We start from the raw sequence: 109,344 nt of genomic DNA on the forward strand, positions 1-109,344 counted from the left end.
GAGTTACTGGCTGTATCTTTGGTGGTAAACGCATGGGGTGGGTTGTTTATTTCTCCCAGGTATCGAATACAGTTCAGTTTAGAGCGGTTAACCATACTATTCGAAAGTTGATTAAACGGTTCGGTTTAGAGAAAGATATTAAATCTAAATCTTTAATTAAAACATTCTATGAGTGGCATCGCGGAGATAAAGAATCTCATAAGTATATCCCTAACTTTGATGCGTTAGCTATTGAGCAGCAAAGAGAGATTGTCGCTTTATGGATTGGAAGAGAAGAGGTTGGCAGGTTGAATAATGCAGCAGTGACAAGAATATTTAATTATAAAATCTCCACGTCTGTCAAAGAGCTTGAACAGGATATTTCTGGCTTTTCTTGATTATATATTCCCATTGTGAGGTTTTTAAAAGTGGCTATTATTGATTTCTAATGGTCGCTGATGAAGCCACTTTTATATAGAGGGTTATTGATTGAAAAAATATAGAGGGTGATAATAAATTAATAGACAATATCATTCAACTCAACATGGCTGGAGGATTTTTATTTATATGCGATATTTTTATATTGCTATAATATTAACAGTGTATATGGTTGTGGATGTATGAAGTTAATAAATAATTTAACTTATCATAGATCACCATGAACTGACTCATACATTTCTTTTTTTATTTTATCTAAAACATCCTCAGTCATTCCATATTTAAGTGCGGCAGAACTAGCGATAGGACTCAGCATGTTTTCTACTGAGTTGAATAATTCAATTGCATCCTCGAGCTCCTTAATCATCATGTTACGACCGGTTTCATTTATGAAGTCTAAGGCATTGTCAACAAAGTATGCGTGAGCTAACCAATTTCGCTTTTTTAACGCTAATGAAAGGGTATTCTCAATTTTATCATCTAATATACCCAGGTCTTTAATAGAGCCTAAAAGATGACCCATAGTTTTTTTCGATAATACTTTATCAAACCTATCGAAGTCTGCCTCCCACTTTTCGCTTGTTGAGAAAATAGGTGCGTTTTTTTTAAAGAAATCAAAAAAAATCAGTAACTGGACTATTGATTGCTCTACACATTGAGCTCTATACATCGCAAGCCCAAAGTATGCGTATACTTCTTTACAATGTTCTGATGTATTCATAGTTCTCTATATCGTTAGATCTACCCAGAGGATGACAGTGAGCATTCGAAAATGCTAATTCATAATAATTATAGAGGCAAATTGGTAGCATGTCTTCAAATAAATATAATTAAAGAATTTAGGAACAAGAGACTTGTTTTTCTGACAATTCAGTAAATAAAAATTGACAGCCATGTTGTCTTCAGATGTTGAACTGACAGACGGTACGAATTGAGAATAGAACACGAATATGTACATTCTAAATATTAAATAACACTGAAATTCAAAGTGTTGATATAAAATTAACTATCAAACTAGCAACCAACTGTAGTCCACTCCTTCCCTCTGTCATCATGATAACGGTCAGTCTGAGACTGCGTTTTGTGTCCCAGAAGTATCTGCGTGTTTATACCCTGGGACTTATACAGCCTTTCGGCAAGCGAGCGTTGTTCATGAAACGTTGCTGGTGTGCCATCCCCCCAATAAATATCAGTTTTATCTCTGGCTTTGCTAAAGTTAGTTGTAAGTGTATTTCCTGGCACTTTTGCACCACGTTGGGCCATTGATGTCGAACGGAAGTAATGAACAAGATACTGACTGACAGCATAATCTCGGCAACGCGAGATAACTTCACGCAAGCTTGTGCTCAAAGCATCGCAACGAAGGGAAAGAGGTAATGCCAATTTTGCACCAGTCTTCTCTTGCACAACATGTAAGTGGTCATCCCAGATATCGCTGAATTTCATTGCTGAGATATCACCCAAGCGCTGTCCTGTAACTATGGCCAATAGCATCGCATTGCCCATGTAGCGATGCTGTTTATCAGCAATGTCGAAGATCTTCTGCCATTCCTCTAAATTCAAACGCTGCCTGGTAACCTTCCTGCGCGGTTGCTTTGTTGCGAGTGCGGGATTGTAGCCAGGCGGAACCTCACCAACATGTTGAGCCTCTTTGAATACATCGATCAGCACTGAGCGAACAACCTGGCCCATACGTGGTTGATCTCCTCCCGGAAATCTCAAAAAGTGCGTGGAACTAAAACGGGTGTACTTACAATAGCGCGTCGGTGGAAAATCTCTGAGGGTAGTGTCAGGCAGAAGCTGATGATGGCTGAAAGCTTTATCGACGGGTGCCTAGCAATGACTGGCGCGACATTGGAAATGGACGCTTGGGCACACAAATCAGAGAAATTTTCGACTGCGTAAAAATCTGCTTTTCGTTACGGTTTTTACTGTTTATTGTGATAAGAGTGGTAACGCAGTCAAGCAGCCTATCAACAAAAAAACCACGCAAGGCGTGGTTTATTATGGTTAGCAGAACAGGCATTAGCGCTCGATGATGCGCTCGAAAAGAAGCTGTTGAACATTTGCACGTTGTGAAATGATCATGTGGACATCTACTTCAGTTTCTGCCTGATTTACCGTGTACAGAATACGGTAACCATTAGAAGAATTGTATTCGAGGTACTTCATACATCCAATCTTGGATAGTTCAATTGATACGCCGCAACCTTTAGGAAAGGCAGTTACCACTTTTTCAAAATTCTCAGTGGCTGCATCAATCACAGACTTTGGATCTTGTACACCTTGACTGCGAAGAAACTTCGCGATTTTCTGGGCACCAAAAAGAGCAGTTTCAGTGTAAGTAACATTTACGGTATTGTTCTGTGTAGTATGTTGTGGCATTTGTGCCTCCAGTTATCAACAAGTTTATATACTTGCCAATAACTGGTCACGAGAAAACACTCGGCCCTCGGTTTTATCCTTTTCAGAGATAGTTAGTAACTTAAGCAATGCAATTGCATTGTCCCGTTGCTGCCTTTCTTCAAAGGACTCGATTACATAGGCCGGCATGCCATTCTGAGTGACCAGTATTGGCTCTGACAGTTCCAGCACAGCGGCGTGCTTTTTGATGTAGCTAATAGTTTCTACTCTCATAGTAACTCCTGCCTCTAAGAGGCGTTTCTCTATATAAAACAAAAAATTACGAAGGTTTCTCAAAAAATGAGTACTTATCACTCCGTGCCGACGCAAACAGGCCGGTAACACATACGGCACTTAAGCCGCTCATTATTTCAGTCAAATTGTAACCTCAGCAGCCGCTTTTGAGGTACTCCAAGTAGGAGTGGTCTTATAATAGACCATTTATAGACTCATTGTCAACCTGTTTTCACATCGTGAGGTTCATAGTCAACTTCTTTCTGCAAAATATTTTCTGGACTGCCCCCACGACAGTAGGCAAATTCTGTCCTCACGACGAGGCCTCTTCAAAGGCCTCCGGACTGACGTCGCCGAGGTGACTGTGACGCCGGGCCCGGTTATAGAACATCTCAATGTAATCGAAGATATCCGCCCGGGCCAGATCCCGGGTTTTGTATATTCTCTTCCTGATGCGTTCTTTTTTCAGTGAACTGAAGAACGATTCGGCCACCGCATTATCCCAGCAGTTGCCACGCCGGCTCGTACTCGGAGCCAGGTTATTGACCCGGCAGAAGCGCTGCCAGTCGTCGCTGCCATACTGGCTACCTTGATCGCTATGTATGATGACCTCACCGTCCGGTTTTCGACGCCAGACGGCCATCATCAGCGCATCCAGCGCCAGTTCGCGTGAGAGAGAGGGCTTCATCGACCAGCCGACCACGTTACGGGCGAAGAGATCGATAACCACTGCCAGATACAACCAGCCCTGCCAGGTGCGGATATAAGTGATATCGGTGACCCAGACCTGATTGGCCCGGACAACGGTAAACTGCCGCTGCACGCGATTAGGGGCAACCACCGAAGGTCGGCCAGCGATACGACACGGCGCTTTATAGCCGCGTACGGCTTTGATCCGGTTCAGTTGCATAATACGCCCCACCCGGTTTTTGCCGCAGGTTTCACCGATTTCGTTCAGATCGCCATGAACCCGACGGTAACCGTATACGCCTCCGCTCAGTGAATATGAGTCGCGGATAAGCGTCAGCAGACGCTGATTATCTTTATCACGCGCCGAGACCGGGTTGTGCAGCCACGCATAGAACCCGGCCCGGGCGACATTCAGTACCCGACACATCGTCATCACACCCCATACAGTGCGGTGCTCATTGATAAAGCGGTACTTCAGTCGGGCTCCCTTGCAAAGTACCGCGCGGCCTTTTTCAGGATATCCCGTTCTTCTTCGGTACGTTTTAGCTGCGCCCTAAGTTTCAGGATCTCGCTTTTGGCTTCCAGTAAATCCCGGGCATGCTGTTCGCTGTTATCAGGCTTGATAGCCCGTAGCCACTTGTAGAGGCTGTGCCAGAAACGCCCAAACGCTCGGATACTTCGGCAACGGAATAACCGCATTCCGTTATCTGACGGACGGCTTCTTCCTTAAATTCAGGTGTAAATCGTGGTGTGCCCATATGCTCCCCCTATGCTCAAACTAGAGGGCAGGATCGTCTACCGGGGTGGGGTCAGTCCAACTAGAGGGCAGGATCGTCTACCGGGGTGGGGTCAGTCCAGTGACCTATGACTTCGAACGCCTGATGGAAGGCGCTAAACTGCTGAAATGTTCAGAGTTTGGCGACGCTATCGTTAAGCACATGTAAGTGTGTTTAGCGCTTGAATGAGAGCGGGAGCCTTAGGGCTCCCGTTTTTTTATTGTTCAAATGCGAGTGAGATATCGGACAGGCTCAGCGAGCGGCGTTAGCCGATTCACGTACGACCAGCACCGGACAATTGGCGTGGCGGACGACGGCGGTGGCATTGGAACCGAGGAGGTAAGTGATCGCAGAAGGGCGGTTGGAACCCATCACAATAATCTCCGCGTTAAGCGCATCGGCGAGTTCCAGGATCTGATCTTTAGGATCGCCGACGGCAACGTGCGTGGTCACTCTATCTTCAGGCACGCTGAATTGTTTTGCCGCTTTTGCCAGCCCCTCGGTCGCTAACGCAATGGTTTCGTCTTTGGTTTCTATCGCCGCCGTGGCGGCAAAGCCGAAAGCGGCGTATGTGGCACGCGACGGTATCACCGCCAGGAAATGGACGTGGGAGTCTTCGAGCCTGGCGAGCGCGTTGACATGCGGGATGACCTGCTGTGTTAATTCCGGCTCGGTAATATCCACGGGAACCAAGATAGTTTTATACATACTCCCTCCTTATCATTATCAAAAAACTCCACTTTTTGGATTATAGCTGCTTGATGCAGGGAAAGGAGAGATCCGTATGGCAAACCTGAGAACGTTGCCGCTAAATGTCAGGTGTTTATCGACGTTATCGTTAAATGCAGGCAAGTACGCCGGTTTTTTGAGTAGAAAGGGAGCCATTGGCCCCCTTGATTTTAGCTGGCTAAGGTTATCGGAACCTTAATGCGGGATCTCTGAAACCTCTTTGACTTCCGTCTTGTTGATTTGCTGTTTAACGCCATTGGCGTCGGTATAACCGATCAACCCGGCAGCGGTTTCTTTCGGCTTACCGTCACTGATGAGCGTTCGACCGTCGTGGGTATGGATGGCGTAGCTGGTGCGTGTGCAGCCTGACAGTGCGGCGATGGCAACCAGGGCGATCGCGGGAAGAACAAGCGTTTTTTTCATTTGTAGCTCCTTTTAGTTATCCAACTCACTCATGTTTGCAATCTGGTCTCGATTGATCTGTTCCGTTTTGCCCGTTTCTGCATTTCGATAGGAGACTAACCCGGTATCTTTATCGACCTGAGGCTTGCCGTCGGTGACAATGGTCTTGCCATCCGTTGTTTTGATCGCCTGATTGGAAGCGCAGCCCGCTATGAACATCACCGTAGTCGCAGTAAGAAGCGCGGCAAAGAGTCGTTTACTTTTCATACTTACCATCCTGGTTACTTAAATGAATTTAATAGCAGGAAAGTAAGTATAGGCAGAATCTCCAGATTGTTAGCGTTGAAACGCTTTTAATGCGATAAAAAATTAAGAATTTCTTAATTTATTGATGGGGTGATTGATCGTTCGGATAACAACGTTATCGATAGGTCAGGATACGCAGACGTACTGCCCGGTGAGGGCGCTATGGCTTCATGTCATCATCGGCTCACGATACTCCGCATGCCGATGCTTGATGCTAACAATGTCTCTGGTGGTTGGGCGTTAATTCTGTATAAGTATGCACTGGGAATACCACGTTGATTTCGGCTGACTATTATCCATAAGGACAGGGATATGAAAATCACGCATTCAGGCTACAAAACCGGCGCCGCCACATTATTGGCGGCGATGCTCGCACTGGCATTAACCGGGTGTGCGAAGCACACAGCCCCCAGCCAAAACGATACGGCGAATAAAGAGGTCGATGATCTTTTCGCCAACCTTGGCGACCCAAAGACGCCGGCGCCGGGAAAAGAGAAATTACATTACATGACTCAGGTGCAAGCTGAGATTCAACGCCATTTAAAAGACGCCGCCACTTACTCAGGCCAACGCTGTACATTGCGTATCACGCTGGCGCCGGACGGCATGCCAGTCGGTGTTCGAACTGAAGGTGGCGATCCGGATCTTTGCCGTGCCGCCATGAAGGCGGTTGCCGATGCGCGTCTGCCTAAGCCGCCAACGCCAGAGGTCCATAATGCGTTCCAAATTATCACGTTGGAATTTCGCCCGTAGTGACAGTAGAAGTTAAAGGGCGGCAACTGGGTTAAACAGAAGTCAGAGGCCGCACTTTCATGCAGCCTCTGACTTTGCGGCTTTACCATGTTCCATATCGCGTTTTCCTGCGCTGAACCTGGATTTTTCGGCATTCTTTCACGGTATATGTTGCCAATACCTACCGATACATCATCGCGCTCACGCGTTCGGCCCGATCTTTAAAGCCGTTGCTGCGCATCGTTACCACATAGTAGCGATAGTGATGTTTCTGTGCGTATTCGCGCACCAGGTCTTCGGCGAACAGGCCGCTGAAGGTGACGGTGGTGACGAACGTCAGCCCTTTCACTTCGTAGGTGCTGATCTCTTGCGGGGTGCCGATATACGGCGGCGGGAACACGGTTTTGTGGAACTGGCAGCCCGTCAGCAGCAGGGTAAACAGCAGGGTGGCGGAGATTTGCGGGATTCTCATCGGGAAATGCTTTCCTTCCTTGGCGTGGGTTCTAGTAACTCTATAATAGGATTACAAAATTCGGCGGGGATGTAAAAGTTATCCCGCTTCGGTTGCCGTTTCGTTGAAGCGGTGTCGCCGTCACTCATAAGCATGAGGGGGTAAACATGTTTGTTCGTCTTGCCACTGAAACCGATGCCGCAGCCCTGATCGCCCTCGACAGCGTCGCCGAATACGAGCCGCAGCGCGCGGCGCAGATCCGCGCCTGGTGCGGGCAGAGCATCTGTTATCTTGCCGAGGAACAGGGCATGGTGATGGGCTACGGCGTGCTGCACTATCACTTCTTCGGCTGCGGCTTTATCGAGATGCTGGTGGTTGGCGAGCGCTATCGTCGCCGGGGCGTCGGGCTGGTGCTGATTACGGCGTTGAAGTCCCACTGTCGGCACCCGAAGCTGTTCACCTCCACCAATCGCTCCAACCTGCCGATGCAGCGGCTGCTGTTGAACGCCGGGTTTGTCGCCAGCGGCCAGATTGACAATCTCGATGACGGCGATCCGGAGCAGGTCTTTTTTATCCCGGCGCGCTAATACAGCCGGACATCGACCGCCTGCTGTTGCAGCCAGGTGCTGACGTAGCCATAAGCGGCATAGAAGGCCAGCAGCGCGAAGAGCAGCACGGAAAGCGAGGCCAAAAACTTGACGTCGCCGTGCTTCGACAGCTGATAAGCGCAATAGAGAAAGGCCATCAGGCACAGCAGAGTGAAGGCGATAGCCAGCGTGGCGTAAAAAATAAGCATAACGAAACCCGTTCTTCCTTGTAAGCACGGCAAGGATACCACAGACAAAAAAGGGGCCCAATTGGGCCCCGGTGTGATTCGCTGCGAGAGTGTTACTCCGCCGCGTCGGGATGATTTTTGCCTTCCTCGATGAATTCTTCGTCGATCTCTTCGATGTTCTCCTCGCTGTCGCGGCCGGACAGGATGTTCCAGCAAGCGATGAACAGCGCGGCGATCAAAGGGCCGATGACGAAGCCGTTGATGCCGTAGATCTCCATGCCGCCCAGGGTGGAAATCAGGATCAGGTAGTCCGGCATTTTGGTGTCTTTGCCCACCAGCAGCGGGCGCAGGATGTTGTCCACCAGGCCGATCACCACCACGAAGAACACCACCAGGAAAATGGCTTTCCACAGCATGCCGGTGGCGAAGAAGTAGATCACCGCCGGCACCCAGATGATGGCGGAGCCCACGGCCGGGATGATCGACAGGAACGCCATCAGCGCGCCCCACAGCAGGCTGCCGTCGATGCCGGTAAAGTAAAACGCCAGCCCGCCGAGCGCACCTTGCACCACGGCGACCACCACCGTGCCCTTGACGGTGGCGCGGGAGACGGCGGCGAACTTCACGAACAGGTGGTGCTTGACGTGCTGGGAGAGCGGCAGCGCTTCGAGCGCCAGGTTCACCAGATAGGGGCCGTCTTTCAGCAGGAAGAACAGCAGGTAGAGCATCACGCCGAAGCCGACGACGAAGTTGAAGGTGCCCTTGCCGATCAGGAAGACGCTGCCCGCCAGGTATTGCCCGCCCTTGAGCGCCACCTCGGAAAGCTGCTTTTGGATCTCGGCGGCGCTGTTGAGGTTATGTTCCGCCAGGAAGCGCTGCGCCCAGCCGGGCAGGTGGCGCATAAAGTCCGCCAGCATGGTCGGCAATTGGCTGTTGTTGGTCTGCAGCTTGGTGTAGATCACGTTGAATTCCATCGCCAGCGACGAGGCGATGATCGCCAACGGCGTGAACACGATCAGGCAGATCAGCGCCACCGTCAGCAGCGACACCACGCCGTTGCGTTCGCCGACGTACTGCTTCAGCTTCTTTTTCACCGGATGGAAAATCACCGCCAGAATAATTGCCCACAGCACCGAGGAGTAGTAAGGCCCCAGCACGTCAAGAAAGGCGGCGGTGACGATAAACAGGATCAGAATAAAGAATCCTTTGGAAATGCCTTTAGACATCATAGTCGTCCCTCAAAAGATGAATTTTCAGCATAGATGAACTGAATGAAAACAACACTATCATCACCTTTGCTTAACCGGTAGGGGATTTTTAGTGGCGTATTCCATAGGGTTATTAAGGGCAAGGCGGGCACCGCACGGTGGACAGGCGGCGGCGCGAGAAAAGAAAGAGGGCTAAATAATTAACAAAATTTATCGATTGTGTTTCATTTTGTGAGCCGCGCTTGCCGCCTGCGCCAGGCTTTCCTAGTGTTGATGAGGGCGGCCGTTCGCCCGATATCACGTAGGAGTATGCAAATGACTGAACACAAACGACTTGCCGTTATAGAAAAAGCACTGCTGATCGTTTTCGCCGGCGTACTGGTTTATCTTGCCGCGGCCGGCGCCTTGTCATTATCGGGCCTTGATCATCACTGGCCTTATTCTTCGCGATAGCGCGGTTGCTCTAGCTATGCAGACCCGATAACGATAATTAGCCGCTGTACCCTACGACAATACATTCACATAATGAATCATCCGTTATCCGCGCCGTTCTTTGGCGCGCAGGGTGGTTACGCTCTCTCCGCCGACGCCCCAGTTGTCGGTAGGCACCTCGTCAATCACCACGAAGGTGGTGTGGCGCGGTTTATTCAGCACCTGTTCCAGCAGCGCGGTGGCCCCCTCGATCAGCCATCGTTTTTGCTCGGCGCTGATGCCTTCATCGGTCACTTTAATGTTGATGTATGGCATATCATTGCTCCATGGGGTCACCAGACCCCGGCGGTTGCGCCGCCGTCCACCGCGATCGCGGTGCCGGTGACAAAATGGGAATCGGTCAGGTACAGCACCGCGTCGACGATATCCTGAGGTTGACCTATGCGGCCGGTTGGCGCCAGTTGCCGCATCTGCGCCAGGTTCTGCTCATCGTTCTGGTGCATCGGCGTGGCGATGATGCCTGGCGCCACGGCGTTGACCATCACGTTATGCGGCGCCAACTCCAACGCCAGTTCGCGTACGGCCTGATTCAGGCCGCCTTTGATCAGCACCGGCAGCAAGGCGGGCACTTTACTGTTGGGCTGCATGGCGATCGACGCGGTGATGGCGACGATATGGCCACCGCCGAATTGTTGCATATGCCGCGCGGCGGCCTGCGCTGGGTAGAAGAAGCCTTTCAGGTTGGTTGCCACCATGGCCTCGACATCCTCCGGCGAATAGTCGGCGATCGGCTTGGCGATAAATATGCCGGCGTTATTGATGAGAATATCCACCCGGCCAAACCTTTGTGTCGCCATGCTGAACAACCGTTCGGCGGTTTCCGGCAGCGCAATGTCTCCCGGCACCAGCAGCAGATTGGCCTGATGGCCGAGTTGGTCCGCCGCCGTTTGCAGCCGTTCAAGCGAACGGGCGTTTGCGACAACCTGATAACCGCGTGTCAGATAGGCTTGCGCAATGGCAAAGCCCAATCCGCTCGATGCCCCCGTTACAATGACCGTTTTTACCTTGTTCATGTCCCCTCCTCGACAGGGCTGTGATTTAGCCTGGGTGAACGGTAATCCATACCTTTGAATTGAAAAATGAGGGGGAAAGAACTTTAATTTATACTTTATGTAATGAATTGGCAGGGATAGATATGCAACGTCATTTTGACGATGTCCAAGTGGGCAGCATCGAGCTGTTTTGCCTGACCGTCGAGACCGGCAGTTTCACCGCCGCGGCCAATGCCGCCGGGATAACGCCTGCGGCGGTCAGCCGTTCCGTCGCGCGCCTGGAGGCGCGGTTGCAGGCGAAGCTGTTTATCCGCACGACGCGCCAGATGCGCGTCACGGATGCCGGCCAAAGTTATTACCTGGAGTGTCGCAGGGCGCTGAGCCAACTGATCGAGGCCGAAGCGAAAATTTCCGGCGAGCGGCAGAAACCGGTCGGCACGCTCAGCATCAGCGTACCGACGCTATACGCACATTTTAGGTTGTTGCCGCGCCTGCCCGAGTTTGCGCAGCGCTATCCCGAACTCACGCTGAATCTGCACGTCAGTAATCAAAATATCGACTTTTCCGAAGATAAATTCGACGTTGCCATTCGTGGCAGCGAACTGAACGATTCTGGCCTGGTATCGCGGCGATTGGAGGAGGCCGAACTCATCGTCGTGGCGTCACCGGGCTATTTGCAGCGCCATCCTGCGCCGCTTACGCCGGCGGATTTGGCCCAGCACGACTGCATTCAGTATGCGTTTCCCAGCACCGGCAGGAAAACCACCTGGGCCTTTAACGTGCAGGGCGAAAATAGCAAAGTGGAAACCCGCGGGCGTTGGCTCTGCCAGGAAGATTATCTCGCCACGCTGACGCTGGTGAAAAATGGTGCCGGGTTGATGCAGGTTTATCGTTTTAGCGTCGAACAAGAGCTGAGAAGCGGGGCGCTGGTGGAGGTGCTGAAAGATTACGCCGGCGCCTCACGCCCCTTCATTCTGCTTTATCCCTATGCGCGTTATGTTCCGCTTAAAGTGCGGAAATTCATCGATTTTCTGACGGAAGATTAGCCGCCAGCGCCAACAGCGCCCCTGACACCGCCGCCGCCAGCACCAGCCATGCCGGGGCCGCCCAACCGGCCGCGGCCACGATGGCGCTCAGCGCGACCGGGCCGATCACCTGGCCGAGATAGTTCCCCTGCATCACCAGCCCCAGGCTCAGCGGCAGCAGCGTCGGTTCCGGCGTCGCCGCCGGCGTGGCGGCCAGAATGGTGGCGGGCAGCATGCCGGCGATGGCGCAGAACAGGAAACACAGCGGGATCAGCAGGCCGTTGGGCGTCATCGGCAGGAAAATGCCGATGCCGAAGATGCCTATGATCAGGCTGGTGGCCGCGAGCAGGCTACCGGCCCGCAGACCGCGCGACAGCAAGAGCCCGGCGGCGAGGTTGCCGATGATGTTCGCCGCCACCGCCGCCGCGCTGATGCCGCCGGCGGCCGCCAACGACAGGCCGATGCGTTGCATCAGGAAGATCGGCAGGAAGGTCATCACCGAGAAAAACTGCAGGTTGTAAGTGGTGAACATCAGCGCCAGCAACAGCGGCCGGCGCGCCCGTAGCATCGCGCCCAGCGCTTGCCGCAGCTGTAACGGCGGAACGTGCGCCTCGGCGGTGCGTCGGGGGGTGGTCAGCGGCAGCAGCAGGGCAGCTAGCAGCGTCAGCGCCGCACCGGCCTGCCAACTTTGTTGCCAGTCGGCGAGATGAGGGCCGAAAAACAGCGAAATGGCGATGCCCGCCGGCATGAAGGTGCTCCAGATGCCGAACACCAGGCTGCGCTGCGCCGGGGCGACGAGGCGATTCAGCACCGCCGGCGAGGCGACCACCACGATCACGAAGCCGAGGCCTTCGACAAAGCGGCTGACGATCAACCCGCCGAAGTCGTGCAGCGTGGCACCGGTAAAGCTGGCGGTGCTGATGATCAGCAGCCCAAGCGCCAGCAGGCGCCGATCGCCCCAGCGACGCACCAGCAGCCCGGCGGCGATGCCGCCGAACACCCCGACGAAAGGAAAGGCCGAAATCACCCAGCTCAGCGCCTCCAGTGAACGGCCGAACTCGGCCTGCAGCGCCGGCAGCGCGATGGTGGCCTTGCCCACGTGCAGCGCCGCGGCGATGCCGGCGAACAGCACGTTGACGACGGCTAACCAGGGTGTGGTGGCGGGAAGAACGCGGTCGATGGCGTCCGGTTTAATCGCGGTCATAACACTCTCCAGTGGCGGTAACGCCATCACTATGTGCTCTTGCAACGGCTGTGGTCGTTCAAATGCTGCGCTATCACGCGGAGAAATTATTCATTTCGAGCTTTATGGATTGCGCGCCTTCGTTGTTTGGTTCGCCAGCGTGCCGCCCGGCGTGGACGCTCGCCTCCCTTCAGCGGTTTACTGTTCCGGCACGCAGCAGGCGTGTGGTATTCATTTTATAAGGAGCAGTGTATGTCAGAGATGATGAACGAGAGTGGAGCGCCGGCCATTGAATGGAGCTATGGCGGCCGGGGTGATGATATCAGCAGCAGCCTGAGCCTCGACACGGTTGAGGAGCAGCCGCAGGGTTTCCTGATGACGGTCGATCGCCCGGTACAGATCTTTAAAGAGGCACTGTCGCCGATGATGGCCTTTGTCACGCTGCTGCGCCCGCTGTACGCCAGGACGGGCGAGGGCTTCCAGTACGTGCCGGTTTCCAACCCCTGGACCGACGTGCAGCGCCTGCCGGCCAGCGCAGGCTATCTGGGCGTGCAGGTCAACGCCGGGCTGTTCTTCCACGGCGCCAAGCCGACGCACTATAAAGATCGCGACGGCCAGATGAAGCCGATCGACGGCGGCACGCTTTTGCAGAACATCACCGTGCTGCATCAGGTGGCGCAGCCGCTCGGCCCGGGTGAAGGCGCCGTCTGAGTCGGCAGCGTTATCACGGGGGCCGGACGCGGCCCCTTATCGCGCCTTGAAACCGTGCGCCGGTTGGGTAAAACTGGCTGCCTATTCAAGGAGAAGAGCATGTACAGCGACAACGAGAAAAAATTTTATATCATCCTCAACCGCAATCACGAACCGGCCACGCTGTTTAACGCTTCCTGCCATCTGACGGCGGGTATCACCGATCTGATCGAGCAGCGCGAGTTTCACCACTATCCGAGCAGCCTCGACGGCGTCAGCGCCAATATGAGCCACTATCCGATCGTGATCCTGCAGGCCAAGAACAGCAGCCAGCTCAGCAACCTGATTCTGAAGTGCAAGGAAGAGGGCGTGTTGTCCAACTTCTTCACCACCACCATGCTGTCACACTCCGCCGAACAGCAGATCGCCGACACCGCCAACACCCCTTACGAACAGCTGGATTTCGTGGCGGTGGCGCTCTACGGCGACGCCGAACAGCTTAAGCCGCTGACCAAGAAATTCTCCGTCTACCGCTGAAAACGCGGGATCTCAGACGCTGGCGCCGTCGTAACTGTGGATCTGCAATGCATCGAGCGCAACGTCAGGCACGCAGCGCAGGTTGACGGCGCACATCGCGGCGCCGTCCGGCGCAGTGCCGTAGGCGAAGGGTTGGGCACCGCAGACTCGGCAGAACTGATGGCGGATCTTGTGGTGATTGAAGGTGTAGGTGCTGAGCTGGTCCTGGCCGCTGTTGAGCGTGAAGGCGCTGATAGGGAAGAAAGACAGCAGCAGCCCTTTGCGGCGGCAGATGGAACAGTTGCAGCTGAGGGCTTCGGTGGGCAGTTCGGCGTCCACGGAGAAGGTGACGGCGCCGCAGTGGCAGCTTCCCTGGAATGACATGGCGATGATCCTGTAGCAGGAGGGGTGTTTGCCCAGTATAGTGCAATTTATCGCCACTCGGCCGCGCAGGGCCCGGTTTCCTTAGTAAATGCGCGGTTTTCTGGTAGGTTAGAGCTTAACGTCATCAAAAGGAGATCGCGATGTTAGAACACTATTATCCGGCCAATATGGGCGCCGAACCGGTCACGGACGAACAGCACAAACGGCTGGTGGCGGTGCAGGCGGCGCTGGAATTGATCAAGGCCACGCTGTCGGATACCAACGACGGCAACGGCGTAGACTTCCAGCTGAAGGCGGCGGAAAAGCACATCGGCCCGATGGCCGACGCCATTCAGGAAGCCCTGAAGTAACGGTTCGCCGTCACCTCAACCGCCCGCACCGGGCGGTTTTTTTTTGCGCTGATTACTGCGATTTTTTTAGTGGCGCATTGCCTTTTTCCCGGCTGGTGCCGTGAGCGACGCGACCCTACTCTAGCGATCCGAATCCTTATCAGGGTCATGCTCATGTTCCGCTTCAGCCTCTTTTCTTTCTTATTACAGCGCCACCTGCGCGTCACCCGGTTGGCCGGCGTCGCGCTGCTTCTCAGCGGCGTCATGCAGGCGCAGGCCGTGCAACGTATCGAATTCTCGCCGGATGCCGCCGGCGCTTATCCAGAGGGTATCGCCTGGAACCCGCGCGCCGGTGCGTTCCTGGTCTCCTCCCTGCGCGGTGGGCAGCTTGGCCTGGTCTACCCGGATGGCCGCTATCGGCGGTTTTCCATCGGTAAGGGGCTCATCACTACCTCCGGCATGCTGGTGGACGCCGAGCGTAATCGGGTGCTGGTGTGCAACGAAGACGTGGGGGTCTCCCTCAGCTCTGTGCCCGGTACGCGCAATCGCGTGGCGCAGGTGCTGGAGTTCAATCTCGATACCGGCGCGCTGCAGCAGACGTACGATCTCTCATCGTTAAGCCGTGGGCCGACGCTGGCCAACGATCTGGCGCTCGACGCGCAGGGCAATATCTACGTGACCGACAGCTTCCAGCCGCAGATTTACAAGATCGACCGGGCAACGCGCCAGGTGTCGATTCTGGTGCGCTCAGCGCGTTTGATGCCGGCCGAGGTTCCCGCCGCTGCGCAGGGCACGCAGCCTTATCTCAACGGCATCGTGTATCACCCGGATGGCTATCTGATTGCGGCGGACTACACCCGCGGGCTGTTGTGGAAGGTGACGCTGGATAGCGCGCCTGCGATAAGTGAAATCAGGCTACCGCAGCGGCTGAAAGGGCCGGACGGGCTGCGGCTCAAAAACGCCCATGAATTGGTGATCGTACAGTCTTTTCCGGGGGCAAAGGGGAGCATGTCCGGCGATGTAACGCTGCTCTCCTCGAACGACGGCTGGGCCAGCGCGTATATCACGGCGGTCGCCACGCCGCCGGAATTGGATGGGCCGACTGGAGCCGCGCTGTGCGATGGCGAGGTGTGGGTCGTCAACTCCCGTTACCCCCGTTTGTTTGCCGACGTCTCTCAGGCGGAGAGAACCAGGACGTTCAGCATCGTCAGGGTGGCGTTAGAGCGGAGGCCCGCCGATCGGCGACGGTTGCCAACCCGGCCGGAATAGGATTAAATGCCGCACTGACTGTATAAATAAACAGGTGCGCTGCGATGAGTCTGATGTTGAAGGGTGAAAAGATCGACCGTAACCGCTTTACCGGCGAGAAGATTGAAAACGGCAGCTTTATGCTGTGCGATTTTTCGGGCGCCGATCTGACCGGCACCGAGTTTATCGGCTGCCAGTTTTACGATCGCGACAGCCGACAGGGCGGCAATTTCAGCCGCGCGATACTGAAAGACGCCAGCTTCAGAAGCTGCGATTTGTCGATGGCCGACTTCCGCCACGCCAGCGCCCTGGGGCTGGAGATCCGCGAGTGCCGCGCGCAGGGCGCCGATTTTCGCGGCGCCAGCTTTATGAACATGATCACCAGCCGCACCTGGTTTTGCAGCGCCTATATCACCAAAAGCAATCTGAGCTACGCCAACTTCGCCAAGGTGGTGCTGGAGAAATGCGAGCTGTGGGAAAACCGCTGGCACGGCGCACAGGTGCTCGGCGCCAGCTTCAGCGGTTCCGATCTGTCCGGCGGCGAGTTCTCCGGATTCGACTGGCGCGCCGCCGACGTCACCCAGTGCGATTTGAGCAACGCGGAACTGGGCGAATTGGATTTGCGTACCACCGATCTGCAGGGTGTCAAAATGGACAGCCACCAGGCCGCGCTGCTGCTGGAGCGGCTGGGGATTGCGGTTATCGGCTAATAAATTGCCCCAGGCCCGTTTTCCACGGTGCCTGGGGGAAATATGTTTACGCGGTTTATGAATATAAATTTAAATATTGCTTGCTTAAATAACTCAGCCGTGTGTAAATAGCGTCATCGGTTTGTAGTACAGACCTTATGAAAGCAGTTTTAGTAAAGCAGTTCTCAGTATTAGCGATATCCCTCGGATACCTCTTCTTCCGCGAATTTTCTTCTCTAGTGCCCCATAAGTTTCCAATAAAAACAGACCTCTATCGCCGTATGGCGTCGCAAAAATAGAAAGGAAATATCTCTATGTCTACTAAAATGACGGGTTTGGTAAAATGGTTTGATGCAGGTAAAGGCTTCGGCTTTATCACCCCGGCAGACGGCGGCAAAGACGTGTTCGTACACTTCTCCGCTATCCAGAGCAACGATTTCAAAACGCTGGACGAAGGCCAACAGGTTGAGTTCACTATCGAAAATGGCATGAAGGGGCCTTCTGCCGGCAACGTGGTCGCGTTATAATTTTCGGCCGAGGTGCAATTTCTTACGACAGCGATGATGGTTTAAGCCGGAGCAGTTAAGCAATGAAATCCTCAGCCTGAATAAACTCCGGGTTCGCCCGGAGTCTTTATCGATACGTCATTAGCTCAGCAGGAAGAGCGGCAGCGAAATATTCGTTGGCGGACTGGGGTTCGATTCCTCGATGACGTTCCAATAATTAATTATTATTGGCAACAGAAAAACAGATTTTCGCATAAATAATAATGCCGCTTTCCAGTCTGTTTTCCTGTTGTGAAAAAGTCGCGCTTAGGCTGCGTAATGTTGGAGTGTTGGATGGACGCTTACGCCATAACATGACAGCCGGGAAAGTCACCGGCACATGATTAATAGCCCCGGCCCTGGCCGGGGTTTTTTGTGCCCGCGATCTTAACGCTGCGAGTCCAGCCGTTCGTTGTTTTTCACCACGTCCTGCGCCTTGAGGTAGCTCTCGATCAGCAGCTGATAGGCCGGGAAGATTTTGGTGTAGACCTCGGCCCACTGCTGAGCGTCGGCGCGGTTCCAACTGCCCTGCAGCTCGGAGGCCACGCCGGCGGTGTCGATCGGCACTACGCCGGCCTGCACCACGCGCGCCAGGGTGATTTCCTGCGCCATTTTCGAGTAGGTGCCGGAGGCGTCGATCACCGCGAATACTTTATAGCCTTCGGCCACCGCGCTGATGGACGGGAAGGCCATGCAGACGCTGGTGATGGTGCCGGCGATGATCAAGGTTTTGCGGCCGGTGGCTTTGACCGCCGCCACGAAGTCCGGGTTGTCCCAGGCGTTGATTTCCCCTTTGCGGGCGACGTATTGCGCGTGCGGCGCATTTTGGTGAATTTCCGGGATCAGCGGGCCGTTCGGGCCCTGCGGCACCGAGGCGGTGGTGATCACCGGCAGTTTGCTGAGGGTGGCGATGCTGGCCAGGGCAGCGGCGCGGGCGCGCAGTTCGGTCATCGGCATGTCGGCGACGGTTTGGAACAGGCCGCTCTGGTGGTCGATCAGGAGCATGACTGCGTCATTGGCATCAATAACAGGACGCTGGCCGTTGAAGTTGGCTGGAGTGCTCATGGTGTTTTCCTTTTCTCGTCGTGAGGTCAGTGGGTATCTTCTTTGATTGATAAGGCTGAAACTCAGCACTTGCCTACAGTGTAGGGAGGGGCGAAAAATCCGGTAGACCGTGCAGGCGGGATGCATCGTTCCACAGATGGAACGACGGTGCGGAAGGCGAGCGAACCCGCGCTGGGCTAAACTTAAGATGCATGAGAAACATGCGGCAAGGAGCGCCATCCTGTTTACGGATTACGGAGTTGACGAGGAGGGCCGCCATCATGGCTTACCGGCATATCGTTGTCGCCACGGATCTCAGCGAAGACGCCGAGTTCCTGCTGGGCAAAGGCGCCAGACTGGCCGCCGCGCTCAAGGCTAAACTTTCCCTGATCTATATCGACATCCACCGCGCCGGTTATTACGTCGATCTGGGCGTGGGCGATTACAACTACACCGATCGCACCTTTTCGGAGCGGGTGAAGAATATGCTCAATGCGATCAAAGGGCAGTCGTCCTACCCGGTCGAAGAGGTGATCGTCAGCCGCGGCGCGTTGACGGAAGAGCTGAACCGGGTGGCGAAGGAGAAAGGGTTCGACCTGGTGATCTTCGGCCACCATCACGACGTCTGGAGCCGGCTGGTCTCTGCGGCGCGCCAGGCGATCAATGAACTGAACGTCGATCTGCTGGTTGTTCCCATCGAGAAGAAATAGTCGCGGCCGCCTGCGGGCGGCTGCCGTTTTTCATTCACATCGTTTATCTCTGTGCGGCTATAACCGCACACCTGCAATAGTCTCGCCCGCTGACAATCCGCCAGGCAAATAGTGACTCACCGTAATTTTATTTTATCCATCAATATGTTGGCCAAAATCCGATAAAGGTTAATCCAGCGCATTGAAATCACTGACATACCTCCTTTTGGTTAATAAACCGCACGTTTTGACTGGCTCTCAGGGGAGGGGCGCCTTATCCTCGGGGTAATGAGATTTGTATGACTTATATAAATACGTTCACATGGAGGAGGTCTCATGCGTTTTGACAATAAAGTCGTGGTTATCACCGGTGCGGGCAACGGCATGGGGGAAGCGGCGGCGCGGCGGTTCTCCGCCGAGGGCGCCATCGTGGTGCTGGCCGACTGGGCCAAAGAGGCGGTAGATAAGGTTGCCGCTTCGCTGCCGAAAGGCCGGGCGATGGCGGTACATATCGACGTGTCCGATCACGTCGCGGTTGAGAAAATGATGAACGAGGTGGCGGAAAAACTGGGCCGCATCGACGTCCTGCTGAACAATGCCGGCGTACACGTGGCGGGCAGCGTGCTGGAAACCAGCGTCGCCGACTGGCGCCGCATCGCCGGGGTCGATATCGACGGCGTGGTGTTCTGTTCCAAATTCGCCTTGCCGCACCTGCTAAAGACCAAGGGTTGCATCGTCAATACCGCGTCGGTGTCCGGCCTGGGCGGCGACTGGGGCGCGGCCTATTACTGTGCGGCAAAAGGCGCGGTAGTCAACCTGACGCGCGCCATGGCGCTGGACCACGGCGGTGACGGCGTGCGCATCAACTCGGTCTGCCCGAGCCTGGTGAAAACCAACATGACCAACGGTTGGCCGCAGGAGATCCGCGACAAGTTCAATGAGCGCATCGCGCTGGGGCGCGCGGCGGAGCCGGAAGAAGTGGCGGCGGTGATGGCGTTCCTGGCCAGCGACGACGCCAGCTTTATCAATGGCGCCAACATCCCGGTCGATGGCGGGGCGACCGCCTCGGACGGCCAACCGAAGATCGTTTAAGCGTTAACGCACAGGCCCGGTCAGGATGACCGGGCCTGCTGTTTTAGACGCCGATGCGGTCGCGCAGCGTGTAGTAGGCCGCGCCGATGGCGGTGAACGGGATCTGCAGATTGCGCCCGCCGAAGAACGGCAGGTGCGGCAGCTTGGCGAAGGCGTCGAAGCGTTCGGCGTCGCCGCGCATCAACTCGGCGATCAGCTTGCCCGCCAGATGGGTGCAGGTCACGCCGTGGCCGCTGTAGCCCTGCATGTAGTACACGTTATTCTCCAGCCGGCCGAACTGCGGCATGCGCGACAGCGTCAGCAGGAAGTTGCCGGTCCAGCGATAGTCGATACGCACCCCTTTCAGCTGCGGGAAGGTCTTCAGCAATTTTGGCCTGATCAGGTTGTCGATGTCGTCCGGATCGCGCGCGCCGTACACCACGCCGCCGCCGTACAGCAGGCGATGATCGGCGGTGATGCGGTAGTAATCCAGCAGGTAGTTACAGTCTTCCACACAGTAGTTCTTTGGGATCAGCGCCTGCGCGATCTCCGGCGCCAGCGGCTCGGTGGTCACCACCTGGGTGCCGCACGGCATGCTGCGCTTGGCCAGCCGCGGCTCCAGCTTGTCGCCCAGATAGGCGTTGCCGGCGACGATGACGAAACGCGCCTTCACCTGGCCGTTGGCGGTGCTGATGAGCGCCGGTTCGCCGTGGCGGATGTTCGTCACCGCCGATTGTTCGAAGATGCGCCCGCCCTGCAGGCGAATCGCCTCGGCCTCGCCCAGCGCCAGGTTGAGCGGATGGATGTGGCCGCCGCTGTGATCGAGCAGCGCGCCGACGTAGCGATCGCTGGCAACTTCCTGGCGTACCCGATCCGCATCGAGCAGCTCGAGCTGGGTATTGCCATAGCGTTCCCAGTTGCGTTTCTGCTCGATCAGCGCATGGAACTGCTTGTTGTTCAGCGCGGCGAAGATGCCGCCGGGGCGGTAGTCGCAGTCGATGGCGTAGCGGCTGATGCGGCTGCGGATGATCTCCGCGCCTTCAAACATCATGCTGCCAAGCAGGCGGGCGCTTTCCGCGCCGTAGCGCTCTTCAATCACATCGATGTCGCGGCTGTAAGAGTTGACCAACTGGCCGCCGTTGCGGCCGCTGGCGCCGAAACCGATGCGCGCCGCTTCCAGCACCACCACGTTATAGCCGGCTTCCACCAGAAACAGCGCGGAGGAGAGGCCGGTATAGCCGCCGCCGATCACGCAGACGTCGCACTCGATAGATTCATTCAGTTGCGGATAGGGCTGATGTGTGTTGGCCGTGGCCGCATAGTAGCTTTTTACGTGTTCAGTCATGAGATAAGCCCTTATTCCAGCGAGATCCAGGTGGTTTTCAATTCGGTGAACTTGTCCAGCGCGTGCAGCGATTTGTCGCGGCCGTTGCCGCTCTGCTTGTAGCCGCCGAACGGCACGGTCATGTCGCCGTCGTTGTAGTTGTTGACGAACACCGTGCCGGCTTTCAGCTGGCGCGCCATGCGGTGCGCACGGGCCAGATCGCGGGTCCAGACCGCGGCGCCGAGGCCGTAGTCGCTGTCGTTGGCCAGCTGCAGCGCCTGCTGCTCGTCGTCGAAGGTGGTCACCGCCAGCACCGGGCCGAAGATTTCATCGCGCGCCACGCTCATGGCGTTGTTCACCTGGGTGAGGATGGTCGGCCCCAGGTAGCCTGCGTGGTCGCCCTGCGGATGGTCGCGCCCGTCAAGGAACAGCGCGGCGCCCTGGCTCAGCCCCCGATCGATATAGCCGGCCACTTTTTCGCAGTGGCCGCTGTCGATCAGCGTGCCCATCACCGTGGCGGGATCGAGCGGATCGCCGGGAACGAAGGCCGCCGCGTGTTTGCGCAGCGCCTGGAGGAACGCTTGCTCAATGCTCGCTTCGACCAGCAGGCGAGTGCCGGCGATGCACACCTGCCCCTGATTATAGAAGATGCCGGCGGCGGCGCTGCGGGCGGCCTGATCCAGATCCGGGCAATCGGCGAAGACGATATTGGCGCTCTTGCCGCCGGCCTCCAGCCAGACGCGTTTCATGTTCGATTCGCCGGCGTAAATCATCAGCTGCTTCGCCACCAGCGTGGAGCCGGTGAAGGTGAGGGCGTCGACGTCGCGGTGCAGCGCCAGCGCCTTGCCGGCGTCGTGGCCATAGCCGGGCACCACGTTCAGCACGCCGTCCGGCAGCCCGGCCTGCTGCGCCAGTTTGCCGAGCAGGATGGCGCTCAGCGGCGATTTTTCGGAGGGTTTGAGCACCACGCTGTTGCCGGCGGCCAGCGCCGGACCGAGTTTCCAGCAGGCCAGCAGCAGCGGGAAGTTCCAGGGCACGATGGCGCCGACCACGCCGATCGGCTCGCGTTCAATCAGCGCCAGCGCATCGCGGCCGGTGGGGGCGATTTCGCCGTACACCTTATCGATCGCTTCGGCGTACCAGCGGATGCAGCGAATGGCGCCCGGCACGTCGTCGCGCAGGCTGTGGCGAATCGGTTTGCCGGTGTCTAGCGTTTCCAGCAGCGCCAGCTCTTCGTGATGCTGCTCCATCAGCTCGGCGAAGCGCAGCAGCGTGGCCTTGCGCTGCGCCGGGGCGGCTTGCGCCCAGTCGTCACGCTCAAAGGCGGCGCGCGCCGCGCTGACCGCCCGATCGATGTCGGCGGCTTCGCCCCGCGCGACCTGCGCCAGCTCACGGCGCCCGGCGGGATCTTCCACGGCGAAACTTTTCCCCGCGGCGGCCGGCTGGTAGCGGCCGTCGATAAACAGCTGGTGCTCAATCTTCAGGGCCTGCGCCCGTTGTTGCCAATACTGCAAATGGTGAAAGTTCATGCCTGGCTCCGTTGATCAGAATGTCGTCGGCGTATGGGCGCTGATAATCCGGCAAATGCGCGCCGACGTGTTGCTGAAACTGTGGGGGATGCCGGTATTGATGGCGTAGCTTTGCCCAGCCAACAGGTGATAGCTCTGGCCGTTGACCTGCAGCACCACTTCACCCTCCAGCAGCGTGCCGATCTCTTCCCCCTGATGCTTGATGCGCTCGCCGGTGGTGGTGCCCGGTTCGTAGGTCTCGATCATCATCGCCAGCGTGCGGTTCGGATCGCCGTTATGGATAAGCTTCATCGAAACGCCCTGGCTGCCGATTTCGATCAGATCGTCACTGCCGATCACGATCTGCGGCTCCGTCGGTTTTTCCGGCTCGGCGAAAAACGCCGACAGCGACAGACCGTATACCGTCAGCAGCTTTTGCAGCGTGCTGATGGCCGGGCTGACCTTGTCCTGCTCGATAGTGCTGATGGCGCTGTGGGTTAACCCAGACAGTTCGGCGACCCGGCGCTGCGACAACCCTAATTGTTGACGGATCTGCGACAGACGTTTTCCCGGTGCCAAGCTGACGTCGCTCATGGGCGTTTTTCCTTTTGATAGTTCCGACAGGCGGTGATGAAACCATCAAACAACAGGCGCGACAGGGCGTACTCGTCGCTGTTCCACTCCGGGTGCCACTGCACGCCGAGCGCGAAAGGCTGATCGCGCACGCTGATCGCCTCCACCAGCCCGTCGGCGGCGTGCGCCTCGATGCGAATGCTCGCGCCCAGGGTTTTGGCGCCCTGGCCGTGCAGCGAGTTCACCCAGAATCTGTTGCAATCCGGTATCAGTTGCGAAAGCAGCCCCCCTTCCTGAACGATGACTTCGTGGGCGGGGGCGTATTGCTGTTCCAGCGGCAGGTCGTGATCTTCACGGTGTTCCTGCAGCTCGGGCAGTTCGTACAGGCGGCGATGCAGGGTACCTTGGGTGGCGACCACCATCTCCTGCATGCCGCGGCAAATGGCGAAAAGGGGAATGCGCCTGTCGAACGCCTGGCGGATCAGCGCCAGGCTCAACGCGTCTCGGCCAGGATCGGCGTCAGGCTCATCGCCGTTTTCACCATAAAGGTGCGGCTGCACATTACTGGGGCTGCCCGGCAGCAAAATGCCGTCGAGGCGCGGTAGCAGTTCCGCCAGCATTTCCGGCTCTGCCAGCGCGTGCGGCAGGGCGATCGGCAAGCCGCCGGCGGTGATAACGGCATTCAGGTACTTTTCTTGCAAGGTCTGTGTGAGGTGCCCGTTTAACCTATACCTGCACATGACGACGCCGATGACTGGTCTGTTAAATATATTGTCCATGCTATCCCCTTGGTACGTTCGAAATTATGAACGATAAGCTTCTCCACCGCCTATTTCGTTCAATATTCTATAAATCTAGCAGTCGATTGGGCAATATTCAAACCAAAAGTAACACTTGCAAAACAAATTTGTTTCATCTACGTTTCATTTGTGGGCATTATATTGAACAAGACGGTCAATAAACATCGACGACAGCAAAACACAAACGGCGGGTGAACCATGCAGACCAACATCGTAGAAGTGGAAAACTTTGTTCAGCACAGTGAAGAGAGACGAAGTAGCGCGTTCCAGCGCGAAGTGAAGAAGTACCTGGAACGTTATCCGTTAACCCAACATGTCGACGTACTGTTGACCGATCTGAACGGCAGCTTCCGCGGCAAACGCATCCCAGTCGGCGGCCTAAGCAAGCTGGAGAAGGGCTGTTACTTCCCGGCGTCGGTATTTGCGATGGATATTCTCGGCAACGTCGTCGAAGAGGCCGGGCTGGGGCAGGAGCTGGGCGAGCCGGATCACGTGTGCGTGCCGGTGCCGGGCACGCTGACGCCGTCGGCGGCGGATCCGCAATATATTGCGCAGGTGCTGCTCACCATGCTGGATGAAGATGGCACTCCCTTTGACGTTGAACCGCGCAATGTGCTGAACCGAGTGTGGCAGCGTTTGCGTCAGCGCGGGCTTTCCCCCGTGGTAGCGGTAGAGTTGGAGTTCTATCTCATCGATCGTCAACGCGACGCGGAGGGCTATCTGCAGCCGCCGTGCGCACCGGGCACGCAAGAGCGCAACACTCAAAGCCAGGTGTATTCCGTCGATAACCTGAACCATTTCGCCGATGTGCTGAGCGAGATCGACGAACTGGCGCGTTTGCAGGGCATTCCGGCGGACGGCGCGGTGGCGGAGGCGTCGCCGGGACAGTTCGAAGTCAACCTGCACCATACCGACGACGTGCTGCAGGCCTGCGATCACGCGCTGGCGCTGAAGCGGCTGGTGCGCATGGTGGCCGAGAACCACAACATGCAGGCCACCTTTATGGCCAAGCCGTATGAGGAGCACGCCGGCAGCGGCATGCACGTGCACATCAGCATGCTGAATGCGCAGGGCAACAACGTGTTCGCCGACGACGACGGCGAAGACTCGGCGCTGTTGAAACAGGCGCTGGCGGGCATGATCGCCCTGATGCCGTCTTCGATGGCGCTGCTGGCGCCGAACGTCAACGCCTATCGCCGCTTCCAGCCCGGCATGTACGTGCCGACCCAGGCCTCCTGGGGGCATAACAACCGCACCGTGGCGCTGCGCATTCCCTGCGGCGATCGCGACAACCACCGCGTGGAGTACCGCGTGGCGGGCGCCGACGCCAACCCTTATCTGGTGATGGCGACCATTCTGGCCGGCATCGTCTACGGCCTGGAAAGCGCGCTGCCGCTGCCTGAGCCGGTGACCGGCAACGGGCTGGAGCAGGACGGGCTGCCGTTCCCGATTCGCCAGAGCGACGCGCTGTACGAGTTCGAACATCAGCCGGTGCTCAATGCACTGCTGGGCGAACGTTTCAGCCATGTCTACCTGGCCTGCAAAACCGATGAGCTGGTGCAGTTCGAGCGCCTAATCACCGAAACCGAAATCGAGTGGATGCTGAAAAACGCCTGATCCCGCTCACCCTGCGACGACCGCGCGCGTCCGGCGCATTTCATCGGCTCTCCTGTGGCCGGTGAGGCTGCGCGCTGCGGTACAGAATTTCTTCTATCACGGCGTACAGGATGCCGACGAGGAAATAACCATGACTCAGTCATCCCCCTGCGCAGACGTTTGCCTGTGCCGCAGTGCCTACGGGCCGGTCGCCGGCCGCCCGACAGTGATCCCAACCCGTTTTTCCCGCCGCCTGAGCAGCAGTTTCCCCGCGGCCTCTCTGAATGACGTTGCACGGTTGACAGCAGAGGACCAAGAGGGGAAATGCCATGACGATTAAAGCCATCGACGGCGGCCCGGCGGGCAAACCGCAGCTGCGCAAATCCCTCAAGCTGTGGCAGGTGGTGATGATGGGCTTGGCCTATCTGACGCCGATGACGGTGTTCGATACCTTCGGCATCGTCTCCGGCCTCACCGACGGCCATGTGCCGACCTCCTATCTGCTGGCGCTGGCCGGCGTGCTGTTCACCGCCATCAGCTACGGCAAACTGGTGCGCCAGTTTCCTACCGCCGGCTCCGCCTACACCTATGCGCAGAAGGCGATCAACCCGCACGTCGGTTTTCTGGTGGGGTGGTCATCGTTGCTCGATTATCTGTTCCTGCCGATGATCAACACGCTGCTGGCGAAGATTTACCTGACCGCGCTGTTCCCGGAAGTGCCGCCCTGGGTGTGGGTGGTGGGCTTCGTTATCCTGATTACCGCCATCAACCTGAAAAGCGTCAATCTGGTGGCCAACTTCAATACCCTGTTCGTACTGGCGCAGGTGGCGATCATTCTGGTGTTTATCTACCTGGTGGTGCGCGGCCTGCACAACGGCGAGGGGATGGGCACGGTGTGGAGCCTGCGGCCGTTCCTCAGCGAGAATGCGCATCTGCTGCCGATCATTACCGGCGCCACTATCCTGTGCTTCTCGTTCCTCGGCTTCGATGCGGTCACCACGCTGTGTGAAGAGACGCCCGACGCCGCCAAGGTGATCCCGCGCGCCATCTTCCTGACCGCGCTGTACGGCGGGGTGATCTTTATCAGCGTGTCGTTCTTTATTCAGCTGTTTTTCCCGTCCATTCAACGCTTCCACCAGCCCGACGCCGCGCTGCCGGAGATCGCGCTGTACGTCGGCGGCAAGCTGTTCCAGTCGATCTTCCTGTGCGTGACCTTCATCAACACGCTGGCCTCCGGCCTGGCGTCGCACGCCAGCGTGTCGCGCCTGCTGTACGTGATGGGGCGCGATAACGTGTTCCCGGAGAAGTTCTTCGGCTACATCCACCCTAAATGGCGCACGCCGGCGCTCAACGTGCTGATGGTCGGGCTGGTGGCGCTGTCTGCGCTGTCGTTCGATCTGGTGACCGCCACGGCGCTGATTAACTTTGGCGCGCTGGTGGCCTTTACCTTCGTCAACCTGTCGGTCATCAGCCACTTCTTTATTCGCGAAGGGCGCAACAAAAGCTGGAAGGATCGCTTCAACTTCCTGTTCCTGCCGCTGGTGGGGGCGCTGACGGTGGGGGTACTGTGGCTGAACCTGGAGAAGAGCTCGCTGACCATGGGGCTTATCTGGGCGACGCTGGGCTTCGGCTATTTGGCCTGGTTGACCCGGCGTTTTCGCCAGCCGCCGCCGCAGCTCGAGCGGCAGCCGCAGCAATAAAATCACAGGCGGGAGTTTCCCGCCTTTCTTTTTGGCGCGTGCGGCAGTAGAGTGAAAAACCTGATAAAAAATAACCCATTGGATCCGCCTTATGCCCGCTTTGCCCTCGCGTACCCGCGCCACGCTGTTCGGTTTATTGGCCATTGTGCTGTGGAGCAGCGTCGTCGGCCTGATCCGCAGCGTCAGCGAAGGGCTGGGGCCGATCGGCGGCGCGGCGATGATCTACAGCGTCAGCGCGGTGTTTTTGCTGGTGGCGCTCGGCGTGCCGAAATGGCGCAGCTTTCCGCGGCCTTATCTCATCGTCGGCAGCTTGCTGTTCGTCAGCTACGAGATCTGCCTGTCGCTGTCGCTCGGCTACGCCAATACCCGCCTGCAGGCGATAGAAGTGGGCATGAGCAACTACCTGTGGCCCTGTTTCACCGTGCTGATGGCGTTGGCGCTCAACGGGCAAAAGGCCAAATGGTGGCTGCTGCCGGGGCTGCTGTTGTCGCTGTTCGGCATCGGCTGGATCATGAGCGGCGAGGGTGGCTGGTCACCGGCGCAAATGCTGGCCAACGTGCGCAGCAATCCGCTCAGCTACGGGCTGGCGTTCAGCGGTGCGGTGATCTGGGCGCTGTACTGCAACCTGACCAAGAAGATCGCCCAGGGCAGCAACGGCGTGGTGCTGTTCATCGTGCTGACCGCGCTGGCGCTGTGGCTGAAGTATGCCTTCAGCGCGGAAAGCGGCATGCATTTCAGCCTCGGCGTGACCCTGACGCTGCTGTGCGCCGGGGTGGCGATGGGGGCGGGGTATGCCGCCTGGAACGTCGGCATTCTGCACGGCAACATGACGCTGCTGGCCACCGTCTCTTATTTTACCCCGGTGCTGTCGGCGGTGTTCGCCGCGCTGGTGTTGCACACCTCGCTGACCGCCAATTTCTGGCAGGGCGTGGCGATGGTGACGCTTGGCTCGCTGATCTGTTGGCGGGCAACCCGTGGAAATTAACGGAAATTATCCGCCGTCGGCGCAATGTTGAACTAGAATTTAACTAGCCATGTTGCCTGAAGGAACGACGACGATGAGAAGCGACATTCAATTTATTCAACAACCCGAAATCGACGCGCATCACTATGAACGCGGCGATACCGTGCGCCTGACCACGGCGAATCTGCGGCATGAATATCAGCTCGACGTTTATATTTTGCGCCGCGACGACAAGCTGATTTACGGTTCCGTCGTTGCGGCGGCGCCCAAGACCGACATTCCGGTCGCCAGCTGGGAGGTGAAAAACGGCGAGGAGGTGGCGTTCCGCCAGGAAAACATCGCCAAGGCGGTGCCGGCGGTGAACTGATCTCAGCCTTCGCGCCGCAGTTGTCTACCGAGAAACATTTTACGATAGTCCGCCGGCGTTACCCCCAGCCGGCGGATAAATGCCCGCCGCATCAGTTCTGCACTGGAAAAACCGCAGTGCGCCGCCACCTGTTTTGGCGCCAATACGCCTTGTTCCAATAGCCTGCGCGCTTCGGCGATGCGGGCTTCTTCGAGCCATTTAGCGGGAGAGGTGCCGACCTCGTTGCCGAACAGCCTGCTGAAATGCCGCGGGGTGACGCCAGCGCGTTCCGCCAGGCTGGCGACGTTGTGCGGTAACCCGATATTGTCGATCGCCCAGCGTTGCACTTCCTGCAGCATTGAGCGCCCGGCCAGGGTCGCCTGTTCCCGATAGCTGAATTGCATCTGCCCGCCGGGACGGCGGAAAAACATCACCAGCTGGGCCGCGACCCGCTGCGCGATCTCACGCCCCAAATCGTCCTCCACCATCATCAGCGCCAGATCCAGCCCTGAGGTCACGCCAGCGGCAGTCTGCAGGCGCCCGTCGCGTACATAAATGGCGTCTTTATCCACCGTGACCTGAGGATAGCGGCGACACAATTGGTCGGCTACCGCCCAGTGGGTGGTGATTTGCCGCCCATCTAGCAGGCCGGCCTCCGCCAGCAGAAACGCGCCGCTGCACACCGAACCGTAGCGGCGGGTGCGGGGTACCACTCTGCGTAGCCAGTCCAGCGTGCGCGTTTCGCTTTCGCCGTTGGCGATGCCCGGCGCACCGGCGATGAGCAACGTGTCGAGCGCCTGTTCACGCCATTGAGTGATGGCGAGATCCGGCACGAGTTTGACGCCGGATGAGGACACGATCGGCGCCAGCGTCTTTCCTACGACCTGGAGATGATAGGCGGCATAGCCGGCTTGCAGATTGGCTTCGGCGAAAACATCCAGCGGGCCGGAAACGTCCAGCAGCTGCACCTGTGGCACGGCGAGAATAGCGATGGTTTTACTCATGGCATGCAATATCCCGATGGATGGGAGATGTCCCTAATCGTTGGTTAATGTTGATTGAGGACATTCAGTGTAGCGCCTACTCTGAGCGGGTTCCAGACAACGGGAGAATTGAATTATGAGTTTAACCCTCAACGGCATCAGCGTGCCGGATAGCGTGATGGCACGTCAGGCGACCGAGTTAGTGCGCGACACCGAATCGGATCTGCTGTTTCACCACTCCAGCCGGGTGTATTACTGGGCGGCGCTGGCGGGGCAGCAGCGCAAACTGGCTTACGATCCTGAACTGCTGTACGTCGGCTGTCTGTTCCACGATATGGGGCTGACGCACGATCACTGTAGCTGCGACAAACGTTTCGAAGTGGATGGCGCCGATGCGGCGGCCGAGTTTTTGCGCGAGCATGGGGTCAGCCTTCAGGATATCGAGCGAGTATGGACGGCGATCGCGTTACATACCACGCCGGGGATCCCGGAATACATGCACCCGCTGATTGCGCTGGTAACCGCGGGGGTGGAGATGGATGTGTTGGGGATAAATTACCAGGGCTATGATGCGGCGCTGAGAGAGCAGGTAGTGGCGATTCATCCCCGTGGGGAAAACTTCAAGGAAGCGATTATCCAGGCGTTTTACGACGGGATTCGACATAAGCCGGACAGTACCTTCGGCAACGTCAAAGCGGACGTGCTGGCGGATAAGGAACCGAGCTTTGTTCGCGGTAATTTTTGCAGCATTATTCGTCGTTCGATGTGGCCAGCGTGATCGGCTGCTGCTTCTCTCTCGCCGGCGAGTTTCGCCGGCATTTCCCCGCTTGAATGCCGTACTGTTCTTCATTGCCGGTTGATGACAGTTGGCTCAAAAACTGCGCTAAAAATCGATGTGCATGACTAAAATCACAGCGAATGTGAATTTGCATGAAACATAATTTGACAAATGTGAACGCAATCGATTACCTATTCGCGAAATGCGTAACTGGATCACAGATTCTTACAGTCAGTGGTTTCTATAATGCGCGCGTCATCCGAGTTTCTGTGTGAAGACAACGCCAGGTGTCGGCAGACTCATTGTCATCTTTTCTAAACGGGCAGGAAATGGCCCTTTAAGCATGTGGTAATAAAATGAAAAAAATAGCTCTCGCAGCAGGTGTACTGCTCGCAGCGTCTTACAGTGCATCATCAATGGCTGATAGCAAAGACAGTCAATATGTCTCCGACTGGTGGCACCAGAGCGTCAACGTGGTGGGCAGCTACCACACCCGCTTCGGGCCGCAGCTGAATAACGACGTGTATCTCGAATACGAAGCCTTCGCCAAGAAAGACTGGTTCGATTTCTACGGTTACGTTGACGTGCCGAAGTTCTTCGGCGTGGGCAACACCCCGGACCGCGGCATCTGGGACAAAGGCTCCCCAATGTTTATGGAGATTGAACCGCGCTTCTCCATCGACAAGCTGACCGGCACCGATCTGAGCTTCGGGCCGTTCAAAGAGTGGTATTTCGCCAACAACTACATCTATGATCTGGGCCACAACGCCGACGGCCGTCAAAACACCTGGTACATGGGTCTGGGCACCGATATCGACACCGGCCTGCCGATGAGCCTGTCGATGAACATCTATGCCAAATACCAGTGGGAAAACTACCAGGCTGCCAACGAGAACAGCTGGGACGGTTACCGCTTCAAGGTGAAATACTTCGTGCCGCTGACCCAGGTGTGGGGCGGCAACTTGAGCTACATCGGCTTCACCAACTTCGACTTCGGTTCCGATCTGGGCAAGGACAGCCATTGGGTTGACGGCACCGGCAAACAGGTACGCACCGGCAACTCGATCGCCTCCAGCCATATTTTGGCGCTGAACTACGATCACTGGCACTATTCTTTCGTGGCGCGTTATTTCCATAACGGCGGCCAGTGGCAGGATGGCGCGGATATCGGCACCCCGCAGGGCCCGATCAAGTCTACCGGTTGGGGTTATTACCTCGTGGTCGGCTATAACTTCTGATTTCCCGTGTTATCAGAAACAGAAAACCCCGCCTGGCGGGGTTTTTTTTCGTCATCACTGGGCTTGTTCGACCGGGAGATGCTTCACCGGCATAAACAGCCTGCCTTTGATCACGTGACATTCATTATTTATCCAACTAATGATTTGTTCACGGCTGACGCCTTCCGACTGCGCGTAACGATGAAGATCGCCGTTAAAGTGTCGAGTGATGTATTCCATGAGGGTCATTTGCACGTCTTTTGCTCCTGAACGCCCACCCGTTGCCAGCCTGGCCACCGCGGGAGGTTGAGGTTTCTCAGACAGCGAATGTAAATTATCGGCAACTAAATCTCAACATAAAGCACCAGATTGGGGCGACGGCGGCGGGAAAAAGAATCCCGCACGGAGAGGCGGGAAGTGTTCGCTATTATCATTATGGATGATAAGAATAAGATTTGAGGTGCGACGAAAAAGAGCACGCTAACTCTTTTTTGTTACCTTCCCACGCTAGCGTAAGGCTTATTTTTCTTCAAGAAAAATCTGAGGTAAGTATCGGCATTTTCGAGGCGTTTTGCGTTAAAACAAGATTTTGGCGCGTCTGCCGTCTCGCGCGTCATCATCTCGGAGTTTTCCTTATACTTCGTCCGGGAAAGGCCCGCTATAGTCAAGAGAGTCACCCACGCAGGAATACACAACATGAACAAACGTCGTACGACCCTCACGGTGTTGGCGCTGATCGCGTCGCTGGGGTTGTCATCCGCTCCGGCTCTGGCCGATAAGGGCGGCAATGGTAACGGCAACGGTAATGGCCATGGCAACAGCGGCAATAACGGTAACCATGGCAATAACGGCAATCACGGTAACAAAGGCAATAAAGACCATTATGATAACGGCGTTTATCGCAACGACGACAATCTGATCACCGTCAACCTCTCGCGCGATCGCGCCCGTTCGCTGGCGCACAACTATGGCCTGACCGGCTACCGTTCGTTGCCGCCGGGCATCGCCAAGAATCTGGCGCGCGGTAAACCGCTGCCGCCGGGCATCGCAAAAAAAATGGTGCCGCGCTCTATGCTGCGTGAGCTGCCGCAGTACCCGGGGTATGAGTGGCGTATCGCCGGCGACGATCTGGTGCTGGTCGCACTCAGCACCGCGATAGTGGCTTCCGTTATCAATGGCGTGTTCGACTAACGCCTGTCGAGCGTTATCGGGCCTCGCTGTGGCGGGGCCTTTTTATTTGCCAGCGCGGGGCGGACGTGGTGAACTTTAGCCCTGACGTTTTCACTGCATCATAAGGGAGGTGCCATGTTCAGGGCGTTATTGATCGCCTGTTGTTTGACCAGTTTTCCGGCGTTGGCGGACGGCGCCGCCGCTCTCGGGGAGCTGGTGAACCAACGGCTGTCGTTGATGAAGGACGTTGCCGGTTACAAGGCCCAGCAGCATTTGCCGATCGAAGACCTGGCGCAGGAGGCGAAGGTGTTGGCCAGCGCGCAGGCGGAGGCGGGGCGTTTGGGGCTTGAGCCCGCGTCGGTGCGGCCTTTTATCGCCGCGCAGATGGACGCCGCCAAGGCGATTCAGTATCGCTATCGCGCCGACTGGCTGGCGAGCCCGGAAACCGGTTGGCAGCCGCGCCCGTTGGCGCAGGTGCGCCCGCAGATTGCGCGGTTGAGCAGCCAGATATTGCAACGGCTGGCGGAGCGGCTGCGCGCCGGCCCGCTTGGCGAGGCGGATCGGGCGGCGTTTATGGCGTCCGTGGATCAGGTGAACCTCAGCGCCGCCGACAAACGGCGGCTGGCGGATGCGCTGCTGGCGGTCAAAACCGGCAGCGCAGGCTGAGCGTCAGTCGCGGCCGACGGTGCTGCGGCGGAAGGTCAGCATCCGGCTGCGGTTGGCGATGAGATCCACGTTGTAACCGCGGAAATAGAGGCAAAAGCGTTTTAACCACGGGCCGTCCTGGCACTCCACCAGCATGCGGCCCTGGCCGAGCGGGCTGAGCGTACCGCTCTGCGCCGCCGGGCCGACGCCGATATGCACCCGATCGCCACGAATTTCAAACGCGGTGCGATAGTGCGGGTGATACCACAGCCCCTGCACATGCTTCAGGCAGTCGCCGTTGGCCGTGACCGGCAGAAAACGGCGCGCCACATGCCCGACTTCGCCCTCGACCGCTTCGCCGGTCCACTTCAATTTGATTGGCATATGGGCGGACAGCGACACCGCGTACCCGTCCTCGCCCTGATACAGCGGTTCACCGCTGCCCAGATAGGCCAGGTTGCCGTCTTTAACCTCCAGCCAGTGCGGCTCGGCCAGCGTGGCGTAAAGGCCGTCGGGGATCGCCGTGCTGCGCTGCGGCAAAGGTTCGCCCAGCAGCGCCGCCATCACCTGCAAAGCCATACCGAAACTGTCGCAGTCTTCGCGGTTGGCCACCAGCGCGACGCCGACCTGGCGATCGGGCGCCAGCAGGAAGTAGGTTTTGTAACCGGCGTGGGAACCGCCGTGGCCGAGCAAGCGGCGGCGGCCCAGCGGGGTTTGCGCCAGCCCCAGGCCATAGGCGCTGAGTTGGCCCTGATTGAGGCTGCGCGGGGCACCGAGTTGCGCCAGCACGCCCTGGCCGGGGCCCTCGTCGGCCAGCAGCGTTTGCAGCCAGCGGGTGAGGGCGTGGAGGCTGCCGGTCAGGCTACCGGAGGCGGAAAGGTGCAGGCCGGCGCTGGCGTGTTGCCAGCCCTGCGGCGCCCGCCAGTAACCCGGCACCAACCCCGGCACCACGTCGAACCAGCTTTCCGGTGCTTGCATCTGCACCTGCAGTGGCCGGGCGATGTGCTGTTGCACCAGTTGGTCGAAATCATACCCTTTGCTGCGCAGCGCGGCCTCCAGCAGCCGATAGCCGGTATTGCTGTAGGCGATCTCGCTGCCGGCTTCGTAGTTCAACTTCTCCAGCCCTTCGACAAACTGCATGACCGGCTGCGCCTCGCTGACGGCGTGCAGCGAGATGCCGAGCAAGCCGAGCGTTTCGCGCACGTCGGGCAGGCCGCCGGTCATGTCCAGCGCCTGGCCGACGGTGACGTCCGCCAGCGCAGGCTGCAGAGCGGGCAGCAGTTCGCCCAGGCGCTGATCGAGCCGAATGGCGCGGCCGGTGGCGTTCAGCGCCAGCGCGGCGAAGATATGTTTGGTCACGGAGGCGTAGCGCACCACGCTGTCGACGGTGAAGGGGGTATTCTGCGCCAGATCGGCCAGGCCGGCGCAGGCGGTGGCGCGGAGTTGTTCGGCGTCAAACAGGGTGATGGCGCCGCCGGGTTCGCCACGCCGTTGCCAGCCGGCCAGCAATTGTTCGGCGAGGGCGCCGGCAGCGCGCCAGTTTAACGGTGTTACAGACATAGGGCCTCCAGAGTGATGGTTCGAAACGGGCCAGCTCGGCCACACGCCGCCCGGCGCTGACGATGAGCGCGGGCTTTTCGGCTGATTGTGGCGCAGTGCGTTTTTCGTCGGCCGCTGTTTTGTGCGCTGTTTAGACCAGTCAGTGGTGAATCACGCGAAACTTTGATATAGCGCGCAGATTGCGGCTAACGTTGCGGTTAAAGGCAGGGGGAGAAACAGGCGCCCGGCGGCGCCTGCAGAGGGATCAGTTGAGTTTGGCGGCGCCGTCCAACAGGCCTTCAATCATCTGCTTGAGCAGGCGCTGCAGCGAGGCGGCGCGCTGCGGTTCGAACGCGTAAGGATACTGTTCGGACATGTAGTTCACCTGCGCCAGTTCGAGCTGGATCGCATGCTGTTGCTGCTGCGGCTGCCCGTAGGCGCGGGTGATGTAACCGCCCTTGAAGCGGCCGTTCAGCACGTGGGTGTACTGCTGTTGCTGCTCGCAGCAGGCGACCAGCCGATCGCTCAGCGCCTGGGCGCAGCTTTCTCCGCCGTTGGTGCCGAGGTTGAGATCCGGCAGCTGGCCGTCGAACAGCCGCGGGATCACCGAGGCGATGGAGTGTGCGTCGAACAGCAACGCATAGCCGTGCCGCGCCTTGAGGCGTGCCAGTTCGTCCTGCAGCTGCTGATGATAAGGTTGCCAAATCTGCTGCAGATAACCGGCGCGTTCTGCGTCCGTCGGCGCTTTGCCCGGCAGGAAGCTTGGGCGGCCGTCGAACAGCACGTCGGGATACAGGCCGGTAGTGGCGGTGGTGTACAGCGGCTTGTCGTCCGCCGGGCGGTTCAGATCGATGACGAAGCGCGAATAGTTGCCGACCAGCACGCTGGCGCCCATCGCCCGTGCGAAGTCGTACAACTGCGGAATGTGCCAGTCGGTATCGGGCAGCGGGCGGGCGTCGTCGGTCAACCCGGCCTCGACCGCCGGCGTCAGTTGCGTGCCGGCGTGTGGGATGCTGATCAGCAGCGGCAGGCTGCCGCTCTGGAAGCTAAAAGGATCGCGAATGGTCATTGACGTACTTCTCCTCGGAAAATCACCGTACAGGGCAGCTGGCCGCCCAACCAATAAGCCAGTTCCGCCGGCCGCGACAGCGGCCAGTGAACGAAGTCCGCCACCTTGCCGGTTTCCAGCGTGCCGTGGCTGTGTTGCAGCCCCAGCGCTTTGGCGGCGTGGGTGGTAACGCCCGCCAGCGCTTCTTCCGGCGTCAGGCGGAACAGCGTGCAGGCCATGTTGATCATCAGGCGCAGCGACAGCGCCGGCGAGGTGCCGGGGTTGGCGTCGCTGGCGATCGCCATCGCCACGTGGTGCTTGCGGAACAGCTCTACCGGCGGGCACTGGGTTTCGCGCAGCAGGTAATAGGCGCCGGGCAGCAGCACCGCCACGGTGCCGGCATCGCCCATGGCGCGGGCATCTTGTTCGGTAGCGTATTCGAGATGGTCGGCGGAGAGCGCGTGATGGCGCGCCGCCAGCGTGCTGCCGCCGAGGGCGGAGAGCTGCTCGGCGTGCAGCTTGACCGGCAGCCCGGCGGCCTCGGCGGCGGCGAAGACTCGCTCCACCTGCGCCGGTGAGAACGCCAGATGTTCGCAGAAGGCGTCAACCGCATCCGCCAGCCCGGCGGCGGCCGCCTGCGGAATGATGGTATCGCAGACCAGATTGATGTAGTCGTCGGCGCGGTTGGCGTATTCCGGCGGCAGCGCATGGGCTGCCAGACAGGTGGTTTTCACCTCGACCGGCAGCAGCTCGCCCAACTTGCGCGCCACCCGCAGCATCTTCAGTTCGCTCTCCGGGCTGAGGCCGTAACCGGATTTGATCTCCACGCAGGTGACGCCTTCCGCCAGCAACGGCCGCAGGCGGAACAGCGCCTGCTCCAGCAGCAGCGCCTCGTCGGCCTCGCGGGTGGCTTTCACGGTGGAAATGATGCCGCCGCCCTGCGCGGCAATGTCGGCGTAGCTCACGCCGTTCAGCCGCTGTTCGAACTCGCCGCTGCGGTTGCCGCCGAACACCAGGTGCGTGTGGCAGTCAACAAAGCCGGGGGTAATGATGCCGCCGTCGAATTTCACCGTTTCGTCCGCGATCAGGCCGGGCGGCAGCGCCGCATGTTCGCCAATCCAGACGATCTTGCCGTCGCGTACGGCGATCGCGCCGTCGGTCAGGGTGTGATAGTTGCCGTCGCGCATGGTGACGATATCGGCGCCGTGCCACAGGCTGTCACAGTGAATCTCAGACGTCATTGCTTTCCTCCGCCGGAGCCGCAGCTCCCACATGGTTGTATATACAATTAAAAACAACCTAACGCATTCACCGGGATGTCACAAGAGGCGGGAGAGATTTTGTTATCAGGATGTGATCGACAGCGGAGATGCGGGCGCAGGGCGCGCCCGCCGGGAATCAGACTTCGCTGGTGAAGCGGCCGAACAGCTGATAACGGCTGCCGGGGTACAGCAGCCGGGCCGAGGTCACCACGGTTTTGCCGGACCAGGTGCGGCGATGAATCAGCAGGCCGGGTTCGTGGTCTTCCAGCTGCAGCAGCTCGCGCTCGCGCCGGGTGGGGATCACCGCTTCGACGATGTGTTCGCCGGCGGTCAGCGGCGCGGCCTGCGTCAGATAGGTGTAAGGCGTGACGCGGTCGAAATCCTGCTTCAGGTAATCCGGCGCCACCAGCGGGTTGACGCAGCGGTCTTCCACCTGCACCGGCACATCGTTTTCGTAATGCACGATCTGCGAGTAGAACAGCCGTTGGCCGGGTTGAATGCCCAGCGCCGTCGCTTCTTCTTCGCTGGCCGCTCGGGCCTTCAGCTCGAGGATCTTGCTGCTGTGGCGATGGCCGCGCGCGGCGATCTCATCGGCGATGTTGTGCACTTCCAGCAGCGCGGTATGCGCTTTGGCTTCGGCGACGAAGGTGCCGACGCCCTGCATGCGAATCAAAAAACCTTCGCTGGTCAGCTCGCGCAGCGCGCGGTTGATGGTCATGCGGCTGACGCCCAGTTCCGCCACCAGTTCACTTTCGGAGGGCACGCGCTGGTGCGGTTGCCAATGCCCCGCACGGATTTGATTCACGATCGCCTGTTTGACCCGTTGGTAGATCGGGGCGGGGGCATCGCTCATTGCAGCCGCCAGTTGTAACACGGTCTGTTGTTCAGCCACGACGTTAACCTCGTCAAATAAAAAAATAATAACACCAGTTTACTGTTGATGTCGGCGTATGTATATGTATATACAACTAGTGGCCGTCGCGCCAGAAACTTGCCGGCGACAGCCAAAAATTCCTGAATGCGCGCCATCGCCGCGCCCCATTCGCCGTTACACCAACAGTGGAATACTGCCATGCCTGCTTATTTTGCCCCACGCGCTTTGCTCCCTGAGGGCTGGGCGCATAACGTCCGGCTGGACGTCGATGCGCAAGGTTATCTGACTCAAGTTACCGCCGACGCTGAACCGCAAGGCTGCATCCGGCTGCACGGCGATGTGGTGCCGGGCATGCCGAACCTGCACTCCCACGCTTTCCAGCGCGCGATGGCCGGGCTGGCGGAAGTGGCGGGCAACCCGCAGGACAGCTTCTGGACCTGGCGCGATCTGATGTACCGCCTGGTGCAGCGCCTGACGCCGGAGCAGGTGGAGGTGGTCGCCCGTCAACTGTATATCGAAATGCTCAAGGGCGGATACACCCAGGTGGCCGAATTCCACTACCTGCATCACGACGCCGACGGTAAGGCTTACGCCGATCGCGGTGAAATGACCGGCCGCCTCAGCGAGGCCGCGCATCAGGCCGGCATCGGCATGACGATGCTGCCGGTGCTGTACAGCTACGCCGGTTTCGGCGCGCAGCCGGCGCAGCCGGGGCAGAAACGTTTTATCCAGGATACCGAAAGCTATCTGCACCAGCAGCAGGTGATTGCCCGCCAGCTGGCGGATCGTCCGTTGCAGAATCAGGGGCTGTGCTTCCATTCGCTGCGTGCGGTGGAGCTGGGCCAGATGCAGCAGATTTTGGCCGCGTCGGATCGCACTTTGCCGGTGCATATTCATATCGCCGAGCAGCAAAAAGAGGTGAACGACTGCCTGGCGTGGAGCGGGCAGCGCCCGGTGGCCTGGCTGTATGACCATCTGCCGGTCGATCAGCGCTGGTGTCTGGTGCATGCCACCCATCTGGATCGCGATGAGCTGGAAGCGCTGGCGCGCAGCCGCGCGGTGGCCGGCCTGTGTCTGACCACCGAAGCCAACCTCGGCGACGGCATTTTCCCCGGCGACGCTTACCTGCAGCAGCAGGGGCGCTGGGGCATCGGTTCCGACAGCCACGTTTCGCTCAACGTGGTGGAAGAGTTGCGCTGGTTCGAATACGGCCAGCGGCTGCGCGATCAGCGCCGCAACCGTCTGACGACGCCGGAACAGTCGGCGGTGGGCGATGTGCTGTACCTGCAGGCGCTGCAGGGCGGCGCGCAGGCGTGCGGCGCGCCGATCGGCCGGTTGCAGAGCGGCTATCGCGCCGACTGGCTGGTGCTGGACGGCGACGATCCGTATCTGGCGGCGGCGCCGGACGCCTCGATCCTCAACCGCTGGCTGTTCGCCGGCGGCAAAGAGCAAATTCGCGACGTGTTCGTCGGCGGCCGGCAGGTGATCGAGCAGGGGCGGCACGCGCTACAGCAGCAGAGCAGCGCAGAGTTCCTGCAGGTGTTGAAAACCTTTCAGCAGGAGGCGTAATGAGCCTGACCCGTTTTAGCTTCGCCGCGCTGCCGGTCAGCCCGTGGCGCAACGGCGGTGGGGAAACCCGTGAAATCGTCAGCTGGCCACCGGGCGCGCAGGATTTTGACTGGCGCGCCAGCATCGCTACCATCGCGCAGGACGGGCCGTTTTCCGCCTTTACGGGCATCGACCGCTCGATCACTTTGCTGGAAGGCGACGGCGTGCGGCTGTTCAGCGCCGGGCATATCGACCATCAGTTGGTGCGTATCGGGGAGCCGTTCGCCTTTTCCGGCGACGTGGCGCTGGAAGCGACGCTGCTGGGCGGCGCCAGTCAGGATTTCAACATCATGACGCGCCGCGGCCGGCAGGCGGCCGAGGTGCGGCGCAGCACGGCGCCCGTCACCCTGCTGCCCAATCGGGCGGGCGTGCTGTATGTGCTGAGCGGAGTTTGGTCGCTGCCGGAGGGCGGCGAACTGCGGGCGCACGAGGGCGTCTGGTGGGCGGCGCAGACGGCGGGCGGTGAAATAGCGCCGCTGACGGCCGACGGCGCTCTCCTGTGGGCGAACATCACAGCCTGCTAACGCAGAGTAGAGTCCTGCGCCCGGTTATGGGATTATTCACTTTTTCCCATTAATCATCATAAAGAAGGGCGCATGGCTTCGCTGAAAGACGTCGCAAAACTTGCCGGAGTCTCGTTGATGACGGTGTCCCGCGCCATCAATGAACCCGGCAAGCTGCGGCCGGAAACCTACCGCCGCGTCAAACAGGCTATCGACCAGTTGGACTATGTGCCGGATCTGTCGGCGCGGCGTATTCGCGGTGACGGAAATCGCGTGCAGACGCTCGGCGTGCTGGCGCTGGACACCGCCACGACGCCGTTCTCGGTGGAAATGATCCTGTCGATTGAGAAAACCGCGCGCGAGCGAGGCTGGAACAGCTTCGTCGTCAACCTGTTTGCCGACGACAACGCCGAACAGACCGTCGATCTGCTGCTGGCGCATCGTCCGGATGGGGTGATCTTCACCACGATGGGGCTGCGCGAGGTGACATTGCCGGCCAAACTGTTGGACAAAAAGCTGGTGCTGGCCAACTGCGTCAGCCCGGCGCATTCGATCGCCAGCTACATTCCTGATGACGAGCAAGGGCAGTATGACGCCACACGCGCGCTGATCGCCAAAGGCTATCGCGCGCCGCTGTGCATTCATTTACCGGCGGATACGCTGGCGGCGGGCCTGCGCCGTCGCGGTCTGGAACGCGCCTGGCGCGAAGCGGGGCGCGATGTTGAACAGCTGCGGCAGTATCATCTCGATCTGAGCGGCGGCGACCAAAGCTATCGCGACTGCGTCGCGCTGCTGGAGCGGCATTTCTCTGCAGGAAGGCGCGATTGCGATGTCGTGGTGTGCGGGAACGATCGGATAGCCTTTCTGGTGTATCAGGTATTGCTGGCGCAAGGATGGCGGATACCGCAACAGGTAGCGGTGCTGGGTTACGACAATATGGTCGGCACCGGCGAACTGTTCCTGCCGGCATTGACGACGGTGCAGCTGCCGCATTACGAGCTGGGCCGCCTTGCGGCGCTGCATGTGATTGAGCAGCGGGAGCAGCGTGAGACGGTGAAAGTGCCTTGCCCGCTGTTGGAGCGTGGTTCGCTGTAAGCGCACCGGGTGCGTCGCTGCGCGCCCGGTGCTCATGCCCATTATCCCCAGAGGCTTGCCAATCGCCATCCCGTGATGGGCTCGAACTGTGCCCGGCCGCCTTCGGCGAACAGGCTGAGGCGGCGATCGCCCGCCGTCGGATAAATTCGGCTGGTCAGGCAGGCCTGGCCCTGATTGACGAAGATCTCCAGCGATGAGCGGTCAATGAAGATCCGTAGCGACAGGCTGTCACCTTCTGGCAGCGGCACGCTGCGGCAAGTGCACAGGGCGGGGTTTTCATGAAAACGTTCCAGCACCAGCCGGTGCGCCTGATTGTCGACGAACAGCCGCGCCGCACTCCCGATGGCCAGCCCGTAGCGCTCGGAGTCGTTGTCGGCCGGTCTCAACATCAGGGTGAGTTCCTGCACGTCGTCCGCCAGCGGCAGATGCTGATTGGTCAGCGTCTGTGCCAAAAAGGTGTGCGATTCTCGGCGCAGCGCCGTCAGTTCACGCGCCGGGTTCATGCGGACGCTGCCGTCGGCGGCCAGCGTTAGCTCACGCGGCAGGGTGAGGGCGCCGGCCCAACGGTGCGCTTTGCTGGGCATTGGGGATTCCCACATATCCATCCAGGCAAACAGCAGCCGACGGCCGTCGGCGGCGGTGAAGGTCTGCGGCGCATAGAAATCGTGGCCGGCATCCAGCTCGCAGAAGGGTTGGGTCACCCTAAAGTCGCTGTCCGGCCGCCAGTGGCCGAGCAGATAGCCGCTCTGGAAGCGATTGCGGTAGCGGTAGCCCTGTGCCGCCAGCCCCTGCGGCGAGAACAACAACAGGTGTTGTTCCCCCAGCGGGAAGAAATCCGGGCATTCCCACATATACCCTTGATGCGCCGCCTGCGCGCCGGCCAGCACCCGATCGAAGCGCCAGGCGCGCAGATCTGCAGAACGGTACAGGCGCACCTGGCCCAGGCCGTTTTCTTTGGCACCGACCACCAGCCACCATTCGCCGTTCTCGCGCCAGACTTTCGGATCGCGGAAATGCTGAATGCCGTCCGGCGCGGCCAGCACCGGCCCGTGCTTGACGAAGCGTATGCCGTCTTCGCTGGTGGCCAGACATTGCACTTCCCGCACCTGGCTGTCGTCGCCGGGCTCGCCCAGCCACACGTGGCCGGTGTAAATCAGCGTCAGCACGCCGTTGTCATCCACGGCGCAGCCGGAAAAACAACCGTCTTTGTCATAGGGCGCATCGGGCGCCAGGGCGATGGGCTGGTGCTGCCAGCGGATCAGATCGCGGCTGGTCGCGTGCCCCCAGTGCATGGGGCCCCAGTGCTCGCTATAGGGGTGATGCTGGAAGAAGGCATGATAGACGCCGTCAATACAGATCAGCCCGTTGGGATCGTTGATCCAGCCGGCGGGCGGCGCGAGATGGAACTGCGGGTAGTATTCGTCTCGGCGTTCTGCGCGCAGGGCTTCGACCGCATGGTCGGCTTGAGCTAAGGCAGTGTTCATTGGACAGACTCACTTGATTTAATGGCGGATTGAAAGGGGGCTGCGCTGGCGGAACGTTCGCCGCGCAGCAGGAAACAGGAGACAAGCGTCGTGGCGGCGACCGCGCACCCCATCAGCAGATAGGTGTCGGCAAAGCCGATGCGGTCATAACCGTAGCCCGCCAGCGGCGACAGGAAGCTGGCCATCACCTGGGTGATGAACTGAAAGCCCACCAGGTAAAGCGTTGAGGAGAGGCGACTGTCGAAGCGGCTGGCGATGTATTTGAAGATAGCGATCAGCAGGATCGGCAACTCTACGGCGTGCAGCAGTTTCATGGCGGAGATCATCAATGCGCCGCTGACCAAGCCTGAGCCGAACATGCGCAGCGCCATCACGCCACCGGCCAGCAGCAGCCCCTGTTTGGCGCCGATGCGGTTCACCAGCAGCGGCGCCAGGAACATGCCGCCGGCTTCGAGGAAGACCTGCAGCGAGTTGAGGAAGCCGTACATCTCGTTGCCCTGTTCGCGAGAAGCGAACTGCGAGGCGAAGTAGACCGAAAATTGCTGATCGAAAACGTTGTACACGCTGATACCGAGCACAAACACCACCAGCGCCCAGAAGCCCGGCATACGCAGCAGCGCCAGCGCATTCTGCAGCCGCAGATTTTCCGGTTTGCCGAACGCCAGGCCGGCCATGGCGTTCGGCTTCAGCTCGCGCACCTGGCTGAGCAGCAACAGGAATACCACGGCGGCGGCGGAGGCCAGCCAGAAATTGATGTTCGGATCGATATTGAAGATAAAACCGGCCAAAAAGGTGGCGCTGGCCCAGCCGAGCGATCCCCACATGCGGGCGCGGCCGAATTCGAAACCGCTGATGCGGCTGACTCGCTCGGTATAAGATTCCAGCGCGCCGATGCCGGCGAAGAAGGTGGCGCCGATAAATACCCCGCCGACCAGTGCGCCGAGCGGCAGGCTGCTGGCCAGCAGCGGGGCGTAAACGTAGATAAAGAACGGGCCGGTCAGCAGCAGCATCACGCCGAGAAACTGCAGCAGGTGTTTGCGCAGCCCAAGTTTGTCCTGAATAAACCCGTACAGCGGCTGTGCGCACAGCGCCACTAACGAGATAGCGGAGAAGATCAGGCCGGTCTCGGCGCCTTTCAGGCCGATCTTCTGATTCAGCCACAGCGAGATCAGCGAAAAGCTGGAAGACCATGTGAAGAAAAAGAAGAACAGCAGGCCGCTGAGCAGCACGTAATATTTTTTAGTTTCGCGGTTCATGGGTAGGGCCCCGGTGAGTGAAGTTAGCTCTATTGTTAACGTTAACTCGCAAAGGGATGAAGCTAGCAGATATCACGCGTGCGATGTTAATCACAAAAGTTAACGTTAACACTTTGGCGTTGTGATCGAGGTCACGAGTTGGCAAGGGGGGCGATGTGCCCCCGGAGGATTAACGTTCGTTCAGCGAGCGCAGATGGTCGTCGCGGCGCAGCGTCATCAGCGCAAACAGGCTGACCACCGAGGTAGCGACCACGTAGTAGGCGGGAATGTCGATATTACCGGTCTGTTTGATGAGGCCGGTGATAATCAGCCCGGCCGAGCCGGAAAACACCGCATTGGACAGCGAGTAAGCCAGCCCCAAGCCGGTATAGCGCACCCGGGTCGGGAACATCTCCGCCAGCATCGCCGGGCCAGGGCCGGCCAGCAGGCCGACCACGGCACCGGCGATCATCACCGCCAGCCCTTTGGCCCACAGTGAACTCTGCGCATCTTGCAACAGGTGCAACAGCGGGAAGGTGAACAGGATCACCGCCGCCACCGCCGTCAGCATCACCGTTTTACGCCCCAGTTTGTCGCTGATGATGCCCGCCGGCAGAATGGTCAGGGCGAAGCCGACGTTGGCGAGCACCGTCGCCACCAGCGCCTGCTGGAAGGTGGCGTGCAATGAAGTTTGCAAATAGGAAGGCATCACCACCAGGAAGGTATAGCCGGCGGCCGACCAGCCCATCATGCGGCCGATGCCGATCAGAATGGTTTTCACCACGCCGCCCAGCTTCGCTTCCGGCGGCGCGGCGGCGTGTTCCGCATGTTGCTGCGCCTGGGTGAACGTGGGCGTTTCCTCGAGCTTGAGCCGCAGCCACAGCGCCACGGCGCCCATCGGCAGCGCCAGCAGGAAGGGAATGCGCCAGCCCCAGTCATGCAGCTGCTGCGCGCTGAGCAGCGCGGCCAGCAGCGCCACCAGCCCAGCCCCGGCCAGCAGGCCGAGCGCGACGGTCAGCGACTGCCAGGCGCCGAACAGCCCACGCTTGCCCTTCGGGGCGAACTCGGTCATCAGCGACACGGCGCCGCCGAATTCGCCGCCGGCGAACAGCCCCTGAAACATACGCAGCAGCGTCAGCAGCAGCGGGGCGGCGACGCCGATCGAGGCATAGGTCGGCATGACGCCGATCAGCGCGGTGGCCAGCGTCATCAACAACAGAACCGCAATCAGCGTCGGGCGACGGCCGATACGATCGCCGATGCGGCCGAAGATCACCGCGCCGATCGGCCGACAGAAAAACGCCAGCGCGAAGGCGGCGTAGGTGAGGATCAGGCTGGTGATTTCGTTTTCACCCTGCAGCGTGAAAAAATTGGCGGCGATAACGGTGGCCAGGAACCCGTACACCCCGAACTCATACCATTCGATAAAGTTGCCGACCGAGCCGGCCAGCAACGCCTGACGCGAGCGGCGCGCGTCGAGAGTCTGTTGATTCATCCCCGTTCCCATACTTTTGAATTATTGTTCGTCAGTTCTAAATTTATACGACAAAACAATCAATTGATTTCAGCGGGAACTGTGAGGCGCGATTTACCAGATCAACGGCGCCGGTTCGCGGCCGTTTTCGGCGTAGTACAGCGACGGCAGGAACTGCGCCAGATAGCTGAACTCGTTGTAGCAGTGGCGCATCAGGTTAAAGCCGATGTCGTCCGGCAGCTCGTCGTGGGCGTTGGCGCAGGCTTTGCCCAGCAGGAAGCGGCTGCGCAGCACGCAGCCATAGGGCGTGTCGCGCACCAGGTGCAGCATCTCGCCGTCGCAGGGATCGCCGTTGTCATCCAGCGCCACCTGGTCACCGAAGCCGATGCGCGCGCAAACGGCGGCGGAGAGCGCCTGCGCGTCGCGCGCCTGGCGCAGCGGCTGCGGCGCGAAGAAATCCTCGGCGGCGTGAAACTTGAGGCGTGCCGCGACCGGCGGCAGCTCCGCCAACCACTCGATCGCTTCGATGCTGGCGCCGACGTAGTTTTCCCCCTTTTTCCAGTGGCGATCCCAGCCGCGGTGTTCGACGTGATCGTGCGGGTGCCACCAGTTGATATGCTGAGTCGTTTCGAAGAAGGTGAACCACCAGTCCAGCATGCGCCCTTTGCAGCCGTGCAGGTCGGTGCGAACCGCCACGGTCAGCAGGCCGTCGGCGCTGCGGCTTAGCCCCATCTCCAGCCGCAGCGGTTCGGGCCTGAGCAACTCGTTGATATCGTTAACGCCCCACGGCGCCAGCAGGGAGGGATGTGTCATAATGGGTTCCTTTTTTATTTTGGAAACGAATTGCGTTTCCAAAATAAGGCTATGCCGCTATGCTGAGTCTGTCAACGCTTATGAGGAATAAATATGGCAAACCCGAATGAAGAACCGCTGCGTGCTCGCGGCCGGCCGGCCACGCCGGAAACGGCGCTGCGCGCGGCGCTGGTTCAGGCGACGTTGGCACTGCTGATCGACGGTGGCTATGCCGCGGCGACGGTGGATGCGGTGGCGAAACGCGCCGGGGTGGCTAAAAAAACCCTGTATCGCTTTGCCGCCAACCGCGACGAACTGGTGGCGCAGGCGGTAAGCGGTTGGACCGAGGCGTTTCAGCCGGCCTTCGCCCAGGATGCCGGGCAGCGGGCGGCGGTTGCGCCGCTGCTGGAAAAAGGGCTGCAGGCCATCGCGCAGCAGGTGCTGAGTGCGGAAGCGGTGGGCATGTTCCGGCTGCTGCAAAGCGAATTTCCGGGGCGCGAGGGGCTGCTGGACAGCTACCAGCGCAACGGTATTCAGCGCGGCCGTGCGACGGTGACGGACTGGCTGCAGCGCCAGCAGCAGTGCGGATGGCTGCGTGAGCACGACTGGGCGCAAACCAGCGACCTGCTGTTGGCGATGACCATCGCCGAACCGCTGCGGCAGATGACGCTGGGGCTGTTGCCGCCGGGCAGCGCGATCGACGAGCGCATCGCGGCGGCGGTGGCGCTGGTGATGCCGGGTTTGCTGGAAGAGGAGTGAAAACAAAAAAGGGCCGACGAATCGGCCCTTGAGCGGGGGAATGCCGTTACCGTTTAGGCCCGGCGTTCACCAGTTTTTCGCCCGCCGGGGTGACGGTATATTTGGCGAAGTTATCGATAAAGCGCTGCGCCAGATCCTGCGCCTTCTCCTGCCACAGCGATTCGTCGGCATAGGTTTTGCGCGGATCGAGAATCGACGGATCGACGCCCGGCAGCGCGGTCGGCACTGCCAGCCCGAAGATCGGCAGCGTGAATGTCTCGGCCTGCTCAATGTCGCCATTTAGAATGGCGTCGATGATGCCGCGCGTGTCTTTGATCGAGATACGTTTGCCGCTGCCGTTCCAGCCGGTGTTGACCAGGTAAGCCTGGGCGCCGGCGGCCTCCATGCGTTTCACCAGCACTTCGGCATACTGCGTCGGGTGCAGCGTCAGGAACGCGGCGCCGAAGCAGGCGGAGAAGGTCGGCGTCGGCGCGGTGATGCCGCGCTCGGTGCCGGCCAGCTTGGCGGTGAAGCCGGACAGGAAGTGGTACTGGGTCTGCTCAGGCGTCAGGCGCGATACCGGCGGCAGTACGCCGAAGGCGTCGGCGGTCAGGAAGATGATCTTGCGCGCATGGCCAGCTTTGGACACCGGTTTGACGATGTTCTCGATGTGATAAATCGGATAGGAGACGCGGGTGTTCTCGGTTTTGCTGGCGTCGTCGAAGTCGATGCTGCCGTCGGCCAGCACGGTGACGTTTTCCAGCAGCGCATCGCGGCGGATCGCCTGATAGATTTCCGGCTCCGCCTGCGGCGACAGCTTGATGGTCTTGGCGTAGCAGCCGCCTTCGAAGTTGAACACGCCGTCGTCGTCCCAGCCGTGCTCGTCATCGCCGATCAGCTGGCGCTTCGGATCGGTGGAGAGGGTGGTTTTGCCGGTGCCGGACAGGCCGAAGAACACCGCCACATCGCCTTGCTCGCCGACGTTGGCCGAGCAGTGCATCGAGGCGATGCCCTTCAGCGGCAGCAGGTAGTTCATGATCGAGAACAGGCCTTTCTTCATCTCGCCGCCGTACCAGGTGCCGCCGATCAGCTGCATGCGTTCCGTCAGGTTGAAGGCGACGAAGTTCTCCGAATGCAGCCCTTGCTGCTGCCAGTCCGGGTTGGTGCATTTGGCGCCGTTCATCACCACGAAGTCCGGCTCGAAGTCTGCCAGTTCGGCGTCGCTCGGGCGAATAAACATGTTTTTCACGAAGTGCGCCTGCCAGGCCACCTCGGTGATGAAACGCACTTTCAGGCGCGTGTCGGCGTTGGCGCCGCAGAACGCGTCCACCACGAACAGACGCTTGCCGGAGAGCTGGTTGCCCACTAGCGTTTTCAGATGCTGCCAGACTTCCGGGGAGAGCGGCTGGTTGTCGTTCTTGCCGGTGCCGTTGTCCGACCACCAGACGGTATCGCGCGTGGTGTCGTCGCGCACGATGTATTTGTCCTTCGGCGAGCGGCCGGTGAATTCACCGGTTGCGACGTTGACCGCACCCAGCTGGGTGAGGGTGCCGCGTTCCAGCGGCGGCAGGTCGGCGCGGGTCTCTTCGGCGAACAGTAATTCATAGCTGGGGTTATAGACGACGTCGGCGGCCTGATGAATGCCGTAGCGAGCGAGGGTTTGTGGGGTAACAGCGCGTGAAGACATATTCTACTTCCTTATGAGTCATATTATGCCTCTTTCCCGTGCGGTGCCGCGCGCAGGATTAAGGTTCGGATCAAGCTGACCGGATTCAGCTAATGCGTTTCCGGTTCTTTATTAATAAAGCAGGGGGCTTTTTCGCCCTCCTATAGCATAGCAGCGAATTTAAACCCGATTACTTTAATTACAAAATGCTGACGATAATTAATTAAAACTAACCTTGGCGGAGGGTCACAATATTGAATTCCGCGGGCGTAATTTAGTTTTGCATTTTTATTTTTTATCATATCGTCAGAGCTGTCTACTGTTTTATTTCTTATTAGAAAAAGCGAAATCCACAATAGGATTTTTCGTAATCATTTGTTTTTACTTGGCTATGGCAAGATCGTTGCGCCAGGTGAATCTAACCGTACTGTACGCTTGTCAGCAGGGTGAATAATGAAACAGATAAATGCAGAACTGGCCTGTGATAAAAATACGGCATCGTCCGAATCCTCAGGATTAATTAATCAACTTCGTCAAATAGATATCGGTGCGGTACCGATCGCATTGTTTATCACGATTTGCGCGATCGTGGCGATTTCCGCCTATGCCAACTTCCTGCCGAAGAATATGATCGGCGGCCTGGCGGTGATAATGACGCTGGGCTTTGCGCTGGCGCAGTTGGGAAAAAGCATTCCCGTGCTGCGCGATATCGGCGGGCCGGCCATTCTGTGTTTGATGGTGCCGTCGGTGCTGGTCTACTTCAATGTCTTCCAGCCTAACGTCATGAGCACCGTCCATTTGCTGATGAAAGACGCCAACCTGCTGTATTTCGTCATCGCCAGTCTGGTGGTCGGCAGCATTCTCGGCATGAATCGGGTGATCCTGATCCAGGGGATGATTCGCATGTTCGTGCCGTTGGTAGTGGGCACGATCACGGCGGTGATCACCGGGCTGCTGGTGGGCAAGCTGTTCGGTTTTACCTTCTATCACACCTTCTTCTTTATCATCGTGCCGATCATCGGCGGTGGCATCGGCGAGGGGATTTTACCGCTGTCGTTGGCCTATTCGGCAATCCTGGGATCGACGCCTGACGTCTACGTCGCGCAGCTGGCGCCGGCGGCGGTGTTGGGCAATATCTTCGCCATCGTGACCGCCGGGGTGCTTGCGCGCATCGGCATGCAGCGCAAGGCGCTGAGCGGCGACGGCATGCTGATCCGTTCGGCGCAGGAGAACGCGATGTTCGCCATCAAGGAGCAAAGCGGCAACGTCGATTTCCAACTGATGGGCGGCGGGCTGCTGGTGATCTGCGCCTTCTTTATCGTCGGTGGCCTGTTCGAACACATCGTGCATATTCCCGGCCCGGTGCTGATGATCCTGTTCGCGGTGTTGTGCAAGTACTGCCGGGTGATCCCGGCCTCGATGGAAACCGGCGCGCACAGTTTCTACAAGTTCGTCTCCACGGCGCTGGTGTGGCCGCTGATGATCGGTCTGGGCATGCTGTACGTACCGCTGGAAAGCGTGGTGGCGGTGTTCTCGGTCGGTTATGTGGTGGTCTGCGGCTCGGTGGTGCTGTCGATGGGGCTGGTCAGTTTCCTGATTGCGCCTTACCTGAAGATGTTCCCGGTGGAAGCGGCGATCGTCACCTGTTGCCACAGCGGCCTGGGCGGCACCGGTGACGTGGCGATCCTGTCGGCGTCGAACCGCATGGGGCTAATGCCGTTCGCCCAAATCGCCACGCGCATCGGCGGCGCTTCCACGGTCATCGGGGCGACGCTGCTGCTCGGTTGGTTAGTCTGAGTCCAGAATTTCTTATGGATAGCCGGGGTTGGATTGCCCCGGTTTTTTTATGCGTTTCTTCCGCTTATCGTGATAATGCTGATGATTACCTTGAAAATCATTCGTATGGCGCAAATGCATAGTCGTACTTTATCTAAGAAAATTCTGTACTCGGCGAAAATGTGTCTATTCTTTTCTCTTAAGGGATTATCGTTCTCATTCAGAGTGCCGAGGGAAGGCGCCACCGCATTACCGATATCCCCGTATTGATTCAACACCGGGCCGCTGCCGTTCAGGCAATCCGCCAGTTGGGGCATCCCCCCGATTGAATTGACGAATATGGAGATAAGGTTATGTCATCAAGCAATGCTTCCGTTAAGGCCGAAGGCGTATTAGCCCTGCTGGGCGCTTATAAACCCGATGAAGACGACAGCATTACCGTGCTTCATCCGTCGAAAACGTTCGAAAACGCCGGCCTGGAGCTGGTGCGCGGCGATCGCAGTTGGCACGACAAGGGCGTGACCGACACGCCGGTCTCCCTGACCTTCAGCTTCTGGGAAAAGGCGCCGAGCAACATGTCGAGCATGGGCATCAGCGGCTTCAGCAGCTTTAACGCCGAACAGCGCGAGCAGGCCAAACTGTCGTTGCAGTCATGGTCCGACGTGGCCAACGTCACCTTTACCGAAACCAGCAACACCGCCGCCGCCAACATCAAATTCGGCCTGTTCGACTACAGCTCGCGCGGCTCCTATGCCTTTGCGTATAACCCGGATACCTCGCCTTCGGTTGCCGGGCAAACCTGGTATAACGCCAAGAACCACACCTTCGTCAACAACCAGATCCATGAGAACGAGTACGGTCGCCAGACCTTCACCCATGAAATCGGCCATGCGCTGGGGCTGCAGCATCCGGGCGACTATAACGCCGCGCCGGGCGTCAGCATCACCTACGGCAAGGACGCAACCTATTTCGAGGACAGCCGTGCCCACAGCGTGATGAGCTATTTCAGCGAAAGCAACACCGGGCAGGACTTTAAAGGCGCGTACTCTTCCGGGCCGCTGCTCAACGACATTACGGCGATCCAGCATTTCTACGGCGCCAACATGAACACCCGCACCGGCGATACGATCTACGGCTTCAATTCCAATACCGATCGCGACTTCCTCACCGCTACCGGCGCGCAGGACAAGATTATTTTCACCGCCTGGGATGCCGGCGGTAACGACACCTTCGACTTCTCCGGCTTTGGCCAGAATCAGCGCATCAACCTGAATGAAAAAGCGTTCTCGGACGTTGGCGGCCTGAAAGGCAACGTGTCCATCGCCGCAGGCGTAACGATTGAAAATGCCATCGGCGGATCGGGCAACGATGTGCTGGTGGGCAACGCCGCCGACAACGTGCTCAAGGGCGGCGCGGGCGATGATGTGCTGTATGGCGGCAAAGGGGCGGATCAGCTGTGGGGCGGCGCCGGCAAGGACACCTTCGTCTATTTCGCGGCGGATGAATCGACGGCGGCGGCACCGGATTGGATCCGCGACTTCGTGCGCGGTGAAGACAAGATCGATCTGACGCTGTTCAACACCGGCAGCGCGGACGGCATTCGCTTCGTCGATCAGTTCAGCGGCAAGGCGGGTGAAGCGATGTTGAGCTATGACGCGCAAAGTCACGTCAGCGACGTGGCGATCAACCTGGGCGGCGCTTTTGGCGCCAGCGATTTCCTGGTGAAAGTGGTGGGGCAGCCGCTGGATGCCGGCGATTTCGTGTTGGCGTAATGTTGGCAACAAAAATAGGGCGTTTTGGGTAAAAACCCGACAATTCCTATTAATTCCGTCATATTAGCGTGACATAGTAGCGCGCAGAAGGCCGGGCTTGCATACCTCGGGCTTCTGTCGGATCGCCAACCTTTTCGGTTGGCGATTCATTTTCCGCCTTTCAACATGTTGATGGCGGCGCCGAGCAGGATGCGCCGTTCGATATCGTTGCTGTCCGCCAGCTGCCGCGCCAGATGTTTTTCCAGCGTTTCCACCGACAGCGCTTCGCCACGATGGCGCAGCTGCATCACGCCGTCGCCGATCAGGCGTGCGACCTCATCCCATACGGGTTTAATCTCCTGTTCCGAGAACGTCATGGCCTACCTCGGCTGGTTGATTTTTGCCCAATGTAGCAGCTGAACTGCGGCTTCGCTACCAGCCACCCAAAACAGGAAGCATAAAAAACAAGCCATCAGTATTTCTTCTGGTTTTTACGCTCAATACTGGCGGTGTCGAAAAGCAGGAGAAAACATCATGAACTGGGTCGAAACCTTGGCGGAGTACTACCGCCTCAGCCGCACGGGTGAAACGCAACATTGGCTGTGCCGCCGCTGGTTGCCACAAGGGGAAGCGCGTCTGGCCTATTTGCGGGAGTTGCTGGAGCCGACCGCGCCAGGGCGGCGGTGAGCAGGACGCCGGCGTGTAGCCGGCGTCGTTGCATGGGATTAACCGAAGGCGATCGCCGCCCAACGCAACAGCAGCAACGCCAGGCAGATCAGCAGCAGCACTACGACCATTTTACTGAGTTTGTTGCCCATGCGTTTTGTTGCCACGTTGCCTCCTTAACTGAAATACCACCCGCCGACGAGGGTGATGAGGAAAAGCGTCACCAGGGCGACGCCGTTGAGTAAATCGCTGAAGGTATCGTCAGCATCGATGTCGTCTTGCCGCATGTTGCCGCCTGGCGGTTGCCATTGGGTGAATAATGTCCACAGTATGCGCCCGGCAGCGCGGCAGGCACAGCGAAGAACGGTAAAAACTCGTAAAGGCGGCGGTGGCGGAACGCGCAGTCGCGCTTGCGACGGATGCAGACGGCCGGCAATACGTTGTACTATCCTGTCTGCATTGATGCATTTTTCCAAAAGGTATAATCATGGCGACGGCAATTCCACAGAAATACGAGCACCTTGAGCGCTGGGCGTTCGGCGATACCGAGCAGCAGGCCGATGAAGTGGTGCAATTGATCCTCAATGGCACCAAAACGGCCACCTGTTCCAACCTGGACGGCGAAGGGATCCCGCAGGCCGGCGATCTGTTCCTGGTGGTGGACGGCAAAGGTGAACCGGTCTGCGCGGTTGAACTGACCGCGGTGGAAATGAAAACTTACGATCAGGTCGATGAAGCGCACGCCTTTGCCGAAGGCGAGGGCGATCGTTCGCTGGCGCATTGGCGCAAAGAGCTGCAGCGTTTCTTCGAAGAGTACGATCTGTTCTCGCCGGACATGACGCTGGTGCTGATGAATTTCAAAGTCGTCGACAAGTTCTAAACGGATGCGCGCCGTTCCCTACGAATGCCAGTGGGCAAGCCCGGAGCTGGCCGCCGATCTGATCGCCGGCTGCATGACGCTGGCGCAAGACGAGAATTGGGCGCGCAGCGGCGCCCGCGATCGGGCGGAGTACGTCGAGTGGGCCAACCACGTGTGCGGCATGGCCTGCCTGAAAATGGTGCTGAGCCACCGCGACGGCGAAGCGCCACCGCTGCTGGAGCTGGCGCGGCGCAGCCTGCCTTACGGTGCCTATGTACGCGAGGGGGAGCGGATCAAAGGGCTGATTTACGCGCCGTTCGTCGAGTACGTGCGCGAGCAGTTTGCGCTGCAAGCGGAGGTGAAGGTGGGGCTGGAGGCCGCCGAGTTATCGGCGCTGCTTAGCCAATACCGCTACTTTATCGCCTCGGTGCATCCCTCCATTCGCCGGCCCGAGAGCCTGCCGCCACAGCGGGGCGGGCATCTGGTGCTGATCACCGCCGCCGATACGCAAAGCGTGACTTTCCACAACCCTTCGGGCGACAGCCCGGCGACGCGCGAGCGGGTACAGCTGCCGCTCAACCGCTTCACCCCTTTCTTTGCCGGCCGCGGCATCGCCATCGCATAAAAAAACGCGCTGTTTCCGATGAAAGCAGCGCGTCGTCAGCAGGCCCGGCGTATTTTCATGCCAGCCGCATCACCCAGGCGTCCGCCTGCCGATCGTAGTGCTGCTTGTACAGCAGCGACTGTTTGCCGTTGAGGATCGCCGGAATGCTGGTGTGTTCATCCCAGCCGTCGAGCTGCATACACAGGTCCGGATCGGACTTGCAGGGAATGCTCAGGGTGCCGGCGCGGTCGGTGCCGGCGTGAAGATGCGCGTCATCGACCTCGAAGCTGCCAATTTTTACGACGGTTTTGCTCATGGGAACTCCTTGCTCAATGATGTGGTAGGAGGTTAGACCAGTAAGGCCATCGGTATGAGCATAGCCAAATGAGCAAAAAATGCCACATAAAAAATACATTCTGGCAACATTCTTCCTGAGCGGCTAGCGGCCCGGCTAATAGGTCACGACATAGCTGACGTTATCCTGATAGGTACCGACCGGCACTTCGGTCTGCGCCGGATTGATGGCGGCGGTAAAGGGAATGCTTTGCGCCAGGCCGGTGCCGGTGCCGCTTTGCGCGTTGGTGCTGCTCCACACGGTGCTGGTGTTGGGCAGGTAGATCTGATACTGCAGGAAGTTGCTGGTGCCGCTGAGCATTTGCCGCCAACCGGTGATGGGGTTGTTGCCGTTGGTAAAGTAGGAGCTGTATGACTGGGATTTGGTGCAGGTCAGGGTGATGCTCTGGTTGATCGGGTTGAATTGCCCCACCAGCGCCATGCTGCCGAAGTTGACGTTATTGGCGGTATTGATCAGGCAGCTTTTGGTGATGACTGCGGTGATGGTCACGGTGCTGGGTTGGTTGGTGCCGTCCCACCAGATACACAGCCCTATCAGGCCCAGGCCGCAAATATGGTAGTTCCACACCAGATTGATGGTGTCGGTATAGGTGCCGGCGCTGACGTTCGCACCCGCCACCGTTTTGATGTACACCGGAAAGTTGACGTTGGAAGAGATCAGGATCAGCGACAGCAGGTTCAGCGAGCTGTAGTCGATGGTCTGGCCGACGCTGTAGGGGTATTGGTAGTTGGCATCCGGGTAGATGAGATAGGAAATTTTATCGCCGGAGCCGTTGCCGTTCAGCAGGGCCATATTGTTGGTGGTGGAGGCGATCTTGACCGTGACGGTGTTTTGCGTCAACAGATTGAGCCCCAGCCCGGTACAGTTGAGCCCGGCGGTACCCTGGGCGCTGCTCTGGCCGTTGTAGACGGCGAAGGAGTTGCTGCTGGGCAGGGTCACCGTGCCGTTGGTGGTGGCGCAGTCCGCCAGCGCGCGTTGCCCGCACAGCAGCAGCAGCGCCGCCAAAAGAATTTTCACTTGCCGAGACATCGTTCTTCTTCTCCGTGTGTTATTGGCAGACGAGGGGACCGACGCGCTGTAGCCCCTGCGGGTTGGCCAGGCTGAAGCTGACTTGGCACGGCGCGCCGCCGTCGGCTGGGATCACGCTCAGCCGGTTGTGTTGCTGCACCGGGTCGATATAGGTCATGCCATCCCACCCGACGTAGCTTTGTTGATTGCTGCCGATCACCGCCACCTGGCTGCCGTTGGCCAGCGGTTTGCCTTGCGTATCGACCAGCTCCACGTCGGCGGCGGAAAGGCGCTGGACGGGGAATTCGACCAGGTAGCCACTGTGATCGCGAATGGCGACGGTTTTTTCTACCGATGGCAAATTGACGTCCGCCGGCAGATTGAGCGGATCAATCTGGAATTTGGCGTGGTAATACGAAGTGACGGTGGGCACCAACAGGTAGCCTTTGTCGTTGGTGACGCCGATGCGCTGGTTCTCGTAGCTGACCGGAATACCGGCGTAGCCGTTGGTCGAAACCAGGGCAAAGGCGTCGTTGATGGTGTTAGTGGCGTATACGCCGCCGTTCATCGCCACCAGCGAACCGCTGACTTCGCCCCAGCGGGTGTAATCGTTACGGTTGCCGTACAGCCCGGCGCGGGTTTCCAACAGCGAGGTGCGCCAGGTCAGGTCTGCCTGGCGGTAATCGCTGTCGCTGCCTTGACCGCCGGCGTAGGCCAGGTTCCAGCCGAAACCGCCGTCGGTCGGCGCGGCGCGGCTGTACGCGACGCGCTCGCTCCAGCGGTTGCCGGCGTCGCGGGCGGTACTGACGTTAGCGGTGCCCCAGGCATCGAACGGAATGCTGATCTGCAGCTGCGAGCTGTAGCCGTCGCCGCCGATCTCGCGGTTCGCCGAGGCGTACAGGCTGATATTGCGCCACAGCGTCAGGCTGTACGACAGGTTGACCAGGCGGGTGCGTTGGCCGATGGCGTCGCGCACGTCGAAATAACCGGCGCCCAGGCTGCCGAAGCGGCTCAGGCCGATGCTGCCGGTCAGTTGATCGGTGCGGCGGCTCAGGCGGTAGCTGCTCTTGTAGGTGGAGAGGTCGCCGAAGTCCGCGCTGCGCAGTACCCGTTGGGCATTGAGGCTGAAATATTGGTTGCTGTAGGTATAGCTCAGGCTGGTCTGATCGCCGTGGCGGCCGGTGTACTGATAAACCGGCCCGGCATCCGGTTGCTGTACCGGTTGGCCGGTGATCGGATCGTAATAAAGGGGCGTAACCGGCGGGGCGTTGAAGGCATCGCTGCCCGCCTGGCTGTAGCTGTAGGAGGCGTTGAGGACCCCTAACTGCCCCAGGCGCACGCCCGCGCCGGCGCCGGTGACCGCCAGCTCAGCTGCGCCTTCCGCCCGCCCTTCGAGCGTCAACCAATCGGTGACGCCGTAACGCCCGCTGCCGCTGGCCACCCATTGGCCGTAGTCTGCGGAACGGTAGCCGTAATTTTGACGCAGCGCCCCTGCCGACAGGCTGAAATCGCTTAGCCCGGCCTGCAGCAGCGAGCTGGCGACATAGAACGGCACCGTGGTGCTGATCTGGCGGCCGAGTGCGTCGGTGGTGACCACCGTCGCCTGGCCGGCGCCGTTGATGTAAGGCACGGTATTCAGGGTGAACGGGCCGGGGTTCACGCTGACGGAGGTGTTCTTATAGCTGTTGATGTACAGATCGACGCTGCTCGGCACGGCGGCCTGGCCGGAGAACTGCGGCAGCGGATAGGTAATCAGATCCGGCCGCGTGGCGAAGTTGCGCGCCACCTGCAGGCCGCCGATGCGCACCGAACTGGTCCAGGGCAGCGAGCCGGTCGTGAGATCGCCGGCGGTATAGCTGAGCATGGTGTCGTCGTCGCTGTAGCGCCAGCTGCTGTCGTAGCGGATATAGCGATTGTTCTGCTGTGCGGCGGTCTCGCCGTTGAAGCTGCTGCGGAAAATGCCGGTGTTGGCGATAACGCCGAAGCCGTCGAACAGCCGCTGTTCGCTCCAGGCGGAAAAATAACCCGGATTGCCGCGCCCGCCGCTCTGGCTGACGTAGGCGTCGTAATTCAGCAAGAAACCCAGGCTGCTTTGCGCCGGCAGCCGCTGTTCTGGGTTGGCGTCGCCGAGGGTTTGCTTGGGCAGCCAGTCGTTGGGCACCGAGATCAACAGCTGCTGCGTTTCGCCGCTGTAGGTGACGTCGACCTTATCCAATTGATCGACGGCGATCTCTTTCGCTTGCTTGTTCGCCACCGGCAGGCCGGCGTCGCTCAGTTGCTGCGGCGTCAAATAGTAGTGGCCGCCGCGGTAGGTGACCGGCACCACTTTGCCGGTCTGGCGGCCGTTCACCACCGGCTCCAGATACAGCGTGGTGTCCGGCATGCTGATGGCGCTGGGCGGCGGCGGAAGGTCGTCGGCGGCGGCGTGCGGCGGCCACAGCTCCACCGCCATACAAAGTACGGCCAGGGCCAGCGGCTTGAGCTGCATGCCGCGCGTGGCCGGCGACGAGATCCGCTTCACCTGCACCTCAGGCTCAGTAAGACGGAATGGTTACGGGTTGCTTATTGTCATTGACCATCGCCTGCAGCTTGCCGGCGGCGAAACTGCCCGAAGGCGGCAGGGCAAAGCGCATTTGCGAACCCGGCAGCACATAGCCCAGCAGCCCGTTGTTGAGCGGCTTGCCCTGGATGCTGACCTGCGACAGGCGGGCGTGCACGATGCCGTCGTTGCGCACGTCGAGCCAGCGCTGGCTGTTTTGCTGCAGCAGCCGGTAGCTGAGCTTAGGCTGGTTGGCGGTGGCATAGTCGCGCGGGTGTTCGAAGTCTTGCTTGGTCCAGACGCCTTTGCCGCTGACGAACAGCGGCACCGAATAACGCATCTGGAATTTCAGCCCCATCTGCGCACCCTTGTCGGGCGCCGCGCCGTCTTTATCCTTGATGGGCACTTCGTCAACCAGTATCCGGTAAGCCCGTTCTTGCCCGGCGGCGACCGGGGTCTGCTTGATCAGGCGAATCAGCTGGCGTTTGCCGGGGAGAATGGTGGCGACCGGCGGGCTGGCGACCACTTCGCTCTGGTTGCGGTAGTCGTCCTTACCGCCGGTTTGTTGCCAGCCGAGCACGCGGATCTGCATATAGACCGGTTTGCTGTCGCGGTTTTCCAGCCACAGGGCCGTCGCCTGCTGGTTGTCTTCAATCGCCGGATCGATAGGCCAAATCAGAATGGAGGCGGCGGCGAAGGCCTGCGGTTGACCGGCTAACAGCAATCCTGCCAACAGGGGCAGGCGGAGCAGAGTACTACGCATAATGTGATCCTTTTTAAAAGCTCAATAACTCACCGTCACTAAGACCGTATCGTTGTAGGTGCCGCTGGTGGGCAAGGTGCTGCTCGCCATTAAACTGGCGTAGATTTTTATTTCTTGTGTACTGCCGGTGGAGGAGACGGTTTGGACGGCGCCGCCGTTGCCGCCGTCGCCCCACAAAACGGCGTAGTTGGCATCCTGGTAGAGCTGGTAAACCAGCGTTTCCGAGGTCACCGAGTTCAACAGTTTTCGCCCGCCGGCGATGGAGCCGGTGACGTTATTGCCGACGTTCAACCCCAGGGTGACGCTGAGCCCGGGATTGCAGCGGATCAAAATGGAGCCGGCGCCGGCGCTAGAGACGATTTTTATCGGGCTGCTCAAGGACGCAACCTGGCCGAAGCTCATGCTGCCGAACGAGGTAACGTTGGTGACGCCGCTGCCGAGTACGCAGCCTTTGATGATCGAAGCATTGACCGTGAAGCCCTGGCTGACGGTATCGGCACGGGCCGTCGGGGCGCCGATCAGCGCCGCCAGCAGCAGGGTGCGCAGCGTTCCGTTAATCACCAATTTATCGTCACCTGCACCGTATCCGTATAGTTGCCCGTCGCCGGCGTCGTTTGTACCGGGATCATGCCGTACACCGGCAGCCAGACGCTTTGGCCAGTGGCGGTCTGGGTGACGCCGGTGACGTTATCCCAGACGGTGGCGTAGCTGGCGCTGGTATACAGGTTGTAGTTCACGCGGGCGCCCGCCGCGCTTTGCAGATAGCGTGCGGCGGTATTGCCGCTCTGTCCGCCGCTGAGCAGCACCGTGTAACTGGTGCCGTTGTTGCAGTTGATCTGCAGTGCGCCGGCGTTCGCCTGGCCGGTCACCTTTATCGCCGTATTGAGGAAATAGACCGTGCCGAAGTTAAAGGTGCCGAATGTGGTGTTGCCGCCGCTGGTGGTGCCGGCGACGCAGGACTTGACCAAGGTGGCGCTGACGCCCACCGTCGCGGTGCTGACGTCGGCGCGGCAAACGCCCGCCAACGACAACAGCATGCAGGTGACGGCCAGGCGCGTCATGTTTACCAGGTGACGGTCATGGTGACGGTATCGCTGTACGCACCGGCCGCCGGGGTGGTGCCTGCCGCAGGTACCAGGCCGTAGACGATCAGCGGCACCGCCGAACCGGTGCCGGTGCCGGTCAGCACGCCGGTGGTGCTGTTCCACGGCACGGCGTGGGCGCTGTCCTGGTAGAGGTTATAGCTGATATAGGCCGGTACGCTGCTGGCCATGCGCCGCTGGCTGCCGGTCGCGTTGAGGCCGTTGTCCAGCGCCACGGTGTAGTTGGTGCCGGTGGTGCAGTTCAGCCCCAGCGTGCCGGTGCCGCCGCTGCCGGTGGCGCTGGCGGTGATGACGTTAGCCAGTGAGGAGTAGGTGCCGAAGCTGATGGAGCCGAAGCTGTTGGTGGTGCCGGAGCTGGTGCCGCCGGTGACCACGCAGCCGGCGCCGATGGTCAGGGTGACGCCCAGCGTGCCCTGAATGGTGCCCGCCGCGTAGGAGGTGCCAGAGGCGCACAGCAGAAGCGCTGCCGAGGTTAATGCCGCCAGAGTCTTTTTCATCGTGGTTCCTTGCCGTAGTAGAGAAGCCTGCCAAAAAGCCCGAAAAATGAGTCAAATGCATTAATCTATTTACAGATTAATTAATAGAATAAGAACGTGAGAATGTCGCGCTAAAAGATTAAAAACTTTATTTATTTTTAATCGCTGTCGCAGGTTCGCTGCGGCGGCCGTGTCACCGGGCATGAACACTAAGGGGGGAATGATAAGGTGGGTGGGAATATTATTACTTAATGAATAACGGAGCGCACTGACGGCGCTCCGTTGACGATGAAACTCACCAGGTGACGGTCATGGTGACGGTATCGCTGTAGACGCCGGCCGCCGGAGTCGTTCCCGCGGCAGGCACCAGGCCGTAAACGATCAGCGGCACCGCCGATCCGGTACCGGTGCCGGTCAGCGTGCCGGTGGTGCTGTTCCACGGCAGGGCGTGGGCGCTGTCCTGATAAAGGTTGTAGCTGATGTAGGCCGGCACGCTGCTGGCCATGCGCCGTTGGCTGCCGGAGGCGTTGAGGCCGTTGTCCAGCGCTACGGTATAGTTGGTGCCGGTGGTGCAGTTCAGCCCCAGCGTGCCGGTGCCGCCGCTGCCGGTGGCACTGGCGGTGATGACGTTGGCCAGCGAGGAGTAAGTCCCGAAGCTGATCGAACCAAAGTCGTTGGTGGTGCCGGAACTGTTGCCGCCGGTGACCACACAGCCGGCGCCGATGGTGATCGTCACGCCCAGCGTGCCCTGAATGGTGCCCGCTGCGTTGGCTGTGCCACTGATGCACAGCAGAGGTGCTACCGAGGTCAAAACCATCAGAGTTTTATTCATCATGATTCCTTGCCGTGTCAGAGAAAGCCCGCAAAAACGCCACCCAGAGCTGAGTTGAACGCATTAATTTACTTACATTTAAATTAATAGGATAAGAACGCGAAATTGTCTTGATCAAAGGCTAAAAACTTTTTTCTTTTCCGGCGGGGAAATACGGGCGGGGAGGCGGAATAGTGCAAATTGGAAATGATTAGAATAATAATGAATGGCGATAGGAATATTATTAGCATTATTTTGGCGCCGGGGAAGGCGGTTCCCCGGCACCGGAGCGATTACAGGTGAAAATCCAGCGCGCCGTCGCGCACCAGCTCGCGCGGCAGGTTGTTCTTGATGCGGCTACCGATGCGCTTGGCGATGCCCAGCGGCTGGCCCTGGTAGGTGACGATGCATTCATCGCCGGCCGGCGGCTGCTCCGGGTAGAGATCGCGGCCGTGATACCACTCTTGCGCCAGGGCGGCGTCCAGCTCGAAATGCGTTTTGCCGCCGGTGCCGGCCAGCGCGATCGCCGCCTCGTGCTGCCAGCGGAAACCTTTCGGGAAACGTTCCGCCAGCTTGAGGCCGATACGTGAGAAGCGCACTTTACCGAACAGCGGTTCCAGCTCGGCCGGGAACAGCCAGAGCTCCTTGTCGCGCTCCCACAGCCGGCTGTCATCGCCCCAGGTTAAGCCGGATGCGGCGGCGGCTTGGGCGACCAGCGCCGCCTCTTTGCCGGACAGCGGGCTGAACGGGAATTTACCCACCTTGTAGGTCGGCTTCGCCAACGGCGCCACGGCGCGCTGTTTGCGCAGGCGGGCGACGAAAAAGCCTTCGCTGTCGTAAATCTGCGGGAAGACGTGCAGGAAGCCTTCGGCAGTCAGCGCCTTGTCGGCGCCGGGGAACAGCGCACCCAGCGGCTCGACGCTGACCGCGTCGCCGTAGGTGTCCAGCAGCCAGCGCACCACCTGCTGGTTTTCCTGCGCATTGAGCGTGCAGGTGGAGTAAACCATCACGCCGCCCGGCGCCAGCGCATGAAACGCGCTGTCGATCAGTTCGCGTTGGGTGGCGGCGATTTCGGCCACGCTCTGTGGCGACCAGTTGCTCATGGCGTCCGGATCCTTGCGCACCACGCCTTCGCCGGAGCAGGGGGCATCGAGCAGAATGGCGTCGAAGCTCTCCGGCAGCGCGGCGCCGAACACCCTGCCGTCGAAGTGGGTCAGCGCGGCGTTCTTCACGCCGCAGCGGCTGATATTGGCGTGCAGCACTTTTACCCGGCTGGCGGAGTATTCGTTGGCGACGATGCCGCCCTGATTGCCCATTAACGCGGCGATTTGGGTGGTTTTGGAGCCTGGTGCCGCCGCCACGTCCAGCACCCGATTCGGCACTGCGCCGCCCGAGAACAGCGCGCTGACCGGCAGCATTGAACTGGCCTCCTGAATGTAGAACAGGCCGCTCAGGTGTTCGGCGGCGCTGCCCAGACGCAGCTCTTCATCGTCGCGCTCGATCCAGAACCCTTCCGCGCACCAGGGGATGGGCTCCAGTCGCCAGTCGTAATCCTGCACCAGCGCCAGGAAGTCGGCGACGCTGATTTTCAGCGTGTTGACGCGCAGGCTGCGGCGCAGCGGGCGCTGGCAGGCGGCGATAAAATCTTCCATCGCCAGCTCGGCGGGCATGATGGCGCGGGTGGCGTCAAGGAAAGCGGGGGGCAGAAAAACGGCGGTGGATTTGGCCACGGGGCGAACTCTCAGGGTGCAATAAAGACAAGGGCGAGAGTTTATCACAAAGCGGAAAAAAACAGGGCCCGACAATGCCGGGCCCTGAGGAAAATGCGAAATTTAATCGCGCGGAATGGCGGTGCCCCAGGTTTTCCAGTCCTTCGGCTCTTCCGGATTCAGCAGGAAGTGTTTGTTAGGCGTCGCTTTCGGCGCCAGCGGAATGGTCGGCGGCGTGGCGAAGGCGATACCGCCGCGGATGAACTGCTGGAAGGTGCCGCTCTTGATCACGCCGCCGGTCAGGCCGAACTGCAGGTTGTACCCCGAAGCCAGCCAGAACACGCTGTTGTTGCGCACCAGATGCTGATACTTCTTGCTGATGCGCAGCGCGACATGAACCCGGTCTGACATGGCGCCAAGGTAGAAGCCGGTGATGGTGCCGACCTCCACGCCGCGGAACAACACCGGCGTGCCGATCTGCAGGGAGCCGGTTTCGGCAGCGTCGAGCACCACGCTCAGGCCGTCGAGATAGCGCGAGTCGGTGATGCTGGCCTGCTGCAGTTCGAAGGTGCGCATCTCGCGGCCGCGCCCCGGCTCCACGTTGATATAAGGCTGGAGCAGGGTATCGAGGTTGCTGACGCCGGCGGCGGAGATCTCCGGCGAGACGATCGAGAAGCGGCTGCCCAGACGCGCGAAGGTCTGCACGTATTCCGGATACAGCACCGCTTTGGCCAACACTTCGTTGCGCTCCGGCGCCAGCTGCAGCGACTCCACCTGGCCGACGTCGATGCCGAGGTAGCGCAGCGGCATGCCCGCCGACAGCTTGCTGGCGTCGTAGGTTTTCAGCGTGATTTGGCTGCCCACCGCGCGAGCGGCGGTTTCGCTGGCGTACAGCACGCGGTTGGCGCCCTTGTTGAGCGTCACGCCCTGCAGGTTGTCGAAGCTGATGGCGCCTTTCAGCGCACGGTTAAGCGGCGAAGCCTGCACCGTCAGCCCGCTGCCGTTGAGCTGCACCTTGGCGCCGCCTTCGGCCCAGAAGATGCTTTCACGGGTCAGCAGCTTGCGGTATTCCGGGCTGATGTAGACGTCCACCTCAAACTCGTTGGCCTTTGGCCGCACGTTGACGATTTCGCCCACCTGGAATTTGCGATACAGCACCACCGAGCCGGCCTGCACGTCCGGCAGGCTGGTGGCGCTGAGGGTCAGGGTGGTGGCCGGGGCGTTGCCGACGATGCCTTCCTCGGCTTTCTCACTGTTGGCGTACAGCGGGTATTGGCCGCCCGGTTCCCCCTTGCTGCCGGGAATAATGCGCACGCCGCCGTCTACCCACTCCTGGGCGCTGGCGCCGAGCACTTCCATGCCGTCGATGCCCAGCTTGACGTCGAGGCGGCTGTTGACCACGAATTTGCTGTCTTTGTGCAGCAGGCCGCGATATTGGGCGTCGATGGCGGCGGTGAACACCACGCCGCTGGCGGTCAGGGTGCGGCTCAGGATCTGGCCGACTTTCACGCCGTGCACCACCAACGGCTGCCCCACGTCGATGCCGTAGCTTTGCGGCGCATTCAGCGTGACGGTCAGCACGCCAGGCTGTTGCAACAGCGTCTCGCTGCTGTCCAGCACGTTGAAGCGCTGCTGCGGCTCGCCTTCACCCGGCACCAGCTCCAGCGTGGTGCCGGTCAGCAGCTGGCTGAGCTTGGCGTCGTTGAGGCTGATGCGCGGGCTGCGCATCACGATGCGGGTGCCGCTGCGCATCAGATCGACCACCGAAGGATCGATGGTCAGTTCACCGACCACTTTGCTGTCCTGCTGCAACGTCAGCTTGGTCAGGGTGCCGACCTGCAGCCCTTGGTACATCAGCGGCGTGCGGTTTTCACTCAGGTTGTTGCCGCTCGGCAGATCCAGCAGGATATTGACGCCGCGCTGGCTGTGGGCCAGATCGGGATACAGGGCATAGCTCTGGTCACCCTTGGCCTGCTGGCCATCGGCCGGCGAATCGAAGGCGATGGCGCCGTTGACCAGCGCCGCCAGGCTCTCCATCTGTACCGTCGCGCCGGACAGGCTGAAATCGCCCTTGAAGCCGGAGACGTTCCAGAAGCGGCTGTTGTTTTTCACCAGATGGGCGAAGCGGCGGTCGATAAGTACGTCGATGGTCACGCCCTTATTGCCTTCGCTGATGGTGTAGTCGTACACCTTGCCGACCGGGATTTTACGGTAGTAGGCCAGCGAGCCGCTGTTAAGCGAGCCCAGATCGTCGGCGTGCAGATGGATCATCAGCTCGCCGGTGTTCAGGCGGTATTTCGGCTGGGTATCGAGCGCGGCGAAGTGGGTTTGCGCCTTGCCGCTGCCGGGCATCATGCCGATATAGTTGCCGCCGACCAGCGCATCGAGCCCGGAGACCCCGGCCAGCGAAGCCTTGGGGGTCACCAGCCAAAACTGGGTGCCTTCGCGCAGCGAGTCTTCCAGATCGCTTTTGATGCTGGCTTCCACCACGATGCTGCGCAGATCTTTGCTCAGGCTGATCTTCTGCACCGTGCCGACGTCAACGCCCTGGTAGCGCACCGGCGTGCGGCCGGCGACGATGCCCGCCGCCGATTGGAAGTCGATGGTGACGGTGGTGCCGCGCTCCTGGAAATTGTTATAGACCAGCCACCCGGCGATCAGCAGGGCGATGAACGGCAGTAACCAGAACGGTGAAATGCGGCGTTTGTTCTTGACCCGCGCTTCAGTCGGTGTAGTCGGCGTTTCCTGTTGCATGTGCATCCCAAATCAATCGGCTATCCAGCCACTCAACGGCAAGAATAGTCAAAATGACCGCCGAGCCAAAGTAAAACGCGGCCGGTCCCATAGTAAAAGATAACAGCTGATCGCGGTTTACCAGCGACATCATCAAGGCGATAACGAACAGATCCAGCATCGACCAGCGGCCGATCCAGGTGACCAGGCGCAGCAGGCGAATACGCGTTTTCAGGCTGTGCGAGGTTTTGAAGTGAATGCTGAACAGCAGCGTGATCAGCACGATCACCTTGGTAAAGGGCACCAGCACGCTGGCGATGAACACGATGGCGGCGATCGGCACGTTGCCGGAGGTGGCCAGCGAGACCACGCCGGAGAAGATGGTGTCTTCGAGCCGTGCGCCGTTGGCGTAAATGATGGAAATCGGCAGCAGGTTGGCCGGTATCAGCAGGATCATCGCCGCGATCAGCGCCGCCCAGGTTTTCTGCAGGCTGTAGGGCTGGCGGTGGCACATCGGCACGTGGCAGCGCGGGCAGCGGCCGCGCGCGTCGGGGTAGCCGGTATAGTGGCAGGACAGGCAAATATGCAGCGCCGCCGGCGGGCCTTCCGGCTGCTCCTGCGGGTAGTAACGCTCCCACAACTGCTCCAGGTTGGCGTGGATCAGCGTCAGGATGCTGAGCAGGGTGAGCGACAGGTAGGCGATCAGCGCGCTGCCCGCCTGGATGTCGGCATAATCCTGCACCTTGATCGCCGCCACCGCCATGCCGATCAGATAGATGTCCAGCATCACCCACTCTTTCAGCCGCTCCAACATCAGCAGCACCGGGCGCAGGTTCATGCCGAGCGCGTGGCCGAAGCGCAGGTAGAGCAGCGACAGCGCCAGCGTCAGTGGGGCGCCGAGGGTACAGAACGCCACCATGCTGGCGGTCAGCGGATCGCCCTGACGGCTCATCTGCCAGATGCCCTCCAGCAAACTGGCGTCGATGCGCGTGCCGAGCAGGCGGATGCTGATCAGCGGCTCGGTGAAGGCGAACGGCATCAGCAGCAGCATGGCGATCGCCATGGCGGTCAGGCGCGTCATCGACCAGTCGCGGCCGCTCACCACCTTGGCGTTGCAGCGCGGGCAATAGGCGGCCTGATTGCCGCTGAGCGGCGGCAGCACGAACAGCAGGTCGCACTCGCAGCAGCGCTGGTGGCGCGCTTTGGAAAGGGGGGCGGTGATCGCGTGTATTTTCATCTTTGACAAGTAGCTGCCCTTGAGCCCGCCGGAACTGTCAGCGTAGCTGAAAAATAAACCGGCCGCGTCACCGGCGATCGGGCGCCGGACGGTAAAACGAGGTAAACCGGGATTCTGAGCGGCAAACATACCCCGAGCGGCAGGGTTTTGTGAAGCAACAGATGATTAACCTTGTGGCTATACGCATTTAATGCTTATTTTATAGGGCCTAAGCTTTGGGCTTCTGGCCATCTTCACTGTTTCAATGGTTATCACATGACAAAAGAACAATTCTACGCGGAATTAAAACGTGACCTGAGCGCGTTGCTCGGCGGGGAGACCAACTTTATCGCGGCGCTGTCCAACGCCAGCGCGTTGATCAACGAGCGTCTGGATGACGTGAACTGGGTCGGTTTCTATCTGATGGATGGCGACCAGCTGGTGCTGGGGCCGTTCCAGGGCAAGATCGCCTGCGTGCGCATCCCGGTGGGCAAGGGCGTGTGCGGCACGGCGGTGGCGGAAAATCGCGTGCAGCGCGTCGGCGACGTGCATGCGTTCCCGGGCCATATCGCCTGCGATGCGGCCAGCAATGCGGAAATCGTGCTGCCGTTGGCGGTTGGCGGCCGGGTGATCGGCGTTTTGGATATCGACAGCACGGTTTATCAACGCTTCGACGAACAGGATGAAGCGGGCCTGAAAGCAGTGGTGGCGGGGCTTTGTGAGCAACTGGAACAGTGTGACAGTGCGAAATATGTGACTGTAGCGGCAAGTTGATCGACGGTTAACGTGGCAATTACCGATGGCGTCATTATAATGACGCCTGTTCATGCCTGTGGCTTGTTGGCAATACCGTTGTAATCAGGAAATTTCATGGAAAATCAACCTAAGTTGAACTCTAGTAAAGAAGTCATTGCTTTTCTTGCCGAGCGTTTTCCGCTCTGCTTTAGCGCCGAAGGCGAAGCTCGTCCGCTGAAAATCGGTATTTTTCAGGATTTGGTAGAGCGCGTGCAGGGGGAAGAGAATCTCAGCAAAACGCAATTGCGTTCTGCCCTGCGCCTGTACACCTCAAGCTGGCGTTACCTGTACGGCGTCAAAGTTGGCGCGCAGCGCGTCGACCTGGACGGCAATCCGTGCGGTGAACTGGAGCAGCAGCATGTCGATCATGCTCGCCAGCAGCTTGAAGAAGCCAAAGCGCGCGTTCAGGCACAGCGTGCCGAACAAAACGCCAAAAAACGTGAAGCCGCCGGTGAATCTGCCGATGCCGCGCCACGCCGTCCGCGCCCAGCCGGTAAAAAGCCTGCTGCACGTCGCGAAGGCGGAGCCGCGCCGGAAAACCGCAAGCCGCGCCCACAAACTCGCCCACAGCCAGCTCGTCAACCTCGTGCAGCAAAAGAGGAAAACCAGCCGCGTTATGCGCCAGTCACGGATATCTCTAAACTGCAAATTGGCCAGGAAATCAAAGTCAGAGCAGGCAAGAGCGCGATGGATGCTACCGTACTCGAAATCGCTAAAGATGGCGTACGTGTGCAGCTCTCTTCCGGTCTGGCGATGATTGTGCGCGCAGAACACTTGCAGTTCTGATACGGAGGCCAACCAAGGCATGAACAAATTCGTCAGATTAACAGCGATTGCAGGGCTGCTGTGGGCGGGTGTCAGTTACGGCGCGGAAACAGCCAACATCCGCATCGGCCAACTGCCCCAACTGCAACAGGAACCCCAGCACGCTACGGTGAGTGAGCGCGTGACCTCGCGCTTCACTCGCTCTCATTACCGCCAGTTCGCCCTCGACGCGGAGTTTTCAGGCAAGATCTTCGATCGCTACCTGAACATGCTGGACTACAACCATAACGTGTTGCTGGCCTCCGACGTGGCGCAGTTCGCCGGCAAACGCAATCAGGTTGGCGAAGAGCTGAAAACCGGCAAGCTGGATACCTTCTACGCGCTGTTCAATCTGGCGCAGAAACGCCGTTTCGAGCGTTACACCTATGCGTTGTCGCTGCTGGACAAGCCGATGAACTTCACCGGCAACGGCACTATCGATCTCGACCGCAGCAAAGCGCCGTGGCCGAAAGACAAGGCCGAGCTGGATAGCCTGTGGGATGCGAAAGTCACCTATGACGAGCTGAACCTCAAGCTGACCGGCAAGACCGACAAAGAAATCCGCGACACGCTGACCAAGCGTTATCAGTTCGCCATCAAGCGCCTGACGCAAAGCAACAGCGAAGACGTCTTCCAGCTGGCGATGAATGCCTTTGCGCATGAAATCGACCCGCACACCAACTATCTGTCTCCGCGCAACACCGAGCAGTTCAACACCGAGATGAGCCTGTCGCTGGAAGGCATCGGTGCGGTGCTGCAGATGGATGACGACTACACCCTGATCAACTCGATGGTGCCGGGCGGCCCGGCGGCGAAGAGCAAGGCGATCACCGTGGGCGATCGCATCGTCGGCGTCGGCCAGGCCGGCAAACCGATGGTGGACGTGATCGGCTGGCGCCTGGACGACGTGGTGTCATTGATCAAAGGGCCGAAAGGCAGCAAGGTGCGCCTGGAGATCCTGCCGGCCGGCAAGGGCACCAAAACCCGCGTGGTCACCCTGACCCGCGAGCGCATCCGCCTGGAAGACCGCGCGGTGAAAATGACCATCAAGACCGTCGGCAAAGAGAAGGTGGCGGTGTTCGACATCCCAGGCTTCTACGTCGGTCTGACCGATGACGTGAAAGTGCAGCTGCAGAAGATGGCCAAGCAGAACGTCAAGAGCGTGATCATCGATCTGCGCACCAACGGCGGCGGCGCGCTGACCGAAGCGGTGTCGCTGTCCGGCCTGTTCATTCCGAGCGGCCCGGTGGTGCAGGTGCGCGACAACAACGGCAAAGTGCGTGAAGACGCCGACACCGACGGCGTGACCTACTACAAAGGCCCGCTGGTGGTGCTGGTCGATCGCTTCAGCGCCTCCGCCTCCGAGATCTTCGCGGCGGCGATGCAGGATTACGGCCGCGCGCTGATCGTCGGCGAACCGACCTTCGGTAAAGGTACCGTGCAGCAGTACCGTTCGCTGAACCGCATCTACGATCAGATGCTGCGCCCTGAGTGGCCGGCGCTGGGGTCGGTGCAGTACACCATTCAGAAGTTCTACCGCGTCAACGGCGGCAGCACCCAGCGCAAAGGGGTGACCCCGGACATTCTGATGCCAACCGGCGTCGATCCGGCGGAAACCGGTGAAGCGTTTGAAGACAACGCCATGCCGTGGGACAGCATCAATGCGGCGACCTACAGCAAGACCGGCGATATGGCGCCGTTCGAGCCGGAGCTGCTGAAAGATCATCAGCAGCGCATCGCGCAGAATCCGGAGTTCCAGTACATCGCGCAGGATATCGCGCATTACAAGGCGCTGAAGGATAAACGCAACATCGTGTCCCTCAATCTGGCCGTGCGCGAGAAAGAGAACCACGATGACGATGCGACCCGTCTGAAACGCATCAACGAGCGTCTGGAACGTGCGGGCAAGAAGCCGCTGAAATCGCTCGACGATCTGCCGAAGGATTACCAGGAACCGGATCCATACCTGGATGAAACCGTGCATATCGCGCTGGACCTGGCTCATCTGGAAAAAGATCAGCCCGCTCAGCAGCCAACGCCGGCCAAATAAGGCCGCGTCAGGCAGGATGAAAAACGCACCCTCGGGTGCGTTTTTTTATGGCCGCGTTACGTGCTGCTCAGACGGCTTTCTTGCGGTGGCGCAGCCCGAGCCGGATGCAGGAAACCACCACCAGCAGGCAGCCGATCAGCGACAGCAACAGCGGGACTTCGTGCCAGAACAGCCAGCCCCAGGCAATATTGAAAACGATGCCGATATAGCGCACCACCGAGACCACGATCAGGTTATCGGAGGAAAAGGCCTGGGTTAAGACAACCTGTCCCAACAGCGATACCAGGGCGATGGCGAGCAGGATGGCAAACTGGTAGACGTTGGGCCAGACGAAGGCGTTCCACATCAGCGGCAGCGAGATCAGCGTCGCGATAAACAGGAAATAGAACACGATCTCGTAGTTGTGGTGGCGCTTGCTGAGCTTGTTGACCGACAGATAGGCGATAGCGGCGAACACCGCGCTCATCACGCCGACTAGCGACGCCAGGGTATACGTTGAGAAATGCCACGGCCGCACCAGCAGCACGGCGCCGATGATGACCAGCGCTAGCCAAAATGCGGTGTTGGCGCTGATCCGTTCACGCAGCACCAGCAAGGAAAGCAGAATGGAGAAAAACGGCGACAGGTAGGCCAGCATGCTGGCGTCGGCCAGCGTGAGGTGGGCGATGCTGTAAAAATAACAGATGAGATACAGCCCACCCATAGTGCCTCGCAGTACCAGCAGCGGCCGGTCCTCGCGGCTGAAGGCGACGCCGTGGCGATACATCAGCAGCAGAACCAGCAGGCAGCCGATGCTGCTGCGAAAGAACACGATTTCCCCGGTGGGGATGTCGTCGGCGATGGTTTTGACCAGCGCATTCATGACGCTGAAAATCAGCGAGGCGAAAATGGCCAGCAGCGCACCCTGATTCATGCTTGCCCCCGCCACTGACGGTAGGTGATGGCCGCCTGTTCGTCGCAGGTATCGTCCAGCAGCGAATGATGGCAATGCTCGGCGCCGATCCGGGTGACGAAGCTCTGCAGCGCCTGCTGAAAGCGCGCCAACAGGCGCCGGGCGGTGGGCATCTCGACGCCAAGCCGCTCCGCCAGCAAGACCAGCGTGCGGAGTTTTCGCACGTCTTCCAGCGGCACGCGCGGCAGGCACCACAACCCTTGAGCATCCTGAAAGACGCGGGCGACCCTGACGGCGGAAAAATCATAATAGCGACCCTGCGCGTCCGGTTCGGAATAGGGATCGACCAGCAGCGCGGTATAGCGCGTAAACAGCGCATAGCGTTGTTCCGCCGGCGCGAGCTGCGGGAAATGGTCAATCCAGCGGCGGCTCACCATGCGGGAGGGAACCGGGTAGCTGTCGTCGTTCAAAAAGCGCAGCAGGTTGATCTCCTCGACGCCGAGATGGTTGAGCAGCCTTTTGTAATCCTCCGACAGTTCGAGCATATCGGCGATAACCTCGGGACAGAGGGGCCCTTCGGGATAGGTTTTATACAGGTATTGCACCGGCGCCTGCGGCTGGAATATCGCCTGCAGCGTGGTGTCGGCCAGCGCCAGCGGCGGATGAACATAGTTGGTGATGCTGAAGCGCTCGGCGGCCAGCAGGCTGTCGCAGCGCCGGGCGTCGATAGCGTGACGCGCCAGCACCGAGCCGATCCAGTCGAGTTCGGCGGAGTCTGGCGCCGGGCTTTGGGCCGCGAGATAGACCCGCTGTTTAAAGGCTTTGGTAAAGGCGCGATAGGGCTGCGCCGCATCCTGATATTTGGTGTCGGCGTAATAACTGGACAGACTGATGATCCCGACGTGGGATTGGCCAGCCGCCTGCAGCAGGCTTTGCACCATCAGGCCGGAGCCGATGGACGGGGAAAGCAGGATCAACGAACGCAGGTGGGGTAAGGTGGCCCACGGCACCTGCCGCAGCACCTCGTAATAGCGATCGGCGGGCACCGCGAGGATCAGCCGCTGCCAGTCGCCGCCGATGAGCGACAGATCGTCGCAATAACTGTCTACTGTCACCTGCGCATCGCGCTGGGTCTGCCGCGCCTTGCCGACGCCTTCCAGATGCAGACTGGGCGTGTGCGCCAGATGCGCCTTCAGGCGTTGTCCTTTCTCGCTGGGGCGATTGTACAGGCCGATGCGCGTGTCGGCCGCGGCCTGGATATCCGCAGCCAATTGGATCGCCGCCGGACCGGCGCCGAGGATCAGGGTAGGAAATGCGTTATTCATGGCGATGAGACTCCAAAATCAAGAGATCGTACAGCGGGGTGGCAACCGGTTTACCGCTGACGCGCCAGGGTGAACGGGCAGCCAGATGGTGATAAGGGCAGTTGAAGATCGACTTAAGGCCGTTACCGTAGCGCAGCAGCAGTTTGCCGCGCTGGGGCAGTAAAGGCCGCAGCTGCGTCAGCAAGGTCTGCTTGTCCGCCACCAGAGAGGCGATGATGATGTGATCGATGTCGCGGTCGGTCAGGCCGTTCAATTTATCGATGCAGGGGATTTGCCGTGACAGCCCCAGATGGCGCGTGAGGCGGCGGGCAAAACGCTGGGCCGCCGGGTCGCAATCGTAGCAAATGACGGTGGCGGAGAGCCTGGCGACCAGCGCCAGCGCGGTGGTGGGCAAGGCGCCGCTGCCCACCAGCAACACTCGTTCACCGGGTTTGATGTCGGCGGCGGCGATCTCCAGCTGCAGGGCGCTATCGAAACTGTTCAGGTAGGCGTTGGTCTGCGCCGGCTCCCGGCAGAGCGTGGCGACGCGATGCTTCTCGTAATCGCACAAGGCGGCATTGGCCACCGCTCGCAGCTGGGTGATTTGCGCCGTTATCGAGCGATCGTTTTCCAGCTTGCGGCGATAGGCCTGCAGCTGCGGCAGATCGTTAAAGGCCTGCAGGCGGCTGAAGCGCCGTTCCAGCAGGGAAAAATGGCGCCGATCTTGCTGGGCGGAACGGTGAAGCTGGTGGATTTCCTGTTGCAAGCCGGCGAGTTGCGCCAGCATGTCCGCCTTGGTCAGAGTGTACATGGGGTTTCTCCGTGTGCGTGTAACAGCTGTGTCGGCAGCAGAAAGGGGTAGCCTTGGGGGCTGATGCCGCTTTCGATACCGACGCCAAATACGCGGGACATCATCGGGTGCCCCATCATCTGATGGGTGTCGCCGTGGCAAATGACGCGTCCGTGCTCGAGCAAGGTGAGAGAATGGCAGTAGCGCAGCGCCAGCCCCAGATCGTGGATCACCAGCAGCGTGATGCAGCGATGACGCCGGCTGTAGTCGGCGATCTGATTGAGTACGCGCAGCTGATGGTGGATGTCCAGCGCGCTGGTGGGCTCGTCGAGTAAAATGAGCTGCGGCTGAGAGACGAAGGCCTGCGCCAACATCACCAACTGCCGCTGCCCGCCGCTGAGGCGGTTGAAAGGGCGATCGGCAAGTGCGGAAATGCCGCATTCCGCCAGCGCCTGTTCGACCGCGTCGGCCTGTGCGGCGCTGACGCGCCACCCCAACTGCCGTACCTTGCCCAGCAGCACCATGTCAAACGCGGTCAACGCCGACTCGCTGCGATTGAGTTGCGGCACATAGGCGATGCGGCTGGTTTTCGGATCGAGCGGGCGCTCGCGGTAGGCGATAGCGCCGCTGTGCGGCAGCATGCGATTGATCGCTTTGAGCAGCGTCGATTTGCCGGCGCCGTTGGGCCCGATGATGCCGCCGAGCTTTGCCTCCGGCCAGGCCAATGAAACGTCGGCTAACAGCTGACGTCGATGCAGCGTGACGCCGACGCCGGTGAGGGTCAGTTGAGTCATGGGCGTTTAACCTGTCGGGTGACGAAGTAGAACAGCACCGGCACGCCGATTAAGGCGATAACGATGCCGATGGGCACTACGCCGTTCGGCAGCACCAGTTTGGCGACGATCGACGCGCACAGCAGCAACAGGCTGCCGCAAAGGGCGGAAATGCAGATCAGATAGCGTTGATCCTCGCCCACCAGAAAACGGGCGAAATGCGGGGCGATCAGCCCGACGAACCCGATGGTGCCGACAAACGAGACCGAGGCGGCCGTCAGTAAGGTCGCCAGCAGAAAGGCCAGCTTGCGCAGCGCGCTGACGTTGATGCCCAGCCCCTGGGCCTGTTCTTCGCCGGCGGACAGTGCGGTCAGGCGCCAGGCCAGCCGCAGGCTGACGACCAGCGCGCAGAACAGGACGCCACCGGTGATCGCCACGCCGTGCATATTGGCTTTGAGCAGGCTGCCGAACAGCCAGAAGACGATTTGCTGCATGGCTTCGGGCGAGGCCAGAAACAGCAGCAGGGATTGCAGCGACTGAAAGAAGAACAGCACCACGATGCCGCTCAGCACCAAAATTTGCGGCGTCATACCGCGGCGCTGTCCCAGCAGATAGATAGGCACGCAGGCTAACAGCGCCATCAGCGAAGCCAGCAGCGGCGTGCCCAGCGCCAGCGCGCCGCCCAGGCTGAATCCGGTGATGATCGACAGCGCCGCGCCAAATCCCGCCGCGGCCGAGATCCCCAGCGTATACGGGCTGGCGAGGGGGTTGGCCAGCACGGTCTGCATCAACAGACCGGCCAGCGCCAGGCTGGCGCCGACGACCAACGCGGTGAGCGTCATCGGCAAGCGAATCGACCAGAAAACCACCTGATGCAGCTCGTTGCCTGGCGCGGAGCCGGGCCAGAGCATGGGCAGGATATCCGAGAGGCTAAGGTGCGCGGCGCCGACGGTCAGATCGACGACGGTGGCCGCCAGCAGCGCGCCGAGCAGCGCCAGCGTCAATAGCCCGCGGCGCAGCCTGCGCCGTTGTAAAAACGCACGTCCTGTGTGGGCCACGGCTACTCTCCTTGCCAGCGTTGCAGGAAGACGCCGTCAGCCTCTATCGGTAAGTATTGGCGGTAGAACTGCGCCAGGTTGCGTGGGGGATCAACGTCGGCAAACGCGGCCGGATAGAGAGCTTTCGCCAGATACTGAACAAAAATAAAATCGTAAATCGTGCGCGCGCCGCCATGGTAGAGCGCATAGAGGCGCTGGTCTTTTATCGCCGGCAGCTGCGGCCAACCGGCACGCTGGGCGTACTGAGCGAGGCGTGCCTGAAGGGGGGCCGCCTGTGCGCCGTAGCCCATCGGTACGGCGTTTGGCATGTTTTCCCAGTCGCCGCCGGCGAGGAAAATGACGTCCGGCTTTTGGGTCAGTACATAGTCGGCGCGCAAAGGCGCGGGGCTACCGACGACGCCGGCGGCGATATTGCGGGCGCCGGCCAGCTGTAACAGCGGCCCCCAGACGGAGGCGCCATAGCTGCTGCTGTATTCGCCGGGCCCCTTGTCGCCGAGTTCGATATAAGCGGTCGGTGGCGGCAGCTGCGCCTCGCGAATACGCCGCTGAGTCTCTTCAAGGCTCTGCCGATACTCGCTGGCCAGCCGTTCTGCCCGCTCGGGGTGGCCCATCGCCTGACCCATGGCCCGAATGCTGGCGAGTTTGACTTCCGCACCCTGGTTGAAGTCGACGACGATGTAAGGAATGTTGAGCTGTTGCAGCACCGGTAGGTAGTTGGCGAAGCCGTCGAGCTGCCATTTCGCCAGGATCAGCAGGTCTGGCCGCGTGGTCAGCAGGCGTTCGAAGTCAAAGCTCTGATTGTAGAGCGAACCGACATCGACCAGCTGAGCGAGCCGCGGCAGAGCCGCCTGATAACGCGGCCATTGGCTGGTGCGCAAGGCCCAGTCGCTTTTAGAGAAGGCGGCCACCTGTTGAAAACTGTCCGGGCCGTTCACCGCCAGAAAATCTTCGTAGTAAAAGCCGATATAGGCGCGTTGTGCGGGGGCGGCCAGGGTGACCTGGCGTCCTTCTGCGTCGGTGAGGTGGATTTCAGCTTGCGCGACGTGGCAAAAGAGCAGCCACGCAGTCAGCATGCAGACGAGGCGAGGTAACATGATTGACATCCCTTTACGATTAAATGTGATGTTATAATGTAACAATTAATCGCGGGATTCAAACTTTCCTGTCAGGCGAGGCGAGCGCTGCGTGAGCGAAGGCGGTGAGAGCCTGGCGGCCATAAAAAGTGTGCGGGCAATTTTTCTCGACGTCATTTTGCACGGGCCAAGAATTTTTTCTGAGAAATCCCTCCGCCTTGCGCAACAATCGTTTACAATTTGCCAAATCCCGGTCGCGCGTCGTTTTTGTAAAGTTTCGTATTTTTAGTAGGTTAATGACGTGCGACTCTTGAAACTGTGACGAATGCCCATACGATCTAGGGTATCTTAGACAGCGTTTTGTTAACATTTATGAGGAAGTAAACATTTTATGATGCGTATAGCTCTGTTCCTGCTCACCAACCTGGCGGTGATGTTGGTTTTCGGGCTGGTGCTCAGCCTGACAGGAATCCAATCCAGTAGCGTTCAGGGCCTGATGATCATGGCCGGTCTGTTCGGCTTCGGCGGCGCTTTCGTGTCGTTGCTGATGTCCAAGTGGATGGCGCTGCGCTCCGTCGGCGGGGAAGTGATTGAACAACCGCGTAACGAAACCGAAAACTGGCTGCTGGAAACGGTACGCCGTCAGTCGCAGCAGGCGGGCATCGCCATGCCGCAGGTCGCTATCTACCACGCGCCGGACATCAACGCCTTCGCCACCGGCGCGCGCCGTGACGCTTCGCTGGTCGCCGTCAGCACCGGCCTGCTGCAGAGCATGAGCCGCGACGAGGCGGAAGCGGTCATCGCGCACGAAATCAGCCACGTCGCCAACGGCGATATGGTGACCATGACCCTGATTCAGGGCATCGTGAACACCTTCGTCATCTTCATTTCGCGCCTGATCGCGCAGGTCGCCGCCGGCTTCCTGGGCAATCGTGATGGCGAAGGGGAAGGCAACGGCAACCCGATGATTTATTTCGCGGTGTCGATGGTGCTGGAACTGGTGTTCGGCATCCTGGCAAGCATCATCACCATGTGGTTCTCGCGTCACCGCGAGTTCTACGCCGACGCCGGCTCCGCCAAGCTGGTGGGCCGCGAGAAGATGATCGCCGCCTTGCAGCGCCTGAAAACCAGCTACGAACCGCAGGAAGCGGGCAGCATGATGGCGTTCTGCATCAACGGTAAATCCAAGTCGTTCAGCGAGCTGTTCATGTCGCACCCGCCGCTCGACAAGCGTATCGAAGCGCTGCGTTCCGGCCAGTACCTGAAGTAATCGGCTGAATGAAAGGAAAAACCCCGGCTCGCCGGGGTTTTTTTATGTCCGTTATTTCACCTCGCGGCTTGGCTGCGCCGTTGGCGCCGTCGATTGGGTGATGCGCAGGCTGCTGACCGCCGCCGCCAGAGTGGCGAACACGCCGGCCAGGATCAGCGATGCGTGGGTACCAGAGGTGGGGAACAGGTTGAACATCAGCGCCACCAGCGCGGCCCCCGAGGTTTGCCCCAGCAGGCGAGCGGTGCCCAGCATGCCGCTGGCGCCACCGCTGCGGTTACGCGGCGCGGCGGAGATGATGGTGTGATTGTTGGGCGACTGGAACAGGCCGAAGCCGGCGCCGCACAGCACCATGCGCCAGATGATGTCCCCATTCGACGGATCCGCGGGCAGCAGCGCCAGCGAGAACAGCCCAAGTGCGAACACCGCCAGCCCAATGCAGCCCAGCAGGCCGGCGTGCACGCGCTCCACCAGCCGGCCGGCGATCGGCGCCATGACTACGATCGCCAGCGGCCACGGCGTCAGCAGCAGCCCGGTCGCCACTTCGTCGCGGCCCAATGCGCTTTGCAGGAAGAACGGCAACGACACCATCGCCAGCATTTGCGCAGCAAACGAGCAGATTGAGGTGCCCATCGACAGGGCGAAGATCGGGATGCGCAGCAGGTCGACCGGCAGCAGCGGAAATTCCTGGCGCAGCTGGCGGCGCACGAACACCGCGCCAATCGCCAGCAGCGCGGCGATCTCGCTGAAGATCAGCGTCAGGCTTTGGCCCTGGGCGAAGCCGCTGATGGCGGTGATCAGCAGGCCGAACGTCAACGCGTTCAGCACGGCGCTGGTGGGATCGAAACGGCGGTTATCGCTTTTTTGGCCGTTGGCCGGCAGGAACTTCATGCCCAGCAGCAGCGCGACGAGGCCGATCGGCAGGTTGATGGCGAACAGCCACTGCCAGGAAGCGACCGACAGGATCGCCGCCGCCACCGTTGGCCCGGCCGCCGAGGAGCAGGCGACGATCAGTGAGTTGATGCCCATGCCGCGGCCGAGAAAACGCTGCGGATAGATGATGCGGATCAGCGCGGTGTTGACGCTCATGATGGCGGCGGCACCAAAGCCTTGCAGCACGCGGGCGATGGTCAGCGTAAGCAGCGAGTCGGACAGGGCGCAGAACAGCGAGGTAATGCTGAACACCAGCAAGCCGGCCTGATAGATGCGGCGATAGCCGATCAGATCGCCGAGCGACGCCAGCGACAGCAGAGACACGGTGATCGCCAGCTGATAGGCGTTAACCACCCAAATGGAGCTGGCCGGGCTGGCGTTGAGATCGCGCGCGATCGTGGGCAGCGCCACGTTGGCTATCGCGCCGTCGAGCACGGATACGGTAATGCCGAGGGCGATGGCGAAGATCGCCCCATAGCGTTGCGGGACGGGGAGGCCGTCGGAACAAGGACGCATGTTGGTCTCAGCGGTATTTATTCAGGGGAGTATTATCATGCTAATCATATTCGCCCGTGATTGCATGCCCCTTGTCCGCTTTATTGTAAACGGCGGTGAGCGAGCCGGGGTTATCCATTTGGCTTCAATCGCTTAGCGTTCAGCCGCGTTGCGCGCCGCGATCTGTTCCGATTATACTGAAACCCTTGTTTAAATTTCCTGAAACAAAACCGTTAAGTAGGGTATTCACCATGGCTAACGCAGATTCAGACAAGCAACCGGATGCCGTCTCATCCGTGATGAAAGTGTTCGGCATTTTGCAGGCGCTCGGCGATGAGCGCGAAATTGGCATTACCGAACTGTCCCAGCGGGTGATGATGTCCAAAAGCACCGTCTACCGTTTTCTGCAAACCATGAAAGCGTTGGGTTACGTCTCGCAGGAAGGCGAGACGGAAAAGTATGCGCTGACGCTCAAGCTGTTCGAGCTGGGCGCCAAATCGCTGCAGAACGTCGATCTGATCCGCAGCGCCGACGTACAGATGCGCGAGCTGTCGAACCGCACCCGCGAAACCATCCACCTCGGTGCCCTGGACGAGGACGGCATCGTCTATATCCACAAGATTGACGCAATGTACAACCTGCGCATGTATTCGCGCATCGGCCGCCGTAACCCGCTGCACAGCACCGCCATCGGTAAAGTGCTGCTGGCCTGGCGCGATCGGGATGAGGTGGCGCAGATCCTGTCGCAGATTGAATTTACCCGCAGCACCGAGCATACGCTGACTAGCGCCGCCGAACTGTTGCCGGTGCTGGATCGGGTGCGGGAGCAGGGATACGGCGAAGATGCCGAGGAGCAGGAGGCGGGGATCCGCTGCATCGCGGTGCCGGTATTCGATCGGTTCGGGGTGGCGATCGCCGGGCTGAGCCTCTCTTTCCCGACGCTGCGTTTTTCCGAAGCGGCGCGGGAGGAGTATGTGGCGCTGCTGCACGTCGCCGCCCGGCGCATCAGTGAACAGCAGGGCTATCACGACTACCCGTTCTAACCCTTCGCTTCGATGAACAAGGCGCGGCCATGGCAGCGCCTTGTTGCTATTTTGCGCCCGGCGTCAGCCGCTGCGCAATCCGCTCCAGCACTAACATCAGCAGCAGCGTGGCCGCCACCAGGATCATGGTCAGCGTCGCGCCGTTGGCGATGCTGCCGCGATCGGTCAGGCTGAAGATAGTGACCGGCAGCGTCGCCCAGCTCGGTGGGTAGATCATCATGGTCGCGCCCAGCTCACCCATCGACAGCGACAGGCTGAGGGCGAAGGCGGAGATCATATAGGGAGCGATCATCGGCAGGGTGACGTGACGCAGGCGAAACAACGGCGAAGCGCCCAGGCTGGCGGCGACGTTTTCGTAGTCGCTCGAAAGCCGGGTCAGCCCGGCCATCACGTTGCCGAAGGTGAAGGCGGAAATCAGCACGAAGTGGGCGATGGGCACGATCAGGAAGGTACCGTTCATCTGCAGCGGCCCCTGGCTGAATGCCACCAGCATGCCTAAACCGATCGACACCGAAGGCACCGCGCTGGGTATGAAGAACAGCGTACTCAGCAGGCGCTGGCCGCGCCCCTGATGGTGGCGCAGCGCCAACGCCGCCCAGGTGCCGCACAGCAGCGCGAACAGGCTGGCGCTGAAACCGATAGCCAGGCTGGCGACCAGCGCGTCCCAGGAGGCGCCGCTGAAGGCCTGGCGGAAATGGCTTAGAGTGAAGCCGCTCGGCAGCACGCCGTTCCACTGTTCGCTCAGGCTGGACATCAGGATCACCGCCAGGGGCAGGCAGAAGAACAGGGCGAACAGCGTGACCGCCAGCGTGCAGGTCAGGGTGCGGCCGGTGCGAGACCAAATCAACATCGTCAGTTCCTCAGCCCGGCGCGCGCCGCGGCGTAGCGGTAAAGGGAGAACAGCCCGAGCGACAGCGCGATATTCACGACGGCGATCGTGCAGGCGCCGGCGTAATCCGACTCCAGAATCGCTTTGGAGTAGACCATCATCGGCAGCGTGGTGACGCCCTTGGCACCGATAAACAGCACGATGCCGAATTCATTGGTGGTCAACAGCAAACACAGGCTGCCGCCGGCCAGCAAGGCCGGCAGCGCGGCGGGCAAAATCACCTGGCGCACCACGCGCCCCGGCCGGGCGCCGAGAATGCTGGCGGCCTCGAGCTGGCTGCGATCGATCTGCGACAGCGCCGCCATCAGCGGGCGCATCACCAGCGGCGTAAACACGGTGATTTCCGCCAGGATCACGCCCCAAATGGAGTAAAGAAAGTCCACCGGCGGCAGGGTAAAACCGAAGGCCGCCATCAGCGTGCCGTTCAGCAGGCCGGCGGATCCGTAGATAAAGGTGAAGGCCAGCGTGATCAGGAAGGTCGGCATGGCGATAAAGGTATCGATCACCCTGGCGATCAGCCGGCTGCCGGGGAACGGCGTAAACACCAGCAGCAGCGACAGCAGGGTGCCGAGCACCAGGCAGCCCAGCGTCGCCAGCAGCGCAATCTGCAGCGTGTTGAGCAGGGCGCCGACAAAGCGTCGGGATTCGAACACCTGTTGCAGCGCGGCGGCGCTGAACAGCCCCTGATCGTCGGTAAACGCCTGTTTGACGATCAGCGCCAGCGGATAGAAAAACAGCGTCGCCAGCACCAGCAGCGGCAGCAAGATCCACAGACGGCGCGGCAAGCGCAGCCGCAGAGCCGGGCGAATAAGCGTAGAGTCGGTCATGTCAGTCCTCGATCAGTACCGCGTCGTCGGGGGCGAAATAGAGCGGCACGCGCTCGCCGAGCTGCGGCATCTGGCTGCGATGGGTGGTGACCACGCGCAGCGGATGGCCTTGCGCGTCGAACTGCAGGTGCGTCAATTCCCCCTGCCAGTGAATATCGCGTAGCGTACCGATGAGGCAGTTGCTGCGCTGGGCGTCGGCATCAAGCGCAATATGCTGCGGCCGAATACACAGCAGTTTGTCGAAACCGCGTTGCGCACCATAGGTAAAGCAGCCGATCACTTTGCCGGCGCAGCTGACGGTGGTCATGCCTTGCCCGGTAGTGGTCTCCAGCGCGGTGGCCGGCAGCAGGTTGGCGCGGCCGAGGAACTCGGCGGCGAAGCGGTTCGTCGGATGATGGTACAGCGCGCGGGTCTCGCCGTGGGCGATCAGGTGGCCGTCGCGCATGATGCCAATCTTGTCCGCTAGCGTCAGCGCTTCGCCCTGATCGTGGGTGACGTACAGGATGGTCAGGTCAGGCAGTTCGCGGTGCAGGCGGGCGATCTCTTCCACCATGCTGTGGCGAATTTGCGCGTCCAGCGCCGACAGCGGTTCATCCAGCAGCAAGACTTTTGGGCGCACCGCGATGGCGCGGGCGATCGCCACGCGCTGCTGTTGGCCACCGGAGAGCTGGCTGGGATAGCGCTTGGCGTAGGCGGACATGCCGACGATGGCCAACGCCTCTTCGACGCGCTCGGCGGTCAGGCCGCGCGGCTTGCCCTGGGCGCGCAGGCCGAACGCCACATTGTCTTCGACGCGCATATGCGGAAACAGCGCGTAGTTCTGTACCACCATGCCCAGGCCGCGCTCATAAGGTGGCACGTCGGTGACATCGACGTCACCGATGGCAATACGCCCGGCGGAGGGCTGCACGAAGCCGGCGATCGCCCGCAGCACGGTGGTTTTGCCCGAACCGGAGGGGCCGATCAGCGCCAGCACTTCGCCGGGGGCGATGGTGAGCGTCAGGGGTTTCAGCACCTCGGTGCCGCGATACGACACGCTGACGCGGTCGAGCTGAATGCCCGACGGCCCGGCGATGTCCTGGCTGCTATCCCGCGCCTCGGCGCGGGAAGAGAGGGTAGAAGGCATCGTCAGCGTCATTCGGTCACCTGGTGCCAGCGGGAGATATCGGCGGACAGGCTGCTCACCACCTGATTCCAGTCCGGCGCCCAGATCTCAACGCCTTTCAGCGCCGCCTGCGACTGCTTGAAGTTATCGTCGGTCGGGGTGACGTCCTTACGCACCGGCATGCCGTAGGAAATGGCGCTGACGCTGCTCTGGGCTTCTTTGCTCAGCAGGAAGTCGATCAGCTTTTTGCCGTTGGCGCTTTGCGGCGCGCCTTGCACCAGGCCGACATAGTAAGGCAGCACCAGCGTGCTGCGCTTGCCGTCCGGCCCGGCCGGCCAGAACACCTTCACGTTCGGGTTGCTGCGCATCTGCGCCAGGTTCATCTGCAGATCGCCGTTGGCCACCAGCAGCTCGCCTTTATTGACCAGCGCGGTCAGCTTGCCGGTGGAGGCGGAAGGGCCGACGTTGTTGCTTTGCAGTTTGCCGAGGTAGTCGAAACCGGCGTCTTTGCTGCCGAAGCTGTGAAACGCCTGCAGCATCACCGCGGTGCCGTCACCCGCCTGGCCCGGCGTGGAGTACTGCAGCTTGTTGCGGAACTGCGCGTCCAGCAGCTGCTGATAGCTGGCGGGCGCCTGCGGCAACAGTTTGGCGTTATAGATGAAGCTCAGGTAGTTGTTCACCAGCGGCACGAACTGCGGCTGGGCGTCGGCGATCTGCGCCGCATCCTGCGGGGTGAAATCCTGCAGCAGTTTTTCCGCGGCGGCGCGCTGGATGAACGGCGGCAGCGTCACCAGCACGTCGGCCTGCGGGTTGCTGCGCTCTTTCGACAGCCGCTCGACGATGGCGCCGGAACCGCCTTCGACGTACTGCACCTTGATGCCGGTTGCCTGAGTGAAGGCGTCGAACTGGGTTTGATACCAGCTGTGATCGCCGTCGTGCAACCCATCGGCGGAGTAGACGGTCACCACTGCGTCGGCGGCCCAGGCCGGCGCGGCGCCGAGTGCGATGGCGGTCATCACGACCAGACGAGAAAGTTTCATAGCTTCAGCCTCACTGTTGCGGGTTAATGCGAAACTGGTATACACCAGATATGCGGCCAAGCTAATCGGCGAATATGACAAACAAATGAAAGCGGCAAAATATATTTACCGGCAACGGGGATCGGGCTTGGGAGCGAAAAGGGGGCGGCAGGCGCAGCCCCGTCATGCAGAGGGTTAAAGCGTATCGACTTCGATGCGCAGGCTGTCGTGGCGCCAGTATTCGATATCGAAATCGAGAATGCGGCCGTGCTGATCGTAATTTAATCGGCGCAGCAGCAAGGCGGGCAGGCCGACCATGGCGCCGAGCGCGTTGGCGGCGCGGTAAGGCAGGGCCGTTGGATAGAACGACAGATGCATGTTGCTGTAAATCAACGCGTAATGCTGTTGATAGACCTCGGTCAGGCTGCCGTTGAGATCGTGGCTGAGCAGTTCCGGCACCCGCTGCGGCAGGCAGTGGTTTTCGCAATAGCAGATGGCGCGGCCGTCGGCGTAGCGCACGCGGCGTAGCAGATACACCTGATCGAACGGTTCGAGCGCCAGCGGCTGCATCACGTCGAGCGGCACCGTGGTTTTTTCGCCGGACAGCAGCGCGGTGCGCGGCGTGCGCCCCTGCTCCTGGCAGAGGCGGTGGAAGTTGGTGTTCTGCGTCGGATCCAGCCACAGCCGCTCCGGCGTGACGAACCAACCGCGGCGATCGGCGCGGTAGATGGCGCCGGTGGCCTCCAGCTGCGCCAGGCTCTCGCGAATGGTAACGCGGGTGGTGGAGAAGATGGCGCACAGCTCGCGCTCCGAAGGCAGCTTGTCGCCCGCCTGCAGCGCACCGCGGGTGATGCGCGCCTGAAGCTGATCCTTGATCTGCAGGTAGTGGGGCATATCGCCCTGATGTTCTTTCATTTCATCTCGCTATGGCATCGGCCCGACATTCCGGCACGCGCTTATTATACATAGCCAGATGAATTTTTTGTTTCACCGCGCTTTGTCGTTTGACCGGGGAAGGAATTTGCGGCCACAATGCCCGCAATCTGGTATAGACCAAATAGGTGAATAACATGTCCGATCGTAACTACCTGCTGTTGACCCCCGGCCCGTTGACCACGTCGAAAACGGTAAAAGAGGCGATGCTGTTCGACAGCTGCACCTGGGATGAAGATTACAACCTGGGCGTGGTGCAAAGCATCCGCCAGCAGTTGGTGGCGCTGGCGACGCCGTCCGCCGGTTACACCTCGGTGTTGCTGCAGGGCAGCGGCAGTTTTGCGGTGGAAGGCGTGCTGGGCACGGTCATCGGCCCGCAGGACAAGCTGCTGATCGTCAACAACGGCGCCTACGGGGCGCGAATGATCGAAATGGCGCGGCTGATGGACATCGACCATCACGCTTTCGACTGCGGCGAGGTCAATGAGCCGGACGTGGCGGCGATGGAGGCGGTGCTGAAAAGCGATGCGCGCATCAGCCATATCGCCATGGTGCACTGCGAAACCACCACCGGCATGCTCAACCCGCTGCAGAAGGTCGCCGGCCTGGCGGCGCGCAACGGCAAGACCTTTATCGTCGACGCCATGAGCAGCTTCGGCGGCATCCCGCTGGATGTGGACGCGCTGGGCATCGATTTTCTGATCAGCTCCGCCAACAAATGCATTCAGGGCGTGCCGGGCTTCGCTTTCGTCATCGCCCGCCGCAGCGAACTGGAGAAATGTGCCGGCCGTTCACGCTCGCTGTCGTTGGATCTGTATGCCCAGTGGCGCTGTATGGAAGACCAGGCCGGCAAATGGCGCTTTACGTCACCGACCCACACCGTGCTGGCCTTCGCGCAGGCGCTGAAAGAACTGGAACAAGAGGGCGGTATTGCCGCGCGCCACCGCCGCTATCAGACCAATCAGCGGCGGCTGGTGGCGGGTATGCGCGAGCTGGGCTTTGAGACTCTGCTGGACGATGCGTTGCATTCGCCGATTATCACCGCGTTCTATTCGCCAAAGGCCGACACTTACCGCTTTGCCGAATTTTATCAGCGCCTGAAGCAGCAAGGGTTTGTGATCTATCCCGGCAAAGTGTCGCAGAGCGACTGCTTCCGCATCGGCAACATCGGGGAAATTTATCCGCAGGATATCGAACGTTTGCTGGCGGCCGTCGGGCAGGCGATGTACTGGAATCAATAAGGATTGACCATGAAACAGATCAACGCAGTGATCCTCGACTGGGCCGGCACCACGGTGGACTTCGGCTCCTTTGCGCCAACGCAGATTTTTGTCGAGGCATTCAAACAAACCTTCGATATCGACATCAGCCTGGCGGAGGCGCGCATTCCGATGGGGCTGGGTAAATGGCAGCACATCGAGGCGCTGGGCAAGCTGCCGGCGGTCGACGCGCGCTGGCGGCAGAAGCTGGGCCGTTCGATGAGCCATCAGGACATCGACGCGCTGTATCAGGCGTTTATGCCGCTGCAAATCGCCAAAGTGATCGACTTCGCCGATCCCATCGAGGGTGTGCCGCAGGTGATTGCCGGGCTGCGCGAACAGGGCATTAAAATCGGCTCCTGCTCCGGTTATCCGCGTGCGGTGATGGAGGTGCTGGTGCCTGCCGCCGCGCAGCGCGGCTACGCGCCAGATTACTGGGTCGCCACTGACGATCTCGCCGCCGGTGGCCGGCCGGGGCCGTGGATGGCGTTGCAGAACGTTATCGCGCTGGGCATCGATGCGGTGGCGCACTGCGTGAAGGTGGACGACGCGGTGCCGGGCATTGCTGAAGGGCTGAACGCCGGGATGTGGAGCGTCGGATTGGCGCTGTCCGGCAATGAGTTTGGCGCGACCTGGCAGGAGTACCGCCAAATGGCGGAAGGTGAGATAGAGCTGCGCCGTACGGCCGCCGCCGATAAGCTGTACGCGGCGGGCGCGCACTATGTGATAGACACGCTGGCGCACTTGCCGGGCGTGATCGCCGACATCAACCGGCGGCTGGCGAACGGCGAGCGGCCGTAACGACCGAGCGCGGAGCATAAAAAAACCGGGGATAATCCCCGGTTTTTTTCGTTTTGAGACGGCGTTAACGGTGAGCCAATTCGACTTCGTCTTCGCTGTCCATCACGGCTTTGTCGGTTTGCTTCATCAGCTGGCTGGTGATGGTGCCTGCCGCCATGGAGCCGTTGACGTTCAGCGCGGTACGGCCCATGTCGATCAGCGGTTCGACCGAGATCAGCAGCGCGACCAGCGTCACCGGCAGGCCCATCGCCGGTAGCACGATCAGCGCGGCGAAGGTAGCACCGCCGCCCACGCCCGCTACGCCGGCGGAGCTGATGGTGACGATGCCGACCAGGGTGGCGATCCACACCGGATCCAGCGGGTTGATGCCGACGGTCGGCGCAACCATTACCGCCAGCATTGCCGGGTAGAGGCCCGCACAGCCGTTCTGGCCGATGGTGGCACCGAAAGACGCCGAGAAGCTGGCGATGGATTCCGGCACGCCCAGGCGGCGGGTCTGCGCTTCCACGTTCAATGGAATGCTGGCGGCGCTCGAGCGGCTGGTGAAGGCGAAAGTGATCACCGGCCACACCTTGCGGAAGAACTTCATCGGGTTAACGCCGGTGAAGGCCAGCAGCACAGCGTGCACCACGAACATGATGGCCAGGCCGATATACGAGGCCACCACAAAGCTGCCGAGCTTGACGATGTCGTGAATGTTGGAACCGGCGACCACTTTGGTCATCAGCGCCAGCACGCCGTACGGCGTCAGCTTCATGACCAGACGCACCAGCTTCATCACCCAGGCCTGCAGGGTGTCGATAGCCACCAGTACGCGCTCGCCTTTCGGCTTGTCGTCTTTCAGCAGCTGCAGCGATGCCACGCCGAGGAAGGTGGCGAAAATCACCACGCTAATGATCGACGTCGGGCTGGCCCCGGTCAGATCGGCGAACGGGTTTTTCGGGATGAACGACAGCACCATCTGCGGCACGGTCAGGTCGGCCAGTTTACCCACGTAGTTGGTCTGGATCGCCGTCAGGCGCGCGCTTTCCTGCGCGCCCTGCACCAGGCCTTCGGCGGTCAGGCCGAACAGGTTGGTGACCAGCACGCCCACCAGCGCCGAGATCAGCGTGGTGAACAGCAGCGTGCCGATAGTCAGGACGCTGATTTTGCCCAGAGAAGAGGCGTTGTGCAGCTTGGCCACCGCGCTCAGGATCGAGGCGAACACCAGCGGCATGACGATCATTTGCAGCAGCTGCACATAGCCGTTGCCGACGATGTTGAACCAGCTGATGGATTCTTTCAGCACCGGGTTGTCGGAGCCGTACACCAGCTGCAGGCCCAGGCCGAACACCACGCCGACCACCAGGCCGACCAGCACTTTTTTCGCCAGGCTCCATTGCTTGTGGCGGGTTTGCGCCAACAGCAACAGGAGCGCGACAAACACCAGCACGTTAATCACGAGCGGAAGATTCATCCCCAATGTCTCCAATAATCTTTCTTATAAAAACGACTACGCATCACGTATGTCGCGATGTAAATATCGTAACAGTTTGCCGAGTGGCCTACTTATATCCAAATGGAATTTGATATAGCTTTTTGTGTGTTTTTGTTCTTTTTATATACATGAAGGTGATGGGTTGAGCGGATTTTTGTGATCAGAGTCTGATATTTCTGATTTGCTCGACATAGGATTGCACCGGCAGGGTGAAATCACCTTGCCAACAGATGGCAAACGCCACCAGGCACAGACACAGCACGCGCTCGAGCTGATTGCCTTTTTGCGAGTTGAGCAGCGGCAGGCGAAAACGCCAGCGGCATGGCCACAGCAGCGGAACGCCGGCGGGAGTGAGCATATCGGCCAGCAGATGGCTGAAGTAACCGATGATCATGGCGTGCAGCGCGTCGGCCGGGATCGGCCAGCTGCGCGGCACGTCCAGCTGGAACAGCGCCATGCCGCCGGCGATCGCCAGCAGGCTGTGGGTGAAGCCGCGGTGGCCGAAGGCGCGGGCGATGGGCAGGGCAATCCAGCGCAGACGCTGGCCCAGTACCGACTTGGGGTGATCGATGTCCGGCAGCAGCGAGGTCAGCAGCGCGGCGGGTATGATGTGCCACCAGTCGCCGGTAGCCAGCTCTGGCGTCACTTCCGCCTTCTTGGCGAAGATCGCGCAAGCGACAGAGAATATAAGGTGTCCTTCCGCGGTCATGCTGTTGCGATTCCGGCTGGTAAACTGTTAATTTATCCAGTATATGGGAAAATTCCCAGTAGTGGAAGCAGTTACCCTGTAACCAATTGTTTATTTTTCCCGGTTTTACAACGGCTTGTTACGGCAATGCGTAACAAATCATCGCTTTTGACGGGCGTGAACAAAAAGCGGGCAATGGGCGGTGCGGAACGGAGAGAAATAAGGGCGGTTTTCAGTACGCAGCGGCGGGAGGAAGCGGCGGCCGCGAAGAGCGCTGCGTGGCAGTGACAACGTTTCGCGGACCGTCGCTTTCCCTGCCGCCCAGCATAATAACAACAGCATGCCGATTCAATAATAATGAAACGCTGTTTCGTTTGTTTTGCGGCACGGATCCCTTTTATGGCGCTGAGCGGAAAGCCAGGGCGCCGGTGGCCGGCGCCGCAGGTCAGGCAAAGTGGGCGGGGGTGAGCTGTTCCAGGGTCTCCAGCTGGTGGTCTGCCAGCGCCCAGCGCGGATCGTGGCGGTATTCGGCGGCCGGGATCACGATGGAGCGCATGCGCGCGGCCTTGGTGGCGATCATGCCGTTAAAGGAGTCTTCCAGCGTGATGCAGCGCAGCGGATCGCTGCCCAGCCGTTCGGCGGCGATCAGGTAGACCTCCGGGTGCGGTTTGCTGTACGGCAGGTATTCGGCGGAAACCAGCTGGTCGAAGTAGCCCTCAAGATCGAACATCTTCAGTACCTGCTGTTGCATGTGCAGCGGCGAGGCGGAGGCGAGACCGATGTTCAGCCCCTGCTCGCGGCACAGTTCCAGCGCCTGCCGGACCCCCGGCAGCAGCGGGCGCGTCTCGTGCACCAGCTCGATGGCGCGTTCGATAATCCGTGCCGACACCTCATCGAGCGAAACCCCTTGCCACGGCATCGCCTGGTACCACATTTTCACCACCAGATCGATGCGCAGCCCCAGGGTGTCCGGCAGTTTGTGGCGATCGGACAGATCCAGACCCAGCGCGCCGAAGATATCCAGCTCGGCCTGCAGCCACAGCGGTTCCGAATCGATCAACAAGCCGTCCATATCAAAAATTGCGGTTTCAATGCGTTGCGAATAAGCCATTAGCGGTTAACTCCTGCCGGCGCGGGTGAATGTGCCCGACACTCTATCATCGCCGACGGCGAGACTAAAATCTTTGCCTGCGCGTTTGGCTTTTGCCAAAGCGAAGGATATTCCACATCTCGCGCAACTTTAGCCACCAGCGTTGGTGTTGGCGCTCGGTAACCTGTTGCAACATGCGCGCATAGTCCAGCACCAACCCCGGCGTCCAGGTCATGCTTTCGCCACGGCTGCGCAGTACCGCCAGCATCCACAGATTGGGATCCAGCACCAATAACAGAAAACGGCGCCACAGATGTTTATCGCCCAGCACGCCCTCCAGCGCACTGTCGAGCGCGCCGATGACCGTGGTGGAGCAGTTACGCCGGGTCAGGTTGTAAGTCGCATCCTGTCGGTAGCGTAACCAGAATGCGCGCAGCGCCGCCGGGTTATAGCGATAGAACTGAATTTTTTTGTCCGGGGGGCACCAGGCGGCGATCTCGCCCGACAGGTCGGGCAGGAAACGTCCGTCGACGTTGTTCTGTTCGCCGGCATGCAACAACTGGCGGAAATCCTGAACGGAATGGCTGATGTCGTTGAGCGGGTAGTGACTGATATACACATCCGGCGCGAGCGCCAGGGCGGCATGGCCGGTGGAGATATTGCCGCCGTTGTCGACCGCCGCGATGTATCGGTCGACGATGTAACGCCGGCGCGGATCTTTAGCCGCACCAATCGGTGTCCAGACATACACCGTGAGCGGCGCAGTCTCATCCGCCGGGGGCGGTGGCTGCCGGGTTGGGTGCTGATTCAGAGAAAAGCTTGTCAGTCTCCGGGCGATGCGCAATAAAGCCCAGCCGGAAAGCACCATCATCACGCCGAGGCAAAAGGGCACCGTCATGCGATGCGGCGCCGGCCAGCCGACAAAAATCATCAACGAAAGCAGGATTTCGCCGCCGCCCGCCAGCGCCACGGCTTTCCATCGGCTGTGTTGAATCACCGTGGAGGAGGCGATGCGCACGGCGCCGTCAAGCAGCAGCGCGCTGCCAAACACCACGGTGGCGACGATGTTATCGTCTGCGGGCACGTCCAACATTAAAAAGGCCATAAACACGAAGCCCAGCCCCTTAAGCAGCACCGGCCGGCTGGCCGAAGAGCCGATCACCAGCGCGGCGGATATCGCCACCAGCCCCTCCAGCGCCAGGATGACCGCCAGCGCATCCAGCGCCAGCACGGACCGGCCATCCTGCAGGATGTCGAACAGCATCAGCGCCCCTGCGGCTATCCACAGCCAACCGAACAGCACCAGCAGGCGGCGCTGGCCGTGCAGCGCCTGCGCGCCCAGCAATAAGATAATCAGTCGAATCATGACGGCCTCTGGTTAAACGGGTAACGTTATCTCTTCAATGATAGTGCGCGAACGTCGTTAAGCAGTTGATTTCGGCGAATTCGGCTAAGCTTGTAGCACAGCGGGAATGAAGAAAACGGTGGGCGAGTTTCGCCAACTGCAGGTAGACTTAGCCGATTCGGTTACGTCGCTAACAAGGGGAACACATGACGTATCAACAGGCCGGGCGTATCGCCATTTTGAAACGCATTCTCGGATGGGTGGTTTTTATCCCGGCGTTGCTGTCGACGCTGATTTCCGTGCTGGGCTTTATCTATCAGCACAGTGAAAAAACCAAGGGCATCAACGCGGTGATGCTGGATTTTGTTCACGTGATGGTGGACATGGTGCGCTTCAATACGCCGTTCCTGAACCTTTTCTGGTACAACTCGCCGGTGCCTGACGTGGATAAAAGCCTGTTCAGCGGCGCCAATCTGATGTTCATCATCATCTACATACTGATCTTCGTCGGGCTGGCGCTGCAGGCTTCCGGCGCACGCATGTCGCGCCAGGTCAAGTTCATCCGCGAAGGGTTGGAAGACCAGATGATCCTGGAGCAGGCCAAGGGCAGCGAAGGGCACACGCGCCAGCAGCTGGAGGCGCGCATCACGCTGCCGCACCACACCATCTTCCTGCAGTACTTCCCGCTGTATATCCTGCCGATCGTGATTGCGGTGATCGCCTGGTTCGTGATCCGCCTGTTGGGGCAGTTGGCCGGCGCGGCCTGAACCATGAACGGGGCGCCGAGCGGCGCCCCGGAACGTTATGACGCCTCGGGCTGCAACAGCGCCTCCACCGCGCGTTGCGCAGCCACCAGATGCTGGCCGCCGAACAGGTTGCTGCGGTTGAGCAGGTAGTACAGCTGATACAGCGGCTGGCGCTCGATAAATCCGGCCCCCAGCGGCCATACGCTCTGATAGCCGTCGTAGATCTGCGGCGGCAGCTCGGGGTACAGCGGCAGCATCGCCAAATCGCACTCCCGGTCGCCCCAGTAGCTGGCCGGATCGAATAGGATCGGCCCGTGGGCGGTCATCGCGCAGTTGCCTGGCCACAGGTTGCCGTGCAGCAGCGATGGCTGCGGCTGGTGGTGCTGCAAGCGCAGATACACCCGATCGACGATGTCGTCGATGTCACCAAAGGTCATGCCTTTCTCGGCAGCCAACTGCAGCTGCCAGCCGATGCGCTGTTCGGCGAAGAATTCCGACCAGCGGCGCTGCCAGGCGTTGGGTTGCGGGGTGGTGGTCAGATCGCTGTCGAAGTCGAGGCCGAACTGCGGTTGCTCGCTCCACTGGTGCAGGTGCGCCAGCTGCTGGCCCAGACAGTAGGCGCCGTGGGCGTCGAGGGGTTTCAGCTGCTGATACTCCAGCAGCAGGAAGCTGTAGTCGCGATCGCTGCCGACGCCGTACACTTCCGGCACCCGCACGCTTTTGCTGCGCGCCAGCAACGCCAGCTGATCGGCCTCGGCGGTGAATATCGGCAGTTGTTCACGGGCGTCGCATTTCACGAACACCTCGTTGCCACCGTAACTCACGCGCCACGCCGGGTGAATGTCGCCCCCGGGCAGTTCAATCCTTTCGCGTATCTCTGCGCTGCCAAGATGTTCACTTAACAGACGGCTAACGGCTTGCCACATGGTATTTCCCCCTCTGTGCTGCCTGATAATTCATTAGGTTAGCGTCTTTCCCGTGGTGAAAACACGACGCGGCGCACAGCCGGCGTCAAAGGCGGCGATTTTTTCAGCGCCTCGCCAGCTCAAAGTATATACCCTATTGATTAATTTAAGCGCAATACCGGTTGCAACTTGATGACAACGACGCGATGAGCGGGGGAAGGTGATGCGGCGAGCAGAGGGCATCGCCGCATCGGTGAGTTAACCGCCGGTGAGGGCGCTTTGGTTACGCTGTAACGGACGCAGCTTGCTGTACAACAAGGCGATAACGAACAGCACGGCCTGTACGATGACGATGCAGGGGCCGGTGGCGCCGTCGATGTGGAAGCTGATCAGGGTGCCGAGCACGCAGGAGAACACCGATACTATCGTCGCCACCATCAGCATGCGGTCGAAGCGGCGGCACAGCATAAAGGCGATGATGCCGGGGGCGATCAGCATGGCGATCACCAGGATCACCCCCACGGCCTGCAGCGAGGCGACGATGGTCATCGCCAGTAGGCACAGCAGCCCGTAGTGCAGCAGCTTGACCGGCAGGCCAATCACCCGCGCATGATGAGGATCGAAGCAGTACAGCATGAAGTCTTTACGCTTGAGCAGCACCACCGCCAGGGTGATGCCGGCGATCAGCAGGGTTTGCTTCAGCTCGCCGTCGGTAATGCCCAGCATGTTGCCGAACAGAATGTGGCTCAGGTGCTGGTCGGTATCGATGCGCGAGAACAGCACCAGGCCGAAGGCGAACATGCCGGAAAAGACGATGCCCATCACCGTGTCTTCTTTCACCCGGCTGTTCTCTTTCAGGTAGCCGGTGGCTACCGCGCAAAAGATGCCGGAGAGGAACGCGCCGATCGCCAGCGGGATGCCGACCACGAACGCCACCACGATGCCGGGCAGCACCGCGTGCGAGATGGCGTCGCCCATCAGCGACCAGCCTTTGAGCACCAGATAGCAGGAGAGCACGGCGCACACTACGCCGGTGACGATGGCGGCGACGATCGCCCGCTGCATGAACGGGTAGGCGAAGGGTTCGCTGAGCAGTTGATACAGGGTGTCCATCAGCGGCCTCCGGTTTGCGAATGCGCCACGCGGCGCCGGGACGCCAGCAGGCCGTGTTTCGGCGCGAAGAAGAACGCCGTCAGAAACACCAGCGTTTGCAGGGTGACGATCACGCCCCCGGTGGCACCGTCGAGGAAGAAACTCAGGTAGGCGCCGACGCCGCTGGTCAGCGAACCGATGATGATGGCGATGATCACCAGCCGGCTGAAGCGATCGGTCAGCAGGTAGGCGGTGGCGCCCGGCGTGATCACCATGGCGATCACCAAAATGGCGCCGACGGTTTGCAGCGCGGCGACGGTGCAGGCGCTAAGCAGGGTGAAGAACAGGATCTTCAGCTTTAGCGGCGACAGGCCGATCGACACCGCGTGGCTTTCGTCGAAGAACACCGCCAGCAGGTCTTTCCACACCAGGCACAGGATCAGCAGCGAAACGCCGATGATGATTTCCACCTGCAGCACGTCTTCGTCGGCGATGCCGAGGATATTGCCGAAGATGATCGACTGTACGTTGACCGAGGTGGGGTTGAGCGACACGATCAGCAGGCCGACGGCGAAGAAGGTGGAGAAGATAAAGCCGATGATGGCGTCTTCGCGCAGCCGGGTGATGTGGCGCACCAGCGTCATCGCCAGCGCCGCCAGCATGCCGGTGAAAAAGGCGCCGGCGGCGTAGGGCAGGCCGAGGGCGTAGGCGCCGGCTACGCCGGGCACCACCGAGTGCGACAGCGCGTCGCCCATCAGCGACCACCCTTTCAACATCAGGTAGGCGGAGAGGAACGCACAGGCGGCGCCGACGATGGCGCTGACCCAGATGGCTTTCACCATGTAGTTATAACTGAAAGGTTGCAGCAGAAGGTCCAGCATCAGGATTGTTTCTCCCTGGCCTGGCTGTTGGCCGGCGGATCGCTCTTGGTGTGGCCGTAGAACACCGCGGGGCGTTCATCGTCGGTCAACACCGTAACGGTGCGCGGATCGTTGTCGTCGTGCAGATCCGGGCCGGAGAGGTTGATATGGCGCAGCACGCCGCCGAACGCCTGTTCCAGGTTGCTCTGGGTGAAGGTGGTCTCGGTCGGGCCGGCTGCCAGCACCGTGCGGTTGATGAGGATCACCCGATCGCAAAACTCCGGCACGCTGCCGAGGTTATGGGTGGAAACCAGGATCAGGTGCCCCTCGTCGCGCAGCGCGCGCAGCAGCTCGATAATGGCGTTCTCGGTTTTTACATCCACGCCGGTGAACGGCTCGTCCAGCAGCAGTACCGTGCCCTGTTGCGCCAGCGCGCGCGCCAGAAACACGCGTTTTTTCTGGCCGCCGGACAGCTCGCCGATCTGCCGGCTGCGCAGCTCGCTCAGGCCGACGCGTTCCAGCGCCTTGTCGACCCGCAGCCGGTCTTCGCGCGACGGGATGCGCAGGAAGTTCATCTTGCCGTAACGGCCCATCATCACCACGTCTTCCACCAGCACCGGGAAGTTCCAGTCGACGTCTTCGGTCTGCGGCACGTAGGCGATCAGGTTTTTTTTCAGCGCGTCCGCCACTGGTTTGTCGCTCAGCGACACCTGGCCGGCAGTGGGCCTGACCAGGCCCATGATGCTTTTGAACAACGTCGATTTGCCGCTGCCGTTGACGCCGACCAGCGCACAGATCGAACCGCCGCTCAGGGTAAAGCTGGCGTTGTGAATGGCGGTGTGCCCGTTGTTGTAGGTTACGGTGACGTCGTCCACGTTCAATTCAGGGCGGACAAACGGTTCATGGGTCATTGATCGAATCCTTTGGCGATGGTTTGCACGGTGGTGTTGAGCAGGTCGATATAGGTCGGCACCGGGCCATCGCGGGTGGACAGCGAATCCACGTACAGCACGCCGCCGTATTTGGCGCCGGTCTCTTTCGCCACCTGCTTGGCCGGCTTGTCGGAAATGGTGCTCTCGCTGAACACCACCGGAATATGGTGGGCGCGCACCGCATCGATCACCCGGCGCACCTGCTGCGGCGAGCCTTGCTCATCGGCGTTGATCGGCCAAAGATAAACTTCTTTCAGCTGGTAGTCCTGCGCCAGATAGCTGAAGGCGCCTTCGCTGGTCACCAGCCAACGCTGTGCGGCAGGAATGCGCGCCAGGCGTTCGCGCAGCGGGGCGTCCAGCGCGCCGATCTTCTCTGCGTAGGCCTTGGCGTTGCGGTTGTAGGTTTCTGCATGGGCCGGATCGTGCTCTACCAGCGCCTTACGGATGTTCTCGATGTACACCAGCGCGTTGCTCGGCGACATCCAGGCATGCGGGTTCGGGTTGCCGTTATACGGCCCTTCGCGGATCGGCAGTGGGGTGATGCCTTCGGTCACGACCGCCGCCGGCACCTGCTTGATGTTCTCGAAGAAGCGCTGGAACCAGCGTTCCAGGTTCATGCCGTTCCACAGGATCAGATCGGCGTGCTGTGCCTTGACGATGTCGCGCGGGGTAGGTTGATAGTCGTGGATCTCGGCACCGGGTTTGGTGATGGATTCTACCACGGCGGCGTCACCCGCTACGTTCTGGGCGATGTCCTGAATGATGGTAAAGGTGGTCACCACGCGCAGCTTCTTTTCCGCCAGCGCGTGTGGGCTGGCCATAGCGGCGCCGAGCAGCAGGCAGGCGAGCGTGAAAGGGCGTAACAGTGCGGCAGCGCGGGGAAGGCGACTGCGGCGAAAAGCGCAACTTATCAATGGCATGATGACGTCTCCTGGTTCAAATGAAAATGATTATCAATATCAATTGAAGCGAAGTCAAGCGTCACTTGCCCACCGCCGGCGGGGTATTTCTCCAACTGAAAAAATAATACCGTCCGGGGAGTTATAGCATTTTATGTATCAGTATGTAACCGCTGAAGGTAGTCCTTACAGCTGCATATCGCCACCTCCGGCTGTTTTCCCAATGCCAACTGCCCGAACCCCTGCGCCAGACGCTGTACATCCTCTTGATCCAGCACGGTTATAAACGCAAAACTGTTGCTGCCGAGTTCGTGGTGAACGCCATTCTCGTCTGTCACCGACGTGACAAAACCCTCACGCGTCAATTGCCCGGTCAGCTTCGCCAGGTCGGTCAATCCTTCTTCCTGATAGCGAAAAGTCACCACAAAGCAGCTTGTTGCAGATTGACTCATAAATCACCTCTTGGTATATGGATAGCTTGAGATTAGTCCAAAAAATTACTGCAGGTGTCCTTACAAGTTGTATATGCTACGCAACTCATTGAAAGGAATGAGGGATTCTGTGAAAACAAAAATAGGTTGCCTTACGGCAATTTTACTTTTGTCGGGGTGCGCCAAAGACCCGCAAACGGCAAGCAATATTTCAGGCAGTGGCACAACGCGCGGCGGTTGGTTAAAACCCCCTCCGCAGGCACCGGTAAATCGCACAGGCACGCCGGTTGTTTATAACGATTACATTCGTCAGGCCGCCAGCAACTATGGCGTCGACGAAACGCTGATTAAAGCGATTATTCAGGTGGAGTCCGGGTTTAACCCGAACGTGGTCAGCACCTCGAACGCAGTGGGATTGATGCAGCTTAAGGCTTCTACCGCCGGCCGCGACGCCTATCGCATGAAAGGACGAAGCGGGCAACCCAGCTCGCGAGAGCTGAAGGATCCGGCGGTCAATATTGATCTGGGAACGGCCTATATCAATATTCTTCAAAGCCAGCAGCTAGCCGGGATCAACAACCCACAGACTTTGCGTTATGCCACCATCGTTTCGTACGTGAACGGGGCGGGCGCCATGTTGCGTACCTTCTCCTCGGACAAGCGCGTGGCGGTCAATCGCATCAATCAGATGAGCCCGGATGAGTTTTATCAGCACATCCAGAAAAAGCACCCGGCACCGCAGGCGCCGCGCTATTTGTGGAAGGTGACCACCGCTTATCAGGCGATGTCGCCGTAGCCTCCCATCCTTCTTCAAATCGGCCGCTGAACGCGGCCGATTTTGTTTCCGGCGCCGTTCCAGTGCGCGACCTACTTCTCATTTTTCGTTATTTCCTCGCTGCTTATCGGAAAAACCGCACAAAAAGTTAAATTTACGTTAGCAGATAAATCTTTACGTTCATTCAATAAGTTACCGGTAACATTTTTGCTTTTGCGCGCATTGTGACCTTCAATAAATATACAAATAAGTAACAAATTATTTTAAAAACCCGTATCGATCGCAAGGTTGCGGTTAAATAGTTGTGACTATCTTTGGATGGAATGTGACATGTCGAACCATAAAACCAACAATTCGCGGCGCGATTTCTTGTTGAAATCGATGACCTTAATTCCTGCGGCGGTAATTGGTGGCAGCGGCGTTGGCGCGCTGACGGCACCGACACCGGCGGTCGCGGCCTCGAACACCACAACGCAGAACGATTACCAACCGACCTTTTTCACCCCGGAAGAGTGGGCCTTCATCAAGGCCGCCGTTGCGCGCCTGATCCCGGCCGACGAACGCGGCCCTGGCGCACTGGAAGCCGGCGTGCCGGAGTTTATCGATCGCCAGATGAATACCCCGTACGCCACCGGCTCCATCTGGTACATGCAGGGGCCGTTCAACCCCGATGTGCCGAAGGAGATGGGCTATCAGCTGCCGCTGGTGCCCAAGCAAATCTACAACCTCGGCATCAGTGACGCCGACGCCTACAGCAAGAAAACCGCCGGTAAGCCTTTCGCCGAACTGGATGGCGCGCAGCAAGACGCCATGCTGCAAAAGTTCGAGTCCGGCGAGGCGGAGTTCCAGCAGCTGCCGTCGAAACTGTTCTTCTCCTATCTGCTGCAAAACACCCGCGAAGGTTTCTTCAGCGATCCTATCCATGGCGGCAACAAAGACATGGTGGGTTGGAAGCTGATTAATTTTCCGGGCGCGCGCGCCGATTTTATGGACTGGGTTGAGCGAGGGGAGCGTTATCCCTTCCCGCCGGTCTCGATTCGTGGGGAGAGGGGCTAATCATGGCAACGGTAATGAAAAAAGTAGATGCGGTGATCGTCGGCTTCGGCTGGGTGGGCGCGATCATGGCCAAAGAGCTGACCGAGGCCGGCCTCAACGTGGTGGCGCTGGAGCGCGGCCCGATGCGCGACACCTATCCGGACGGGTCTTATCCGCAGGTGATCGACGAGCTGACCTATAACATCCGCCGCAAGCTGTTCCAGGATCTGTCGAAAAGCACCGTCACCATTCGTCACAACAGCAGCCAGACCGCGGTGCCTTACCGCCAGTTGGCGGCGTTCCTGCCGGGCACTGGCGTCGGCGGCGCCGGCCTGCACTGGTCGGGCGTGCATTTCCGCGTCGATCCGATCGAACTGCGCATGCGCAGCCACTATGAAGAGCGCTACGGCAAAAACTTCATTCCGAAGGACATGACCATCCAGGACTTCGGCGTGACCTACGACGAGCTGGAACCGTTCTTCGACAAAGCGGAGAAAGTGTTCGGTACCTCCGGCACCGCCTGGACCATCAAAGGGCAGAAAGTGGCGCAGAAGGGCGGCAACCGCTTTGCGGCGGATCGCTCCAGCGACTTCCCGCTGCCGGCGCAGAAAAATACCTACTCCGCCCAGCTGTTCGAGAAAGCGGCGCTGGAGGTGGGTTACCATCCTTACAACCTGCCGTCCGCCAACACCTCGGACTCTTACACCAACCCGTACGGCGCGCAGATGGGCCCGTGCAACTTCTGTGGTTTCTGCAGCGGCTACGCCTGCTACATGTATTCCAAAGCTTCGCCGAACGTCAACATTCTGCCGGCGCTGCGCATGGAAAAACGCTTCGAGCTGCGCACCAACGCCAACGTGCTGAAGGTCAACCTGACCGACGACAAGTCCCGCGCCACCGGCGTGAACTACGTCGATGCGCAGGGCCGCGAGATTGAACAGCCGGCCGATCTGGTGATCCTGGGCGCGTTCCAGTTCCACAACGTGCACCTGATGCTGCTGTCCGGCATCGGCAAGCCTTACGATCCGGTGACCGGCGAAGGCGTGGTCGGGCGCAACTTCGCCTACCAGAACATGACCACCATCAAGGCGTTCTTCGATAAAGACGTGTTTACCAACCCGTTCATCGGCGCCGGCGGCAACGGCGTGGGCGTGGACGACTTTAACGCCGATAACTTCGACCACGCTAAAGAAGGCTTCGTCGGCGGTTCGCCGTTCTGGGTCAACCAGGCGGGCACCAAGCCGATCTCCGGCCTGCCGACCCCTCCGGGCACCCCGGCCTGGGGCAGCAAGTGGAAAGCGGCGGTGGCGGATGCCTACACCCACCACGTTTCGATGGACGCCCACGGCGCGCACCAGTCGTACCGCAATAACTATCTGGATCTCGATCCCAACTACAAGAACGTCTTTGGCCAGCCGCTGCTGCGCATGACGTTCGACTGGCAGGAAAACGATATCAAGATGGCGCAGTTCATGTACGACAAGATGGCGCCGATCGCCAAGGCGATGAACCCGAAACTGATCGCCGGCAGCCCGAAAAACGCCAACAGCCACTTCGATACCACCAGCTACCAGACCACCCACATGAACGGCGGCGCGGTAATGGGGGAAGATCCGAAGACCAGCGCGGTCAACCGCTATCTGCAGAGCTGGGACGTGCACAACGTGTTCTCGATCGGCGCCTCGGCCTTCCCGCAGGGGCTGGGCTACAACCCGACCGGCACCGTGGCGGCGCTGGCTTACTGGTCTGCCCGCGCTATTCGCGAGCAGTATCTGAAAAACCCAGGCCCATTGGTGCAGGCATAAGGACGGCGAACGATGAAAGCATTTGTACCGGCACTGGTTCTCAGTGCAGTGAGTTTTTCCGTTTGGGCGCAGGACGCCACCGTCAGCAGCGAGCTTATCAAGCGCGGTGAATACCTGGCGCGCGCCGGCGACTGCGTGGCCTGCCACACCGACGGCAAGAGCGGCAAAACCTTCGCCGGCGGTCTGGCGATGGAGACGCCGATCGGCACCATTTACTCCACCAACATCACGCCGGACAAGAAAACCGGCATCGGCGATTACAGCTTCGAGGATTTCGACAACGCGGTGCGTAAGGGCGTAGCCAAAAACGGCAGTACCCTGTACCCGGCGATGCCGTACCCGTCGTTCGCGCTGGTGAAAGAGGAAGACATGCGCGCCATGTATGCCTATTTCATGCACGGCGTGCAGCCGGTTGAGCAGGCCAACAAGGATTCCGACATCCCGTGGCCGCTGTCGATGCGCTGGCCGCTGAGCATCTGGCGCGGCATGTTTGCGCCGTCGCCGGCGGACTTCGTGGCTGACGCCAAAGCCGATCCGGTGATTGAGCGCGGCCGTTATCTGGTGGAAGGCCTGGGCCACTGCGGCGCTTGCCATACCCCGCGCAGCATCACCATGCAGGAAAAAGCGTTGAGCAACAGCGAAAGCGACGACTATCTGTCCGGCAGCAACGCGCCGATCGACGGCTGGGTGGCTTCCAGCCTGCGCAGCGACCGTAAGGATGGCCTGGGCAGCTGGAGCGAAGCCGAGCTGACCGAGTTCCTGAAAACCGGCCGTAACGACAAGGCGATCGTGTTTGGCGGCATGAGCGACGTGGTGGAGCACAGCCTGCAATACCTGAGCGACGACGATCTGACCGCCATCGCACGCTACCTGAAATCGCTGCCGCCGAAAGACGGCAAACAGCAGGCGGCGCCGGTCGAAGACAGCGTGGCCAAGGATCTGTGGCGCGGCGACGACAGCAAGCCCGGCGCGGCGCTGTATGTTGATAACTGCGCGGCCTGCCACCGCACCGACGGCGTGGGCTACAAGCGCGCCTTCCCGTCGCTGAAGGGCAACCCGGTGGTGCAGACCGAGGACGCGACCTCGCTGATCCACATCGTGCTGACCGGCAACACTACGCCGGCGGTGCAGGGGGCGGTGTCCAACATCACCATGCCGCCGTTCGGCTGGCGTCTGAACGATCAGCAGGTGGCGGACGTGGTGAACTTCATCCGCACCAGCTGGGGCAACAGCGCCAAACCGGTGAGCGCCTCCGACGTGGCCGACGTGCGTAAAGACCGCTCGATGATCCGCGACGAGAAGGAGATGGGCAGCGCCGAGGTGCCGGACCATCCGGACGCGAAGAAGTAAACCGCTTAAGGGCTCCGCAAGGGGCCCTTAGTTTTTTCTGTGCATGCCGGTTTTTTCAGCATTTCCTGTTCGCAAATTGCCCGCTCGGCCGATAAAACATAGACCCGCAGGGGATTTTTCATTATCCTTTGCCGTCCTTTCATCAGGCGTAAGTATGAAATATCGCTTTAATTCACTGATTACTATTAAAAAGTTCGCGGAGAAGGATATCCCGTTAGGCGCAATCGTTGGCGCCGCAGATTAAGGTAGACTGTCTCATGAGTACGATTTCTCCCGATTCAGGCACGCTGACGGCCGCTCAGCCAGCCAAATGGAACAAAACCGACACCGTCTGGATGTTCGGCCTTTATGCCACCGCGGTGGGCGCCGGCACGCTGTTCTTGCCGATCAACGCCGGTTTGAACGGCCCGCTGGTGCTGCTGTTGATGGCGCTGTTCGCTTTCCCGCTGACCTATTTGCCGCACCGCGCGCTCAGCCGCTTCGTGCTGTCCGGCTCCAGCCGCGACGGCAATATTCACGATGTGGTGGTGGAACACTTCGGCGTGCTGGCCGGCAAAATCATCATGATGCTGTATCTGATGGCGTTCTTCCCGATCGTGCTGGTGTACAGCATTTCGATCACCAACGCGCTGGACAGCTTCCTGATCCATCAGTTCCACGTGGCGCCGCTGCCGCGCATCTGGCTGAGCCTGGCGGTGGTGGTGGTGCTCAATCTGGTGCTGCTGCGCGGCAAAGACAGCATCGTGGCGGCGATGGGCATGCTGGTGTTCCCGCTGCTGGTGTTCCTGATGGGCATTTCGCTGTACCTGATGCCGAGCTGGAATACTGCCAACTTCGTTAGTGGCCTGGCCGCCACCCGCTTCGACACGCCGGGGCTGTGGCATTCGCTGTGGCTGGCGGTGCCGGTGATGGTGTTCTCCTTCAGCCATGCGCCGATCATCTCTTCCTTCGCCTCGACCCAGAAGAGCCTGTATGGCGATAAGGCGGAACGCCGCTGCGCGCGCATCATGCGCTACAGCTATGTGCTGATCTGCGTCACCGTGCTGTTTTTCGTGTTCAGCTGCGTGCTGAGCCTGTCCCATGAAGACATGCAGCAGGCGAAAGACCAGAACATCACGGTGCTGACCACGCTGGCCAACAAATTCTCCAACCCGCTGATCGCCTATCTCGGCCCGGTAATGGCGATGTTGGCAATGGCCAAATCCTATCTCGGCACCTCGCTGGGGGTGACGGAAGGGGCGACCAGCCTGATCGACGGCGTCACGCGCGCGGTCGGCAAACCGCTCAGTTCGCGTATGACGCACCGCATCTCGGCGGTGTCGCTGTTCCTGCTCACCTGGGCGGCGACGGTGTGGAACCCCAGCGCGCTGCACATCATTGAAACCATCAGCGGCCCGCTGATTGCCGCCATCCTGTTCATTCTGCCGATGTACGCGGTGCGCGCGGTGCCGGCAATGCGTAAATACCGAGCGGCGAGCAACGTATTCGTACTGGTGATGGGCCTGATTGCGCTGTCGGCGCTGATCTACGGCCTGGTGTGATCCTCAGGGCGCGCCGCTTCCGGCGCGCCTCTTCATCCCGCGTTACACATCCCTTTGCAATTAATCGCCGGGCAACGCGGCGTGACCTTTGATAATGCTAGCCATTCTCATTACTATTCCCTGGTTGAATTGTTTACCAAGGAGCTTTTCGTGCACCGTCGAATTACTCTGTCGGCGCTGGTTTGCGCCGCCGCGCTTTCCGTCCCGGCGATGGCCACTACCTATCCGCTGACCCTGACCGACACTTCCGGCCAGACGCTCACCCTCCAGCAAGAGCCAAAACGCATCGTGGTGCAGGACGGGCGCGATATTCTCACGCTGGCGCTGCTCGATCGCGCCAACCCGTTCGATCGGCTGGTGGCCTGGAACAACCTGTTGAAGAAAAGCGATGCGGCGACCTGGGACATCTTGCAAAGCAAATGGCCGGCGGCGAAAAACATCATCGATATGGGGTTCAGCGACAAGGGCGAAGTCAATCTGGAAAGCGTGATCGCCAAACGCCCCGATCTGATGATCGCCCAGCTGCGTTCCAAACCTTCGCTGAGCCAAACCGGCGTGCTGGATAAGCTGAAGGCGTTGAACGTGCCGGTGCTGTTTATCGACACCATGCTCAAGCCGGTGGAAAACACGCCGAAAAGCGTGACGCTGCTGGGGGAAACCCTCAACCGCGAAAGCGAAGCCAAGCAATATACCGATTATTATCAGCAGCACTATCAGGCCATTCTGGCCAAGACGCAGGCGGTGGAACCCAAGCCGCTGGTGTTCTTTGAAGCCAAGGCCGGCCTGAACGGGCTGGAGTCCTGCTGCTATACCCACGCCCACGTCGGCTGGGGCGCGTTGGTGGAAGCGGTCGGCGCGCGCAATATCGGCTCTGCGCTGCTGCCGGGCGCCACCGGCGACGTGGCGCTGGAAAAAGTGATCAGCATGAAGCCGGACGCCTACATCGTTTCCGGTTCACAGTGGGCCAGCAAGACCAACGCCGCGGTGCCGTTTGGCTACGGCGTGACGCAGCAGCAGGTGGATGAGGCTTTCAACCGGATGAAGCAGCGCCCGGGGTTCGCTCAGGTGTCGGCGGTGAAGGAAGGGCGGTTCTACGGTATCTACCATAACTTCTACAACCACCCGTACAACATCGTCGGGCTGGAGTATCTGGCGAAGTTTATCTATCCGGCGCAGTTCCCGGATCTGGATCCGGCCAAGACCTACAGCGAGATCCTCAGCCGCTTTACCGAAGTGCCGGAAGGCAAGGGCATTTTGGGCGCGCAGGCGCCGGCGGGGAAATAACGGCAACGGGCGCGACGATCATCGCGCCCGTTTTTTATCGTCAGGCGGCCGGCGTATAGGTGGAGATAATCTCCAGTACGCCGTTGATGATGAACTGCACGCCCATGCACACCAGCAGGAAGCCCATCAGGCGAGAGATCGCCTCGATGCCGCTTTTCCCCACCAAGCGCATGATGGCGCCGGAACTGAGCAGGCAGCCCCACAGGATCACCGCGACCGTCAGGAAGATGGCGACCGGCGCCACGGCCAGTACCCAGGGTTCAAAACCCAGCGTGTTCGCTTTGACGCTCGACGCCGAGCTGATGATCATCGCGATGGTACCCGGCCCGGCGGTGCTCGGCATGGCCAACGGCACGAAGGCGATGTTGGCCGACGTCTTATGGCGCAGCTCGTGCGACTTGCTTTCTACCTCCGGTGCCTCTTCAGGGCTCTGCTGGGGGAACAACATGCGAAAACCGATGAAGGCGACGATCAGCCCGCCGGCGATGCGCAGGCCGGGGATCGAAATGCCGAAGGTGTTCATCACCACCTGCCCGGCGTAAAACGCCACCGTCATGATGCAGAACACATAAACCGAGGCCATCAGCGACTGCTGGTTACGCTCTTCGCGCGTCATATTGCCGGACAACCCGAGCAGCAACGCCACCGTGGTCAGCGGGTTGGCCAGCGGCAACAGCAGCACCAAACCCAGTCCGATGGCCTGGAATAACTGCAAAATACCCGTCATAAAAAACTCCCTGTGCAACGTTCAAGCCGCCAGGCGGCGGCCCATGAGCTGAACAGCCTAGCCTGCCGTGTCTCTGGCGGCAATGGGGATAGCTCGGAAGGTTAATTAACCGTCGGCCGGCGTTTCCTCTTCGCCATTGCACTCGGCGGCGAGCTCCGGTTCATCCTCACACCCCAGCGGCGCTTCATTGACCGCAATCGCTCGCGGCACTGAACGCGCGCCAAAATGCACCAGCCCATACAGCGTCGCTAATACCGCGCATAGCACGACGAGGACTGCGAGTAACCGGTTCATATTATGAGCTCAAGACCTGTTCACCAGTGAATAACGTAAGGATAGTGATGCCAAGACGCTCTGTCAGCGTGTTGTCGCCGAGAGTAGGCACGTCCGTGCTGTAATTATTATTAATTATTTTTAACTGTTTTTACCATTTAAGCGCTTAAGAGATTAAACACTTCTATACTGGTAAGGCTTTGTGGCATTTCTTTATAATCGAAAAGCTTAAAAGGAGTTTTACTATGGAAGTGGCAAAAGAATGGGTAGCGGCGAAAAAAATCTCCTGGGGCAGCGTCATTGGTGGTGTTATCACCGTATTGGCTGTTTCACTGTTGCTGTCGACGTTGGGTACCAGCCTTGGATTTTCCATCGTGGATCCGACGTCAGACGATCCAATCAATGGAGCCGGTACCACCGTAGTGATTTGGTCCGCTGTTTCAATCATTATTAGCTTGGCTGCCGGCGCTTTTATTGCCGGACGTTTGGCTGCTAATGACGGCCTTATTCATGGCTTCCTGGTATGGGCTACGTCACTGATTGTGGCGGCGGTGCTGGGCGGGATGCTGGTCGGGTCTGCAGTGAAGGCCACCGGCAATGCGCTGGGTGCTATCGCTTCGACCTCTGGCAGCTTGCTCTCCGGTGCCGGTTCAGCGATTGGCAAAGGGGCAGCCGGGTTAGCGGACGTGGGTGGCAAGGTGTTTGACAAGTTGGGTATAGACACCACGTTGGAACCTGAACAGCTGCATGGTGATGTGGTTACGGCGCTTAAAAAAAGTGGTATTCCGTCATTGCAGCCTGAATTCATGCAGCAACAGTTGAATGCGGCCAAGACTGATTTGGCAGACGCAGTAAAAGCCCTGGCACTTCAGCCCGACAATAGCGATGCGATTATTAAGCAACTGGTCGACAAGCTTAAAAAACATGGTGAGGCCATCTCGCAAGATGTGGATCAAGACACACTGAAAAAAGCGCTGGTTGAAAATACCAATATGACGCCGCAGGAAGTAGACCAGACTGTGAAGAATTTGGTCGACGCCAAAAATAAAACTGCGCAGCTGGTTAATCAGCGTTTGGATGAAGCCGAAGCAAAAATCAATCAGGCAAAACAGGAGTATGCTGAGCTGAAACAGAAAGCGCGCGAACAGGCTGCCGCGGCTGCGGACGAATTGTCTCGGGCTGCCCTGTGGTCATTCTTTGCATTGTTGATTGGCGCAGTGGTCAGTGCATTGGCAGGCTTGTGGGGCGTTAACACCAACGCCCGGCGTGTCACCGTATCATCTCCGCAGGCGTAATTTCCAGGCTCGTTTGCGCGTCTCGATGATAGAGGGATGAGAGCCTGAAATACTGACGGTGATGAAATGACAGCCAGGAAAGACTGGCGTTTCCCCCGGCCATGTGCCGGGGTTTTTATTGTTTGCGGCGTGATTAATGACCACCTTTATCGCTGTGTACGGTATTAGGCATCAATTGCCACGATCCCTGAGAACAGGTGGATAACATAGATGCGCTGTAAATAATAATGAGTGTGATTATGAAACAAGAGCTGAATATTTTGCTGGGGAAGGCCGTTGCCTTTCTATTCTACGGCGCTTTTTTAGCGGCCTTGGTCGGCCTGGTGTTTATCGACGTACACTGGCTGCACAACTTCGTGCATGAAACCTCGCTGACCGAAGTGGCGCAGGAACTGTTGCTGCTCGCCATCGCCGGCGGTTTTTTCGCCGCGGCCTGGCGACAGGCTGAACGCCGCTCCGCCTGGATGCTGGTCGGTGGCTTCTTTCTCTGCATGTTGATCCGCGAGATGGACTTCGCCTTCGATGCGCTGTGGCACGGCGCGTGGGTGTGGTTCGCGCTGGCGATCGCCTTGGTCTGCCTGTGGCATGCCGCCAGGCACATCGCGGCAACGGTGCGCGGCCTGGCCGATTTCGTAACGCATCCCGGCTACGGCATGATGTGCGCGGGCCTGCTGTGCATTCTGGTGTTTTCCCGCCTGTTCGGCATGAGCGCGCTGTGGCAAACGCTGATGTTGGACGGCTATAACCGGGTAGTGAAAAACATGGTGGAAGAGGGCTGTGAACTGCTGGGCTACGGCCTGTGCCTGCTGGCCACCCTGAGCTACATGAAAACCGTTTTTGCGCCGGATGACGCGAAAGCGTGAGGGCGGCGCTTTATTTATCCGGAACAATTTTAGTGATACTATTCGCTTAGCCGAATGCGGCTGAGAAGGTATGCGTTCCATTCTGTATACCCAGTGAGGTTTCAATCTGGCAATTGTGGGCGAGATCTGAAACCTGGCTGACCAAACCCAAAACCCAATTTTCGTACTGCATGTGATCTGTCGTGTGGGTCACCACTGTAGATAAGGAATTATTAATGCCTGTTATTACTCTTCCTGACGGTAGTCAGCGTCATTTCGACCACCCCGTTTCCCCGATGGATGTCGCGCGCGATATCGGCCCTGGCCTGGCGAAAGCCTGTATCGCCGGCCGCGTCAACGGCGAGCTGGTTGATGCTGGCGATCTGATCGAATCAGATGCGCAGCTGGCCATCATCACCATCAAAGATGAAGACGGTCTGGAAATCATGCGCCACTCCTGCGCGCACCTGCTGGGTCATGCGATCAAGCAGCTGTGGCCGGATACCAAAATGGCGATCGGTCCGGTGATCG

At 59.8% G+C, this 109,344-nt stretch carries 114 protein-coding genes and 4 pseudogenes (2 of these 118 only partly in view); 50 read left to right on the forward strand and 68 right to left on the reverse strand.

Going from position 1 to position 109,344, the window contains the following annotated elements; genetic code table 11:
* A protein-coding gene (locus tag WCL58_RS13090; RefSeq protein ID WP_197808206.1) for a reverse transcriptase domain-containing protein crosses the window boundary here: on the forward strand, positions 1-377 show its 3' end. Its footprint begins 997 nt before the window's first position; only the last 377 of its 1,374 coding nucleotides appear in the window; its start codon lies beyond the left edge, outside the window; it ends in the stop codon at positions 375-377.
* A gap of 248 nt (positions 378-625) precedes the next feature.
* Here WCL58_RS13090 and WCL58_RS13095 read toward each other — a convergent pair whose 3' ends face one another.
* Positions 626-1,138, reverse strand: a complete 513-nt coding sequence (locus WCL58_RS13095; protein ID WP_197808205.1) for a hypothetical protein — start codon at positions 1,136-1,138, stop codon at positions 626-628.
* A gap of 293 nt (positions 1,139-1,431) precedes the next feature.
* Positions 1,432-2,118 (reverse strand): annotated as a pseudogene (locus WCL58_RS13100) (tyrosine-type recombinase/integrase); the annotation flags it as partial.
* Between the two features lie 24 nt (positions 2,119-2,142).
* On the opposite strand from WCL58_RS13100, the gene WCL58_RS13105 reads away from it, so the two are divergent.
* On the forward strand, positions 2,143-2,322 hold the full coding sequence (locus tag WCL58_RS13105; protein ID WP_443005034.1) for an antiterminator Q family protein: 180 nt from the start codon (positions 2,143-2,145) through the stop codon (positions 2,320-2,322).
* 120 nt (positions 2,323-2,442) lie between these two features.
* Here WCL58_RS13105 and WCL58_RS13110 read toward each other — a convergent pair whose 3' ends face one another.
* From WCL58_RS13110 to WCL58_RS13120, 3 genes and pseudogenes are all read right to left on the reverse strand, one after another.
* Complete coding sequence (locus WCL58_RS13110) at positions 2,443-2,802, reverse strand: type II toxin-antitoxin system RelE/ParE family toxin (protein ID WP_197808204.1); 360 nt, start codon at positions 2,800-2,802, stop codon at positions 2,443-2,445.
* A 24-nt stretch (positions 2,803-2,826) separates the two neighbouring features.
* A complete protein-coding gene (locus WCL58_RS13115; RefSeq protein ID WP_197808203.1) occupies positions 2,827-3,054 on the reverse strand; it encodes a type II toxin-antitoxin system Phd/YefM family antitoxin in 228 nt (75 codons plus the stop codon).
* Positions 3,055-3,367: 313 nt separating this feature from the next.
* Positions 3,368-4,502: pseudogene (locus tag WCL58_RS13120) on the reverse strand (IS3 family transposase).
* A 99-nt stretch (positions 4,503-4,601) separates the two neighbouring features.
* On the opposite strand from WCL58_RS13120, the pseudogene WCL58_RS13125 reads away from it, so the two are divergent.
* Positions 4,602-4,688: pseudogene (locus WCL58_RS13125) on the forward strand (hypothetical protein); the annotation flags it as partial.
* Between the two features lie 84 nt (positions 4,689-4,772).
* On the opposite strand, the gene uspF reads toward WCL58_RS13125, so the two are convergent.
* The 3 genes from uspF to WCL58_RS13140 all read right to left on the reverse strand — a co-directional run bounded on the left by uspF (position 4,773) and on the right by WCL58_RS13140 (position 5,918).
* Positions 4,773-5,228: a universal stress protein UspF gene (uspF, locus tag WCL58_RS13130; protein ID WP_060419331.1), complete on the reverse strand. Its 456-nt coding sequence runs from the start codon at positions 5,226-5,228 to the stop codon at positions 4,773-4,775.
* Positions 5,229-5,444: 216 nt separating this feature from the next.
* Complete coding sequence (locus WCL58_RS13135) at positions 5,445-5,672, reverse strand: YgdI/YgdR family lipoprotein (protein ID WP_038877767.1); 228 nt, start codon at positions 5,670-5,672, stop codon at positions 5,445-5,447.
* Positions 5,673-5,684: 12 nt separating this feature from the next.
* Positions 5,685-5,918: a YgdI/YgdR family lipoprotein gene (locus WCL58_RS13140; RefSeq protein ID WP_038877765.1), complete on the reverse strand. Its 234-nt coding sequence runs from the start codon at positions 5,916-5,918 to the stop codon at positions 5,685-5,687.
* 351 nt (positions 5,919-6,269) lie between these two features.
* Here WCL58_RS13140 and tolA point away from each other — a divergent pair, with 351 nt between their 5' ends.
* Positions 6,270-6,710, forward strand: a complete 441-nt coding sequence (gene tolA / locus WCL58_RS13145; protein WP_169318352.1) for a cell envelope integrity protein TolA — start codon at positions 6,270-6,272, stop codon at positions 6,708-6,710.
* Between the two features lie 160 nt (positions 6,711-6,870).
* Here tolA and WCL58_RS13150 read toward each other — a convergent pair whose 3' ends face one another.
* Positions 6,871-7,161 (reverse strand): hypothetical protein, encoded by a 291-nt coding sequence (locus tag WCL58_RS13150; RefSeq protein ID WP_087763542.1) that lies wholly within the window; start codon positions 7,159-7,161, stop codon positions 6,871-6,873.
* Between the two features lie 146 nt (positions 7,162-7,307).
* On the opposite strand from WCL58_RS13150, the gene WCL58_RS13155 reads away from it, so the two are divergent.
* A complete protein-coding gene (locus WCL58_RS13155; protein ID WP_201965643.1) occupies positions 7,308-7,727 on the forward strand; it encodes a GNAT family N-acetyltransferase in 420 nt (139 codons plus the stop codon).
* Here WCL58_RS13155 and WCL58_RS13160 read toward each other — a convergent pair.
* Complete coding sequence (locus WCL58_RS13160) at positions 7,724-7,936, reverse strand: hypothetical protein (RefSeq protein ID WP_033638232.1); 213 nt, start codon at positions 7,934-7,936, stop codon at positions 7,724-7,726. The two genes, WCL58_RS13155 and WCL58_RS13160, sit on opposite strands and share 4 nt — an antisense overlap.
* Positions 7,937-8,028: 92 nt before the next feature.
* Positions 8,029-9,144, reverse strand: a complete 1,116-nt coding sequence (locus tag WCL58_RS13165; RefSeq protein WP_049202735.1) for an AI-2E family transporter — start codon at positions 9,142-9,144, stop codon at positions 8,029-8,031.
* Positions 9,145-9,438: 294 nt separating this feature from the next.
* On the opposite strand from WCL58_RS13165, the gene WCL58_RS13170 reads away from it, so the two are divergent.
* Complete coding sequence (locus WCL58_RS13170) at positions 9,439-9,576, forward strand: hypothetical protein (protein ID WP_336851261.1); 138 nt, start codon at positions 9,439-9,441, stop codon at positions 9,574-9,576.
* An 84-nt stretch (positions 9,577-9,660) separates the two neighbouring features.
* On the opposite strand, the gene WCL58_RS13175 is transcribed toward WCL58_RS13170, so the two are convergent.
* Together WCL58_RS13175 and WCL58_RS13180 are read right to left on the reverse strand one after the other, a co-directional pair.
* The gene (locus WCL58_RS13175) at positions 9,661-9,870 is read right to left on the reverse strand and encodes a tautomerase family protein (protein ID WP_087763540.1); all 210 of its coding nucleotides are present in this window, start codon (positions 9,868-9,870) and stop codon (positions 9,661-9,663) included.
* A gap of 17 nt (positions 9,871-9,887) precedes the next feature.
* Positions 9,888-10,628, reverse strand: a complete 741-nt coding sequence (locus tag WCL58_RS13180; protein WP_336851262.1) for an SDR family NAD(P)-dependent oxidoreductase — start codon at positions 10,626-10,628, stop codon at positions 9,888-9,890.
* A 122-nt stretch (positions 10,629-10,750) separates the two neighbouring features.
* Between WCL58_RS13180 and WCL58_RS13185 the strand changes: the two genes are divergently transcribed.
* A complete protein-coding gene (locus tag WCL58_RS13185) occupies positions 10,751-11,653 on the forward strand; it encodes a LysR family transcriptional regulator (protein WP_336851263.1) in 903 nt (300 codons plus the stop codon).
* On the opposite strand, the gene WCL58_RS13190 is transcribed toward WCL58_RS13185, so the two are convergent.
* The gene (locus tag WCL58_RS13190) at positions 11,628-12,836 is read right to left on the reverse strand and encodes an MFS transporter (RefSeq protein ID WP_336851264.1); all 1,209 of its coding nucleotides are present in this window, start codon (positions 12,834-12,836) and stop codon (positions 11,628-11,630) included. The genes WCL58_RS13185 and WCL58_RS13190 overlap by 26 nt on opposite strands.
* Before the next feature lie 231 nt (positions 12,837-13,067).
* Between WCL58_RS13190 and WCL58_RS13195 the strand changes: the two genes are divergently transcribed.
* On the forward strand, positions 13,068-13,526 hold the full coding sequence (locus WCL58_RS13195) for a hypothetical protein (RefSeq protein WP_060440108.1): 459 nt from the start codon (positions 13,068-13,070) through the stop codon (positions 13,524-13,526).
* A 99-nt stretch (positions 13,527-13,625) separates the two neighbouring features.
* The gene (locus tag WCL58_RS13200; RefSeq protein WP_033638236.1) at positions 13,626-14,042 is read left to right on the forward strand and encodes a DUF2000 domain-containing protein; all 417 of its coding nucleotides are present in this window, start codon (positions 13,626-13,628) and stop codon (positions 14,040-14,042) included.
* 12 nt (positions 14,043-14,054) lie between these two features.
* Here the strand turns inward: WCL58_RS13200 and WCL58_RS13205 are convergent, their stop codons facing one another.
* The gene (locus tag WCL58_RS13205) at positions 14,055-14,405 is read right to left on the reverse strand and encodes a GFA family protein (protein ID WP_049202725.1); all 351 of its coding nucleotides are present in this window, start codon (positions 14,403-14,405) and stop codon (positions 14,055-14,057) included.
* A gap of 140 nt (positions 14,406-14,545) precedes the next feature.
* Here WCL58_RS13205 and WCL58_RS13210 point away from each other — a divergent pair, with 140 nt between their 5' ends.
* The 5 genes and pseudogenes from WCL58_RS13210 to WCL58_RS13230 all read left to right on the forward strand — a co-directional run bounded on the left by WCL58_RS13210 (position 14,546) and on the right by WCL58_RS13230 (position 17,390).
* A complete protein-coding gene (locus WCL58_RS13210) occupies positions 14,546-14,755 on the forward strand; it encodes a hypothetical protein (RefSeq protein ID WP_004941260.1) in 210 nt (69 codons plus the stop codon).
* Positions 14,756-14,908: 153 nt separating this feature from the next.
* Entirely contained in the window at positions 14,909-16,003 is a 1,095-nt protein-coding gene (locus WCL58_RS13215) for an SMP-30/gluconolactonase/LRE family protein (RefSeq protein ID WP_336851265.1), read from the forward strand.
* A 44-nt stretch (positions 16,004-16,047) separates the two neighbouring features.
* A complete protein-coding gene (locus WCL58_RS13220) occupies positions 16,048-16,692 on the forward strand; it encodes a Qnr family pentapeptide repeat protein (RefSeq protein WP_142109750.1) in 645 nt (214 codons plus the stop codon).
* A gap of 293 nt (positions 16,693-16,985) precedes the next feature.
* A complete protein-coding gene (cspE, locus tag WCL58_RS13225; protein ID WP_048323060.1) occupies positions 16,986-17,198 on the forward strand; it encodes a transcription antiterminator/RNA stability regulator CspE in 213 nt (70 codons plus the stop codon).
* A gap of 114 nt (positions 17,199-17,312) precedes the next feature.
* Positions 17,313-17,390, forward strand: a pseudogene (locus WCL58_RS13230).
* Between the two features lie 213 nt (positions 17,391-17,603).
* Here the strand turns inward: WCL58_RS13230 and WCL58_RS13235 are convergent.
* Complete coding sequence (locus WCL58_RS13235; protein ID WP_038877740.1) at positions 17,604-18,281, reverse strand: isochorismatase family protein; 678 nt, start codon at positions 18,279-18,281, stop codon at positions 17,604-17,606.
* A gap of 260 nt (positions 18,282-18,541) precedes the next feature.
* Between WCL58_RS13235 and WCL58_RS13240 the strand changes: the two genes are divergently transcribed.
* Complete coding sequence (locus WCL58_RS13240) at positions 18,542-18,970, forward strand: universal stress protein (RefSeq protein ID WP_060440104.1); 429 nt, start codon at positions 18,542-18,544, stop codon at positions 18,968-18,970.
* Between the two features lie 315 nt (positions 18,971-19,285).
* Positions 19,286-20,041, forward strand: coding sequence for an SDR family NAD(P)-dependent oxidoreductase (locus WCL58_RS13245; protein ID WP_308342711.1), 756 nt, complete (start codon positions 19,286-19,288; stop codon positions 20,039-20,041).
* Positions 20,042-20,084: 43 nt separating this feature from the next.
* Here the strand turns inward: WCL58_RS13245 and WCL58_RS13250 are convergent, their stop codons facing one another.
* From WCL58_RS13250 to puuD, 4 genes are read right to left on the reverse strand one after another with little or no spacing between them, the layout of a single operon-like run.
* Entirely contained in the window at positions 20,085-21,365 is a 1,281-nt protein-coding gene (locus WCL58_RS13250; protein WP_336851266.1) for an NAD(P)/FAD-dependent oxidoreductase, read from the reverse strand.
* 11 nt (positions 21,366-21,376) lie between these two features.
* Positions 21,377-22,873 (reverse strand): aldehyde dehydrogenase PuuC, encoded by a 1,497-nt coding sequence (gene puuC / locus WCL58_RS13255; RefSeq protein ID WP_336851267.1) that lies wholly within the window; start codon positions 22,871-22,873, stop codon positions 21,377-21,379.
* Positions 22,874-22,888: 15 nt separating this feature from the next.
* Entirely contained in the window at positions 22,889-23,446 is a 558-nt protein-coding gene (gene puuR, locus WCL58_RS13260) for an HTH-type transcriptional regulator PuuR (protein ID WP_049288046.1), read from the reverse strand.
* Positions 23,443-24,204 (reverse strand): gamma-glutamyl-gamma-aminobutyrate hydrolase, encoded by a 762-nt coding sequence (puuD, locus tag WCL58_RS13265; protein ID WP_110157724.1) that lies wholly within the window; start codon positions 24,202-24,204, stop codon positions 23,443-23,445. The genes puuR and puuD overlap by 4 nt, the downstream gene beginning before the upstream one ends.
* Before the next feature lie 219 nt (positions 24,205-24,423).
* Between puuD and WCL58_RS13270 the strand changes: the two genes are divergently transcribed.
* From WCL58_RS13270 to WCL58_RS13285, 4 genes are all read left to right on the forward strand, one after another.
* Complete coding sequence (locus tag WCL58_RS13270; RefSeq protein WP_049296669.1) at positions 24,424-25,842, forward strand: glutamine synthetase family protein; 1,419 nt, start codon at positions 24,424-24,426, stop codon at positions 25,840-25,842.
* Positions 25,843-26,150: 308 nt separating this feature from the next.
* On the forward strand, positions 26,151-27,521 hold the full coding sequence (locus tag WCL58_RS13275) for an APC family permease (protein WP_025302554.1): 1,371 nt from the start codon (positions 26,151-26,153) through the stop codon (positions 27,519-27,521).
* A 91-nt stretch (positions 27,522-27,612) separates the two neighbouring features.
* Entirely contained in the window at positions 27,613-28,506 is an 894-nt protein-coding gene (gene yddG / locus WCL58_RS13280; protein ID WP_336851268.1) for an aromatic amino acid DMT transporter YddG, read from the forward strand.
* 73 nt (positions 28,507-28,579) lie between these two features.
* Positions 28,580-28,852, forward strand: a complete 273-nt coding sequence (locus tag WCL58_RS13285) for a hypothetical protein (protein ID WP_049272745.1) — start codon at positions 28,580-28,582, stop codon at positions 28,850-28,852.
* Positions 28,853-28,854: 2 nt separating this feature from the next.
* Here WCL58_RS13285 and WCL58_RS13290 read toward each other — a convergent pair whose 3' ends face one another.
* Positions 28,855-29,835, reverse strand: coding sequence for a GlxA family transcriptional regulator (locus WCL58_RS13290; RefSeq protein ID WP_336851269.1), 981 nt, complete (start codon positions 29,833-29,835; stop codon positions 28,855-28,857).
* Between the two features lie 115 nt (positions 29,836-29,950).
* Here WCL58_RS13290 and WCL58_RS13295 point away from each other — a divergent pair, with 115 nt between their 5' ends.
* Positions 29,951-30,592, forward strand: a complete 642-nt coding sequence (locus WCL58_RS13295) for an HD domain-containing protein (RefSeq protein WP_197861857.1) — start codon at positions 29,951-29,953, stop codon at positions 30,590-30,592.
* Positions 30,593-30,948: 356 nt separating this feature from the next.
* A complete protein-coding gene (locus WCL58_RS13300) occupies positions 30,949-31,830 on the forward strand; it encodes a nucleoside-specific channel-forming protein Tsx (protein ID WP_070914894.1) in 882 nt (293 codons plus the stop codon).
* A gap of 54 nt (positions 31,831-31,884) precedes the next feature.
* On the opposite strand, the gene WCL58_RS13305 is transcribed toward WCL58_RS13300, so the two are convergent.
* Positions 31,885-32,064, reverse strand: a complete 180-nt coding sequence (locus WCL58_RS13305) for a hypothetical protein (RefSeq protein ID WP_025160261.1) — start codon at positions 32,062-32,064, stop codon at positions 31,885-31,887.
* A 441-nt stretch (positions 32,065-32,505) separates the two neighbouring features.
* On the opposite strand from WCL58_RS13305, the gene WCL58_RS13310 reads away from it, so the two are divergent.
* A complete protein-coding gene (locus tag WCL58_RS13310) occupies positions 32,506-33,000 on the forward strand; it encodes an anti-virulence regulator CigR family protein (RefSeq protein WP_087763533.1) in 495 nt (164 codons plus the stop codon).
* Between the two features lie 114 nt (positions 33,001-33,114).
* The gene (locus tag WCL58_RS13315; RefSeq protein ID WP_060419302.1) at positions 33,115-33,645 is read left to right on the forward strand and encodes a chorismate mutase; all 531 of its coding nucleotides are present in this window, start codon (positions 33,115-33,117) and stop codon (positions 33,643-33,645) included.
* A 3-nt stretch (positions 33,646-33,648) separates the two neighbouring features.
* On the opposite strand, the gene WCL58_RS13320 is transcribed toward WCL58_RS13315, so the two are convergent.
* The 4 genes from WCL58_RS13320 to hutC form a co-directional block, all read right to left on the reverse strand.
* On the reverse strand, positions 33,649-35,184 hold the full coding sequence (locus WCL58_RS13320; RefSeq protein WP_336851270.1) for a serine hydrolase domain-containing protein: 1,536 nt from the start codon (positions 35,182-35,184) through the stop codon (positions 33,649-33,651).
* 244 nt (positions 35,185-35,428) lie between these two features.
* Complete coding sequence (hutG, locus tag WCL58_RS13325; RefSeq protein WP_060419298.1) at positions 35,429-36,232, reverse strand: N-formylglutamate deformylase; 804 nt, start codon at positions 36,230-36,232, stop codon at positions 35,429-35,431.
* Complete coding sequence (gene hutI, locus WCL58_RS13330; protein ID WP_038877714.1) at positions 36,229-37,452, reverse strand: imidazolonepropionase; 1,224 nt, start codon at positions 37,450-37,452, stop codon at positions 36,229-36,231. Before hutI ends, hutG begins: the two co-directional genes overlap by 4 nt.
* A 157-nt stretch (positions 37,453-37,609) precedes the next feature.
* Entirely contained in the window at positions 37,610-38,365 is a 756-nt protein-coding gene (gene hutC / locus WCL58_RS13335; protein ID WP_033646346.1) for a histidine utilization repressor, read from the reverse strand.
* A gap of 180 nt (positions 38,366-38,545) precedes the next feature.
* On the opposite strand from hutC, the gene WCL58_RS13340 reads away from it, so the two are divergent.
* From WCL58_RS13340 to WCL58_RS13350, 3 genes are all read left to right on the forward strand, one after another.
* Positions 38,546-39,916, forward strand: coding sequence for a formimidoylglutamate deiminase (locus WCL58_RS13340; protein WP_336851271.1), 1,371 nt, complete (start codon positions 38,546-38,548; stop codon positions 39,914-39,916).
* A complete protein-coding gene (locus WCL58_RS13345; RefSeq protein WP_336851272.1) occupies positions 39,916-40,479 on the forward strand; it encodes a HutD/Ves family protein in 564 nt (187 codons plus the stop codon). Before WCL58_RS13340 ends, WCL58_RS13345 begins: the two co-directional genes overlap by 1 nt.
* Before the next feature lie 72 nt (positions 40,480-40,551).
* Positions 40,552-41,553, forward strand: a complete 1,002-nt coding sequence (locus tag WCL58_RS13350; protein WP_049200376.1) for a LacI family DNA-binding transcriptional regulator — start codon at positions 40,552-40,554, stop codon at positions 41,551-41,553.
* 41 nt (positions 41,554-41,594) lie between these two features.
* Here the strand turns inward: WCL58_RS13350 and WCL58_RS13355 are convergent, their stop codons facing one another.
* The 4 genes from WCL58_RS13355 to WCL58_RS13370 all read right to left on the reverse strand — a co-directional run bounded on the left by WCL58_RS13355 (position 41,595) and on the right by WCL58_RS13370 (position 46,559).
* Positions 41,595-43,037 (reverse strand): glycoside hydrolase family 32 protein, encoded by a 1,443-nt coding sequence (locus WCL58_RS13355; protein WP_336851273.1) that lies wholly within the window; start codon positions 43,035-43,037, stop codon positions 41,595-41,597.
* Positions 43,034-44,293, reverse strand: coding sequence for an MFS transporter (locus tag WCL58_RS13360; RefSeq protein ID WP_336851274.1), 1,260 nt, complete (start codon positions 44,291-44,293; stop codon positions 43,034-43,036). The genes WCL58_RS13355 and WCL58_RS13360 overlap by 4 nt, the downstream gene beginning before the upstream one ends.
* Positions 44,294-44,462: 169 nt before the next feature.
* Positions 44,463-45,767, reverse strand: a complete 1,305-nt coding sequence (locus tag WCL58_RS13365; protein WP_049200384.1) for an MFS transporter — start codon at positions 45,765-45,767, stop codon at positions 44,463-44,465.
* 93 nt (positions 45,768-45,860) lie between these two features.
* Positions 45,861-46,559, reverse strand: coding sequence for a DAPG hydrolase family protein (locus WCL58_RS13370; RefSeq protein ID WP_336851275.1), 699 nt, complete (start codon positions 46,557-46,559; stop codon positions 45,861-45,863).
* Positions 46,560-46,652: 93 nt separating this feature from the next.
* Here WCL58_RS13370 and WCL58_RS13375 point away from each other — a divergent pair, with 93 nt between their 5' ends.
* The gene (locus tag WCL58_RS13375) at positions 46,653-47,297 is read left to right on the forward strand and encodes a TetR/AcrR family transcriptional regulator (protein ID WP_336851276.1); all 645 of its coding nucleotides are present in this window, start codon (positions 46,653-46,655) and stop codon (positions 47,295-47,297) included.
* 46 nt (positions 47,298-47,343) lie between these two features.
* On the opposite strand, the gene pckA is transcribed toward WCL58_RS13375, so the two are convergent.
* Positions 47,344-48,963, reverse strand: a complete 1,620-nt coding sequence (pckA, locus tag WCL58_RS13380) for a phosphoenolpyruvate carboxykinase (ATP) (RefSeq protein ID WP_087763523.1) — start codon at positions 48,961-48,963, stop codon at positions 47,344-47,346.
* Between the two features lie 432 nt (positions 48,964-49,395).
* Between pckA and WCL58_RS13385 the strand changes: the two genes are divergently transcribed.
* Complete coding sequence (locus tag WCL58_RS13385) at positions 49,396-50,739, forward strand: 2-hydroxycarboxylate transporter family protein (protein ID WP_142109764.1); 1,344 nt, start codon at positions 49,396-49,398, stop codon at positions 50,737-50,739.
* Positions 50,740-51,071: 332 nt separating this feature from the next.
* Complete coding sequence (locus WCL58_RS13390; RefSeq protein WP_147840247.1) at positions 51,072-52,490, forward strand: serralysin family metalloprotease; 1,419 nt, start codon at positions 51,072-51,074, stop codon at positions 52,488-52,490.
* A 146-nt stretch (positions 52,491-52,636) separates the two neighbouring features.
* Here WCL58_RS13390 and WCL58_RS13395 read toward each other — a convergent pair whose 3' ends face one another.
* Complete coding sequence (locus tag WCL58_RS13395) at positions 52,637-52,846, reverse strand: hypothetical protein (RefSeq protein ID WP_004931526.1); 210 nt, start codon at positions 52,844-52,846, stop codon at positions 52,637-52,639.
* Positions 52,847-53,003: 157 nt separating this feature from the next.
* Between WCL58_RS13395 and WCL58_RS13400 the strand changes: the two genes are divergently transcribed.
* Positions 53,004-53,156 carry a hypothetical protein gene (locus WCL58_RS13400; RefSeq protein ID WP_169318360.1) on the forward strand — a complete coding sequence of 51 codons (153 nt, stop codon included), beginning with the start codon at positions 53,004-53,006 and terminating at the stop codon, positions 53,154-53,156.
* Between the two features lie 38 nt (positions 53,157-53,194).
* On the opposite strand, the gene yniD is transcribed toward WCL58_RS13400, so the two are convergent.
* Complete coding sequence (gene yniD / locus WCL58_RS13405; protein ID WP_016928013.1) at positions 53,195-53,287, reverse strand: small membrane protein YniD; 93 nt, start codon at positions 53,285-53,287, stop codon at positions 53,195-53,197.
* Between the two features lie 335 nt (positions 53,288-53,622).
* Between yniD and WCL58_RS13410 the strand changes: the two genes are divergently transcribed.
* Both WCL58_RS13410 and WCL58_RS13415 read left to right on the forward strand, forming a co-directional pair.
* Positions 53,623-54,015: an ASCH domain-containing protein gene (locus tag WCL58_RS13410; protein ID WP_004931522.1), complete on the forward strand. Its 393-nt coding sequence runs from the start codon at positions 53,623-53,625 to the stop codon at positions 54,013-54,015.
* Between the two features lie 4 nt (positions 54,016-54,019).
* On the forward strand, positions 54,020-54,619 hold the full coding sequence (locus WCL58_RS13415; protein ID WP_336851277.1) for a C39 family peptidase: 600 nt from the start codon (positions 54,020-54,022) through the stop codon (positions 54,617-54,619).
* A gap of 55 nt (positions 54,620-54,674) precedes the next feature.
* On the opposite strand, the gene WCL58_RS13420 is transcribed toward WCL58_RS13415, so the two are convergent.
* From WCL58_RS13420 to yebS, 11 genes are all read right to left on the reverse strand, one after another.
* Positions 54,675-54,914 (reverse strand): YebV family protein, encoded by a 240-nt coding sequence (locus tag WCL58_RS13420; RefSeq protein ID WP_060419275.1) that lies wholly within the window; start codon positions 54,912-54,914, stop codon positions 54,675-54,677.
* A 135-nt stretch (positions 54,915-55,049) separates the two neighbouring features.
* Positions 55,050-55,982 carry a Csu type fimbrial protein gene (locus WCL58_RS13425; RefSeq protein WP_336851278.1) on the reverse strand — a complete coding sequence of 311 codons (933 nt, stop codon included), beginning with the start codon at positions 55,980-55,982 and terminating at the stop codon, positions 55,050-55,052.
* A gap of 19 nt (positions 55,983-56,001) precedes the next feature.
* Positions 56,002-58,449 (reverse strand): fimbria/pilus outer membrane usher protein, encoded by a 2,448-nt coding sequence (locus WCL58_RS13430; RefSeq protein WP_387442703.1) that lies wholly within the window; start codon positions 58,447-58,449, stop codon positions 56,002-56,004.
* Positions 58,450-58,495: 46 nt separating this feature from the next.
* Positions 58,496-59,263, reverse strand: a complete 768-nt coding sequence (locus WCL58_RS13435; RefSeq protein ID WP_049201714.1) for a fimbrial biogenesis chaperone — start codon at positions 59,261-59,263, stop codon at positions 58,496-58,498.
* 21 nt (positions 59,264-59,284) lie between these two features.
* Positions 59,285-59,827 carry a Csu type fimbrial protein gene (locus WCL58_RS13440; protein ID WP_038882152.1) on the reverse strand — a complete coding sequence of 181 codons (543 nt, stop codon included), beginning with the start codon at positions 59,825-59,827 and terminating at the stop codon, positions 59,285-59,287.
* Positions 59,821-60,324: a Csu type fimbrial protein gene (locus tag WCL58_RS13445; RefSeq protein WP_038877669.1), complete on the reverse strand. Its 504-nt coding sequence runs from the start codon at positions 60,322-60,324 to the stop codon at positions 59,821-59,823. Before WCL58_RS13445 ends, WCL58_RS13440 begins: the two co-directional genes overlap by 7 nt.
* A gap of 2 nt (positions 60,325-60,326) precedes the next feature.
* Positions 60,327-60,863 (reverse strand): Csu type fimbrial protein, encoded by a 537-nt coding sequence (locus tag WCL58_RS13450; protein WP_060440090.1) that lies wholly within the window; start codon positions 60,861-60,863, stop codon positions 60,327-60,329.
* Between the two features lie 274 nt (positions 60,864-61,137).
* Positions 61,138-61,674: a Csu type fimbrial protein gene (locus tag WCL58_RS13455; RefSeq protein WP_060419268.1), complete on the reverse strand. Its 537-nt coding sequence runs from the start codon at positions 61,672-61,674 to the stop codon at positions 61,138-61,140.
* Between the two features lie 272 nt (positions 61,675-61,946).
* Complete coding sequence (rsmF, locus tag WCL58_RS13460) at positions 61,947-63,383, reverse strand: 16S rRNA (cytosine(1407)-C(5))-methyltransferase RsmF (RefSeq protein ID WP_060440089.1); 1,437 nt, start codon at positions 63,381-63,383, stop codon at positions 61,947-61,949.
* 102 nt (positions 63,384-63,485) lie between these two features.
* Positions 63,486-66,116 carry a PqiB family protein gene (locus WCL58_RS13465; RefSeq protein ID WP_336851279.1) on the reverse strand — a complete coding sequence of 877 codons (2,631 nt, stop codon included), beginning with the start codon at positions 66,114-66,116 and terminating at the stop codon, positions 63,486-63,488.
* Positions 66,085-67,332, reverse strand: a complete 1,248-nt coding sequence (gene yebS / locus WCL58_RS13470; RefSeq protein ID WP_049198592.1) for a membrane integrity lipid transport subunit YebS — start codon at positions 67,330-67,332, stop codon at positions 66,085-66,087. Before yebS ends, WCL58_RS13465 begins: the two co-directional genes overlap by 32 nt.
* 255 nt (positions 67,333-67,587) lie before the next feature.
* On the opposite strand from yebS, the gene WCL58_RS13475 reads away from it, so the two are divergent.
* From WCL58_RS13475 to prc, 3 genes are all read left to right on the forward strand, one after another.
* On the forward strand, positions 67,588-68,085 hold the full coding sequence (locus WCL58_RS13475) for a GAF domain-containing protein (RefSeq protein ID WP_060440088.1): 498 nt from the start codon (positions 67,588-67,590) through the stop codon (positions 68,083-68,085).
* A gap of 96 nt (positions 68,086-68,181) precedes the next feature.
* A complete protein-coding gene (gene proQ, locus WCL58_RS13480) occupies positions 68,182-68,892 on the forward strand; it encodes an RNA chaperone ProQ (protein ID WP_033638287.1) in 711 nt (236 codons plus the stop codon).
* A gap of 19 nt (positions 68,893-68,911) precedes the next feature.
* Complete coding sequence (prc, locus tag WCL58_RS13485; RefSeq protein ID WP_033642845.1) at positions 68,912-70,960, forward strand: carboxy terminal-processing peptidase; 2,049 nt, start codon at positions 68,912-68,914, stop codon at positions 70,958-70,960.
* A 67-nt stretch (positions 70,961-71,027) separates the two neighbouring features.
* Here prc and WCL58_RS13490 read toward each other — a convergent pair whose 3' ends face one another.
* Genes WCL58_RS13490 through WCL58_RS13515 form a run of 6 tightly spaced genes read right to left on the reverse strand, consistent with a single transcriptional unit; the run spans position 71,028 to position 76,871 of the window.
* Positions 71,028-71,873 (reverse strand): DMT family transporter, encoded by an 846-nt coding sequence (locus WCL58_RS13490; protein WP_038877656.1) that lies wholly within the window; start codon positions 71,871-71,873, stop codon positions 71,028-71,030.
* Positions 71,870-73,177: an opine metallophore biosynthesis dehydrogenase gene (locus WCL58_RS13495; RefSeq protein WP_336851280.1), complete on the reverse strand. Its 1,308-nt coding sequence runs from the start codon at positions 73,175-73,177 to the stop codon at positions 71,870-71,872. Before WCL58_RS13495 ends, WCL58_RS13490 begins: the two co-directional genes overlap by 4 nt.
* Positions 73,170-73,967 carry an SAM-dependent methyltransferase gene (locus tag WCL58_RS13500; RefSeq protein WP_060419259.1) on the reverse strand — a complete coding sequence of 266 codons (798 nt, stop codon included), beginning with the start codon at positions 73,965-73,967 and terminating at the stop codon, positions 73,170-73,172. Before WCL58_RS13500 ends, WCL58_RS13495 begins: the two co-directional genes overlap by 8 nt.
* On the reverse strand, positions 73,955-74,740 hold the full coding sequence (locus tag WCL58_RS13505) for an ABC transporter ATP-binding protein (RefSeq protein WP_087763515.1): 786 nt from the start codon (positions 74,738-74,740) through the stop codon (positions 73,955-73,957). The genes WCL58_RS13500 and WCL58_RS13505 overlap by 13 nt, the downstream gene beginning before the upstream one ends.
* A complete protein-coding gene (locus WCL58_RS13510) occupies positions 74,737-75,777 on the reverse strand; it encodes a FecCD family ABC transporter permease (RefSeq protein ID WP_060440083.1) in 1,041 nt (346 codons plus the stop codon). Before WCL58_RS13510 ends, WCL58_RS13505 begins: the two co-directional genes overlap by 4 nt.
* A 2-nt stretch (positions 75,778-75,779) precedes the next feature.
* A complete protein-coding gene (locus WCL58_RS13515; protein ID WP_089185885.1) occupies positions 75,780-76,871 on the reverse strand; it encodes an ABC transporter substrate-binding protein in 1,092 nt (363 codons plus the stop codon).
* 370 nt (positions 76,872-77,241) lie between these two features.
* Between WCL58_RS13515 and htpX the strand changes: the two genes are divergently transcribed.
* Positions 77,242-78,120: a protease HtpX gene (htpX, locus tag WCL58_RS13520; protein WP_033638291.1), complete on the forward strand. Its 879-nt coding sequence runs from the start codon at positions 77,242-77,244 to the stop codon at positions 78,118-78,120.
* A gap of 51 nt (positions 78,121-78,171) precedes the next feature.
* Here the strand turns inward: htpX and WCL58_RS13525 are convergent, their stop codons facing one another.
* The gene (locus tag WCL58_RS13525; RefSeq protein ID WP_047727689.1) at positions 78,172-79,566 is read right to left on the reverse strand and encodes an MFS transporter; all 1,395 of its coding nucleotides are present in this window, start codon (positions 79,564-79,566) and stop codon (positions 78,172-78,174) included.
* Positions 79,567-79,796: 230 nt separating this feature from the next.
* On the opposite strand from WCL58_RS13525, the gene kdgR reads away from it, so the two are divergent.
* Positions 79,797-80,588 (forward strand): DNA-binding transcriptional regulator KdgR, encoded by a 792-nt coding sequence (kdgR, locus tag WCL58_RS13530; RefSeq protein ID WP_087763512.1) that lies wholly within the window; start codon positions 79,797-79,799, stop codon positions 80,586-80,588.
* Positions 80,589-80,634: 46 nt separating this feature from the next.
* Here kdgR and WCL58_RS13535 read toward each other — a convergent pair whose 3' ends face one another.
* The 5 genes from WCL58_RS13535 to phnR all read right to left on the reverse strand — a co-directional run bounded on the left by WCL58_RS13535 (position 80,635) and on the right by phnR (position 85,343).
* Positions 80,635-81,438: an ABC transporter permease gene (locus tag WCL58_RS13535; RefSeq protein ID WP_089185887.1), complete on the reverse strand. Its 804-nt coding sequence runs from the start codon at positions 81,436-81,438 to the stop codon at positions 80,635-80,637.
* 2 nt (positions 81,439-81,440) lie between these two features.
* The gene (phnU, locus tag WCL58_RS13540) at positions 81,441-82,304 is read right to left on the reverse strand and encodes a 2-aminoethylphosphonate ABC transporter permease subunit (RefSeq protein ID WP_141959037.1); all 864 of its coding nucleotides are present in this window, start codon (positions 82,302-82,304) and stop codon (positions 81,441-81,443) included.
* 1 nt (position 82,305) lies between these two features.
* The gene (gene phnT, locus WCL58_RS13545; RefSeq protein ID WP_236553337.1) at positions 82,306-83,430 is read right to left on the reverse strand and encodes a 2-aminoethylphosphonate ABC transport system ATP-binding subunit PhnT; all 1,125 of its coding nucleotides are present in this window, start codon (positions 83,428-83,430) and stop codon (positions 82,306-82,308) included.
* 8 nt (positions 83,431-83,438) lie between these two features.
* Positions 83,439-84,449 (reverse strand): 2-aminoethylphosphonate ABC transporter substrate-binding protein, encoded by a 1,011-nt coding sequence (locus WCL58_RS13550; protein ID WP_145958028.1) that lies wholly within the window; start codon positions 84,447-84,449, stop codon positions 83,439-83,441.
* A 174-nt stretch (positions 84,450-84,623) separates the two neighbouring features.
* Positions 84,624-85,343 (reverse strand): phosphonate utilization transcriptional regulator PhnR, encoded by a 720-nt coding sequence (gene phnR, locus WCL58_RS13555; RefSeq protein WP_049198574.1) that lies wholly within the window; start codon positions 85,341-85,343, stop codon positions 84,624-84,626.
* A gap of 155 nt (positions 85,344-85,498) precedes the next feature.
* On the opposite strand from phnR, the gene phnW reads away from it, so the two are divergent.
* Entirely contained in the window at positions 85,499-86,602 is a 1,104-nt protein-coding gene (phnW, locus tag WCL58_RS13560; RefSeq protein ID WP_060419242.1) for a 2-aminoethylphosphonate--pyruvate transaminase, read from the forward strand.
* Between the two features lie 9 nt (positions 86,603-86,611).
* Entirely contained in the window at positions 86,612-87,421 is an 810-nt protein-coding gene (phnX, locus tag WCL58_RS13565; RefSeq protein ID WP_060419240.1) for a phosphonoacetaldehyde hydrolase, read from the forward strand.
* 64 nt (positions 87,422-87,485) lie between these two features.
* Here the strand turns inward: phnX and WCL58_RS13570 are convergent, their stop codons facing one another.
* The 4 genes from WCL58_RS13570 to WCL58_RS13585 form a co-directional block, all read right to left on the reverse strand.
* On the reverse strand, positions 87,486-88,877 hold the full coding sequence (locus tag WCL58_RS13570) for an L-cystine transporter (RefSeq protein WP_038877619.1): 1,392 nt from the start codon (positions 88,875-88,877) through the stop codon (positions 87,486-87,488).
* Positions 88,878-89,058: 181 nt separating this feature from the next.
* Positions 89,059-89,607: a metal-dependent hydrolase gene (locus WCL58_RS13575; protein ID WP_004931456.1), complete on the reverse strand. Its 549-nt coding sequence runs from the start codon at positions 89,605-89,607 to the stop codon at positions 89,059-89,061.
* A gap of 424 nt (positions 89,608-90,031) precedes the next feature.
* Positions 90,032-90,697 (reverse strand): hexitol phosphatase HxpB, encoded by a 666-nt coding sequence (gene hxpB, locus WCL58_RS13580; RefSeq protein ID WP_049198577.1) that lies wholly within the window; start codon positions 90,695-90,697, stop codon positions 90,032-90,034.
* A 64-nt stretch (positions 90,698-90,761) separates the two neighbouring features.
* On the reverse strand, positions 90,762-92,042 hold the full coding sequence (locus WCL58_RS13585) for an HdeD family acid-resistance protein (RefSeq protein WP_060419239.1): 1,281 nt from the start codon (positions 92,040-92,042) through the stop codon (positions 90,762-90,764).
* Between the two features lie 185 nt (positions 92,043-92,227).
* Between WCL58_RS13585 and WCL58_RS13590 the strand changes: the two genes are divergently transcribed.
* Positions 92,228-92,788, forward strand: coding sequence for a YniB family protein (locus WCL58_RS13590; protein WP_038877612.1), 561 nt, complete (start codon positions 92,228-92,230; stop codon positions 92,786-92,788).
* Positions 92,789-92,823: 35 nt separating this feature from the next.
* Here WCL58_RS13590 and WCL58_RS13595 read toward each other — a convergent pair whose 3' ends face one another.
* The 6 genes from WCL58_RS13595 to ghoS all read right to left on the reverse strand — a co-directional run bounded on the left by WCL58_RS13595 (position 92,824) and on the right by ghoS (position 97,907).
* Positions 92,824-93,693 carry a fructosamine kinase family protein gene (locus tag WCL58_RS13595; RefSeq protein ID WP_336851281.1) on the reverse strand — a complete coding sequence of 290 codons (870 nt, stop codon included), beginning with the start codon at positions 93,691-93,693 and terminating at the stop codon, positions 92,824-92,826.
* 237 nt (positions 93,694-93,930) lie between these two features.
* Complete coding sequence (locus WCL58_RS13600) at positions 93,931-94,785, reverse strand: metal ABC transporter permease (RefSeq protein ID WP_038877608.1); 855 nt, start codon at positions 94,783-94,785, stop codon at positions 93,931-93,933.
* Positions 94,785-95,645: an iron/manganese ABC transporter permease subunit YfeC gene (gene yfeC, locus WCL58_RS13605; RefSeq protein WP_141959051.1), complete on the reverse strand. Its 861-nt coding sequence runs from the start codon at positions 95,643-95,645 to the stop codon at positions 94,785-94,787. The genes WCL58_RS13600 and yfeC overlap by 1 nt, the downstream gene beginning before the upstream one ends.
* Positions 95,645-96,535 (reverse strand): manganese/iron ABC transporter ATP-binding protein, encoded by an 891-nt coding sequence (locus WCL58_RS13610; RefSeq protein WP_047727680.1) that lies wholly within the window; start codon positions 96,533-96,535, stop codon positions 95,645-95,647. The genes yfeC and WCL58_RS13610 overlap by 1 nt, the downstream gene beginning before the upstream one ends.
* The gene (locus WCL58_RS13615) at positions 96,532-97,476 is read right to left on the reverse strand and encodes a metal ABC transporter substrate-binding protein (protein ID WP_060419234.1); all 945 of its coding nucleotides are present in this window, start codon (positions 97,474-97,476) and stop codon (positions 96,532-96,534) included. Before WCL58_RS13615 ends, WCL58_RS13610 begins: the two co-directional genes overlap by 4 nt.
* 131 nt (positions 97,477-97,607) lie before the next feature.
* On the reverse strand, positions 97,608-97,907 hold the full coding sequence (gene ghoS, locus WCL58_RS13620) for a type V toxin-antitoxin system endoribonuclease antitoxin GhoS (RefSeq protein ID WP_038877599.1): 300 nt from the start codon (positions 97,905-97,907) through the stop codon (positions 97,608-97,610).
* A gap of 109 nt (positions 97,908-98,016) precedes the next feature.
* Between ghoS and WCL58_RS13625 the strand changes: the two genes are divergently transcribed.
* The 6 genes from WCL58_RS13625 to WCL58_RS13650 all read left to right on the forward strand — a co-directional run bounded on the left by WCL58_RS13625 (position 98,017) and on the right by WCL58_RS13650 (position 105,676).
* Positions 98,017-98,682, forward strand: coding sequence for a transglycosylase SLT domain-containing protein (locus WCL58_RS13625; RefSeq protein ID WP_049295470.1), 666 nt, complete (start codon positions 98,017-98,019; stop codon positions 98,680-98,682).
* A 309-nt stretch (positions 98,683-98,991) separates the two neighbouring features.
* Positions 98,992-99,717, forward strand: a complete 726-nt coding sequence (locus WCL58_RS13630; RefSeq protein WP_038877597.1) for a gluconate 2-dehydrogenase subunit 3 family protein — start codon at positions 98,992-98,994, stop codon at positions 99,715-99,717.
* Between the two features lie 2 nt (positions 99,718-99,719).
* The gene (locus WCL58_RS13635; protein ID WP_025302609.1) at positions 99,720-101,501 is read left to right on the forward strand and encodes a GMC family oxidoreductase; all 1,782 of its coding nucleotides are present in this window, start codon (positions 99,720-99,722) and stop codon (positions 101,499-101,501) included.
* Between the two features lie 12 nt (positions 101,502-101,513).
* Positions 101,514-102,851 (forward strand): c-type cytochrome, encoded by a 1,338-nt coding sequence (locus tag WCL58_RS13640; protein WP_060419230.1) that lies wholly within the window; start codon positions 101,514-101,516, stop codon positions 102,849-102,851.
* Between the two features lie 257 nt (positions 102,852-103,108).
* Positions 103,109-104,392, forward strand: a complete 1,284-nt coding sequence (locus tag WCL58_RS13645; protein ID WP_060419228.1) for a hypothetical protein — start codon at positions 103,109-103,111, stop codon at positions 104,390-104,392.
* 150 nt (positions 104,393-104,542) lie between these two features.
* Positions 104,543-105,676: an ABC transporter substrate-binding protein gene (locus tag WCL58_RS13650; RefSeq protein WP_336851282.1), complete on the forward strand. Its 1,134-nt coding sequence runs from the start codon at positions 104,543-104,545 to the stop codon at positions 105,674-105,676.
* A gap of 40 nt (positions 105,677-105,716) precedes the next feature.
* Here the strand turns inward: WCL58_RS13650 and WCL58_RS13655 are convergent, their stop codons facing one another.
* Both WCL58_RS13655 and WCL58_RS13660 read right to left on the reverse strand, forming a co-directional pair.
* The gene (locus WCL58_RS13655) at positions 105,717-106,403 is read right to left on the reverse strand and encodes a MarC family NAAT transporter (RefSeq protein ID WP_038877591.1); all 687 of its coding nucleotides are present in this window, start codon (positions 106,401-106,403) and stop codon (positions 105,717-105,719) included.
* Positions 106,404-106,508: 105 nt separating this feature from the next.
* Positions 106,509-106,697, reverse strand: a complete 189-nt coding sequence (locus tag WCL58_RS13660; RefSeq protein ID WP_060440075.1) for a hypothetical protein — start codon at positions 106,695-106,697, stop codon at positions 106,509-106,511.
* A gap of 224 nt (positions 106,698-106,921) precedes the next feature.
* Here WCL58_RS13660 and WCL58_RS13665 point away from each other — a divergent pair, with 224 nt between their 5' ends.
* The 3 genes from WCL58_RS13665 to thrS form a co-directional block, all read left to right on the forward strand.
* On the forward strand, positions 106,922-107,971 hold the full coding sequence (locus WCL58_RS13665) for a CAP-Gly protein (RefSeq protein WP_060419224.1): 1,050 nt from the start codon (positions 106,922-106,924) through the stop codon (positions 107,969-107,971).
* Between the two features lie 239 nt (positions 107,972-108,210).
* Positions 108,211-108,834 (forward strand): hypothetical protein, encoded by a 624-nt coding sequence (locus WCL58_RS13670; RefSeq protein WP_060440074.1) that lies wholly within the window; start codon positions 108,211-108,213, stop codon positions 108,832-108,834.
* A gap of 215 nt (positions 108,835-109,049) precedes the next feature.
* Positions 109,050-109,344, forward strand: partial view of a threonine--tRNA ligase gene (gene thrS / locus WCL58_RS13675; RefSeq protein ID WP_025159696.1) — the 5' portion only. 1,634 nt of this gene lie beyond the right edge of the window; only the first 295 of its 1,929 coding nucleotides appear in the window; it begins with the start codon at positions 109,050-109,052; its stop codon lies off the right edge, out of view.

This window comes from Serratia sp. TMDUHS_CL (assembly GCF_037137105.1).
GTDB classification, from domain to species: domain Bacteria; phylum Pseudomonadota; class Gammaproteobacteria; order Enterobacterales; family Enterobacteriaceae; genus Serratia; species Serratia nevei.

Excerpts from the sequence above, each read along its gene's own strand:
- WCL58_RS13095 (WP_197808205.1), bottom strand. The coding sequence starts at position 1,138 with ATGAATACATCAGAACATTGTAAAGAAGTATACGCATACTTTGGGCTT.
- WCL58_RS13110 (WP_197808204.1), bottom strand. The coding sequence starts at position 2,802 with ATGCCACAACATACTACACAGAACAATACCGTAAATGTTACTTACACT.
- WCL58_RS13115 (WP_197808203.1), bottom strand. The coding sequence starts at position 3,054 with ATGAGAGTAGAAACTATTAGCTACATCAAAAAGCACGCCGCTGTGCTG.
- uspF (WP_060419331.1), bottom strand. The coding sequence starts at position 5,228 with ATGTATAAAACTATCTTGGTTCCCGTGGATATTACCGAGCCGGAATTA.
- WCL58_RS13135 (WP_038877767.1), bottom strand. The coding sequence starts at position 5,672 with ATGAAAAAAACGCTTGTTCTTCCCGCGATCGCCCTGGTTGCCATCGCC.
- WCL58_RS13140 (WP_038877765.1), bottom strand. The coding sequence starts at position 5,918 with ATGAAAAGTAAACGACTCTTTGCCGCGCTTCTTACTGCGACTACGGTG.
- tolA (WP_169318352.1), top strand. The coding sequence starts at position 6,270 with ATGAAAATCACGCATTCAGGCTACAAAACCGGCGCCGCCACATTATTG.
- WCL58_RS13150 (WP_087763542.1), bottom strand. The coding sequence starts at position 7,161 with ATGAGAATCCCGCAAATCTCCGCCACCCTGCTGTTTACCCTGCTGCTG.
- WCL58_RS13155 (WP_201965643.1), top strand. The coding sequence starts at position 7,308 with ATGTTTGTTCGTCTTGCCACTGAAACCGATGCCGCAGCCCTGATCGCC.
- WCL58_RS13160 (WP_033638232.1), bottom strand. The coding sequence starts at position 7,936 with ATGCTTATTTTTTACGCCACGCTGGCTATCGCCTTCACTCTGCTGTGC.
- WCL58_RS13165 (WP_049202735.1), bottom strand. The coding sequence starts at position 9,144 with ATGATGTCTAAAGGCATTTCCAAAGGATTCTTTATTCTGATCCTGTTT.
- WCL58_RS13170 (WP_336851261.1), top strand. The coding sequence starts at position 9,439 with ATGACTGAACACAAACGACTTGCCGTTATAGAAAAAGCACTGCTGATC.
- WCL58_RS13175 (WP_087763540.1), bottom strand. The coding sequence starts at position 9,870 with ATGCCATACATCAACATTAAAGTGACCGATGAAGGCATCAGCGCCGAG.
- WCL58_RS13180 (WP_336851262.1), bottom strand. The coding sequence starts at position 10,628 with ATGAACAAGGTAAAAACGGTCATTGTAACGGGGGCATCGAGCGGATTG.
- WCL58_RS13185 (WP_336851263.1), top strand. The coding sequence starts at position 10,751 with ATGCAACGTCATTTTGACGATGTCCAAGTGGGCAGCATCGAGCTGTTT.
- WCL58_RS13190 (WP_336851264.1), bottom strand. The coding sequence starts at position 12,836 with ATGACCGCGATTAAACCGGACGCCATCGACCGCGTTCTTCCCGCCACC.
- WCL58_RS13195 (WP_060440108.1), top strand. The coding sequence starts at position 13,068 with ATGTCAGAGATGATGAACGAGAGTGGAGCGCCGGCCATTGAATGGAGC.
- WCL58_RS13200 (WP_033638236.1), top strand. The coding sequence starts at position 13,626 with ATGTACAGCGACAACGAGAAAAAATTTTATATCATCCTCAACCGCAAT.
- WCL58_RS13205 (WP_049202725.1), bottom strand. The coding sequence starts at position 14,405 with ATGTCATTCCAGGGAAGCTGCCACTGCGGCGCCGTCACCTTCTCCGTG.
- WCL58_RS13210 (WP_004941260.1), top strand. The coding sequence starts at position 14,546 with ATGTTAGAACACTATTATCCGGCCAATATGGGCGCCGAACCGGTCACG.
- WCL58_RS13215 (WP_336851265.1), top strand. The coding sequence starts at position 14,909 with ATGTTCCGCTTCAGCCTCTTTTCTTTCTTATTACAGCGCCACCTGCGC.
- WCL58_RS13220 (WP_142109750.1), top strand. The coding sequence starts at position 16,048 with ATGAGTCTGATGTTGAAGGGTGAAAAGATCGACCGTAACCGCTTTACC.
- cspE (WP_048323060.1), top strand. The coding sequence starts at position 16,986 with ATGTCTACTAAAATGACGGGTTTGGTAAAATGGTTTGATGCAGGTAAA.
- WCL58_RS13235 (WP_038877740.1), bottom strand. The coding sequence starts at position 18,281 with ATGAGCACTCCAGCCAACTTCAACGGCCAGCGTCCTGTTATTGATGCC.
- WCL58_RS13240 (WP_060440104.1), top strand. The coding sequence starts at position 18,542 with ATGGCTTACCGGCATATCGTTGTCGCCACGGATCTCAGCGAAGACGCC.
- WCL58_RS13245 (WP_308342711.1), top strand. The coding sequence starts at position 19,286 with ATGCGTTTTGACAATAAAGTCGTGGTTATCACCGGTGCGGGCAACGGC.
- WCL58_RS13250 (WP_336851266.1), bottom strand. The coding sequence starts at position 21,365 with ATGACTGAACACGTAAAAAGCTACTATGCGGCCACGGCCAACACACAT.
- puuC (WP_336851267.1), bottom strand. The coding sequence starts at position 22,873 with ATGAACTTTCACCATTTGCAGTATTGGCAACAACGGGCGCAGGCCCTG.
- puuR (WP_049288046.1), bottom strand. The coding sequence starts at position 23,446 with ATGAGCGACGTCAGCTTGGCACCGGGAAAACGTCTGTCGCAGATCCGT.
- puuD (WP_110157724.1), bottom strand. The coding sequence starts at position 24,204 with ATGGACAATATATTTAACAGACCAGTCATCGGCGTCGTCATGTGCAGG.
- WCL58_RS13270 (WP_049296669.1), top strand. The coding sequence starts at position 24,424 with ATGCAGACCAACATCGTAGAAGTGGAAAACTTTGTTCAGCACAGTGAA.
- WCL58_RS13275 (WP_025302554.1), top strand. The coding sequence starts at position 26,151 with ATGACGATTAAAGCCATCGACGGCGGCCCGGCGGGCAAACCGCAGCTG.
- yddG (WP_336851268.1), top strand. The coding sequence starts at position 27,613 with ATGCCCGCTTTGCCCTCGCGTACCCGCGCCACGCTGTTCGGTTTATTG.
- WCL58_RS13285 (WP_049272745.1), top strand. The coding sequence starts at position 28,580 with ATGAGAAGCGACATTCAATTTATTCAACAACCCGAAATCGACGCGCAT.
- WCL58_RS13290 (WP_336851269.1), bottom strand. The coding sequence starts at position 29,835 with ATGAGTAAAACCATCGCTATTCTCGCCGTGCCACAGGTGCAGCTGCTG.
- WCL58_RS13295 (WP_197861857.1), top strand. The coding sequence starts at position 29,951 with ATGAGTTTAACCCTCAACGGCATCAGCGTGCCGGATAGCGTGATGGCA.
- WCL58_RS13300 (WP_070914894.1), top strand. The coding sequence starts at position 30,949 with ATGAAAAAAATAGCTCTCGCAGCAGGTGTACTGCTCGCAGCGTCTTAC.
- WCL58_RS13310 (WP_087763533.1), top strand. The coding sequence starts at position 32,506 with ATGAACAAACGTCGTACGACCCTCACGGTGTTGGCGCTGATCGCGTCG.
- WCL58_RS13315 (WP_060419302.1), top strand. The coding sequence starts at position 33,115 with ATGTTCAGGGCGTTATTGATCGCCTGTTGTTTGACCAGTTTTCCGGCG.
- WCL58_RS13320 (WP_336851270.1), bottom strand. The coding sequence starts at position 35,184 with ATGTCTGTAACACCGTTAAACTGGCGCGCTGCCGGCGCCCTCGCCGAA.
- hutG (WP_060419298.1), bottom strand. The coding sequence starts at position 36,232 with ATGACCATTCGCGATCCTTTTAGCTTCCAGAGCGGCAGCCTGCCGCTG.
- hutI (WP_038877714.1), bottom strand. The coding sequence starts at position 37,452 with ATGACGTCTGAGATTCACTGTGACAGCCTGTGGCACGGCGCCGATATC.
- WCL58_RS13340 (WP_336851271.1), top strand. The coding sequence starts at position 38,546 with ATGCCTGCTTATTTTGCCCCACGCGCTTTGCTCCCTGAGGGCTGGGCG.
- WCL58_RS13345 (WP_336851272.1), top strand. The coding sequence starts at position 39,916 with ATGAGCCTGACCCGTTTTAGCTTCGCCGCGCTGCCGGTCAGCCCGTGG.
- WCL58_RS13350 (WP_049200376.1), top strand. The coding sequence starts at position 40,552 with ATGGCTTCGCTGAAAGACGTCGCAAAACTTGCCGGAGTCTCGTTGATG.
- WCL58_RS13355 (WP_336851273.1), bottom strand. The coding sequence starts at position 43,037 with ATGAACACTGCCTTAGCTCAAGCCGACCATGCGGTCGAAGCCCTGCGC.
- WCL58_RS13360 (WP_336851274.1), bottom strand. The coding sequence starts at position 44,293 with ATGAACCGCGAAACTAAAAAATATTACGTGCTGCTCAGCGGCCTGCTG.
- WCL58_RS13365 (WP_049200384.1), bottom strand. The coding sequence starts at position 45,767 with ATGAATCAACAGACTCTCGACGCGCGCCGCTCGCGTCAGGCGTTGCTG.
- WCL58_RS13370 (WP_336851275.1), bottom strand. The coding sequence starts at position 46,559 with ATGACACATCCCTCCCTGCTGGCGCCGTGGGGCGTTAACGATATCAAC.
- WCL58_RS13375 (WP_336851276.1), top strand. The coding sequence starts at position 46,653 with ATGGCAAACCCGAATGAAGAACCGCTGCGTGCTCGCGGCCGGCCGGCC.
- pckA (WP_087763523.1), bottom strand. The coding sequence starts at position 48,963 with ATGTCTTCACGCGCTGTTACCCCACAAACCCTCGCTCGCTACGGCATT.
- WCL58_RS13385 (WP_142109764.1), top strand. The coding sequence starts at position 49,396 with ATGAAACAGATAAATGCAGAACTGGCCTGTGATAAAAATACGGCATCG.
- WCL58_RS13390 (WP_147840247.1), top strand. The coding sequence starts at position 51,072 with ATGTCATCAAGCAATGCTTCCGTTAAGGCCGAAGGCGTATTAGCCCTG.
- WCL58_RS13395 (WP_004931526.1), bottom strand. The coding sequence starts at position 52,846 with ATGACGTTCTCGGAACAGGAGATTAAACCCGTATGGGATGAGGTCGCA.
- WCL58_RS13400 (WP_169318360.1), top strand. The coding sequence starts at position 53,004 with ATGAACTGGGTCGAAACCTTGGCGGAGTACTACCGCCTCAGCCGCACG.
- yniD (WP_016928013.1), bottom strand. The coding sequence starts at position 53,287 with ATGGGCAACAAACTCAGTAAAATGGTCGTAGTGCTGCTGCTGATCTGC.
- WCL58_RS13410 (WP_004931522.1), top strand. The coding sequence starts at position 53,623 with ATGGCGACGGCAATTCCACAGAAATACGAGCACCTTGAGCGCTGGGCG.
- WCL58_RS13415 (WP_336851277.1), top strand. The coding sequence starts at position 54,020 with ATGCGCGCCGTTCCCTACGAATGCCAGTGGGCAAGCCCGGAGCTGGCC.
- WCL58_RS13420 (WP_060419275.1), bottom strand. The coding sequence starts at position 54,914 with ATGAGCAAAACCGTCGTAAAAATTGGCAGCTTCGAGGTCGATGACGCG.
- WCL58_RS13425 (WP_336851278.1), bottom strand. The coding sequence starts at position 55,982 with ATGTCTCGGCAAGTGAAAATTCTTTTGGCGGCGCTGCTGCTGCTGTGC.
- WCL58_RS13430 (WP_387442703.1), bottom strand. The coding sequence starts at position 58,449 with ATGCAGCTCAAGCCGCTGGCCCTGGCCGTACTTTGTATGGCGGTGGAG.
- WCL58_RS13435 (WP_049201714.1), bottom strand. The coding sequence starts at position 59,263 with ATGCGTAGTACTCTGCTCCGCCTGCCCCTGTTGGCAGGATTGCTGTTA.
- WCL58_RS13445 (WP_038877669.1), bottom strand. The coding sequence starts at position 60,324 with ATGACGCGCCTGGCCGTCACCTGCATGCTGTTGTCGTTGGCGGGCGTT.
- WCL58_RS13450 (WP_060440090.1), bottom strand. The coding sequence starts at position 60,863 with ATGAAAAAGACTCTGGCGGCATTAACCTCGGCAGCGCTTCTGCTGTGC.
- WCL58_RS13455 (WP_060419268.1), bottom strand. The coding sequence starts at position 61,674 with ATGAATAAAACTCTGATGGTTTTGACCTCGGTAGCACCTCTGCTGTGC.
- WCL58_RS13465 (WP_336851279.1), bottom strand. The coding sequence starts at position 66,116 with ATGCAACAGGAAACGCCGACTACACCGACTGAAGCGCGGGTCAAGAAC.
- yebS (WP_049198592.1), bottom strand. The coding sequence starts at position 67,332 with ATGAAAATACACGCGATCACCGCCCCCCTTTCCAAAGCGCGCCACCAG.
- WCL58_RS13475 (WP_060440088.1), top strand. The coding sequence starts at position 67,588 with ATGACAAAAGAACAATTCTACGCGGAATTAAAACGTGACCTGAGCGCG.
- proQ (WP_033638287.1), top strand. The coding sequence starts at position 68,182 with ATGGAAAATCAACCTAAGTTGAACTCTAGTAAAGAAGTCATTGCTTTT.
- prc (WP_033642845.1), top strand. The coding sequence starts at position 68,912 with ATGAACAAATTCGTCAGATTAACAGCGATTGCAGGGCTGCTGTGGGCG.
- WCL58_RS13490 (WP_038877656.1), bottom strand. The coding sequence starts at position 71,873 with ATGAATCAGGGTGCGCTGCTGGCCATTTTCGCCTCGCTGATTTTCAGC.
- WCL58_RS13495 (WP_336851280.1), bottom strand. The coding sequence starts at position 73,177 with ATGAATAACGCATTTCCTACCCTGATCCTCGGCGCCGGTCCGGCGGCG.
- WCL58_RS13500 (WP_060419259.1), bottom strand. The coding sequence starts at position 73,967 with ATGTACACTCTGACCAAGGCGGACATGCTGGCGCAACTCGCCGGCTTG.
- WCL58_RS13505 (WP_087763515.1), bottom strand. The coding sequence starts at position 74,740 with ATGACTCAACTGACCCTCACCGGCGTCGGCGTCACGCTGCATCGACGT.
- WCL58_RS13515 (WP_089185885.1), bottom strand. The coding sequence starts at position 76,871 with ATGTTACCTCGCCTCGTCTGCATGCTGACTGCGTGGCTGCTCTTTTGC.
- htpX (WP_033638291.1), top strand. The coding sequence starts at position 77,242 with ATGATGCGTATAGCTCTGTTCCTGCTCACCAACCTGGCGGTGATGTTG.
- WCL58_RS13525 (WP_047727689.1), bottom strand. The coding sequence starts at position 79,566 with ATGCGTCCTTGTTCCGACGGCCTCCCCGTCCCGCAACGCTATGGGGCG.
- kdgR (WP_087763512.1), top strand. The coding sequence starts at position 79,797 with ATGGCTAACGCAGATTCAGACAAGCAACCGGATGCCGTCTCATCCGTG.
- WCL58_RS13535 (WP_089185887.1), bottom strand. The coding sequence starts at position 81,438 with ATGTTGATTTGGTCTCGCACCGGCCGCACCCTGACCTGCACGCTGGCG.
- phnU (WP_141959037.1), bottom strand. The coding sequence starts at position 82,304 with ATGACCGACTCTACGCTTATTCGCCCGGCTCTGCGGCTGCGCTTGCCG.
- phnT (WP_236553337.1), bottom strand. The coding sequence starts at position 83,430 with ATGCCTTCTACCCTCTCTTCCCGCGCCGAGGCGCGGGATAGCAGCCAG.
- WCL58_RS13550 (WP_145958028.1), bottom strand. The coding sequence starts at position 84,449 with ATGAAACTTTCTCGTCTGGTCGTGATGACCGCCATCGCACTCGGCGCC.
- phnR (WP_049198574.1), bottom strand. The coding sequence starts at position 85,343 with ATGAAAGAACATCAGGGCGATATGCCCCACTACCTGCAGATCAAGGAT.
- phnW (WP_060419242.1), top strand. The coding sequence starts at position 85,499 with ATGTCCGATCGTAACTACCTGCTGTTGACCCCCGGCCCGTTGACCACG.
- phnX (WP_060419240.1), top strand. The coding sequence starts at position 86,612 with ATGAAACAGATCAACGCAGTGATCCTCGACTGGGCCGGCACCACGGTG.
- WCL58_RS13570 (WP_038877619.1), bottom strand. The coding sequence starts at position 88,877 with ATGAATCTTCCGCTCGTGATTAACGTGCTGGTGTTTGTCGCGCTCCTG.
- WCL58_RS13575 (WP_004931456.1), bottom strand. The coding sequence starts at position 89,607 with ATGACCGCGGAAGGACACCTTATATTCTCTGTCGCTTGCGCGATCTTC.
- hxpB (WP_049198577.1), bottom strand. The coding sequence starts at position 90,697 with ATGGCTTATTCGCAACGCATTGAAACCGCAATTTTTGATATGGACGGC.
- WCL58_RS13585 (WP_060419239.1), bottom strand. The coding sequence starts at position 92,042 with ATGATTCGACTGATTATCTTATTGCTGGGCGCGCAGGCGCTGCACGGC.
- WCL58_RS13590 (WP_038877612.1), top strand. The coding sequence starts at position 92,228 with ATGACGTATCAACAGGCCGGGCGTATCGCCATTTTGAAACGCATTCTC.
- WCL58_RS13595 (WP_336851281.1), bottom strand. The coding sequence starts at position 93,693 with ATGTGGCAAGCCGTTAGCCGTCTGTTAAGTGAACATCTTGGCAGCGCA.
- WCL58_RS13600 (WP_038877608.1), bottom strand. The coding sequence starts at position 94,785 with ATGGACACCCTGTATCAACTGCTCAGCGAACCCTTCGCCTACCCGTTC.
- yfeC (WP_141959051.1), bottom strand. The coding sequence starts at position 95,645 with ATGCTGGACCTTCTGCTGCAACCTTTCAGTTATAACTACATGGTGAAA.
- WCL58_RS13610 (WP_047727680.1), bottom strand. The coding sequence starts at position 96,535 with ATGACCCATGAACCGTTTGTCCGCCCTGAATTGAACGTGGACGACGTC.
- WCL58_RS13615 (WP_060419234.1), bottom strand. The coding sequence starts at position 97,476 with ATGCCATTGATAAGTTGCGCTTTTCGCCGCAGTCGCCTTCCCCGCGCT.
- ghoS (WP_038877599.1), bottom strand. The coding sequence starts at position 97,907 with ATGAGTCAATCTGCAACAAGCTGCTTTGTGGTGACTTTTCGCTATCAG.
- WCL58_RS13630 (WP_038877597.1), top strand. The coding sequence starts at position 98,992 with ATGTCGAACCATAAAACCAACAATTCGCGGCGCGATTTCTTGTTGAAA.
- WCL58_RS13635 (WP_025302609.1), top strand. The coding sequence starts at position 99,720 with ATGGCAACGGTAATGAAAAAAGTAGATGCGGTGATCGTCGGCTTCGGC.
- WCL58_RS13640 (WP_060419230.1), top strand. The coding sequence starts at position 101,514 with ATGAAAGCATTTGTACCGGCACTGGTTCTCAGTGCAGTGAGTTTTTCC.
- WCL58_RS13645 (WP_060419228.1), top strand. The coding sequence starts at position 103,109 with ATGAGTACGATTTCTCCCGATTCAGGCACGCTGACGGCCGCTCAGCCA.
- WCL58_RS13655 (WP_038877591.1), bottom strand. The coding sequence starts at position 106,403 with ATGACGGGTATTTTGCAGTTATTCCAGGCCATCGGACTGGGTTTGGTG.
- WCL58_RS13660 (WP_060440075.1), bottom strand. The coding sequence starts at position 106,697 with ATGAACCGGTTACTCGCAGTCCTCGTCGTGCTATGCGCGGTATTAGCG.
- WCL58_RS13665 (WP_060419224.1), top strand. The coding sequence starts at position 106,922 with ATGGAAGTGGCAAAAGAATGGGTAGCGGCGAAAAAAATCTCCTGGGGC.
- WCL58_RS13670 (WP_060440074.1), top strand. The coding sequence starts at position 108,211 with ATGAAACAAGAGCTGAATATTTTGCTGGGGAAGGCCGTTGCCTTTCTA.